The sequence below is a fragment of the Streptomyces sp. SM18 genome, from assembly GCF_002910775.2.
GTDB lineage: Bacteria > Actinomycetota > Actinomycetes > Streptomycetales > Streptomycetaceae > Streptomyces > Streptomyces halstedii.
In genome coordinates, this window is the sequence record NZ_CP029342.1 from 1,149,013 (window position 1) to 1,262,235 (window position 113,223).

101 protein-coding genes, 1 tRNA gene and 1 pseudogene (2 of these 103 cut by a window edge) are annotated in these 113,223 nt (G+C 72.9%); 45 read left to right on the plus strand and 58 right to left on the minus strand.

Translation table 11 applies throughout. The annotated features are described in order from the left end of the window. Nucleotides 1-1,028: the beginning of a methionine synthase gene (metH, locus tag B9S64_RS04985; protein ID WP_103489985.1), read on the minus strand. It extends 2,485 nt beyond the left edge of the window; 1,028 of the gene's 3,513 nt are visible here — the first part of the coding sequence; it begins with the start codon at nt 1,026-1,028; its stop codon lies off the left edge, out of view. Between the two features lie 240 nt (nt 1,029-1,268). Here metH and B9S64_RS04990 point away from each other — a divergent pair, with 240 nt between their 5' ends. The 5 genes from B9S64_RS04990 (at nt 1,269) to B9S64_RS05010 (ending at nt 7,109) form a co-directional block, all read left to right on the plus strand. Then, nucleotides 1,269-2,033 (plus strand): IclR family transcriptional regulator, encoded by a 765-nt coding sequence (locus B9S64_RS04990; RefSeq protein ID WP_176723880.1) that lies wholly within the window; start codon nt 1,269-1,271, stop codon nt 2,031-2,033. Nucleotides 2,034-2,306: 273 nt separating this feature from the next. Then, complete coding sequence (locus tag B9S64_RS04995; RefSeq protein ID WP_103489987.1) at nt 2,307-3,098, plus strand: MIP/aquaporin family protein; 792 nt, start codon at nt 2,307-2,309, stop codon at nt 3,096-3,098. A gap of 41 nt (nt 3,099-3,139) precedes the next feature. Further along, nucleotides 3,140-4,675, plus strand: a complete 1,536-nt coding sequence (gene glpK / locus B9S64_RS05000) for a glycerol kinase GlpK (RefSeq protein WP_103489988.1) — start codon at nt 3,140-3,142, stop codon at nt 4,673-4,675. 5 nt (nt 4,676-4,680) lie between these two features. Further along, nucleotides 4,681-6,291: a glycerol-3-phosphate dehydrogenase/oxidase gene (locus tag B9S64_RS05005; RefSeq protein WP_103489990.1), complete on the plus strand. Its 1,611-nt coding sequence runs from the start codon at nt 4,681-4,683 to the stop codon at nt 6,289-6,291. A 146-nt stretch (nt 6,292-6,437) separates the two neighbouring features. After that, nucleotides 6,438-7,109: a FadR/GntR family transcriptional regulator gene (locus B9S64_RS05010; protein WP_103489992.1), complete on the plus strand. Its 672-nt coding sequence runs from the start codon at nt 6,438-6,440 to the stop codon at nt 7,107-7,109. 97 nt (nt 7,110-7,206) lie between these two features. Here the strand turns inward: B9S64_RS05010 and B9S64_RS05015 are convergent, their stop codons facing one another. Both B9S64_RS05015 and B9S64_RS05020 read right to left on the minus strand, forming a co-directional pair. Further along, nucleotides 7,207-7,980 carry an SDR family NAD(P)-dependent oxidoreductase gene (locus tag B9S64_RS05015; protein ID WP_103489993.1) on the minus strand — a complete coding sequence of 258 codons (774 nt, stop codon included), beginning with the start codon at nt 7,978-7,980 and terminating at the stop codon, nt 7,207-7,209. Beyond that, nucleotides 7,977-9,347, minus strand: a complete 1,371-nt coding sequence (locus tag B9S64_RS05020) for an enolase C-terminal domain-like protein (protein ID WP_103489995.1) — start codon at nt 9,345-9,347, stop codon at nt 7,977-7,979. Before B9S64_RS05020 ends, B9S64_RS05015 begins: the two co-directional genes overlap by 4 nt. Nucleotides 9,348-9,577: 230 nt before the next feature. On the opposite strand from B9S64_RS05020, the gene B9S64_RS05025 reads away from it, so the two are divergent. Next, nucleotides 9,578-10,687 carry a PAC2 family protein gene (locus B9S64_RS05025; RefSeq protein ID WP_103504960.1) on the plus strand — a complete coding sequence of 370 codons (1,110 nt, stop codon included), beginning with the start codon at nt 9,578-9,580 and terminating at the stop codon, nt 10,685-10,687. A gap of 223 nt (nt 10,688-10,910) precedes the next feature. Here the strand turns inward: B9S64_RS05025 and mshC are convergent, their stop codons facing one another. The 4 genes from mshC to B9S64_RS05045 all read right to left on the minus strand — a co-directional run bounded on the left by mshC (nt 10,911) and on the right by B9S64_RS05045 (nt 14,569). Continuing rightward, the gene (gene mshC / locus B9S64_RS05030; protein ID WP_103488526.1) at nt 10,911-12,140 is read right to left on the minus strand and encodes a cysteine--1-D-myo-inosityl 2-amino-2-deoxy-alpha-D-glucopyranoside ligase; all 1,230 of its coding nucleotides are present in this window, start codon (nt 12,138-12,140) and stop codon (nt 10,911-10,913) included. Between the two features lie 165 nt (nt 12,141-12,305). After that, nucleotides 12,306-13,187 (minus strand): SCO1664 family protein, encoded by an 882-nt coding sequence (locus B9S64_RS05035; RefSeq protein WP_103488527.1) that lies wholly within the window; start codon nt 13,185-13,187, stop codon nt 12,306-12,308. Continuing rightward, nucleotides 13,148-13,741, minus strand: a complete 594-nt coding sequence (locus B9S64_RS05040) for a DUF3090 domain-containing protein (RefSeq protein ID WP_014045014.1) — start codon at nt 13,739-13,741, stop codon at nt 13,148-13,150. The genes B9S64_RS05035 and B9S64_RS05040 overlap by 40 nt, the downstream gene beginning before the upstream one ends. 108 nt (nt 13,742-13,849) lie before the next feature. Then, on the minus strand, nt 13,850-14,569 hold the full coding sequence (locus B9S64_RS05045) for a histidine phosphatase family protein (protein WP_103488528.1): 720 nt from the start codon (nt 14,567-14,569) through the stop codon (nt 13,850-13,852). 63 nt (nt 14,570-14,632) lie between these two features. Between B9S64_RS05045 and corA the strand changes: the two genes are divergently transcribed. Then, nucleotides 14,633-15,619 carry a magnesium/cobalt transporter CorA gene (gene corA / locus B9S64_RS05050; RefSeq protein WP_103488529.1) on the plus strand — a complete coding sequence of 329 codons (987 nt, stop codon included), beginning with the start codon at nt 14,633-14,635 and terminating at the stop codon, nt 15,617-15,619. Nucleotides 15,620-15,633: 14 nt separating this feature from the next. Here the strand turns inward: corA and B9S64_RS05055 are convergent, their stop codons facing one another. After that, entirely contained in the window at nt 15,634-16,422 is a 789-nt protein-coding gene (locus B9S64_RS05055) for a hypothetical protein (RefSeq protein ID WP_103488530.1), read from the minus strand. Nucleotides 16,423-16,606: 184 nt separating this feature from the next. Beyond that, on the minus strand, nt 16,607-17,659 hold the full coding sequence (locus B9S64_RS05060) for an LLM class F420-dependent oxidoreductase (protein ID WP_103488531.1): 1,053 nt from the start codon (nt 17,657-17,659) through the stop codon (nt 16,607-16,609). A gap of 146 nt (nt 17,660-17,805) precedes the next feature. Here B9S64_RS05060 and B9S64_RS05065 point away from each other — a divergent pair, with 146 nt between their 5' ends. Together B9S64_RS05065 and B9S64_RS05070 are read left to right on the plus strand one after the other, a co-directional pair. Beyond that, nucleotides 17,806-18,789, plus strand: coding sequence for an aldo/keto reductase (locus B9S64_RS05065; protein WP_103488532.1), 984 nt, complete (start codon nt 17,806-17,808; stop codon nt 18,787-18,789). Next, nucleotides 18,786-21,116, plus strand: a complete 2,331-nt coding sequence (locus B9S64_RS05070) for an ATP-dependent RecD-like DNA helicase (RefSeq protein WP_109491973.1) — start codon at nt 18,786-18,788, stop codon at nt 21,114-21,116. The genes B9S64_RS05065 and B9S64_RS05070 overlap by 4 nt, the downstream gene beginning before the upstream one ends. A 195-nt stretch (nt 21,117-21,311) precedes the next feature. On the opposite strand, the gene B9S64_RS05080 is transcribed toward B9S64_RS05070, so the two are convergent. Further along, complete coding sequence (locus B9S64_RS05080) at nt 21,312-21,971, minus strand: hypothetical protein (RefSeq protein WP_103491009.1); 660 nt, start codon at nt 21,969-21,971, stop codon at nt 21,312-21,314. Between the two features lie 47 nt (nt 21,972-22,018). Between B9S64_RS05080 and B9S64_RS05085 the strand changes: the two genes are divergently transcribed. After that, nucleotides 22,019-22,207, plus strand: coding sequence for a DUF5703 family protein (locus B9S64_RS05085; protein ID WP_014045022.1), 189 nt, complete (start codon nt 22,019-22,021; stop codon nt 22,205-22,207). Between the two features lie 79 nt (nt 22,208-22,286). Here the strand turns inward: B9S64_RS05085 and B9S64_RS35380 are convergent, their stop codons facing one another. The 3 genes from B9S64_RS35380 to B9S64_RS05100 form a co-directional block, all read right to left on the minus strand. After that, complete coding sequence (locus tag B9S64_RS35380; protein ID WP_103491010.1) at nt 22,287-23,084, minus strand: chaplin; 798 nt, start codon at nt 23,082-23,084, stop codon at nt 22,287-22,289. A gap of 137 nt (nt 23,085-23,221) precedes the next feature. After that, on the minus strand, nt 23,222-23,455 hold the full coding sequence (chpH, locus tag B9S64_RS05095) for a chaplin ChpH (RefSeq protein WP_103491011.1): 234 nt from the start codon (nt 23,453-23,455) through the stop codon (nt 23,222-23,224). Between the two features lie 144 nt (nt 23,456-23,599). Further along, nucleotides 23,600-24,934, minus strand: coding sequence for a M20/M25/M40 family metallo-hydrolase (locus B9S64_RS05100; protein ID WP_103491012.1), 1,335 nt, complete (start codon nt 24,932-24,934; stop codon nt 23,600-23,602). A gap of 206 nt (nt 24,935-25,140) precedes the next feature. On the opposite strand from B9S64_RS05100, the gene B9S64_RS05105 reads away from it, so the two are divergent. Beyond that, a tRNA-Leu gene (locus tag B9S64_RS05105) sits at nt 25,141-25,228 on the plus strand. A 110-nt stretch (nt 25,229-25,338) separates the two neighbouring features. After that, nucleotides 25,339-26,283 carry a pseudouridine synthase gene (locus B9S64_RS05110; protein ID WP_103491013.1) on the plus strand — a complete coding sequence of 315 codons (945 nt, stop codon included), beginning with the start codon at nt 25,339-25,341 and terminating at the stop codon, nt 26,281-26,283. A gap of 52 nt (nt 26,284-26,335) precedes the next feature. Here B9S64_RS05110 and B9S64_RS05115 read toward each other — a convergent pair whose 3' ends face one another. From B9S64_RS05115 to B9S64_RS05125, 3 genes are all read right to left on the minus strand, one after another. Further along, nucleotides 26,336-26,965, minus strand: coding sequence for an MBL fold metallo-hydrolase (locus tag B9S64_RS05115; protein WP_103491014.1), 630 nt, complete (start codon nt 26,963-26,965; stop codon nt 26,336-26,338). Then, nucleotides 26,965-28,050, minus strand: coding sequence for an S-(hydroxymethyl)mycothiol dehydrogenase (locus B9S64_RS05120; protein WP_103491023.1), 1,086 nt, complete (start codon nt 28,048-28,050; stop codon nt 26,965-26,967). Before B9S64_RS05120 ends, B9S64_RS05115 begins: the two co-directional genes overlap by 1 nt. A gap of 75 nt (nt 28,051-28,125) precedes the next feature. After that, nucleotides 28,126-28,827, minus strand: coding sequence for a FadR/GntR family transcriptional regulator (locus B9S64_RS05125; protein WP_103491024.1), 702 nt, complete (start codon nt 28,825-28,827; stop codon nt 28,126-28,128). 129 nt (nt 28,828-28,956) lie between these two features. Here B9S64_RS05125 and B9S64_RS05130 point away from each other — a divergent pair, with 129 nt between their 5' ends. Then, entirely contained in the window at nt 28,957-29,466 is a 510-nt protein-coding gene (locus tag B9S64_RS05130) for a gluconokinase (protein WP_103491015.1), read from the plus strand. An 11-nt stretch (nt 29,467-29,477) separates the two neighbouring features. Beyond that, nucleotides 29,478-30,875, plus strand: a complete 1,398-nt coding sequence (locus B9S64_RS05135; RefSeq protein ID WP_028443955.1) for a GntP family permease — start codon at nt 29,478-29,480, stop codon at nt 30,873-30,875. 145 nt (nt 30,876-31,020) lie between these two features. Here B9S64_RS05135 and B9S64_RS05140 read toward each other — a convergent pair whose 3' ends face one another. Continuing rightward, a complete protein-coding gene (locus B9S64_RS05140; RefSeq protein WP_103491016.1) occupies nt 31,021-32,676 on the minus strand; it encodes an FAD-binding dehydrogenase in 1,656 nt (551 codons plus the stop codon). Between the two features lie 217 nt (nt 32,677-32,893). Here B9S64_RS05140 and B9S64_RS05145 point away from each other — a divergent pair, with 217 nt between their 5' ends. The 4 genes from B9S64_RS05145 (at nt 32,894) to B9S64_RS05160 (ending at nt 35,133) form a co-directional block, all read left to right on the plus strand. Then, nucleotides 32,894-33,817 carry a DMT family transporter gene (locus B9S64_RS05145; protein WP_181012268.1) on the plus strand — a complete coding sequence of 308 codons (924 nt, stop codon included), beginning with the start codon at nt 32,894-32,896 and terminating at the stop codon, nt 33,815-33,817. After that, nucleotides 33,804-34,331, plus strand: a complete 528-nt coding sequence (locus B9S64_RS05150; RefSeq protein WP_103491018.1) for an NUDIX hydrolase — start codon at nt 33,804-33,806, stop codon at nt 34,329-34,331. Before B9S64_RS05145 ends, B9S64_RS05150 begins: the two co-directional genes overlap by 14 nt. Nucleotides 34,332-34,450: 119 nt before the next feature. Further along, on the plus strand, nt 34,451-34,825 hold the full coding sequence (locus tag B9S64_RS05155) for a YidH family protein (RefSeq protein WP_028443951.1): 375 nt from the start codon (nt 34,451-34,453) through the stop codon (nt 34,823-34,825). After that, nucleotides 34,822-35,133 (plus strand): DUF202 domain-containing protein, encoded by a 312-nt coding sequence (locus B9S64_RS05160; protein ID WP_103491019.1) that lies wholly within the window; start codon nt 34,822-34,824, stop codon nt 35,131-35,133. Before B9S64_RS05155 ends, B9S64_RS05160 begins: the two co-directional genes overlap by 4 nt. An 81-nt stretch (nt 35,134-35,214) precedes the next feature. Here the strand turns inward: B9S64_RS05160 and B9S64_RS05165 are convergent, their stop codons facing one another. Both B9S64_RS05165 and B9S64_RS05170 read right to left on the minus strand, forming a co-directional pair. Beyond that, the gene (locus tag B9S64_RS05165) at nt 35,215-36,150 is read right to left on the minus strand and encodes an NADP-dependent oxidoreductase (RefSeq protein ID WP_103491020.1); all 936 of its coding nucleotides are present in this window, start codon (nt 36,148-36,150) and stop codon (nt 35,215-35,217) included. 135 nt (nt 36,151-36,285) lie between these two features. Then, nucleotides 36,286-37,575 carry a glucarate dehydratase family protein gene (locus tag B9S64_RS05170; protein ID WP_103491021.1) on the minus strand — a complete coding sequence of 430 codons (1,290 nt, stop codon included), beginning with the start codon at nt 37,573-37,575 and terminating at the stop codon, nt 36,286-36,288. Nucleotides 37,576-37,715: 140 nt separating this feature from the next. On the opposite strand from B9S64_RS05170, the gene B9S64_RS05175 reads away from it, so the two are divergent. Together B9S64_RS05175 and B9S64_RS05180 are read left to right on the plus strand one after the other, a co-directional pair. Continuing rightward, the gene (locus tag B9S64_RS05175) at nt 37,716-38,738 is read left to right on the plus strand and encodes a phosphotransferase family protein (RefSeq protein WP_103491025.1); all 1,023 of its coding nucleotides are present in this window, start codon (nt 37,716-37,718) and stop codon (nt 38,736-38,738) included. A gap of 6 nt (nt 38,739-38,744) precedes the next feature. After that, the gene (locus tag B9S64_RS05180) at nt 38,745-39,959 is read left to right on the plus strand and encodes an acyl-CoA dehydrogenase family protein (protein WP_103491022.1); all 1,215 of its coding nucleotides are present in this window, start codon (nt 38,745-38,747) and stop codon (nt 39,957-39,959) included. 113 nt (nt 39,960-40,072) lie between these two features. On the opposite strand, the gene B9S64_RS05185 is transcribed toward B9S64_RS05180, so the two are convergent. From B9S64_RS05185 to B9S64_RS05200, 4 genes are all read right to left on the minus strand, one after another. Further along, nucleotides 40,073-41,104 (minus strand): N-acetylmuramoyl-L-alanine amidase, encoded by a 1,032-nt coding sequence (locus B9S64_RS05185; protein WP_109491974.1) that lies wholly within the window; start codon nt 41,102-41,104, stop codon nt 40,073-40,075. Nucleotides 41,105-41,257: 153 nt separating this feature from the next. Continuing rightward, the gene (locus tag B9S64_RS05190) at nt 41,258-41,752 is read right to left on the minus strand and encodes a hypothetical protein (RefSeq protein WP_103493285.1); all 495 of its coding nucleotides are present in this window, start codon (nt 41,750-41,752) and stop codon (nt 41,258-41,260) included. Between the two features lie 214 nt (nt 41,753-41,966). Further along, on the minus strand, nt 41,967-42,590 hold the full coding sequence (locus B9S64_RS05195) for a TetR/AcrR family transcriptional regulator (RefSeq protein WP_374936097.1): 624 nt from the start codon (nt 42,588-42,590) through the stop codon (nt 41,967-41,969). Between the two features lie 110 nt (nt 42,591-42,700). Then, nucleotides 42,701-43,465 (minus strand): SDR family oxidoreductase, encoded by a 765-nt coding sequence (locus B9S64_RS05200; protein ID WP_103493283.1) that lies wholly within the window; start codon nt 43,463-43,465, stop codon nt 42,701-42,703. Between the two features lie 170 nt (nt 43,466-43,635). Between B9S64_RS05200 and B9S64_RS05205 the strand changes: the two genes are divergently transcribed. After that, on the plus strand, nt 43,636-44,907 hold the full coding sequence (locus B9S64_RS05205; RefSeq protein ID WP_103493282.1) for an exo-beta-N-acetylmuramidase NamZ domain-containing protein: 1,272 nt from the start codon (nt 43,636-43,638) through the stop codon (nt 44,905-44,907). A 132-nt stretch (nt 44,908-45,039) separates the two neighbouring features. On the opposite strand, the gene B9S64_RS05210 is transcribed toward B9S64_RS05205, so the two are convergent. Beyond that, nucleotides 45,040-47,868 carry a penicillin acylase family protein gene (locus tag B9S64_RS05210; RefSeq protein ID WP_103493281.1) on the minus strand — a complete coding sequence of 943 codons (2,829 nt, stop codon included), beginning with the start codon at nt 47,866-47,868 and terminating at the stop codon, nt 45,040-45,042. A 222-nt stretch (nt 47,869-48,090) separates the two neighbouring features. Between B9S64_RS05210 and B9S64_RS05215 the strand changes: the two genes are divergently transcribed. After that, a complete protein-coding gene (locus tag B9S64_RS05215) occupies nt 48,091-48,702 on the plus strand; it encodes a hypothetical protein (protein WP_103493280.1) in 612 nt (203 codons plus the stop codon). Nucleotides 48,703-48,768: 66 nt separating this feature from the next. Here B9S64_RS05215 and soxR read toward each other — a convergent pair whose 3' ends face one another. Then, a complete protein-coding gene (gene soxR, locus B9S64_RS05220; protein WP_103493279.1) occupies nt 48,769-49,242 on the minus strand; it encodes a redox-sensitive transcriptional activator SoxR in 474 nt (157 codons plus the stop codon). A 181-nt stretch (nt 49,243-49,423) separates the two neighbouring features. On the opposite strand from soxR, the gene B9S64_RS05225 reads away from it, so the two are divergent. Beyond that, nucleotides 49,424-49,885, plus strand: coding sequence for a MaoC family dehydratase (locus tag B9S64_RS05225; RefSeq protein WP_103493278.1), 462 nt, complete (start codon nt 49,424-49,426; stop codon nt 49,883-49,885). A 149-nt stretch (nt 49,886-50,034) separates the two neighbouring features. Here B9S64_RS05225 and B9S64_RS05230 read toward each other — a convergent pair whose 3' ends face one another. From B9S64_RS05230 to B9S64_RS05240, 3 genes are all read right to left on the minus strand, one after another. After that, nucleotides 50,035-50,658, minus strand: a complete 624-nt coding sequence (locus tag B9S64_RS05230; RefSeq protein WP_103493277.1) for a TetR/AcrR family transcriptional regulator — start codon at nt 50,656-50,658, stop codon at nt 50,035-50,037. 85 nt (nt 50,659-50,743) lie between these two features. Continuing rightward, entirely contained in the window at nt 50,744-51,034 is a 291-nt protein-coding gene (locus B9S64_RS05235) for a YiaA/YiaB family inner membrane protein (RefSeq protein WP_103493276.1), read from the minus strand. Nucleotides 51,035-51,145: 111 nt separating this feature from the next. Then, nucleotides 51,146-52,297, minus strand: a complete 1,152-nt coding sequence (locus tag B9S64_RS05240) for an acyl-CoA dehydrogenase family protein (protein ID WP_103493275.1) — start codon at nt 52,295-52,297, stop codon at nt 51,146-51,148. A gap of 65 nt (nt 52,298-52,362) precedes the next feature. Here B9S64_RS05240 and B9S64_RS05245 point away from each other — a divergent pair, with 65 nt between their 5' ends. The 4 genes from B9S64_RS05245 (at nt 52,363) to B9S64_RS05260 (ending at nt 55,994) form a co-directional block, all read left to right on the plus strand. Beyond that, complete coding sequence (locus B9S64_RS05245; RefSeq protein WP_103493274.1) at nt 52,363-53,037, plus strand: TetR/AcrR family transcriptional regulator; 675 nt, start codon at nt 52,363-52,365, stop codon at nt 53,035-53,037. Nucleotides 53,038-53,136: 99 nt separating this feature from the next. Then, a complete protein-coding gene (locus tag B9S64_RS05250) occupies nt 53,137-53,862 on the plus strand; it encodes a helix-turn-helix transcriptional regulator (RefSeq protein ID WP_103493273.1) in 726 nt (241 codons plus the stop codon). A 96-nt stretch (nt 53,863-53,958) separates the two neighbouring features. Continuing rightward, entirely contained in the window at nt 53,959-54,948 is a 990-nt protein-coding gene (locus B9S64_RS05255) for a DMT family transporter (protein WP_103493272.1), read from the plus strand. Nucleotides 54,949-55,010: 62 nt separating this feature from the next. Continuing rightward, complete coding sequence (locus tag B9S64_RS05260) at nt 55,011-55,994, plus strand: Acg family FMN-binding oxidoreductase (protein WP_103493271.1); 984 nt, start codon at nt 55,011-55,013, stop codon at nt 55,992-55,994. A gap of 43 nt (nt 55,995-56,037) precedes the next feature. Here B9S64_RS05260 and B9S64_RS05265 read toward each other — a convergent pair whose 3' ends face one another. From B9S64_RS05265 to B9S64_RS05275, 3 genes are all read right to left on the minus strand, one after another. After that, complete coding sequence (locus B9S64_RS05265; RefSeq protein WP_103493270.1) at nt 56,038-57,117, minus strand: zinc-binding dehydrogenase; 1,080 nt, start codon at nt 57,115-57,117, stop codon at nt 56,038-56,040. Between the two features lie 88 nt (nt 57,118-57,205). Then, nucleotides 57,206-58,600 carry an aldehyde dehydrogenase family protein gene (locus B9S64_RS05270; protein ID WP_103493269.1) on the minus strand — a complete coding sequence of 465 codons (1,395 nt, stop codon included), beginning with the start codon at nt 58,598-58,600 and terminating at the stop codon, nt 57,206-57,208. Between the two features lie 311 nt (nt 58,601-58,911). Then, entirely contained in the window at nt 58,912-59,586 is a 675-nt protein-coding gene (locus B9S64_RS05275) for a TetR/AcrR family transcriptional regulator (RefSeq protein WP_103493268.1), read from the minus strand. A gap of 346 nt (nt 59,587-59,932) precedes the next feature. Between B9S64_RS05275 and hmgA the strand changes: the two genes are divergently transcribed. The 3 genes from hmgA to B9S64_RS05290 all read left to right on the plus strand — a co-directional run bounded on the left by hmgA (nt 59,933) and on the right by B9S64_RS05290 (nt 63,398). Next, entirely contained in the window at nt 59,933-61,252 is a 1,320-nt protein-coding gene (gene hmgA, locus B9S64_RS05280) for a homogentisate 1,2-dioxygenase (RefSeq protein ID WP_103493267.1), read from the plus strand. 43 nt (nt 61,253-61,295) lie between these two features. Continuing rightward, on the plus strand, nt 61,296-62,072 hold the full coding sequence (locus B9S64_RS05285) for a GntR family transcriptional regulator (protein WP_103493266.1): 777 nt from the start codon (nt 61,296-61,298) through the stop codon (nt 62,070-62,072). A 96-nt stretch (nt 62,073-62,168) separates the two neighbouring features. Continuing rightward, entirely contained in the window at nt 62,169-63,398 is a 1,230-nt protein-coding gene (locus tag B9S64_RS05290) for a type ISP restriction/modification enzyme (RefSeq protein WP_103493265.1), read from the plus strand. Between the two features lie 138 nt (nt 63,399-63,536). Here the strand turns inward: B9S64_RS05290 and B9S64_RS05295 are convergent, their stop codons facing one another. Next, entirely contained in the window at nt 63,537-64,247 is a 711-nt protein-coding gene (locus B9S64_RS05295) for a TetR/AcrR family transcriptional regulator (protein ID WP_103493264.1), read from the minus strand. A 63-nt stretch (nt 64,248-64,310) separates the two neighbouring features. On the opposite strand from B9S64_RS05295, the gene B9S64_RS05300 reads away from it, so the two are divergent. Next, nucleotides 64,311-65,279, plus strand: coding sequence for an ATP-binding cassette domain-containing protein (locus B9S64_RS05300; RefSeq protein WP_103493263.1), 969 nt, complete (start codon nt 64,311-64,313; stop codon nt 65,277-65,279). Beyond that, a complete protein-coding gene (locus tag B9S64_RS05305; RefSeq protein WP_103493262.1) occupies nt 65,276-66,109 on the plus strand; it encodes an ABC transporter permease in 834 nt (277 codons plus the stop codon). The genes B9S64_RS05300 and B9S64_RS05305 overlap by 4 nt, the downstream gene beginning before the upstream one ends. Nucleotides 66,110-66,292: 183 nt before the next feature. On the opposite strand, the gene B9S64_RS05310 is transcribed toward B9S64_RS05305, so the two are convergent. Then, on the minus strand, nt 66,293-66,556 hold the full coding sequence (locus tag B9S64_RS05310) for a hypothetical protein (RefSeq protein WP_030629589.1): 264 nt from the start codon (nt 66,554-66,556) through the stop codon (nt 66,293-66,295). A 272-nt stretch (nt 66,557-66,828) separates the two neighbouring features. On the opposite strand from B9S64_RS05310, the gene B9S64_RS05315 reads away from it, so the two are divergent. After that, nucleotides 66,829-67,923 (plus strand): DUF5925 domain-containing protein, encoded by a 1,095-nt coding sequence (locus tag B9S64_RS05315; protein ID WP_037875936.1) that lies wholly within the window; start codon nt 66,829-66,831, stop codon nt 67,921-67,923. A 159-nt stretch (nt 67,924-68,082) separates the two neighbouring features. Here the strand turns inward: B9S64_RS05315 and B9S64_RS05320 are convergent, their stop codons facing one another. Further along, the gene (locus B9S64_RS05320; protein ID WP_103493261.1) at nt 68,083-68,457 is read right to left on the minus strand and encodes a GntR family transcriptional regulator; all 375 of its coding nucleotides are present in this window, start codon (nt 68,455-68,457) and stop codon (nt 68,083-68,085) included. Between the two features lie 69 nt (nt 68,458-68,526). Here B9S64_RS05320 and B9S64_RS05325 point away from each other — a divergent pair, with 69 nt between their 5' ends. From B9S64_RS05325 to B9S64_RS05335, 3 genes are all read left to right on the plus strand, one after another. Then, entirely contained in the window at nt 68,527-69,447 is a 921-nt protein-coding gene (locus B9S64_RS05325) for a GNAT family N-acetyltransferase (protein ID WP_103493260.1), read from the plus strand. After that, the gene (locus tag B9S64_RS05330) at nt 69,428-69,955 is read left to right on the plus strand and encodes a DUF402 domain-containing protein (RefSeq protein ID WP_103493259.1); all 528 of its coding nucleotides are present in this window, start codon (nt 69,428-69,430) and stop codon (nt 69,953-69,955) included. Before B9S64_RS05325 ends, B9S64_RS05330 begins: the two co-directional genes overlap by 20 nt. 116 nt (nt 69,956-70,071) lie before the next feature. Continuing rightward, nucleotides 70,072-70,815 carry an SDR family NAD(P)-dependent oxidoreductase gene (locus tag B9S64_RS05335; RefSeq protein ID WP_028443916.1) on the plus strand — a complete coding sequence of 248 codons (744 nt, stop codon included), beginning with the start codon at nt 70,072-70,074 and terminating at the stop codon, nt 70,813-70,815. 82 nt (nt 70,816-70,897) lie between these two features. On the opposite strand, the pseudogene B9S64_RS05340 reads toward B9S64_RS05335, so the two are convergent. The 5 genes and pseudogenes from B9S64_RS05340 to B9S64_RS05360 form a co-directional block, all read right to left on the minus strand. Next, nucleotides 70,898-72,370, minus strand: a pseudogene (locus tag B9S64_RS05340) (trifunctional class I SAM-dependent methyltransferase/NUDIX hydrolase/VOC family protein); the annotation flags it as partial. Nucleotides 72,371-72,484: 114 nt separating this feature from the next. After that, nucleotides 72,485-73,039, minus strand: a complete 555-nt coding sequence (locus B9S64_RS05345) for a YceI family protein (RefSeq protein WP_103493257.1) — start codon at nt 73,037-73,039, stop codon at nt 72,485-72,487. Nucleotides 73,040-73,181: 142 nt separating this feature from the next. Beyond that, complete coding sequence (locus tag B9S64_RS05350) at nt 73,182-74,105, minus strand: triacylglycerol lipase (RefSeq protein WP_103493256.1); 924 nt, start codon at nt 74,103-74,105, stop codon at nt 73,182-73,184. Nucleotides 74,106-74,276: 171 nt separating this feature from the next. Continuing rightward, nucleotides 74,277-75,275, minus strand: coding sequence for a helix-hairpin-helix domain-containing protein (locus B9S64_RS05355; protein ID WP_103493255.1), 999 nt, complete (start codon nt 75,273-75,275; stop codon nt 74,277-74,279). After that, nucleotides 75,272-78,733 carry a DNA polymerase III subunit alpha gene (locus B9S64_RS05360; protein ID WP_103505240.1) on the minus strand — a complete coding sequence of 1,154 codons (3,462 nt, stop codon included), beginning with the start codon at nt 78,731-78,733 and terminating at the stop codon, nt 75,272-75,274. The genes B9S64_RS05355 and B9S64_RS05360 overlap by 4 nt, the downstream gene beginning before the upstream one ends. Before the next feature lie 181 nt (nt 78,734-78,914). Between B9S64_RS05360 and B9S64_RS05365 the strand changes: the two genes are divergently transcribed. From B9S64_RS05365 to B9S64_RS05375, 3 genes are all read left to right on the plus strand, one after another. Next, nucleotides 78,915-79,961, plus strand: coding sequence for a DUF3533 domain-containing protein (locus B9S64_RS05365; protein WP_103490834.1), 1,047 nt, complete (start codon nt 78,915-78,917; stop codon nt 79,959-79,961). 199 nt (nt 79,962-80,160) lie between these two features. After that, on the plus strand, nt 80,161-81,333 hold the full coding sequence (locus B9S64_RS05370; RefSeq protein WP_103490835.1) for a serine hydrolase: 1,173 nt from the start codon (nt 80,161-80,163) through the stop codon (nt 81,331-81,333). A gap of 406 nt (nt 81,334-81,739) precedes the next feature. Continuing rightward, nucleotides 81,740-82,288 (plus strand): hypothetical protein, encoded by a 549-nt coding sequence (locus B9S64_RS05375; protein ID WP_258037816.1) that lies wholly within the window; start codon nt 81,740-81,742, stop codon nt 82,286-82,288. 353 nt (nt 82,289-82,641) lie between these two features. On the opposite strand, the gene B9S64_RS05385 is transcribed toward B9S64_RS05375, so the two are convergent. Continuing rightward, nucleotides 82,642-83,727, minus strand: a complete 1,086-nt coding sequence (locus B9S64_RS05385; protein WP_103490836.1) for a S1 family peptidase — start codon at nt 83,725-83,727, stop codon at nt 82,642-82,644. A 458-nt stretch (nt 83,728-84,185) separates the two neighbouring features. Between B9S64_RS05385 and B9S64_RS05390 the strand changes: the two genes are divergently transcribed. Continuing rightward, nucleotides 84,186-85,070, plus strand: a complete 885-nt coding sequence (locus B9S64_RS05390; RefSeq protein ID WP_103490837.1) for an alpha/beta fold hydrolase — start codon at nt 84,186-84,188, stop codon at nt 85,068-85,070. A gap of 155 nt (nt 85,071-85,225) precedes the next feature. On the opposite strand, the gene fxsT is transcribed toward B9S64_RS05390, so the two are convergent. The 5 genes from fxsT to B9S64_RS05415 form a co-directional block, all read right to left on the minus strand. Further along, entirely contained in the window at nt 85,226-89,161 is a 3,936-nt protein-coding gene (gene fxsT, locus B9S64_RS05395; protein WP_103490838.1) for an FxSxx-COOH system tetratricopeptide repeat protein, read from the minus strand. Further along, a complete protein-coding gene (gene fsxC, locus B9S64_RS05400; protein ID WP_181012258.1) occupies nt 89,158-90,501 on the minus strand; it encodes an FxsC protein in 1,344 nt (447 codons plus the stop codon). Before fsxC ends, fxsT begins: the two co-directional genes overlap by 4 nt. Before the next feature lie 160 nt (nt 90,502-90,661). Further along, a complete protein-coding gene (gene fxsB, locus B9S64_RS05405; protein WP_181012256.1) occupies nt 90,662-92,908 on the minus strand; it encodes a radical SAM/SPASM protein FxsB, inactivated metallohydrolase extension form in 2,247 nt (748 codons plus the stop codon). A gap of 30 nt (nt 92,909-92,938) precedes the next feature. Beyond that, complete coding sequence (gene fxsA, locus B9S64_RS05410; RefSeq protein ID WP_103490840.1) at nt 92,939-93,106, minus strand: FxSxx-COOH cyclophane-containing RiPP peptide; 168 nt, start codon at nt 93,104-93,106, stop codon at nt 92,939-92,941. A gap of 228 nt (nt 93,107-93,334) precedes the next feature. Continuing rightward, nucleotides 93,335-94,042: a hypothetical protein gene (locus B9S64_RS05415; protein WP_103490841.1), complete on the minus strand. Its 708-nt coding sequence runs from the start codon at nt 94,040-94,042 to the stop codon at nt 93,335-93,337. A gap of 321 nt (nt 94,043-94,363) precedes the next feature. Between B9S64_RS05415 and B9S64_RS05420 the strand changes: the two genes are divergently transcribed. Next, nucleotides 94,364-95,293: a DUF4231 domain-containing protein gene (locus B9S64_RS05420; protein ID WP_103490852.1), complete on the plus strand. Its 930-nt coding sequence runs from the start codon at nt 94,364-94,366 to the stop codon at nt 95,291-95,293. Nucleotides 95,294-95,333: 40 nt separating this feature from the next. Here the strand turns inward: B9S64_RS05420 and B9S64_RS05425 are convergent, their stop codons facing one another. The 5 genes from B9S64_RS05425 to B9S64_RS05445 all read right to left on the minus strand — a co-directional run bounded on the left by B9S64_RS05425 (nt 95,334) and on the right by B9S64_RS05445 (nt 100,891). Beyond that, complete coding sequence (locus B9S64_RS05425; RefSeq protein ID WP_103490842.1) at nt 95,334-95,813, minus strand: hypothetical protein; 480 nt, start codon at nt 95,811-95,813, stop codon at nt 95,334-95,336. 326 nt (nt 95,814-96,139) lie between these two features. Next, nucleotides 96,140-96,946, minus strand: a complete 807-nt coding sequence (locus tag B9S64_RS05430) for a DUF1684 domain-containing protein (protein ID WP_103490843.1) — start codon at nt 96,944-96,946, stop codon at nt 96,140-96,142. A gap of 4 nt (nt 96,947-96,950) precedes the next feature. Beyond that, a complete protein-coding gene (locus B9S64_RS05435) occupies nt 96,951-98,273 on the minus strand; it encodes an NtaA/DmoA family FMN-dependent monooxygenase (RefSeq protein WP_103490844.1) in 1,323 nt (440 codons plus the stop codon). Continuing rightward, nucleotides 98,270-99,244 (minus strand): LLM class flavin-dependent oxidoreductase, encoded by a 975-nt coding sequence (locus B9S64_RS05440; RefSeq protein ID WP_103490845.1) that lies wholly within the window; start codon nt 99,242-99,244, stop codon nt 98,270-98,272. Before B9S64_RS05440 ends, B9S64_RS05435 begins: the two co-directional genes overlap by 4 nt. Before the next feature lie 447 nt (nt 99,245-99,691). Further along, nucleotides 99,692-100,891: a DUF5685 family protein gene (locus B9S64_RS05445; protein WP_181012257.1), complete on the minus strand. Its 1,200-nt coding sequence runs from the start codon at nt 100,889-100,891 to the stop codon at nt 99,692-99,694. 324 nt (nt 100,892-101,215) lie between these two features. On the opposite strand from B9S64_RS05445, the gene B9S64_RS05450 reads away from it, so the two are divergent. Continuing rightward, nucleotides 101,216-101,656 carry a cell division protein SepF gene (locus tag B9S64_RS05450; protein ID WP_103490847.1) on the plus strand — a complete coding sequence of 147 codons (441 nt, stop codon included), beginning with the start codon at nt 101,216-101,218 and terminating at the stop codon, nt 101,654-101,656. A 51-nt stretch (nt 101,657-101,707) separates the two neighbouring features. Here the strand turns inward: B9S64_RS05450 and B9S64_RS05455 are convergent, their stop codons facing one another. Next, nucleotides 101,708-102,916: an acyl-CoA dehydrogenase family protein gene (locus tag B9S64_RS05455; protein WP_103490848.1), complete on the minus strand. Its 1,209-nt coding sequence runs from the start codon at nt 102,914-102,916 to the stop codon at nt 101,708-101,710. Nucleotides 102,917-103,151: 235 nt separating this feature from the next. Further along, nucleotides 103,152-104,891, minus strand: coding sequence for an MFS transporter (locus tag B9S64_RS05460; RefSeq protein WP_103490849.1), 1,740 nt, complete (start codon nt 104,889-104,891; stop codon nt 103,152-103,154). Between the two features lie 511 nt (nt 104,892-105,402). Here B9S64_RS05460 and B9S64_RS05465 point away from each other — a divergent pair. Further along, nucleotides 105,403-106,500: a phosphatase PAP2 family protein gene (locus B9S64_RS05465; protein WP_109491975.1), complete on the plus strand. Its 1,098-nt coding sequence runs from the start codon at nt 105,403-105,405 to the stop codon at nt 106,498-106,500. A 68-nt stretch (nt 106,501-106,568) separates the two neighbouring features. Here B9S64_RS05465 and B9S64_RS05470 read toward each other — a convergent pair whose 3' ends face one another. Continuing rightward, nucleotides 106,569-106,784 carry an I78 family peptidase inhibitor gene (locus B9S64_RS05470; RefSeq protein ID WP_103489151.1) on the minus strand — a complete coding sequence of 72 codons (216 nt, stop codon included), beginning with the start codon at nt 106,782-106,784 and terminating at the stop codon, nt 106,569-106,571. 411 nt (nt 106,785-107,195) lie between these two features. Further along, nucleotides 107,196-108,476: a glycosyltransferase family 4 protein gene (locus B9S64_RS05475; RefSeq protein WP_103489152.1), complete on the minus strand. Its 1,281-nt coding sequence runs from the start codon at nt 108,474-108,476 to the stop codon at nt 107,196-107,198. Between the two features lie 333 nt (nt 108,477-108,809). On the opposite strand from B9S64_RS05475, the gene B9S64_RS05480 reads away from it, so the two are divergent. Beyond that, nucleotides 108,810-109,589, plus strand: a complete 780-nt coding sequence (locus B9S64_RS05480; RefSeq protein ID WP_103489153.1) for a hypothetical protein — start codon at nt 108,810-108,812, stop codon at nt 109,587-109,589. A gap of 182 nt (nt 109,590-109,771) precedes the next feature. Beyond that, on the plus strand, nt 109,772-110,077 hold the full coding sequence (locus B9S64_RS05485; protein WP_103489164.1) for a hypothetical protein: 306 nt from the start codon (nt 109,772-109,774) through the stop codon (nt 110,075-110,077). A 67-nt stretch (nt 110,078-110,144) separates the two neighbouring features. Here the strand turns inward: B9S64_RS05485 and der are convergent, their stop codons facing one another. The 4 genes from der to B9S64_RS05505 all read right to left on the minus strand — a co-directional run. Next, nucleotides 110,145-111,614, minus strand: coding sequence for a ribosome biogenesis GTPase Der (der, locus tag B9S64_RS05490; protein ID WP_103489154.1), 1,470 nt, complete (start codon nt 111,612-111,614; stop codon nt 110,145-110,147). A gap of 67 nt (nt 111,615-111,681) precedes the next feature. Beyond that, a complete protein-coding gene (locus B9S64_RS05495) occupies nt 111,682-112,338 on the minus strand; it encodes a 1-acyl-sn-glycerol-3-phosphate acyltransferase (protein WP_103489155.1) in 657 nt (218 codons plus the stop codon). Beyond that, on the minus strand, nt 112,335-113,051 hold the full coding sequence (cmk, locus tag B9S64_RS05500) for a (d)CMP kinase (protein WP_103489156.1): 717 nt from the start codon (nt 113,049-113,051) through the stop codon (nt 112,335-112,337). Before cmk ends, B9S64_RS05495 begins: the two co-directional genes overlap by 4 nt. 112 nt (nt 113,052-113,163) lie before the next feature. Next, nucleotides 113,164-113,223, minus strand: the 3' portion of a protein-coding gene (locus B9S64_RS05505) for a prephenate dehydrogenase (protein WP_103489157.1). 1,026 nt of this gene lie beyond the right edge of the window; 60 of the gene's 1,086 nt are visible here — the last part of the coding sequence; the start codon falls outside the window, past its right edge; it ends in the stop codon at nt 113,164-113,166.

Consider the following 113,223-nt stretch of genomic DNA (forward strand, 5'->3'; position numbering starts at 1 on the left):
AAGGGGACGCTCTGGTACAGGGAGGCGGCGCCGGGCTCGGGGCGCGGTTCGCGGGCGGAGGGGGCGGTGCCGCGCACCCGCTCCACGACCTGGCGCAGGTGCTCGGGCGTGGTGCCGCAGCAGCCGCCGACCAGGGAGAGGCCGTACTCGGCGACGAACGTCTCCTGGGCGTCCGCGAGCTCCTCGGGCGTCAGCGGGTAGTGGGCGCCGTTCTTGCCGAGGACCGGCAGGCCCGCGTTGGGCATGCAGGACAGCGGGACGCGGGAGTGCCGGGCCAGATAGCGCAGGTGCTCGCTCATCTCGGCGGGGCCGGTGGCGCAGTTCAGGCCGATCATGTCGATGCCGAGGGGTTCCAGGGCGGTGAGCGCGGCGCCGATCTCCGAGCCCAGCAGCATGGTGCCGGTCGTCTCCACGGTGACGGAGCAGATGACGGGCAGGTCCGCGCCGGTCGCCGCCAGGGCGCGCCGGGCGCCGACGACGGACGCCTTGGTCTGCAGCAGGTCCTGGGTGGTCTCCACCAGGAGGGCGTCGGCGCCCCCGGCGATCATGCCTTCGGCGTTCTGCTGGTAGGCGTCGCGAAGCTTGGCGTACGGGGCGTGGCCCAGGGTGGGCAGCTTGGTGCCCGGTCCCATGGAGCCGAGCACCCAGCGCTGCTGCCCGGTGGAGGCGGTGAACTCGTCGGCCACCTCGCGGGCGATCCGGGCACCGGACTCCGACAGCTCGTAGACCCGCTCGGGGATGTCGTACTCGCCCAGGGCGGCGAAGTTGGCGCCGAAGGTGTTCGTCTCGACGCAGTCCACGCCGACCGCGAAGTACTCCTCGTGCACGGACCGGACGATGTCGGGCCGGGTCACGTTGAGGATCTCGTTGCAGCCTTCCAGGTCCTGGAAGTCCTCGAGGGTGGGGTCCTGGGCCTGCAACATGGTGCCCATCGCACCGTCGGCCACCACCACACGGGTGGCGAGTGCCTCACGGAGGGCTGCGGCTCGGTTCCGGCTGTCAGCGGAAGGGGTCGGCGACGAGGCCATGGATGTTCTCCCTGGAATGCGACGGCTGTCGGCTTTGCGCCCTTCAGCGGAAGGGGCACGCGGCCAGGGTAGCCGGGCGCCGCACGGGCCGGTCGTCGCGTCCCAGCGGGCGGACTGCATGCTGTGCGGGTGACACGCGGGGCCGGAGTGATGACGCGAACCGAGCGCCGCACCGGACAAAGTTCGGCATCGACCGATAGTGTTCAGCATTGTCGAACCGAGGTGGAGGAGTACGGCGCGATGGCCAAGAACATCCAGTCGCTGGAGCGGGCCGCGGCGATGCTGCGTCTGCTGGCGGGCGGCGAGCGCCGGCTCGGGCTCTCCGACATCGCCTCCTCGCTGGGCCTGGCCAAAGGCACCGCGCACGGCATCCTGCGCACCCTCCAGCACGAGGGCTTCGTGGAGCAGGAGCCGGCGTCCGGGCGCTACCAGCTCGGCGCGGAGCTGCTGCGGCTGGGCAACAGCTATCTGGACGTGCACGAGCTGCGGGCCCGCGCCCTGGTGTGGACGGACGACCTGGCCCGCTCCAGCGGCGAGAGCGTCCACCTGGGCGTCCTGCACCAGCGGGGCGTACTGATCGTCCACCACGTCTTCCGGCCCGACGACAGCCGCCAGGTCCTGGAGGTCGGCGCCATGCAGCCGCTGCACTCCACGGCCCTGGGCAAGGTGCTCTGCGCCTACGACCCGGTGGCGCACAGCGAGGCCACCGAGGCGGAGCGGCGGCCGTACACCCCCCGCACCGTGACCGCCGAGCCGGAGTTCGAGGCCCTGCTGGACACGGTACGGGCGCGGGGCTGGGCCTCGGACACGGAGGAGACCTGGGAGGGCGTGGCCGCCGTGGCGGCGCCCATCCACGACCGGCGCCGGATGCCGGTCGGCGCGGTGGCCGTGACGGGCTCGGTCGAACGCGTGCGCCCCGGCGGCGAGCTGCGCCCCGAGCTGATCACCGCGGTGCGGGAGTGCGCCCGCGCCGTCTCCCGCGACCTGGGCGCCAACCGCTTCTGAGTCCTCCGCGCCCCGCGTGACCCCTGCCTGACCCAGTGCATTCGGCTGCCCGAAACCCTTGACGCGCCTCTCCCGGAGAGAAACACTGCCGTTCACCGGTCGGCATTGTCGAACACCTAACGGCAATAAGAGTTAGGGTGTGGCAGTGCCGAGGGCCGGTCTAGCCCTCTACAGGTGAGGTACCCGCAAGTGAGGTGTACCCACCTGGGGCGCGGTCCACCGGAGGAAACCCGGCGGACCGCGTTCCCCTGGACGAAGGACAAAGGAGTCGCGGTGTCCAGCTCCGACATCTTCATCGGCGAGACCATCGGTACCGCCATACTGGTTCTGCTCGGCGGCGGTGTCTGTGCCGCCGTCACCCTCAAGCGTTCAAAAGCGCACAACGCCGGCTGGGTGGCCATCACCTTCGGGTGGGGCTTCGCCGTCCTGACCGGCGCCTACATCGCCTCGGGCGTGTCGGGCGCCCACCTCAACCCGGCCGTCACCCTCGGTCTCGCGATCCAGGGCGGCACCGCCTGGGGCGACGTCCCGCTGTACCTGGCCTCGGAGCTGCTCGGCGCCATGATCGGCGCGGTGCTGGTCTGGGCGGTCTACTACGGGCAGTTCCACGCCCATCTGACCGACCCCGAGATCGTCGCGGACCAGCCCGCCGAGGAGGGCATGGTCGACCAGTCGACGGCCCCGAAGGCGGGCCCGGTGCTCGGCGTCTTCTCCACCGGCCCGGAGATCCGCAACGCGGTCCAGAACGTGGTCACGGAGATCATCGCCACCGCGGTGCTGATCCTGGCGATCCTCACCCAGGGCCTCAACGACGACGGCAACGGCCTGGGCCCGCTGGGCGCGCTGATCACCGCGCTGGTCGTCGTCGGCATCGGCCTCTCGCTCGGCGGGCCGACCGGTTACGCCATCAACCCGGTGCGTGACCTCGGTCCGCGCATCGTGCACGCCCTGCTGCCCCTGCCGAACAAAGGCGGCTCCGACTGGGGCTACGCCTGGGTACCGGTGGTGGGACCGCTGATCGGCGGCGCACTGGCCGGCGGGCTCTACAACCTCGCTTTCGCCTGAGACGCGACCACCACCACCCCACAGACCTCCGGGAGCACACCGTGACCGACGCACACACCACCGGCCCGTTCATCGCGGCCATCGACCAGGGCACCACCTCCAGCCGCTGCATCGTCTTCGACAAGGACGGCCGGATCGTCTCCGTCGACCAGAAGGAGCACGAGCAGATCTTCCCGAAGCCCGGCTGGGTGGAGCACGACGCCAAGGAGATCTGGGAGAACGTCCAGGAGGTGGTCGCGGGCGCGGTCGTCAAGGCGGGCATCACCTCCGCCGACGTCAAGGCGATCGGCATCACCAACCAGCGCGAGACCACGCTGCTGTGGGACAAGAACACCGGTGAGCCGGTCCACAACGCCCTCGTCTGGCAGGACACCCGCACGGACGCCCTGTGCAAGGAGCTCGGCCGCAACGTCGGCCAGGACCGCTTCCGCCGCCAGACCGGCCTGCCGCTCGCCTCGTACTTCGCCGGCCCCAAGGTCCGCTGGCTGCTCGACAACGTCGAGGGGCTGCGCGAGCGCGCCGAACGGGGCGACATCCTCTTCGGCACCATGGACTCCTGGGTCATCTGGAACCTGACCGGCGGCACCGAGGGCGGCGTCCACGTCACGGACGTCACCAACGCCTCCCGCACCCTGCTGATGAACCTGCACGACATGGAGTGGGACCGCGGCATCCTCAGCTCGATGGACATCCCGGCGGCCCTGCTGCCCGAGATCCGGTCCTCCGCCGAGGTGTACGGCAAGGCCAAGGGCGGTGTCCTGGACGGCGTCCCGGTGGCCTCCGCGCTGGGCGACCAGCAGGCCGCCCTGTTCGGCCAGACGTGCTTCGCCGAGGGCGAGGCCAAGTCCACGTACGGCACCGGCACCTTCATGCTGATGAACACCGGCCACCGCCCCGTGAACTCGTACAACGGGCTGCTGACGACCGTCGGGTACCGGATCGGCGACAGCGAGCCGGTGTACGCCCTGGAGGGGTCCATCGCGGTCACCGGTTCGCTGGTGCAGTGGATGCGCGACCAGATGGGCCTGATCAACTCCGCCGCCGAGATCGAGACGCTCGCGTCCTCGGTCGAGGACAACGGGGGCGCGTACTTCGTCCCCGCCTTCTCCGGGCTCTTCGCCCCGTACTGGCGTCCCGACGCCCGCGGGGTCATCACCGGCCTCACCCGTTACGTCACCAAGGCGCACATCGCCCGTGCCGTGCTGGAGGCCACCGCCTGGCAGACGCGCGAGATCAGCGACGCCATGACGAAGGACTCCGGCGTCGAGCTGACCGCCCTCAAGGTCGACGGCGGCATGACCTCCAACAACCTGCTGATGCAGACGCTCTCGGACTTCCTGGACGCGCCCGTGGTGCGCCCCATGGTCGCCGAGACCACCTGCCTCGGCGCGGCCTACGCCGCCGGCCTCGCCGTCGGCTTCTGGCCGGACACCGACGCGCTGCGCGCCAACTGGCGCCGGGCCGCCGAGTGGACCCCCCGTATGGACGCGGCCACCCGTGACCGCGAGTACAAGAGCTGGCTCAAGGCCGTCCAGCGGTCGATGGGCTGGCTCGACGACACCACCGCAGAGGAGTAGAGAACATGACCACCCTGCAGAGCGTCCCCACCCTCGGGACGCACCCGGCCTCCGGCTCCCTCCCGAGCCGGGCCGAGACCCGGGAACAGCTCTCCAAGGCGACGTACGACCTCCTGGTGATCGGCGGCGGCATCCTGGGCATCTCCACCGCCTGGCACGCCGCGCAGTCCGGACTGCGGGTGGCCCTGGTGGACGCCGGCGACTTCGCCGGCGCCACCTCCTCCGCCTCGTCCAAGCTGCTCCACGGCGGCCTGCGCTACCTCCAGACCGGCGCGGTGAAGCTGGTGGCCGAGAACCACTTCGAGCGCCGCGCGGTCTCCCGGCAGGTCGCCCCGCACCTGGCCAACCCGCTCACCTTCTACCTGCCCGTCTACAAGGGCGGCCCGCACGGCGCGGCCAAGCTCGGCGCGGGCGTCTTCGCCTACTCGGCGCTGTCCGCCTTCGGCGACGGCGTCGGCCACGTGATCAGCCCGGCACGGGCCCGCCGCGACGTTCCCGAGCTGCGCACGGACAACCTCAAGGCCGTCGCGGTCTACGGCGACGACCAGATGAACGACGCCCGGATGGCGCTGATGACGGTCCGCGCCGCGGCCGACGCGGGCGCCGTCGTCCTCAACCACGCCGCCGTCACCGGGCTGCGCTTCACCCGGGGCCGGGTCACCGGCGCGGACCTGGAGGACCGTCAGGACGGCACGGAGTTCGGGGTGGACGCCCGCCTGGTCCTGAACGCCACCGGACCGTGGGTGGACCACCTGCGCAGGATGGAGGACCCGCAGGCGGCGCCCTCCATACGCCTGTCCAAGGGCGCACACCTGGTGCTGCGGCGCACCCGCCCCTGGAAGGCCGCGCTGGCGACCCCGATCGACAAGTACCGGATCACCTTCGCCCTGCCGTGGGAGGACATGCTGCTGCTCGGTACGACCGACGAGGAGTACGAGGGCGACCCGGCCGATGTCTCGGTCACCGAGAAGGACACGGCCCAGATCCTGGACGAGGCGGCGTTCTCCGTCCGCGACCAGCAGCTCTCGCGCGATCTGATCACCTACTCCTTCGCGGGTCTTCGGGTCCTGCCCGGCGGCCCCGGCGACACCTCGAAGGCGAAGCGGGAGACGGTCGTCACGGAGGGCCGCGGCGGGATGCTGTCGGTGGCCGGCGGCAAGTGGACGACGTTCCGTCACATCGGCCGTACGGTGATGAACAAGCTGGCCGCCCTCCCGGGGCACCCGCTGGCCGAAGACATGGAGCCGATGGCACGGCTGCCGAAGAAGCTGCCGCTGCCGGGCATCGCCAACCCGGACGCGGTGGCCCACCGGCTGCTCGTCGACGGCGGGACGCCGGGACCCCGGATGGCGGCCGACACGGCACGCCACCTCGCCACCCACTACGGCTCGCTCTCCTTCGACATCGCGCGCCTGGCCAACGAGGACCCGGCGCTCGCGGAGCGCGTCCACCCGGACGCCCCGGAGATCTGGGCGCAGGTGGCGTACGCGCGCGACCGCGAGTGGGCCGAGACGGCGGACGACGTGCTGCGCCGCCGGACGACGCTGACGATCCGGGGGCTGGCGACGGACGATCTCGAGGCACGGGTCGAGAAGATGCTGGCTGAGAAGCGCTGACCGCCGCGCACCTCCGGGAGGCGGCCCTTCGGGGCCGCCTTCCGGCGTGCTGGGCGGGGCCGGGAGGGGCGCCGGTGACCGGGGCGGGGACGGGGGCCGCATAATGACCTGATACATCGGATGTCTTGTGCGCGAGGAGGCCCTCCATGGCCGTCACCGACGAAGCGATCGAGAAGATCAAGGGAATGATCGTCTCGGGCGCTCTGGCGCCCGGCGACCGGCTGCCCAAGGAGAGCGAACTCGCCGCGGAGCTGGGGCTCTCCCGCAACTCGCTGCGTGAGGCGGTGCGGGCGCTGTCGCTGATCCGCATCCTCGACGTCCGCCAGGGCGACGGCACGTACGTCACGAGTCTGGATCCGCAACTCCTGCTGGAGGCGCTCAGCTTCGTGGTGGACTTCCACCGTGACGACACGGTGCTGGAGTTCCTCGCCGTACGCCGCATCCTGGAGCCGGCGGCCACCGCGATGGCGGCCACGCGCATCGGTGAGGACCGGCTGGACGCCCTCGGCGCGCAGCTGGACGCCCTGGGGCCCGACCCCTCGGTGGAGGAACTGGTCGCCTCGGACCTGGAGTTCCACCGGGGCATCGTGCGGGCGTCCGGCAACTCGGTCCTGTGCTCCCTGCTCGACGGCCTGTCCGGGCCGACGACCCGGGCCAGGGTGTGGCGCGGGCTCACCCAGGAGGACGCGGTCAGCCGCACCCTGCACGAGCACCGGGCGATCCTCGCCGCGCTCAGGGACCGGGACGCGGAGGCGGCCCGGTCCTGGGCGACGGTGCACGTGGCGAGCGTGGAGCAGTGGCTGCGCTCGACGCTGTGAGCCGGCCGGCCCGCGCGCCCGGCGCACACGCCCCCGGTCCACACGCCCGCACGCGCCCGTCCGCCCACCCCCGGCGGCTCCCTGTCCGCACGCCCGGTCAGGCCGGGCGCAGGCGCAGCCCCTGCATCCCGCCGTCCACGGCGAGCGCGGTACCGGTGACGGAGGCGGCCGCCGGGCTCGCCAGGTAGACGACCGCGGCGGCGACCTCCTCGGCCCGGACCAGCCGCCCCATCGGCTGGCGGGCGTCGAGGGCGGCGCGTTCGGCCACCGGGTCGTCGGCCTGGGCGAGCAGCCGGCCGATCCACGGGGTCTCGGCCGTGCCGGGGTTGACGCAGTTGACCCGGATCCCCTCGCGTACGTGGTCGGCGGCCATGGCGAGGGTGAGCGCGAGCACGGCCCCCTTGCTCGCGCTGTACAGGGCGCGCCGCGGCAGCCCGGCGGTGGCCGCCACCGAGCAGGTGTGGGTGATCGACACGGCGCCGGGCCGGTCGACGGCCGCCCGGCGCAGATGGGGCAGGGCATGGCGGGCGGCGCGGACCATGCCAAGGACGTTGACGTCCATGACCCGGCCCCACTCCTGGTCGTCGTTGTCCTCGACGGTGCCGACCGCGCCGGTCCCGGCGTTGGGGACGAGGGTGTGCAGGCCGCCCAGTTCCGCGGCGGCCCGCTCGACGCCCGCGCGGACGGCCGCGTCGTCGCACACGTCGGCCTCGATCGCCAGCGCCCCGTCCGGGACGCCCGCCGTCTCCCGGTCGAGTACGGCGACGCGCGCGCCCCGGGCCAGCAGGAGGCCCGCCACGGCGGCTCCTATGCCCGAGGCGCCGCCCGTCACGAGGGCGGACAGTCCGTCGAAGTCCTGTGCACCGGTCATCGTCCGGTCTCCTCGGGGGTGCGGCGGGCCTGCCAGACGGGGCCCTGCGGGTAGCGGTGGTCGGCGAGCGAGGCGGGGAGCATCCGTGCGGAGAACCCCGGGGCGCGGGGGGCGGCATAGCGCCCGGACACGATGACGGCCGGGTCGGCGAAGTGCTCGTGGAGGTGGTCGACGTACTCGACGACCCGGTCCTCCCAGGTGCCGGAGACGGCGACGTAGTCGAACATCGCGAGGTGCTGTACCAGTTCGCAGAGTCCGACGCCCCCGGCGTGCGGGCAGACCGGGACGCCGTACTTGGCGGCGAGCAGCAGGACGGCGAGGTTCTCGTTGACCCCGGCGACCCGGGTGGCGTCGATCTGGACGAAGTCGGTCGCACCGGCCTGGAGCAGCTGCTTGAACACGACCCGGTTGGCGACGTGTTCGCCGGTGGCCACCTTGACCGGCTGTCCGGCGCGCACGGCGGCGTGCCCGAGTACGTCGTCGGGGCTGGTCGGTTCCTCGATCCAGTACGGGTCGTAGGGGGCGAGCGCCCTCATCCACTCCACCGCCTCCGCCACGTCCCAGCGCTGGTTGGCGTCGACGGCGACACGGATGTCCGGCCCCACGGCCTCACGGGCCAGGGACAGTCTGCGGACGTCGTCCCGGAGGTCGCCGCCGACCTTCAGCTTGATCTGGGTGAATCCGTCCGCGACGGCCTGCCGGGCGAGCCGCACCAGCGTGTCGTCGTCGTATCCCAGCCAGCCCGGTGAGGTGGTGTACGCGGGGTAGCCCTCGGCCAGCAGCCGCTCGGTGCGCTCGGCGCGGCCCGGTTCGGCGGCGCGGAGAAGGGCCAGCGCCTCGTCGGGGGTGAGGGCGTCGGTGAGGTGACGGAAGTCGACGAGGGAGACCAGCTCCTCGGGCGTCATCCCGGCCAGGAACCGCCATACGGGCTCTCCGGCCAGCTTCGCCGCGAGATCCCAGGCGGCGTTGACGACCGCGCCGGCCGCCATGTGCATCACGCCCTTCTCGGGCCCGAGCCAGCGCAGTTGGGAGTCATGGGTGAGCTCGCGGTACAGGTCGCCGAGCGCGGCGGCGGTACGGGGGACGGGGCGCCCCAGCAGGTAGGGCCGGAGCGTGCTGATGGCGGCGGCCATGACCTCGTTGCCGCGCCCGATGGTGAAGCAGAAGCCGTGGCCCTCGGGGCCCGTCCCCCCGTCCGGCCCGTCCGCGCCGCCCGGCCCGTCCGCCCTCTCGTTGCCGTCCGTCCGCAGCACGACGTAGGCGGCCGAGTAGTCGGGATCGGGGTTCATGGCGTCCGAGCCGTCGAGCTGTTCCGAGGTGGGAAAACGGATGTCGTGGACCTCGAACCGCGTGACGGTCTGACTCATGTGCGCCCCCAGGGGAATAACATCGGACCTCTTCTTGGTCATCCGATGTATATCCCTCCACCTCCTGCCGGGTCCAGAGCCGGAGCGGCGTTTGACCGGTTTCGACGGAAACAGCTCGGATGAATCACGCCCTGGCACGGTTCCCTGATCGACGCAAACACACTGCGGCGGGAGGGCGGGGACGCCGTAAGGTTGGTACGTACACAAGGGAACTTCGGAAGGAGGCCTGGGTGATCGAGCTCGAGGGAGTACCCGAGCTGATCGACCCGGTCATGGTGGCCGCGTTCGAAGGCTGGAACGACGCCGGTGACGCCGCCTCCACAGCGGTCGGACATCTGAACCGGGAATGGAAGGGCGAGGTCTTCGCGGCGCTCGACGCCGAGGACTACTACGACTTCCAGGTCAACCGGCCCACGGTCTGGATGGAGGGCGGGTCCCGCAAGATCACATGGCCGACGACACGCCTGTCCGTGGTCCGGGTGGGCGGGGACGAACCCCGTGACCTGGTCCTGGTGCGGGGCATCGAGCCGTCGATGCGCTGGCGTTCGTTCTGCAACGAGATCCTGGGGTTCGCCCATGAGCTCGGCGTCGAGATGGTCGTCATCCTGGGGGCGCTGCTCGGCGACACCCCGCACACCAGGCCGGTACCGGTCAGCGGGGTCACCTCCGACCCGGATCTGGCCCGGACGATGGACCTGGAGGAGACGCGGTACGAGGGTCCGACCGGCATCGTCGGCATCCTCCAGGAGGCCTGCACCCATGCCGGCGTACCGGCGGTGAGCCTGTGGGCGGCGGTGCCGCACTACGTGTCGCAGCCGCCGAACCCGAAGGCGACGCTGGCCCTGCTGAACCGGCTGGAGGACCTGCTCGGCCTGCGGATCCCGCTGGGCGAACTGCCCGAGGACGCCCGTGCCTGGCAGCTCGGCGTGGACCAGCTGGCCGCGGAGGACAGCGAGGTGGCGGAGTACGTGCAGACCCTTGAGGAGGCGCGGGACACCGCAGAGCTGCCCGAGGCGTCCGGCGAGGCCATCGCCCGGGAGTTCGAGCGGTATCTGCGGCGCCGGGACGTCGGCGGCCCCGGGCAGGGACCCGGCGGCCATGCCACCGAGAGCGGCGACCTGTCCTATCTGCGGGACACCTCCGGCGACCGTACGAGGCCGCCGCGCCCGCAGCGCCCGGAGAAGGGGCGGCCGGGGACCTCGCGCCCGGAGGGCGGCGGGCCCGGGGAGGACGGCGGCGCCGCCGAGGCCGGCGGGGGTTCCGAGGACGACGGCAGGGGCCCCGCGCGCGGCGAGGGCCACGAGGACGGCGGGTCGCCCGACGACCCGTCCACCGGCTGACACGCCGCCAGGATCCGTCCGCGCACCGTCGGTGCCGGGACCGGCCGACGCGCCGCCAGGAAGAGAACGGACAGAAGACCGGCCCCGGACCTCGTGCGAGAGGTCCGGGGCCGGTCGTGTGCGTGGGCCGGTGCGGGCAGGATCCGGACACCCGGCGGAACAGGACCGGCGGGCCGTGGCCGCGCCTCCGCGGTCCCCGCCGGGTGTCTCCGGGAGAGGTCGCCTAGAGAGCGACGCCCAGCAGGGCGTCCACGGTGCGCGAGACCACGCCGGGCGCGCCCTCGTCCGTACCGCCGCCGGAGGTCTGCTGTCCGGCCCAGCGGTCCACGGCGGCCAGGGCTGCCGGGGAGTCCAGGTCGTCGGCCAGGGCGGCGCGTACCTCCTCGACCAGCGCGTCGGCGGACGGCCCGTCCGGCCGGGAGACGGCGGCTCGCCACCGGTCGAGGCGGGCGACGGCGTCGGCGAGCACCTGGTCGGTCCACTCCCAGTCGGAGCGGTAGTGGTGGGCGAGCAGCGAGAGCCGGATCGCGGCGGGGTCCACGCCGTCGCGGCGCAGCGCCGAGACGAAGACCAGGTTGCCCTTGGACTTGGACATCTTCTCGCCGTCCAGGGCGACCATGCCGGCGTGCACGTACGCCTGGGCGAAGGGGTACGCGCCGGTCAGCGCCTGGGCGTGGGAGGCGCCCATCTCATGGTGCGGGAAGGCGAGGTCGGAGCCGCCTCCCTGGACGTCGAAGCCCATGCCGAGGTGTTCCAGGGCGATGGCCACGCACTCGATGTGCCATCCGGGCCGGCCGGGGCCGAGGCGGCCGCCGTCCCAGCTGGGTTCGCCCTCGCGGGCGCCCATCCAGAGCATCGGGTCGAGGGGGTTCTTCTTGCCGGGGCGCTCCGGGTCGCCGCCGCGTTCGGCGGAGAGCAGGCGCATGGCCTCGGCGTCGAGGTGGGAGACCCCGCCGAAGTGCGGGTCGGACTCGACGGAGAAGTACACGTCGCCGTCGAGCTCGTAGGCGGCGCCCGCGTCCAGCAGGCGCTCCACCAGCGGGACGATGCCGGGTATCGCCTCCACGGCCCCGACGTAGTGCTTCGGGGGAAGCATGCGCAGGGCGGTCATGTCCTCGCGGAACAGGGCGGTCTCGCGCTCGGCGAGCTCCGTCCAGTCCTCACCGTCGCGCACGGCCCGCTCCAGCAGCGGGTCGTCCACGTCGGTGACGTTCTGGACGTAGTGGACCTGACGCTTGGTGTCGAGCCACACGCGCTGAACGAGGTCGAACGCGTTGTAGGTCGCCGCATGACCCATGTGGGTCGCGTCGTACGGCGTGATGCCGCAGACGTAGATGCGGGCGACGGGACCGGGGTCAAGGGTGATCCGTCCGCCGGTCGCGGTGTCGTGGATCCGAAGGTCGCGGCCCTTGCCAGGCAGGGCGGGGACCTCAGAAGCGGGCCAGGCATGCATGTCATGAGCGTAACCGGACGATGCTTCCGGATACGAACCGGACCGGTGATCCTGGCCGAAGAGGCGGTCTTGCGCGGTGGACGTTCCCGCTCCGGCCCCCACGCACCGGAGGGGGCGGCGCGGCCCCGGCCAGGGGCCCGGACACGGCCCGTTCGGCGCGGGCGCTCAGACCGGCGGCCAGGGAATGGCCGGCCACTCCCCGCCCGGTCGCGGGTGCCGCCCGGACGCGCGCAGTGCCGCCACCCGCCCGCGCAGCGCGTCCAGCTCCGCCGCGGTGATCAGTTCCGCCAACCGGGTGGCCAGCGCCGTGCCCGGCTCCAGGCCGGCCGCGAGCCGGTCCATCGCCTCGACGGCCTCGGCCGTGAGCGGCTCACCGGCCCACCCCCACAGCAGGGTCCGCAACTTGTCGTCCGCGTGGAAGGTGACTCCGTGGTCGATGGCGTACAGCCGGCCGCCCGGCGCGGGCAGCAGGTGCCCGCCCTTGCGGTCACCGTTGTTGATCACCGCGTCCAGGACCGCGAGCCGGCGCAGCCGGGGGTCGTCCGCGTGCACCAGCAGGGCCGTCCGGCCCTCGCCGACCTCGGCGAAGCCGACGGCCTTCCAGCCGTCCCCCGGCTCCTCGTCCTCCACGAGCGCGAGCAACGGAGGCAGCGCTTCGGCGCCCCCCGCGTCCGTCCGCTCGCCGGTCGCGTCCCCGGCGCCCTCGTCCGCCTCGATCCAGAGCTGGCACATGCCCCGTCCGTAGGGCCCGTCCCGCAGCACCGTGGGCGGTACGAGGCCCCATCCGGTGGCCTCGGAGATCTCATAGGCGGCCACCTCCCGCTGGGCGAGCGTGCCGTCCGGGAAGTCCCACAGGGGCTGCTCCCCGGCGACCGGTTTGTACACGCAGAGGCGTTCCTCGCCCTCGTACGCGACCGTGCAGTGGAGCACCGCGTTGGAGGCGCCGCGCACCTGTCCCAGGACCGTGAGCTCCCCCTCGGTGAGCAGGGTGCGCAGCGCGGCCCCGGTCAGGAGGCTCCGCGCCGGTATCCGTTCTGCCGCGGGCATACGTGTCCTTCCGGGTCGAGGGGCAGGCTGCACAGCGGGCACGGCGGCCGCCCGGCGTTCACGACGTCCAGGGCGCGCTTGGCGAACGCCCGCGCCTGGGCGCCGCTGAGCCGGACGCGCAGCATGGGCGGGCCGTTCTCCTCGTCCTGGAGGAGGCGCTCCTCCGCCTCGGCGAGGTCGTCCTCGGAGTCGGCGTCCAGCTCGACGAGGGCCTGTGCCTCGACGATCATGCGCTGCTCCTCGCCGTCCCAGGCGAGCGCCATCGTGCCGACCCGGAACTCCTCCTCGACGGGGGCGTCCAGGGGCGCGGTGTCGGCCACCTCCATGGGGGCCACGGCCGGTACCGGCGAGTTGCCGCCTGTCCTGCGGACGACCTCGTCGAGGAGTTCGTCGATCCGCTCGGCCAACGCGGCGACCTGGGTCTTCTCCAGGGCCACGCTCGTGACCCGTCCCCTTGAGGATGCCTGGAGGAAAAACGTACGGCGGCCAGGCAGCCCGACCGTGCCGGCCACGAAGCGGTCCGGGGGGTCGTAGAGGAACACCTGACGGGACACGTCCTGTCTCCCTTGAGATCTGGAAGGCGAATGGGGGCGGCCGGGGCCCTGGGGGAAGCCTTCCCCCGTCAGGCCGTCACGGCGCGTCCACCCTACTGCGCGGAGCGATCACGGCGCCCCCGCGCCGCCCCCGACAGCCGCGTCCGATGCCGTGGCGCCCGTGTCCCCGTCCGCGTCGGCCCCCGGGGCGTGCGCGCGCGGCGCGAGGGACGCCAGGTCGCCGGTGTCTCCCAGGCGCAGCAGGAAGGGGCGCAGCCGGGTGTAGCGGATCGCCGTGACCGAACAGGGGTCGACGTGGACGCGCTGGAAGAGGTCGAGGTGCGCGCCCAGGGCGTCGGCGACGAGCGCCTTGATGATGTCGCCGTGCGAGCACATGGCGTAGACGGCGTCCTCCCCGTGCTCCTCCTCGACACGGGCGTTCCACTCCCGTACGGCGTCCACGGCCCGCGCCTGCATGGCCCGCATGGACTCGCCCCCGGGGAACGCCGCCGCCGAGGGGTGCTGCTGCACGACGGCCATCAGCGGGTCGTTGGAGAGTTCGGCCAGTTCGCGTCCCGACCAGTCGCCGTAGTCGCACTCGCTGATCCGGTCCTCGGTGTGCAGCGGCAGACCGGGGCGTGCGTCGAGCAGCGGCCGGAGCGTCTCGTGGCAGCGTTGCAGGGGGCTGCTGACGGCGGCCGCGAGCGGGATCCCGGCCAGCCGGGAGGGCAGGGCGGCGGCCTGGAGCGCGCCGCGCTCGTCGAGCGCGACTCCGGGGGTGCGCCCCGCCAGCACTCCGGCGGTGTTGGCGGTGGAACGTCCGTGGCGGACGAGGATGAGCGTGGGCATACGTGCCAGCGTAGAGGGCACGGGAGGGATGCACGGAAGCCGACGGCAGGGAAGAATGCGCCCGTGATTATGGATTGCGGCATTTATCGGGACGGGCGCCGGACCGAGGGGCCCACCGACTTCTCCGCCGCCCTCGCCGAGGCCCGCGCCTCGAAGGACGGATTCGTCTGGATCGGTCTGCACGAGCCCACGGAGGAGGAGTTCGACCTCGTCAGCAGCGAGTTCGGGCTGCATCCGCTGGCGGTGCAGGACGCCCTGCGCGCCCATCAGCGGCCGAAGCTGGAGATCTACGACGACTCGCTCTTCGTGGTCGTCAAACCGGTGGTCTACGACTCGGCGAGCGACGTGGTCACCACGGACGAGCTGATGCTCTTCGTGGGCGACTCCTTCGTGGTGACGGTCCGGCACGGCGAGGGTTCGCCGCTCACGGCCGTACGGCACCGTCTGGAGGCCGATCCGGCGGTGCTCAAGCACGGCCCGACAGCGGTCCTGTACGCGGTCTGCGACGCGGTGGTGGACCACTACATCGTGGTCGCGGCGGAGCTCCAGGCGGACCTGGAGGAGCTGGAGGCGGACGTCTTCGCCCCGGAGAGCGGCACGGACACCAAGAACACCGCCGCGAGCATCTACACCTTCAAGCGGCAACTGCTGGAGTTCCGCCGGGCCGCCGGGCCGCTGGCGGCGCCGATGGAGCGGCTGACGAGCGCGACGGTGCCGTTCGTCGACGCGCGCTCACGGCCGTTCTTCCGGGACGTGGGCGACCATCTGACCCGTGCCAGCGAGCATGTGGAGGGGCTGGACCGGCTGCTCTCGGACATCCTGTCGGCCCATCTGGCCCAGGTGGGCGTGCGGCAGAACGACGACATGCGGAAGATCTCGGCCTGGGCGGCGATGGCGGCCGTACCGACCATGGTGGCCGGGATCTACGGGATGAACTTCCGGCACATGCCGGAGCTGGGCTGGGTGTGGGCGTACCCGGCGGTCATCGGGCTGATGGTGCTCGTGGTCTTCAGCCTGTACCGCCAGTTCAAGCGCCGCGGCTGGCTGTAGCCGGCACCGCCCGCTCAGGCGTACTCCGCGTCCGGGACCGGCTCGACGCCCAGCGCGTCGCGCCGGACGGGCTGGCGGAGGCTCACCATGCGCCGCCAGCCGCCCGCCCGCTCGTACGCGTACGTGGCGTGGATCCCGGCGGCCGGCAGGGCCGCCTTGGCGCGGGGCCAGCGCAGTACGGCGCCCATGTGGCTCATCACGGCGAGGCCGACGTCCCGGTACACCTTGATCTCTGCGAGGGCGCACTCGCGCAGGACGGTGTGGATCGTACGGCCGTGCCCGGCGGCGGCGAGGCGGAGCAGTTCCTCGTGGCAGTAGGCGAGGTGGTTGTCCTCGTCCCGGGAGATCATCTTCACCGCGCGCCCCAGGGCGGGGTGGTCCCCGAAGAACCGCAGCAGCAGTCTCATCTGCTCGGAGGCCCGCTGTTCGGTGACCCTGCTGTGGGCGAGGTAGACGATGATGTCCCGCTCGGACAGCGGCACGTCGCGGCCGAGCCGTTCGTGGGCGAGGCCGATGCCCCGGCGTTCCAGCAGGAGGGTGTAGTCCGTCTCCAGCGGCACCTCGGCGGGTGTCAGACCGCGCTGCTTGAGCAGGGCGTTGAAGATCCGGCCGTGCTTGTCCTCGTCGGCGCCGTGCCGGGCGATCTTGGGACCGAGGCCGCGCAGGGACGCGGGGACGAGGGAGGCGATCCGTGCGTTCTCCCAGCCGCCCTGGGCCTCGCCTCCGGCCGCGATCGAGCAGAACAGGCGGAACGCGTCGTCGTTGTCGAGGATCTCCTGGAACAGACTCTTCGCCGAGAGCATCACTGCCGCCTTTCGCACCGGTGTCCGCGGAGAGACAGTCAAATCCGGTACCAAGAGGTCGGCAACACGGACGGGTCCGGCGGGGGGACCGGACCGTGCGGCCGGGGGCGCGTCGTCCCGGGTGACGGCCGTGACGACGCGCCCCCGCCACGGCCGTGACGCGTGTCCGGGACGGGCCGCGGCGTCAGGCGGCGAGACCCGAGCGCTCCAGGGCCTCGGTGCCGGCGCGCAGGGCGGCGATCCGTTCGTCCAGGGTGAAGCCCGCCGGGGCGAGGGTCAGCGTGGTGACACCGGCGGCGGCGTAGGCCTGCATCCGCTCGGCGATGCGCTCGACCGGGCCGAGCAGAGTGGTGCGGTCGATGAGGTCGTGCGGGACGGCGGCGGCCGCGCCGCTCTTGTCGCCGGACAGGTACTTGTCCTGGATCTCGGCGGCTTCCTTCTCGTAGCCCATGCGCTGGGCGAGCTTGTTGTAGAAGTTCTGCTTCCGGCTGCCCATGCCGCCGACGTACAGCGCGGTGTAGGGGCGGAACATGTCGGCGAGCCCGCCCACGTCCTCGCCGACCGCGAGCGGCAGGGTCGGGCAGACGTCGAAGCCCTCCATGGTCTTGCCGGCCTTCTCACGTCCGGCCCGCAGGTGCTTGACGGCGGTGTCTTCGAGGTGGTCGGCGGACGGGAAGATGAGCAGGGCGCCGTCGGCGATCTCGCCGGTCTGCTCCAGGTTCTTCGGCCCGATGGCCGCGATGTAGAGCGGGATGTGCTCGCGCTGCGGGTGGACGGTCAGCTTGATGGGCTTGCCGGGGCCGTCCGGCAGCGGCAGCGTCCAGTGCTCGCCCTCGTAGGACAGGCGCTCCCGGGACATCGCCCTGCGCACGATCTCGACGTACTCGCGGGTGCGGGCCAGCGGCTTGTCGAACTTGACGCCGTACCAGCCCTCGGACACCTGCGGGCCCGACACGCCGATGCCGAGACGGAAGCGGCCCCCGGAGAGCGAGTCGAGGGTGGCGGCGGTCATCGCCGTCATGGCGGGCTGGCGGGCCGGGATCTGCATGATGGCCGAGCCGACGTCGATGGAGTCGGTCTGCGCGGCGACCCAGGCCAGCACGGTCGGAACGTCGGAGCCGTAGGCCTCGGCCGCCCAGCAGACGTCGTAACCGAGCCGGTCCGCCTCCTGGGCGACGGCGAGGTTGTCGCCGTCCATACCGGCTCCCCAGTAACCGAGATTGATGCCGAGCCGCATGGGCCACGCTCCCTCTACCGATCAGTAACGTACGTACGTCCGGACTCTAGCGCGGGTGGCCCGGATGCGGCAGGGCCCGGTCGTCCGGCGTGGGGTTGTCCACAGGCCGCGACCCCGCGCGGCCCCGGCCAGTAATCTCAGCGCCCATGGAGCAGAGGCATCTCGGCCGCACCGGCCTTCGCGTGTCACGGATCGGGCTCGGCACCCTCACCTGGGGCCGGGACACCGACGAGCACGACGCCGCCGAACAGCTGAAGACCTTCTGGGACGCGGGCGGCACCCTCGTCGACACCGCCGACGTGTACGGCGGCGGGGAGGCCGAACACCTCCTGGGGCGGCTCGTGGACAGCCTGGTGCCACGGGAGGACCTGGTCATCGCGACGAAGGCGGGCAGTGTGCCCGATCCGTACCGCCGCTTCGACGGGTCGCGCGGTCATCTGCTCGCCGCGCTGGACGCGTCCCTGGAGCGGCTGGGCACGGACTACGTCGACCTGTGGCAGATCCACGCCTTCGACACCGTGACGCCGCTGGAGGAGACCATGCAGGCCATGGACCTGGCCGTGTCGTCCGGGCGCGTCCGGTACGCGGGGGTGTCGAACTTCAGCGGGTGGCAGCTGGCCAAGGCGGCGACCTGGCAGCTCGCCTCGCCCGGGGTGCGCACCCGGCTGGCCAGCACCCAGATGGAGTACTCGCTGTTGCAGCGGGGCGTGGAGCGGGAGGTGCTGCCGGCGGCGCTGGACCTGGGGGTGGGGCTGCTGCCGTCCTCCCCGCTGGGGCGCGGGGTGCTGACGGGCAAGTACCGCACGGGGACGCCGTCCGACTCGCGCGGCGCCTCCGAGGTGCTGGCCCCGTTCGTCGAGCCGTACCTCGACGACGCGGCGAGCAGGATCGTGGACGCGGTGGCGACGGCCGCGGACGGACTGGCGACGACGGCCCTGCACGTGGCGCTCGCGTGGGTGCGGGACCGCCCCGGGGTGGTGGCCCCGGTCGTCGGGGCACGCAACGCGCAGCAGCTGACCGAGGCGTTGTCAGTGGAGACGCTTAGTCTTCCTGACGAGATCTGCCAGGCGCTCGACGACGTGTCGGCGCCCGTGCACCGCTACCCCGACCAGGACTGGAGCACGCTGTGACTGCGCTTGACCGGGGCGCGACCCCGGACCCCGCGGCCGAGGACGACGAGGCCCGCGAGGCCGACGAGGCCCGGGATGAGGCCTCCGCCCCGGCCGGCACGCCTGACGGCGGGGGCGACGCGGAGGGCGGCGGAGACGCCGCGGCCCCGGCGGACGGGGACGCGGACGGGGCCGGGGGTGACGGCCAGGACGGCGAGGCGGGGGCCGAGCGGTCCGCCGAGGCGGACGCGGACGGGGCCGGGGCTCCCGCCGTGTCGGAGGCCGAGGCGGAGCTGGCGGCGCAGCGGGAGCTCCGGGAGCGGATCGAGGAGCGCAAGGCCGCGAAGAACGGCCCCGTGGCCGCCGGAGCGAAGCTGAGCGGCTCCGCCGCCGACCTCCTCGCCGCCGTACGGGCCGTGGAGAGCGGCGAGAAGCCGGGCGCGGCCTTCTTCGACTCCCCCGCGGCGGCCCCGGCCCCCCGGCGCGCGGCACCGGCGGCGACGCCCGCGCCCGTACGGCCGTCCGGGCCCGCCGGGCAGCCGGCCGAGCGATCCGTCTCCCCCGGGACGGCGGCCTCGGTCGAGGCGGTCCTCGCCCAGGGCGGGGCCCCGAAGACGCTGGCGCACCCGGCCGCCGCGACGCTCGGCGAGCAGGCCGCGGGGATCCTGCGGGAGGACCCGTGGCAGCTGCTCTCCGTGCCCGGCGTGCGCCCGGAGCAGGCCGACGGCTTCGCCCGGGCGCTGCTCGGCGCCGACTGCGGTCCGGACGACGAGCGGCGTACGGCCGCCCTCGTGGGCTGGGTGCTGGAGCGGGCCGCGTTGCGGGGTCACACGGCCCTGGACGCCACGGAGGTGCGGGCGGCCCTCGCCGAGCGTGCGGTGAGCGACCCCGAGGCGGCCGTGCGGCACGCCGTCGCGGAAGGGGTCGTCCTGGTCTTCCAGGAAGGCCTGGACCCGGCCTCCGGGGAGGACGGCGGCACGGCCGGGGAGGAGACGCGGGACGCGGAGGACACCGGGGACGGTGCCGGGCGGGAGGGCGGGGCGCCGGACGAGCGGGAGCCGGTGCCGGTCCTGCTGGGACTCGACCGGTACGCCCTGGCCGAGGAGGCGCTCGCGGACGGGCTGGGCCGGATCGTCAACTCCTGCGAGAAGGGCGCCGACTGGTCGGACGCCGCCGCTGCCGCCCCCTCCCCCTCCGCCCGTGAGCTGATCCTCACGGCCGCGACGGCCGGGCTGGTCGCCCACAGCGGCGGCGAGAGCGCGCGGGCCGAGCCCGCCGCCCTGATCGCCGCCGCCCACGGGCTCGGGCTGCGGGCCGTGGGCACCACCCACAGCGTGGACGGGGCGCGCGGGCTGGCCGCCGCCGTCGGCGATCCCCGGTCCGCCGTCGTCCTGTCCGATCTGCTCTCCGGCGCCGCGGGACCCGGGCGGGACGCGGACGGCGCCCTCGCCGTCGACCTGCTGGTGGTGCTGGACGCCCCGCAGCTCGACGTGGAGACGGGCGCGATGCTCGTGGAGGCGCTGGCGGACGGCACCCGACTGGTGCTCAGCGGTGATCCCGGTGTGCTCGGGTCGGCCGGCGCCGGACGGGTCTTCGCGGATGTGCTCGCCGCACGGGCCTGCCCGGTGGTGGTCTCGCGCACGCCCGACCCCGGTCCCCTCGGGGAGCTGGTCTCGGGGATCGGCATCGGCGAGCTCGGCCAGGTCGACGCACCCGGCAAGGAGGTCGTGATCGTGCCCGTCCGGGACGCCGGTGAAGCGGTCCACCGCACGGTGCAGCTGGTCGCGGACTCGGTGCCGCGCGCCATCGGCGTACCGCCGTCGGACACCCAGGTCATCACCGTCGGGCACGGCGGCTCGGCCGGCACCACGGCGCTGAACGCGGCGCTGAAGCAGCGGCTCAACCCGGGGCCCGGCCGGTTCGGCGGCTTCGACCCCGGCGACCGGGTCGTCCACGTACCGGCACCGGGCCGGGTGGTGCCCGGGTCGGTCGTGTCGGCCGACGCGGAGGGCCTGCGTCTGGACTGCTCGGGGACGCCCGTCCTCGTGCGGCCGGAGCGGGTGGAGTCCTCCGTCCGGCACGGCTGGGCGCTCAGTGCCCATCAGGCGGCCGGGATGCGCTGGCCCGCCGTGGTCGTCGTGCTGCCGGGCGACGCGGCCCCCGGGCTGAGCCGCCCCTGGGTCTACACCGCGTTCAGCCGCGGTGAGCGGCATCTGTCCGTGGTGCACGGGGTGGACCAGGCCCTGCCGCGCGCCGTGGCCGAGATCCCGGTCCAGGAGCGGACGACCAGACTCCGTCCGCTGCTGGAGGCGCTGCCGGCCCCTGACGCCGCCGTCTCCCCGGCATGAGGCCCTGAGGGGCCCTGAGCGGCCCGGTGGGACACACGGCCCGACCGGCTCACCGGCCTCACCGGCCCCACCGGCCCCACCGGCCCCTCAGGGCCCTCGTACCCCACCGGACCCGTCAGGCACGAGGGGCACGCGGGTCCCCGGCGCGAGGCGTACCGGAGACCCCGAGCGGGCCCCGGAGCGGGGTGGGCGGAGTCAGACGCGGTGGTACACCGGGCCCTCCGCGTCGGGGTCCGGATCCTCCTCGTCGAAGACCGCGCTCACGTCGAAGCGGCAGACCACCAGCGACGGGTCCGCGTCCTCGAACGGCGCCCCGAGCCACTCCCCGGCCTCGGGAAGCTCCTCCACCGCCGAGACCCAGAGGGTGGAGTCCCCCTCCTCCAGGCCGAACTCCTTGTGCCGGGAGGCGATCTCGTCCGCCTCGTACTCCCCGAAGAGCACCCCGAGCGCGGCGTGCACACTGGCCCCGACCACCGGCACGGCGGTGCTGTCCGGCTGGTCCGGGTCGAGGTCGACGAGCCGTTGCGCCTGGGCGAGCAGCCGCTGGGGCTCCGCCACCGCGTAGTCGCGCCTGATCAGCACGGAGAGGGCGTGCGGGTCCCCGGGCCCCGCGTAGGGCGGCAGGGAGTCGTCCGCACCCGGGATCTCGAAGGGGGTCACCTCGTCGTAGCGGTCGTAGAGGAGTTCGTCGTAGACCTCGGCCGCGGCGGCCAGTTCGTTGAATGCCTCGTAGACGGCGGGGTCGTCGTCCCCGGTACGGCGTTCGACAGCCTGGAGGTGGCGGTCGAGCGCGGTTTTGATTGCATCGGCGGCGGCGCGTACCTCGGCAGCGGTGGGCTGCGCAGCATCAGACATAGTGCAGACGCTATCCGTACCGGGGCTCTGCCCGCACAATAGATGCGATGCCGGAATACGAATTCATCGATGTGTACGTCCCCCGCGGGGTCTCCCGCAAGGACGCGACCCGCCTTCTGACCGACCACGCCGAGTACGGGCACTGGGAGTTGGACCGGCTGACGCTGCGCCTCGACGGCAGCCGCCGGGTGCGGCTGCGGCGCCGGATCATCCGCCAGCTCCGGGCGACCTGGTAGCACGGAGCGGGCCCCGCGACGGCGGGACCCGCTCCCTTTCACGTGCCGTACGGCGAAGCCGCAGGCGCGTCGTACGACGTCACGCGGCGCTGCGCGACCTCCGGTAGAGGACCGCGCCCGCGCCCGCGAGCAGCATTCCGGCGCTCGCCGGGATCAGGAGGTCGAGCCCGCCCGCACCGGTGTGGGCAAGCTCCTCGCCCGCCTGGAACTGGGGCTCGGGGGCCGACGGCTGCGACGGTGTCGTCGGCGGCTCGACGGGCTTCTCCGGGGTGGGCGGTGTCGGCGGGACCTCCGGGACGACCGGCTCGGTCTCGTTCTCGCAGGTGTTGCCGAAGACCGGGTTGAGCAGTCCGACGACGCTGATGCCGTTGCCGCAGACGTTGAGGGGGACGGAGACCGGCACCTGGACCTGGTTGCCGGAGGCGATGCCGGGTGATCCCTTCGCCACGCCCTGGGCCGAGGCGCCACCGGGCGCGCGGTGCCGGCCGGTGCCCTGCCCGCTGTCCTGGGTCTCGTCGTGCCCGGCCGCGTGGCCGGGCGTGTGACCGGCGGTTCCCTGGTCCCCGGAGCTGTGACCGCCCTGACCGGGCCGGGAGCCCTCGTCGGAGGTCTGGACGTGGCCGGCGTCCGCGGACGAGCCGTTCGCGCAGCCGTTTCCGCTCACCGGGTTGAGCACGCCGACGACGTCGACGGAGTTTCCACAGACGTTGACGGGGACGTCGACCGGGACCTGGATCGAATTCCCCGAGAGGACACCCGGTGAATTCGACGCCGCGCTCGCCGCACCCGCGTCCGCGTGTGCGTACCCCCCGCTGAGCGCGAGCACGCCGCCCGCCGCCGCCATGGTGATCAGGCCCTTGCGTGTGACCTGTCGCATGTTGCTTTCCTGCCTTCTGGCTTCCGAAATACCCCCCGGCACAACCGTGCGGGGCCGAATGCCCAGCGGCCCCGGAGTGCATGGCACGCACACCGGGGCCGACCGGACTCACACCCTTACGGGTTGACGTTTCAACGTCAGGCGTTGACGCAGGTGTTGCCGAAGGCGGGGTTCAGCAGACCGATCACGTCGATGGTGTTGCCGCAGAGGTTCACCGGGACGTGCACGGGGACCTGGACGACGTTGCCCGAGAGCACGCCGGGGCTGCCGATGGCGGCACCCTGGGCACCGGCGTCGGCGGAAGCCATGCCCGCACCCGCGAGCACGAGACCACCGGTGGCAGCCGCGATGGCGACGACCTTCTTGATCATGATTCCTCCTGTTTGGTAAGTGCGGTCCCAGCCGCGGACCGCACCACCTGTAACGAGGAGGGAGTGACGGAGCTACGAGCAGTTCAGCCCTTTCACTCTTTCCGGTCACATACGTACACGCTGGCGAATTGCCGTCGGCTTATCTCAGGAATGGTCGATGAACCGGTCGAGCACCCGTACGCCGAAGGTCAGACCGTCCACCGGGACCCGCTCGTCCACCCCGTGGAACATGCCGGCGAAGTCCAGCTCCGGCGGCAGCTTGAGCGGGGCGAAGCCGAAGCAGCGGATGCCGAGGTCGTCGAAGGACTTGGCGTCCGTGCCGCCGGAGAGCATGTAGGGCACGGCGCGGGCGATCGGGTCCTCGGCCTTCAGCGCGAGCTGCATGGCGTCCACGAGGGACCCGTCGAAGTCGGTCTCCAGCGCCTTGTCGCCGTGCACGTCCTCCCGCTTCACCCGGGGCCCGAGGATCCGGTCGAGGTCGGCCAGGAACTCCTCCTCGTAACCGGGCAGGAAGCGCCCGTCCACGTGCGCGGTGGCCTGCCCCGGGATGACGTTGACCTTGTATCCGGCACCGAGCATGGTGGGCGCGGCCGAGTTGCGCAGGGTCGCGCCGACCATCTTGGCGATCCCGCCGAGCTTGGCGAGGGTCGCCTCCATGTCCTCGGGGTCGAGCGGGGTGCCCAGCGCGTCGGACAGCTCGTCCAGGAAGGACCGCACCGTCTTGGTGACCCTGACCGGCCAGGTGTGCCGTCCCAGCCGCCCGACGGCCTCGCAGAGCTCCGTGATGGCGTTGTCGTCGTTGGTCATCGAGCCGTGCCCGGCGGTGCCGTCCACGGTGAGCCGCATCCAGTGCATGCCCTTCTGCGCGGTCTCCACCAGGTAGAGCCGCAGGTTCTCGTTGACGGTGAACGAGAAGCCGCCGACCTCTCCGATCGCCTCGGTGACCCCGTCGAAGAGGTCCCGGTGGTGGTCGACCAGATGGCGCGCCCCGTACGTGCCGCCCGCCTCCTCGTCGGCGAGGAAGGCCAGCACGATGTCGCGCGGGGGCTTGCGGCCGGTGCGCATGCGCTCGCGGACGACGGCGAGCGTCATCGCGTCCATGTCCTTCATGTCCACCGCGCCGCGGCCCCACACGCACCCGTCCGCGATCTCCCCGGAGAACGGGTCGTGCGTCCAGTCGGCCGCGTTGGCCGGCACCACGTCAGTGTGCCCGTGGATCAGCAGGGCGGGCCGGGACGGGTCCTCCCCCTCGATGCGGGCCACGGTGGAGGCCCGGCCCTTGTGGGATTCGATGATCTTCGGCTCCAGCCCCACCTCGGCGAGCTTCTCCGCGACGTACTCGGCCGCGAGCCGCTCACCGGGACCGGAGTGGTCGCCGTAGTTGCTGGTGTCGATCCGGATCAGGTCACGACAGAGGTCCACGACCTCGTTCTCGGCGGACCGGCCGGGGACGGTCCGGGCCGTGCTGCTCTCGCTCACGCTGCTTCCTTCCACTGTCGCGGTGGTGCGTGCCCCCATCCTCGCCCGCCGGCCCCGCGCACCCAAGACCGCCCACCGCCCGTCATCGCCCCTTCACACGCCCTCCGGGAGGCCGGGGCCGGACCGGGGGCGTGATCGAGCACCCCCGAATGTTTGCTATGGTTTTCCACGTCGGAACGGGCCAGGGCCCGCGAGACAGACACCTTGTCCGGGTGGCGGAATGGCAGACGCGCTAGCTTGAGGTGCTAGTGCCCTTTATCGGGCGTGGGGGTTCAAGTCCCCCCTCGGACACCAGCGAAAACCCCAGGTCACCTGGGGTTTTTTGCGTTACCGGGCACCTCGCGGCCGAGAGCCGCCCGACGCGGGAGAAGGACCGGGACGAGACGAGCGGAAGGAACGGGACGATGAGAGGACGGGTCAGGCCCCCCGCCGCCCCGCTGCCGCAGCGGCAGGGGGTCGATCCGGTGCGGGTGCGGTTCCCCGAGGACGCCGCCGGGGCGTGGCCGACCGTCCGTGACCATCTGCTGGACCGGTTCGCGGGGGCGATCGGCGCCTCCCGGGTGGACGCCATGCTGGCCGGAGGACGGTTCGTCGGGGCGGACGGCGGCGCGGTCGGCGGGGACGAGCCGTACACCGCCGGGCGCCACGTCTGGTTCCACCGGGACTTCGCGCCGGAGGTGCCGGTGCCGTTCCCGGTGGAAGTGGTCCACCACGACGCGCACCTCGTGGTCGTGGACAAGCCGCACTTCCTGGCGACCACCCCGCGCGGCCGGCACATCACCGAGACCGCCGTGGCCCGGTTGCGCGCCCGCCTGGGGATCGCCGCCCTCCAGCCCGCGCACCGGCTGGACCGGCTGACCGCGGGCCTGGTGCTCTTCGTCGTACGGCCCGAGGAGCGGGGCGCCTACCAGACGCTGTTCCGGGACCGGCTGGTGCGCAAGGAGTACGAGGCGGTGGCACCGTACGCCCCAGGGGTGGCGCTTCCGCGCACCGTACGGAACCGGATCGTCAAGGAGCGCGGGGTCATCGCAGCCCGGGTGGAGCCGGGTGAGCCGAACAGTGAGACCCGGATCGAGCTGCTGGAGCACCGTGCCGGGCTCGGCCGCTACCGGCTGCGGCCCGCGACCGGGCGTACCCATCAGCTGCGGGTGCACATGAACGCGCTGGGGCTGCCGCTGGTCCACGACCCGGTGTACCCGGTGGTGCGGCCGGAACCGGCGCCCGGCCGGGAGGACTACGGGCGGCCCCTGCAACTGCTGGCCCGGGTGCTGGAGTTCACCGATCCGGTCACGGGTGCCGAGCACCGCTTCGAGAGCGGGCTGCGGCTGTCCGCGTGGCCGGACCGGTGAGGGGCCCCGTCGTCGGTGGCCGTGGCCGGACCGGTGGACGGGGCCCGGTCGGTCAGTGGCCGCGGGTGATCCACTCCTGAAGGTGCGGGGCCTCCGCGCCCACGGTGGTGGAGTCTCCGTGTCCGGTGCGCACGACGGTGTCCGGCGGGAGGCTGAGCAGCCGGTCCCTGATGGAGTCGACGATCGTCGGGAAGTCCGAGAAGGACCGCCCGGTGGCGCCGGGCCCGCCCTGGAAGAGGGTGTCACCGGTGAAGACGGTGTTCAGCCGCGGGGCGTGGAGGCAGACCGCGCCGGGGGCGTGCCCCGGCGTGTGCAGGACGGTCAGGCGTACGCCCGCGACCTCCAGCTCCTGCCCGTCGGCCAGTTCGGCGTCGGGGGTCCGGTCCGGGTGGGTCTGCCGCCACAGCGGCAGGTCGTCCGGGTGCAGCAGGATCGGTGCTCCGGTGGCGTCGGCCAGCGCCGGGGCGGCGTCGATGTGGTCGTTGTGCGCGTGGGTGCAGATGATCGCGCGCAGCGTACGTCCGTCGAGCGCGGCCTCGATGGCGGCGGCGTCGTGGGCGGCGTCGACGACGACGGCCTCGGTGTCGTCGCCGATGATCCAGACGTTGTTGTCGACGTCCCACTCGCCGCCGTCGAGGGCGAAGGTGCCGGAGGTGACCAGGTGGTCGATGCGGGCGGTCATCAGAACACCACCACCGAGCGCAGGACGTCGCCGTCGTGCATCCGGCCGAAGGCCTGCTCGATGTCGCCGATCCCGATGGTCTCGGTGACGAACGCGCCGAGGTCGAGGCGGCCCTGCTGGTGCAGGTCGATCAGCATCGGGAAGTCGCGGGAGGGCAGACAGTCGCCGTACCAGGAGGACTTGAGGGAGCCGCCGCGGCCGAAGACGTCGAGCAGCGGGAGTTCCAGCTTCATCTCGGGGGTGGGCACACCGACGAGGACGACGGTTCCGGCGAGGTCGCGGGCGTAGAAGGCCTGCTGGTACGTCTCGGGGCGGCCGACCGCCTCGATGACCACGTCGGCGCCGTTGCCGTCGGTGAGGGCGCGGATCGCCTCGACGGGGTCGCCGGTGCGGGAGTTGACGGTGTGGGTGGCACCCATCGTCTTCGCCGTCTCCAGCTTGCGGTCGTCGATGTCCACCGCGATGATCTTCGCCGCGCCGGCCAGCCGGGCCCCGGCGATCGCGGCGTCGCCCACGCCGCCGCAGCCGATGACCGCGACGGAGTCGCCGCGGCCGACCTGGCCGGTGTTGATGGCGGCGCCGATGCCCGCCATGACGCCGCAGCCGAGCAGCCCGGCGACGGCCGGGGAGACCTCGGGGTCCACCTTGGTGCACTGGCCGGCGGCGACGAGGGTCTTCTCGGCGAAGGCGCCGATGCCCAGGGCCGGGCTCAGCTCCGTGCCGTCCAGGAGGGTCATCTTCTGCTTCGCGTTGTGGGTGTCGAAGCAGTACCAGGGGCGGCCACGCAGACAGGCGCGGCACTGGCCGCACACCGCACGCCAGTTGAGGACGACGAAGTCTCCGGGGGCGACGTCGGTGACGCCGTCGCCGACGGACTCCACGACACCCGCCGCCTCGTGCCCGAGCAGGAACGGGAAGTCGTCGTTGATGCCGCCCTGCTTGTAGTGGAGGTCGGTGTGGCAGACGCCGCACGCCTGGATCTTGACCACGGCCTCACCGGGACCCGGGTCCGGCACGAGGATCGTCTCCACCCGCACCGGCTCGTTCTTACCCGGCGCGATGACCCCTTGTACCTGCTGCGCCATGACGCGGTCTCCCATCCCGACTGTTCCGGTATCTCCGAAGATCGAACGACCACCGTACCGGGGCGGGCCGGGTGGTCAGGGAGCCAGGACGTCGAGTTCGTGCAGCGCGCCGACCGCGATCTCCTTGGTCAGCCGTTCGGCGGCGGCGGCGGAGCCCTCGCGTACGGCCTCGGCGAGCCGGACGTGCAGGGTGACGGCGGCGGGATCGGGGTCCTCGAACATCACCTGGTGGTGGGTGCGGCCGGCCAGGACCTCGGCGACGACGTCCCCGAGGCGGGCGAACATCTCGTTGCCCGAGGCGTTGAGCACGATCCGGTGGAAGGCGATGTCGTGCCGGAGGTAGTCCTCCAACCGCTGGCCGCGCGAGGTGGCGACCATGCCGAGCGCGCACTCGGTGAGCGCCGCGCACTGCTCGGGGGTGGCGTTGCGGGCGGCGAGGCCCGCCGCCACGGGTTCGACGGCGGAGCGCAGCACGGTCAGGGAGCGCAGTTGCCGGGGCCGGTCGGCGCCGGCCAGCCGCCAGCGGATGACCTGGGGGTCGTAGACGTTCCACTCCTCGGTGGGCAGCACGGTCACCCCCACCCGGCGGCGGGACTCGACGAGGTGCATCGACTCCAGGACGCGGACCACTTCGCGGACGACCGTACGGGAGACCTCGAAGCGCTGGGCGAGCTCGTCGGTGCGTAGGACGGACCCCGGGGGGAATCCGCCGGAGGAGATCTCCAGACCCAGGGTGTCCAGCACATGTGTATGCAGCCCCTGGCTCTGTGCGGTCATGCCCACAGCGTACGGTGCCACCCCGGGAGGCAAAAGGTAAGACGTTTACGTCACAACCTCTTGAATACGTCATACATATAGGTTTCAGTAGCGCGACGGACCGATGTCGAAGAAGACAGCGAGGCACCAATGAGCACCCCCCACGTCGTCGTGGTGATGGGCGTGGCAGGGACCGGCAAGACCACGATCGGGCCCCTGCTCGCCGCCGAACTCGGCGTTCCCTACGCCGAGGGCGACGACTTCCATCCGCCGGCCAACATCGCCAAGATGTCGGCGGGTACCCCGCTGGAGGACGCCGACCGCCGGCCCTGGCTGGACGCCATCGGGCGGTGGGCGCACGGCCGGGCGGGGCTCGGCGGGGTCGTCAGCAGCTCCGCGCTCAAGCGGGCCTACCGCGACCGGCTGCGGGCCGAGGCCCCCGGTGTCGTCTTCCTGCATCTGACCGGCGACCGCGCCCTCATCGAACACCGCATGGCGGACCGCAAGGGCCACTTCATGCCGACCGCCCTGCTCGACTCCCAGTTCGCCACCCTGCAGCCGTTGCGGGAGGACGAGGCGGGCGTCGCCGTGGACGTGTCCGGCACCCCTGAGGAAATAACCGACCGGGCCGTCGCCGCGCTGCGCCGGCTCGCGAACTAAGGATCACCACCGTGACCGGTCTCAGCGTCGAGATCCTGGCAGCGGATGCCGTCGAACCCATCACTTCGGCGGGCAACGCACAGCTGGGCATCGCCGTACTGGCGGGCATCGCCGTCATCGTCCTGCTCATCACGAAGCTCAAGGTGCACGCGTTCCTCGCGTTGACCATCGGCTCGCTGGCGCTCGGCTCCTTCGCCGGCGCCGCTCCCGCCGAGACGATAGCCAGCTTCACCGCGGGCCTCGGCTCCACCGTGGCGGGCGTCGGCGTGCTGATCGCGCTCGGCGCGATCCTGGGCAAACTGCTCGCCGACTCCGGCGGCGCCGACCAGATCGTCGACACGATCCTCGCCAGGGCGAGCGGGCGGGCGATGCCCTGGGCGATGGTGCTGATCGCCTCGATCATCGGGCTCCCGCTGTTCTTCGAGGTCGGGATCGTGCTGCTGATCCCGGTGGTCCTGCTGGTCGCCAAGCGCGGCAACTACTCCCTGATGCGGATCGGCATCCCGGCGCTCGCCGGCCTGTCCGTGATGCACGGCCTGATCCCCCCGCACCCCGGTCCGCTCGTCGCGATCGACGCGCTGGACGCCAACCTCGGCGTCACCCTGGCCCTCGGTGTCCTGGTGGCCGTACCGACCGTGATCATCGCGGGTCCGGTCTTCTCCCGTTACGCCGCCCGCTGGGTGGACATCGAGGCGCCGGAGAAGATGATCCCGCAGCGCCCGTCCGAGGACCTGGACCGGCGTCCGAGCTTCGGCGCGACCCTGGCGACGATCCTGCTGCCGGTCGTGCTGATGCTGGTCAAGGCACTGGTCGACATCGTGGTGGACGACCCCGCGAACGGCGTCCAGAAGGTCACCGACGTGATCGGCTCGCCGCTGATCGCGCTTCTGGCGGCCGTCCTGGTCGGCATGTTCACGCTGGGCCGTGCGGCCGGGTTCACCCGGGGCCGGCTCGCGGGCACCGTCGAGAAGTCCCTCGCCCCGATCGCGGGCGTGCTGCTGATCGTGGGTGCGGGCGGCGGCTTCAAGCAGACCCTCATCGACGCCGGTGTGGGTCAGATGATCCTGGACTTCTCCGAGAACTGGTCGATCCCCGCCCTGCTGCTGGGCTGGCTGATCGCGGTCGCGATCCGGCTGGCGACGGGCTCGGCGACGGTGGCGACCATCTCCGCCGCCGGTCTGGTCGCCCCGCTGGCCGCGGACATGTCCACGCCGGAAGCGGCTCTGCTGGTGCTCGCCGTCGGCGCGGGTTCTCTCTTCTTCAGCCATGTCAACGACGCCGGGTTCTGGCTGGTGAAGGAGTACTTCGGCATGGACGTCGGCCAGACCGTCAAGACCTGGTCGGTGATGGAGACCATCATCTCGGTCGTCTCGCTGGCCTTCATCCTGCTGCTGTCGCTGGTGTTGTAGCCGGGCGGCCGGGCGCGTAGGACATGGATCACCCGTGGTCCCCCGGGCGGGGCCACGGGTGACGTGTGTACGGGGCCCGTCGGCCCGCGGCGGCCCCGCCTCGGAAGCCTTCGCGGCCGGAGGCCGCGCGGACCGGTCGCGCCCCCTACGCCGTGGCCTCGGCCGCCGCGCGGCCCGCGGTCCGGCCCGAGAAGATGCAGCCGCCCAGGAACGTCCCCTCCAGGGAGCGGTAGCCGTGGACCCCGCCGCCGCCGAAGCCCGAGGCCTCGCCCGCCGCGTAGACGCCGGGCAGCGGGGTGCCGTCCGGGGTCAGGACGCGGGAGGACAGGTCCGTCTCCAGGCCGCCCAGTGACTTACGGGTCAGGATGTTGAGCCGGACCGCGATCAGGGGTCCGGCGGCCGGGTCGAGGATGCGGTGGGGGCGCGCCGTGCGGATCAGCTTGTCGCCCAGATAGGTACGGGCCCCTCGGATCGCCGTGATCTGGAGGTCCTTGGTGAACGGGTTGGCGATCTCCCGGTCGCGGGCGGTGATCTCGCGGCGCAGCTCGTCCTCGTCGATCAGCGAGGTGCCGGTGAGCGCGTTCATGCCCCGGACCAGTGCGCCGAGGTCCTTCTCCACCACGAAGTCCACGCCCCGGTCCATGAACGCCCGCACCGGCGCGGGGACGTCGGCGCGCGCCCTGCCGATCACACCCCGGACCGACTTGCCGGTCAGGTCCGGGTTCTGCTCGGAGCCGGAGAGGGCGAACTCCTTGCCGATGATCTTTTGGTCCAGGACGAACCAGGTGTAGTCGTACCCCGACCGCGTGATGTGTTCGAGGGTGCCCAGCGTGTCGAAGCCCGGGAAGAGCGGGACGGGGAGCCGCTTGCCACGGGCGTCCAGCCAGAGGGAGGACGGGCCGGGCAGGATGCGGATGGCGTGCCGGTCCCAGACCGGGTTCCAGTTCTCGATGCCCTCGGTGTAGTGCCACATCCGGTCACGGTTGATGTGGTGGGCACCGGCCTCCTCGGCGACGCCCAGCATCAGGCCGTCCACATGGGCCGGGACACCGGAGAGCATCGTGGCCGGCGGGGTGCCCAGCCGCTCGGGCCACTGGGCCCGTACGAGGTCGTGGTTGCCGCCGATGCCCCCGGAGGTGACGATCACGGCCTGTGCCCTGAGCTCGAAGGCGCCCACGGCCTCGCGGCCGCTGGCGGTGCCCCGCTCGGCGTCGCTGGGTTCGAGGATCTCGCCGGTGACCGTGTCGACCGCACCGGCCGTCCGGCCCAGACCGGTCACCCGGTGGCGGAACCTCAGCTGGACGAGGCCCTTGGCCACCCCCTCGCGCACCCGGCGCTCGAAGGGGGCCACGACGGCGGGGCCGGTGCCCCAGGTGATGTGGAAGCGCGGCACGGAGTTGCCGTGGCCGCCCGCGTCGTAGCCGCCGCGCTCCGCCCAGCCGACGACCGGGAAGATCCGCAGCCCTCGCTCGTGCAGCCAGGAACGCTTCTCCCCGGCCGCGAAGTCGACGTACGCCTCGGCCCACTTCCGTGGCCAGTGGTCCTCCGCGCGGTCGAAGCCCGCGGTGCCGTACCAGTCCTGGAGGGCCAGCTCGTGGCTGTCCTTGATCCGCATCCGCCGCTGTTCGGGCGAGTCGACGAGGAAGAGCCCGCCGAAGGACCAGTGCGCCTGGCCGCCGATGGACTGCTCCGGCTCCTGGTCGAGCAGGATCACCGTGCGGCCCGCGTCGACCAGCTCGGCGGTGGCGACCAGCCCCGCGAGGCCCGCCCCGATCACGATCACGTCAGCGTCGTACGCCATGGGTTTCGTCCTCCGGGGCGATGCGGGAGCGGTACGGGTGGGGCGGGGGCGGTACGGGTACGGACGTGGCGCGGGCAGGCGTACGGGACGGACGGCGCGCCGGGAGCCCCCGAAGTTACTCGTGCGTCAGATCTTCGGTACCCGCCGCCGCCACGTCAACCGTGCCGCCTGGAGCGGCTTCACCGATCTCGTGCGTCCCCGGGTTTATCGTCGGAACGTGTCCGTGCTGGTCGTCCTGCTCTCCGTCGGTGCCGCGTGCTGCCTGGGCCTCGGTTTCGTCCTCCAACAGGCCGCGGCCCGTACCGCGCCGTCCGCCGACTTCCTCTCGCCCCGGCTGCTGCTCGACCTCATGCGGGTACCGAGCTGGCTGGCCGGTATCGGTCTGATGATCTGCGGCATGGTCCTCGGCGCCCTCGCGCTGGGCCAGGGCGAGGTGTCGGTCGTCGAACCGCTGATGGCCACCAATCTGCTGTTCGCCATGGGCCTGTCACGCTGGCTGACCGGGCAGCGGCTCGGCCGTCAGGGCTGGGGCGGTCTCTGGCTGCTGGCCTGCGGGGTCGCCGTGTTCCTGCTGGCCGGGCAGCCGAAGGGCGGGGAGGCGGTGACGGAACCCCTGCGACGGTGGCTGGTGATCGGCGTGGTGGCGGGGCTGTCGCTCACGCTCACCGCGTTCGCCCGGCACCGGCGGGCACCCTGGACCCCGGCGTTGCTGGGGCTGGCGGGCGGTCTGCTGTACGGGTTGCAGGACGCCCTGACCCGGGTCTGCGGGATGCGGCTGACCGGGGAGGGCTGGGCCTCGCTGTTCATGAGCTGGGAGCCGTACGCGCTCGTCGTCATGGGGGTGACCAGCCTGATCATGGTGCAGAGCGCCTTCGAGGCGGGTCCGCTGCGGGTGTCGCTGCCCCCGCTCACCGCCGCGCAGCCACTCGCCGGCATCGTCTGCGGCATCGGGTTCCTGGGCGATCACGTGCGGACCGACGCGGCGGCCCTGGCCTGGCAGGCGGCGGGGCTGGTGGCGATCGTGACGGGGATCGTGATGCTCGGCAGGCACCCCGCGATGCCGCCCGGGAAGAACGGGGCCGGACACGGGTCCACCGCTGTCAGTGGGGTGGGGTTGGATGAGGAGCATGAATCCGGCTGACGAGATCCTGGACATCGTCGACGAGCACGACGAGGTCGTCGGGCAGGCGCCACGCGGCGAGGCGACCGCGCGCGGCCTGCGCCACCGCTGTGTCTTCATCGAGGCGCGCGACCCGGCGGGCCGGATCTTCGTGCACCGCAGAACGCCCACGAAGATGCTCTTCCCCTCGTACTACGACATGTTCGTCGGCGGGGTGGTGGGCGCGGGCGAGTCGTACGACGACGCGGCGTTGCGTGAGGCGGAGGAGGAGCTGGGCGTGTCCGGGCTCCCCCGCCCCGAGCCGCTGTTCACCTTCCTGTACGAGAGCGCCGAGCACAGCTGGTGGTCGTCGGTGTACCAGGTGCGGTGCGCGTCGCCGGTGCGGCCGCAGGCCGAGGAGGTGGCCTGGCACACCTTCCTGACCGACGCGGAGCTGGAGCGCCGGCTGCCGGACTGGACCTGGGTGCCGGACGGGCGGGAGGCCTACGACCGGCTGCGGGAGTTCCGCGCCCGGGAGGCGGGATCCACACGGTGAGCGGGCCGGGCGGTACGGGTGCGGGCGCGGGTGGCGCGGACGGTCAGGCCGGGTCCGGTCCCGGCGGGTCCGGTCCCGGCGGGTCCAGCCCGGCCGGCGACAGCGGCTTCGCGCGCGGGGTGCGGCTCTGGTTCGCGCCGGAGCGGGTCCGCGCGGAGGGCGTCACGCCCGACTACCGCTTCTCGCTCGCCAACGAGCGCACCTTCCTCGCCTGGCTCCGGACGGCCCTGGCGCTGATCGGCGGGGGGTTCGCCGTCGATCAGTTCCTGCCGCACCTGGCGTGGGGCGTGCGGGCCGGTCTCGCGCTCGCCCTGCTGGTGGCCGGTGTCCTGTGCGCGCTGCGGGCGGTCAACCACTGGGTGCGCTGCGAGCGGGCGATGCGGCGCGGCGAGGATCTTCCGGTGTCCCGCTTCCCCGTCCTGCTGAGCCTGGCGGTCGCCGTGGTCGCCGTCATGATGGTGGTGGTGGTCCTGTTCGGCTGGGAGGGCTCGTGACGGGCCCCCAGCGCGATCCGGGTCTCCAGCCGGAGCGGACCCGGCTGGCCTGGCGGCGGACGACGCTGTCCTGCACGGTGGTGGCGCTGCTCGCGGTCCGGCAGGTGGTGCGCGGCGGGGCGGACGCCGCCGCGCTGACCGGCCTCGCGACGGGCCTGCTGGCGTGGCTGGGGTTCCTGCGGGTGGCGCACCGGCGGGTGGGCCGCATGGGCGCGGCCGAGCCGGCGCCGCTGGTGCCGCGCCACGCGCTGGCGGCCGTGGTGTGCACGGTGGTGCTGGCGGTGTGCGCGGCGGTGATGCTCTTCTGACCCGGCCGCCGCGCGGGCCCTTCCGGAGCGGGGTGCCGTCCCGGGGCGGGGACGCCGTCCGGCGCTGCCGTGCCGTCCCCGTCAGGTGTCCCAGTCCACGGTGACGACGACCTTCCCCCGCGTACGGCCCTGTTCGTTGAGGCGGTAGGCGTCCGCGGCCTGTTCCAGCGGGAAGGTCCGGTCCACATGGACGGAGACGATGCCCTGCTCGGCCAGTCCGGCGAGGTGCGCGAGGTCGGTGGCGTCGGGGCGTACGAAGGCGTAGCGCCCGCCGTAGGAGAAGACCTCGGCGTCCGCGATGGAGGCGAGGCGCCCGCCGGGGGCCAGCGTCGCGGCGGAGACCCGCAGCGCCTCGCCGCCCACCGTGTCGAACGCGGCGTCGAAGCCGTCCGGGGCCAGGGCGCGCAGCCGTTCGGCGAGCCCCTTGCCGTACTCCACGGGTTCGCCGCCGAGGCCGCGCACGTACGCGTGGTTGTGGGGGCCGGCGGTGCCGATGACCCGGCAGCCCGCGTGCCGGGCGAGCTGCACGGCGAGCGAACCGACGCCGCCCGCGGCCGCGTGCACGAGGACCGTCTCGCCCTCGCGGACCTTCAGGACCTTGTGGAGCACCTGGTGGGCGGTCAGTCCGCACAGCGGCAGTCCGGCGGCCTCCTCGAAGCCGACGCTCAGCGGTTTGCGGGCCAGGGTGCGCACCGGGGCGGCGACGTACTCGGCGAACGTCCCGCGGGAGAGGAAGTCCTCGCGCACGTAGCCGATGACCTCGTCACCGACCTCGAACTCGTCCACGGCGGCGCCCGGCTGCACGACGACCCCGGAGACGTCCCAGCCGGGGATCACGGGGAAGACCGCTTCCAGGCTCGCCTGGAGGTATCCCTCGCGCGCCTTCCAGTCCACCGGGTTCACGGCGGCGGCCCGCACCTTCACCAGGACCGAGTCGGGGCCGACCCTCGGGTCGGGCCGCTCGCCGTACTCCAGGACGTCGGCCGAGCCGTACCTGCTGTAGCTGATCGCCTTCATGCTCCGACGATCGGCGCGGCCGGGCGGCCCCGCAACTCAGGCCGCCGTGACCAGCCGTCCTGACCAGCGGGCCCCCAGGAGGCCCTCCCGGCCGGCCATGTCGGCGGTCCTCACCAGCGGTCGTGACCGGCGGTCTCACCAGCGGGGCACGGCCGGGGCCACCCACCCCGGATCGGCCTGACGCATGGCGGCCGCGTCGTCGCGGGAGCGCAGCATGCCGTCGTCGTCCAGCCAGCGCCGGTGGAGCGCGGCGAGCCGGTCGCGGTCCAGCTCGACACCGAGTCCCGGTGCGTCGGAGACCGTCAGGTGCCCGTCCTCGAAGGTGTGGCGGGTGGTCAGGATGTCCTCGGTCTGCCAGGGGTAGTGGCTGTCGCAGGCGTGGCCGAGGCCGGGCACGGTGGCGGCGACATGGGTCATCGCGGCCAGGCTGACACCGAGGTGGGTGTTGGAGTGCATGGAGAGGCCGACGCCGAAGGCGCCGCATATCGCGGCCAGTTCGCGGGTGCGGTGCAGTCCGCCCCAGTAGTGGTGGTCGGAGAGGACGATCTGGACCGCGTCACGGGCGAAGGCCTCGGGCAGTTCGGCGAGGGTGGTGACGCACATGTTGGTGGCGAGCGGCAGATCCGTGCCCGCGGAGACCCGCGCCATCGCCTCCGTACCGCTCGCCGGGTCCTCCAGGTATTCCAGGACGCCCTTCAGCTCCTCGGCGACGCGCAGGGAGGTCTCCACGGACCAGGCGCCGTTGGGATCCAGGCGGAGCGGCTGTCCGGGGAACGCCTCGGCCAGGGCGCGTACCGCGGCGATCTCCTGGTCGGGCGGGAAGACACCGCCCTTGAGCTTGAAGGAGGTGAAGCCGTGGTCGCGGGCGAAGCGGCGCGCCTGGGCGACGACCCCGGCCGGGTCGAGGGCGGCGCCCCAGTCGTCCAGTTCACCGGCGGCCGGGTGGGAGGCCCAGCGGTAGAAGAGGTACGCGCTGTACTCGACGCGGTCGCGGACCTTGCCGCCGAGCAGGGCGTGCACCGGAAGCCCCAGGGTCTTGCCGAGCGCGTCCAGGCAGGCGACCTCGAACCCGGATATGACGGAGAGCCGGAGCTTGTCGGCGTTCTGGACGCCACGCAGTCCGCCCGCGTCCACCCGCTCGTCGGCGGTACGCGCCGCACCGCACACCTCCTCGGCCAGCGCGAAGAGGCCGTTCACGTCGCTGACCGGGCGGCCGGGCAGGGCACGGGCGAGCGGCTCGGCCAGTTCCAGGTAGGTGCCGTCGCCGTAGGTCTCCCCGACCCCCGTCACACCGCCCCGGGTGACGACCTCCACCACGAGCCTCGGGGTGTACGGCTGGTGGACGCCCTGGGTGTTCAGCAGCGGCGGATCGGCGATGAGGATCGGGGTGAGCCGGACGTCGTCGATCAACAAGGCGGTATCCATACGTGAACTCTATTCAGGGACGCGACCGGCCACCAGGGTCCGGCGGAGATCACACCTGGATTCCGGGCGGACACTGGACGGCATACCGACTGGTCGGCATGATGGTGCCGACCCGTACGGCCGCCTCGGAGGTGCGCACCATGAGCCCAGTCCACCCGCCAGGTCTCGACCTCGACCGGTTGCGCGGTCATCTCGACCGCGAGCGGCCGGGACTGGTGAACGGACCGCTGGAGGCCCGGCTGATCGAGGGCGGACGCTCGAACCTGACGTACCTGGTGACGGACGGTACCGGGCGCTGGGTCGTCCGCCGGCCGCCACTGGGCCATGTGCTGGCCACCGCACACGACATGAGGCGCGAGCACCGGGTGATCAACGCCCTGCACCCGACGGCCGTCCCGGTGCCCGAGCCGCTGCTGCTCTGCGAGGACGACTCGGTCCTCGGTTCCCCCTTCTACGTCATGGAGCACGTCGAGGGCACGCCGTACCGGACCGCCGAGCAGCTCGCCCCGCTCGGCGCCGCGCGCACCCGGGCCGCGGTGCTGGGGCTCGTGGACACCCTGGTGGATCTGCACGCCGTGGACCCCGAGGCGGTCGGCCTGGGGGACTTCGGGCGGCCCGACGGCTTTCTGGAGCGGCAACTACGCCGCTGGGGCGCGCAGTTGGACGCCTCCCGCAACCGAGAGCTGCCGGGCATCGACGAGTTGCACACCGCGCTCGGCCGGGACCTCCCCGACTCCCCCGCGTCCACCGTCGTCCACGGCGACTACCGCCTGGACAACGTGCTGATCGGGCCGGACGACCGGATCAAGGCCGTGCTGGACTGGGAGATGTCCACGCTCGGCGACCCCCTCACCGACCTGGGTCTGCTGGTGATGTACAGCTCGGACCTGGAGCTGCCCGAGTCGCCGGTCTCCACCACCAGCGGCGCGGCCGGCCATCCCCGTCCCGCCGAGCTGATCGAGCGCTACGCCGCCCGCTCCGGCCGGGACACCTCGGCGGTCTCCTGGTACACGGCCTTCGCGTGGTTCAAGCTCGCCGTGATCCTGGAGGGCATCCACTACCGCTACACCCTCGGCCAGACCGTCGGCGCCGGATTCGACCGCATCGGCGATCTGGTGCCGGTCTTCATCGCGCACGGCCTCACCACCCTCCAGGAAGGCTGACCACCCATGGACTTCGCGTTCGACGCCCGTACCGAAGAGCTACGCACCCGGCTGCTCGCCTTCATGGACGAGCACGTCCACCCGGCCGAGGAGGTCGCGGAGGAGCAGCGCGCCCGGCTCGCCTCCCCGTGGGACACCCCGCAGGTGGTGGAGGACCTCAAGGCGGAGGCCCGGCGGCTGGGGCTGTGGAACCTCTTCCTGCCGGACGCGGAGTACGGCGCCGGGCTGACGAACCTCCAGTACGCGCCGCTCGCGGAGATCACCGGCCGCAGCCCCCACCTGGCGCCGACCGCGCTGAACTGCGCGGCCCCGGACACGGGGAACATGGAGGTGCTGCACCAGTTCGGCACCGAAGCGCAGCGGAAGCGGTGGCTGGAACCACTGCTGGCCGGGGAGATCCGCTCGGCGTTCGCGATGACGGAGCCCGAGGTGGCCTCCTCCGACGCGACGAACATCGAGACCCGGATCACCCGGGAGGGCGAGGACTACGTCGTCAACGGGCGCAAGTGGTACATCTCCGGGGCGATGAACCCGGACTGCGCGATCTTCATCGTGATGGGCAAGACGGACCCGGACGGCGCGGACATCCGCCGCCAGCAGTCGATGATCCTGGTCCCGCGCGACACACCGGGCGTCGAAGTCCGGCGCGCCATGCGGGTGTACGGCTACGAGGACCATTCGCACGGCGGCCACGCCGAGGTCGTCTTCACCGATGTGCGGGTGCCCGCCGCGAACCTGATCGGTGAGGAGGGCGGCGGCTTCGCCATCGCCCAGGCACGGTTGGGTCCGGGCCGGATCCACCACTGCATGCGGCTGATCGGGATGGCCGAGCGCGCGATCGAGCTGATGTGCCGGCGCGCGGTGTCCCGCACGGCCTTCGGCAAGCCGCTCGCCCAGCAGGGCGTGGTGCAGAACTGGATCGCTGACGCCCGGGTGACGGTGGAGCAGCTGCGGCTGCTGGTGCTGAAGACGGCCTGGCTGATGGACACGGTGGGCAACCGGGGCGCGCACACCGAGATCCAGGCGATCAAGATCGCGACGCCGCGCGCGGTGGTGGACATCCTCGACCAGGCGGTCCAGCTGTACGGCGCGGGTGGCGTGAGCCAGGATTCTCCGCTGGCCGAACTGTGGGCGGCGGCCCGGACGTTGCGACTGGCGGACGGTCCGGACGAGGTGCACCAGCGGTCGCTGGCGCGACGGGAGATCAAGAAGTACCTGTGACGGCGGGACCGGGGGCTGTGGGGCCGGGGGGCGCGCGGTCCGGCGCGGGACATGGCCCCTGCCACCGAGCCGACACCGCGCACCCCGGCGGCCGGAGGAAGAGGGGGCGATCCCTACTTCCAGTAGAGGAGTTGGGCCTGTCCGGAGACCAGGTCGTGGGTGCCGCCGCCGTCGTCGAACACGACGTACTCGACGGCCAGGGCCGCTCCGGAGTCGCAGTGGCCGCCCGCGTTGGTGACCGCGATGAAGGTGTCACCGCCGCTCCCCAGGTGCTCGGTGATCTGCCCGCTCTTCGACTTCTTGCCGCCCTTCGTCTCGTAGAAGCGGGACTGGATCGTCGCCCCGTCGGGGACGCCGGAGAGCCGGAGGTAGACGGTGCCCGAGTAGTCGGCGGGTCCGGTGACCAGGGCGCCGGACAGCGGGACGGACAGCCATTCGCCCTGCGGGCGGTTCTTCGTCTGCTTGACCTTCGGGTTGACGCGCGTCGGCATGTCGTCCTCCTTGCTCGGGTCGGTACCGGGGTTCCAGCCGGCGGGGTGCTTCAGCCGTTCGGCGACGTCGGTGCGCAGGGCCGGCATGCCGAAACCTCGGGGGTCGATCTTGTCGTTGGACCACTCCAGATGGCCGATCACGCTCTTCGCGCTCCAGCCGTGCGCCCGGCACACGGCGGCCTGGACGCGTTCGATCGCGTTGTACTGGGCGGCGGGCCAGGGGTCCTTGCCGTCACCGAGGTTCTCGCACTCCCACCCGTAGAACCGCGCGTTGCCGTCGACGCCGTTGCTGTTGCCCTTGGTGGGGGGCGAGGGCCGGGTGCCGTACGACTCGGCGATCACCTGGTCCAGCACCCGGGGGTCACCGCCACCGGCATGGTTGGCACGACCCCAACCCACGAGGTGCACCCGGCCGTTCTTCGCGATCATGCCGTGACACAGAGGGCCGGGCAGATCGGCGTACCCGTCACGGCAGAGGGCCACGGTGGCGGCGGTGCCACTGGTGACCGTGTGGTGCACCATGCTGCCGTTCACGGGGCCCCAGGCACCCACTTTGTTCCGATTATGTGTTCGCCAATTGCCGACTTCGGTAACGGCGACGCCTTCGGCGCGCAGCGCTTTGAGAAGCTTCGCGGCAGACAGGGGGGTGGCCATGAGTACCTCCTTGCGGGGATACCTGGAGCCTTCCCATCCGAAATGGATTTCATCTTTGAAATAGTTTTTCGATCTTCGAACACACCTGCGCACAGGAGGTCGGGCGTTGTGCGGGTCCACCCGCCTGGGCCTTCGTGAGCCGGCTGCGGTGCTTCAGCCAGTCAGGGCCCCCGCCACCAAACCGACTGTCGTGACCAGAAAAGCGAGGAGGAGTGAGAGATCGGGCCACCGACAGCGGGTCCATCTCTTCTCGTACGTCACGCTCACACTTTTTGCCGGTACTGCCGCATTCACCCATACGGCGATCTCTCTCTCCACTTCCGCCACGGTGCCCACAAATTTGTCGATTATCGAGCCGCCGAAGGCAAACGCGTCAATCGTACCGCTCTCCTGGGAAGTGACTTGCAAGGATCCGCTGTCGTCTTTGAGAGCGCGAAGCGGCGAGGAACGCGGAAGCGTATATGTGCGCAAGGGATTCACCACTGTGAGTGAGTCATGCGACAAGCTCACCTCGGAGGAAATTATCCTGCCTGTGAACCCGTAGAACACGAGGAGGACAGGTATGCCCTTCCACCCCTCACCGAACCCTTGGTTCGAGCTCACAGCGATAACGGCCAGCACCATCCCTGCCCCCAGGGACGGAAACATGACCCAGGAAGCATATCTCCAGGATTTCCTGCGCAGTCGGATGACCGACTTCGCCGACTCCGTCATTCGGACCTTCACTCTCTTCTCTGTGAGCAGCCTCTGCCGGCCAGAAAGCCGGCCCCACCAGCACCGCGGAAGCCCGGTGAGCCCCTCGCATCCTGTGCCGGCAGGTGCAAAGGGCTGATCAGAGCGCGTGTGCGGGGAGGCGCCTCCGTCAGGGCCGCAACGCCCGGAGCAGCAGGTCCGCCAGGTGGTCGGCGACCTCCTGGCGGCTGAGGGGGCCGCCCGGCCGGTACCACGTGGACAGGTGGTGGACCGAGCCGAAGTGGTAGTCGACAACCAGGTCAGCGGGGGTCGCGGTGGAGAAGACGCCGGTCCGCTGGCCCTCCTCGATCAGGGCGCGGAAGCGCTCGTGGTAGCGGCGGCGTTCCAGGCGGACCTGTTTGTTCTTCTCCGGGCTCAGGTGGTGCATCGAGCGGAAGAAGATGGCGGCGTCGTCGAGGTTGTCGATGGTGGTGACCACCACGTCCGCGGCCGCGTCGCGCAGCCGCTGTTCGATCGGCGTGTCGGCGTTCGCGTAGGCGTCGAGGCGTTCCTGCTGGAGGCGCAGCACCCGGGCGTAGACCTCCTGGAGGAGGTCTTCCTTGGAGCCGAAGTAGTGGTAGAGCGCCCCTTTGGTGACGCCCGCCGCCTCCACGATCTCCTGGACCGAGGTGCGGTCGTACCCCTGCTCCGCGAAGAGCCGGGTGGCGGCGGCCAGCAGCCTCTGGGGGACCGGTGCCCCGTCCCCTTCCATCGCCTTGGCCACTGTCGCCACCCGCTCTCTCGTGCTGTCCATGAACCCTCTCGCGTACACCGCCTACCGGAGGGAACGCGGTCTCCGCCCGAGGATCTTCCCACTCGCCGCCCTGGGCGGGTCCGCCAGGATCTCCACCGGGACCGGCCCGGTCACGCGCCGTTCGCCTCCCAGGTGCGCTGGATGTGGTTCATGCCGCCGATCCACCGGTCGGGGTCCTTGGCCCGTGCCTGGTAGTAGCCGGCGACCTCGGGGTGGGGCAGGACCAGGAAGCGGTCCCGCTCCATGGCGTCGAACAGCGCGTCGGCGACGGCCTCGGGTTCGATCGCGGTGGGGGCGAGGACCAGGTCCCCGGCGGTCCCGGCCGCCGTGAGCATGTCCGTGCGCACGCCCTGCGGGCAGATCGCGTGGACCTTGATCCCCCGGTGCCGGTAGGTGAGGGAGAGCCATTCGGCGAAGGCGACCGCGCCGTGCTTGGTCACGCTGTACGGGGCGGCCCCGATCATCGTCAGCAGTCCGGCCGCGGAGGCCGTGGAGACGAAGCGGCCGCTGCCGCGCTCCAGCCAGTCGGGCAGCAGCGCCCTGGCGGCGCGGACGTGCGCCATGACGTTGACGTCCCAGGCCGCGGCCCACACGTCCTCGTCCGCGAACGCGTCACCGCCCGCGGCGAGGCCCGCGTTGGCGCAGTAGACATCCACCGTGCCGCCGAGCGCGTCGCGGGCCGCGTCCACCACGCCGGAGGCGTCACCGGCCACGACCGTGCCGCCGATCTCGTCGGCGAGCCCCTTGACCCGGTCGGCGTCGAGGTCGTTGACGACGACCCGGGCGCCCTCCGCGGCGAATCTGCGGGCCAGTGCGGCGCCGATGCCGCCGCCGGCCCCGGTCACCACGACACCCGTGCCTCGCACCGTACTCATCCCCTGCCGCCTCTCTCCGCCGTCCCCGGCAGACTAACCAGTCGGTATGTGGTCGCGGAAGAGGCCGGCGACAGGAGGGGGAATCCGCCCCGGCCGGTGCGTTCCCTGGAGCGCACGACCGCGCTAGCGTGCATGACCATGACACTCAGCGCGATCATGGAGGTAGCGGAATGACCCTGTCCAGGCGTGGTTTGCTGGCCGCCGGCGGTGCGGTGGGGGCGCTCGCGGCCACGGCGGCCGGGTCCGGGACGGCCGCCGCCGCCCCGGACCGGGGGCACGGTTCCGGGCGCGGTGGCGTCCGTACCGGCTTCGCCCGGCTGGCCGCCGACGGCTACCGGCTTCTGGCGGGGCAGAAGGTCGGCGTGGTCACCAACCCGACCGGGGTCACCACCGACGTACGGCACATCGTGGACGTGATGCACCCCGACCGCCGGGTGAACCTCACCGCGGTCTTCGGGCCCGAGCACGGCTTCCGGGGCACCGCGCAGGCGGGCGGCTCGGAAGGCAGGTACGACGACCCGGCGACCGGACTCCCGGTCTACGACACGTATCTGAAGAGCGGTCAGGAACTGGCGGACGTCTTCACCGCGTCCGGCGTGGACACGGTGGTCTTCGACATCCAGGACGCCGGGGCCCGCTTCTACACGTACATCTGGACGCTGTACGACTGCATGGAGGCGGCGGCGCTCGCGGGCAAGCGGTTCGTCGTCCTGGACCGGCCGAACCCGGTGACCGGACGGGCCGCGCTGGGGCCGGTGCTCGATCCGGCGTTCGGTACGTTCGTGGGGCGCCGGGAGATCGCCCAGGCGCACGGGATGACCGTCGCCGAACTGGCGCTGCTCTTCAACAAGGAGTTCCTGGCGGCGCGGCCGGTGGAGCTGGACGTCGTGACGATGTCCGGGTGGCGGCGCTCCGACTTCTTCGACACCACGGGGCTGCCGTGGGTGCCGCCGAGCCCGAACATGCCGACCCCGGAGACGGCGCTGGTCTACCCGGGCACCTGCCTGTTCGAGGGCACGAACCTCTCCGAGGGGCGGGGCACCACCCGGCCCTTCGAACTGCTGGGCGCGGAGGGGATCGACCACCGGTGGGCGGCGGCCGCGAACGCGCAGCGGCTGCCCGGGGTGGCGTTCCGCGAGGCGTACTTCGCGCCGGTGTTCTCCAAGTTCGAGGGGAAGACGGTCGGCGGGGTGCAGTTGCACGTCCACGACCGCGAGGCCTTCGACCCGGTCCGCACCGGGATCGCGCTGCTGGTGACGGCGAAGCGGACATGGAGCGGATTCGCGTGGCGCCCGGACAACTGGATCGACAAGCTCACGGGCAACACCCGGGTCCGCACGATGATCGACGCGGGCGCGGACACCGACGAGGTGGTGGGGGCGTGGGCCGCCGACCTGGCCGCGTTCCGCAGGGTGCGCCGGGAGTACCTGCTGTACCGGTGACGGGTACGGGGCGGCGGTGAGCGCCTCCAGGCGCGCCGTCGCGGTCATGGCCGGACCCCGTCCGCGGCCTGACGGCCCGGCCACCGGACATCCCCTGCTCAGCGGGGGCGCCGGTGGCCGGGCCGCCGGTGGTCACCGGTGGGAGGGGAACTCCACGACCTGCTGGTAGGTCGGGCGGTTCTGCCAGTGGATCGTCTTGTGCGCGATCCCGCCCAGCGGACGGTGGACGATGGCGTCACCGCACCACTGCTCACCGGCCTTGCAGCTGTCGTCGCCCGGGTAGACCGTCGTCGCCGGGGTGGCGGCCGCCTTCTTCAGGGTGGTCAGCAGCGCGTCGCGGCAGGCGCTCAGGTCGCCGTTGCCGCAGTACGTCTTCGCCAGCGGCCCCTTGACGTTCTGGCCGAGCACCTGGCGCAGGTCCTTGTCGGCGAAGCCCCACCAGCCGTACTGGAAGGCGGAGCCGCTGTGCGCACCGCTCGGCCCGTGGCTGGCGGCCGGGGACTCGTCGGTGGCCAGGCTCGCGGTGAACGCCGTGTAGAGGTCGTCCCCGAGTCCGGGCCGGAACTCCGCCTCGATCAGCGCGGGCCACCAGGCGTCCATGATCCGGACCGCGTCCGCGTGGGTGTACGTGTGCGAGCCCTCGGACGTCTCCTTGCGCTGGGAGCCGGCCGCCCGCCACGAGTCCAGCTGCTGGACCACGGTGTTGAGGGCCGGATCGGTGACCGGCTGGGAGCGGATCACCTTGAGGAGTTCCGGCAGCAGCTGCTCGCCCCGCAGATCGGTGACGGCCGCCTCGGCCATGGCGCGGGTGAGGGAGGCGCGGGTCACGCCGCCGGCCTCGACCAGTGCGGACACCCGCTGGTCGAGCAGGTCCCCCCGGTGGACGGCGCCGAAGCCGAACACGGCGCCGGCGTACTCCTTGGCCTGCCGGTTGTTCCAGGAGATGTAGTAGTCCTGGCCGATGGACCGCGGGTGCTCGGCGAACGGGGTGTAGTCGGTGGTGTTGGCCGCCGGGTCGAAGCCCCGCCACTCGTACGCCCTCTCGGCCTTGACCGGCAGGGCCGGGTCCACGCCGGGTGCCCGTACCGGGTTCATCCCGCTGTTGTAGTAGGCCGCGGTGCGCGAGTCCGCGTAGAACCAGTTGAAGGCGTAGTCGATGTGGCTCGCCGCCTGCTGGAAGGAGGCCGCGTCCGTGACGTACGCCGGGTCGTTGAGCAGTTGGAAGCCGATGATCGAGTCGGCCTCGTGCCGGTAGGTGGAGCGCAGCGAGGTGTACGCGACGGGCTTGCCGTCCACCGTGGCGCGGTGGGTGACGACGCCGTAGTCGGTCCGCCACACGCGCATCCGGTACGAGCCCTTGGCGGTGGAGTCGGCGACCGTGGGCTTCCAGGAGTTGGTGCGTTCCATCTTCTCCATCGCGGTGCAGGTGTCGCGGGAGAGGTAGTGGGTGGAGTCCTTGGTGGGCGCGGAGCCGTCCGGTTCGCACAGCTCGATCGCGTAGGTGTCGGTGATGTCCTGGGCGGCGGAGGTGGCGCTCCAGGCGTAGTCCTGGCCACGGCCCATCTGGATGTACATGCCGACGCCCGCGAAGGAGACGCCCCGGGCGCTGATGCCCGGCCCCTGGATCTCCTGGAGCATCATCAGCTGGGGGGCGAAGTAGCCGGTCTGCGGGCCGAACACGGCGATGGGGTTCCCGCTCGCGGTGTGCTCGCCGGACACCACGAGGGCGTTGGACATGCCGCGCTTGCCGGCGCCGTCGCCCGTACCGGGCAGCGAGCCCTCCGGGACCACCCCGTCGTCGTAGATTCCCTGGGCCGGTGCGAGGCGGGCCGGGGCGTCGACCGGCGCCTTCTTGTTCGTGCCCGCCGCCCCGGTGCGGTCGTAGATCAGCGGTTCGGGGGTGACGGAGCCCGGGTCCGGGAGGGCGGTGCCGCGCGCCTGGTCGGGCTTGCCCGCGTACGGGAACGAGGTGCCGTCGTGGATGGTGAGGACGGCCTCGGGGTCGTCGCGCTGGCGGAAGGACTCCCAGACCCGGGTGCCCTCCTGGACGCCGTACTTCTCCTGGGCGGCCAGCAGGGAGAGCGCCGCCTGCACCTCCCCGCCGCCTCCCCCGCCGAACTGCCCGCCGACGACCGTGGCGATGGCGATCAGGTCGGTCAGCTCGAACGGCTGGATCTCGCCCACGTTGGTGATGGAGTCGATCTTGCCGGTGAGGACGTACTCGCCCGGGAAGTAGCGGCCCTTCTTGGACTTCTCCCGGTAGGAGTTGATGCCGTCCACATAGGCCTGCGCGTCGGCCATGGCCTGTTCGCCGCGGGCGCCCTCGCTGCTGCGGATGAACTCGACCTGGGCCTTCAGATCCGCCTCGGTGTACGGGGCCTGCGGCCAGAACTGCTGCTCCAGGCCCTGGTTGGCGAGCGCTCCGCCGGCGAACGAGGTGAGCTGGCCGCGTCCGATGTGCCGGAAGAGGTCCATCAGCCACAGCCGGTCCTGGCCGGCCGCGAACCCGGCGCCGAACTCGGTGCCGTACCGGGTGGTGCCCTTGATGTGGGGGACGCCGGTCTTCTTGTCCCGGGTGATCGTGACGTCCTCGCGGGGCGAGGTGACGGACTCGACCTGGTTCGTGGGGACCCCGAACGAGGCGTCGTTGAAGAAGTCGGTGAGCTTCTGGTCGGTGAGGCCCGTATGCCCCGCGACCAGGCCGTTGTACCGGTCGAGCTGGTCGTCGCTGTGGGCGGGGTGGGTGCCGAACGCCTTGTTGCCGAGGATCTCGACGAGGGTGGCGTTGCCGTTCTCGCCGGGCGGCAGGATGTCGGCGCACTGCCCCTGGCAGTGGTCGGTGAGGGCGGCGGTCACGGGCTGCGCCGCGCCGGCCTGCGGGACCGAGGCGAGCAGGGACGTACCGAGGGCGAGGACGGCCGCGACTGTGGCGGCTCTGAGCGTGCGGGTGCGTGGGGGCATGCGTGCTCCTCCGGATGGCCGATGCGCACGGAGGTTACCGGCGGTAGGCCCCCTCGGGAAGGTGAACATCAGTCACTTCTCCCGAACCGGCACACCCGATCGCACGGCCCTTCCCGGAACGTCTCAGGAACCGGACACGTTTCACCTTTCGATGGAGCCGAACGGGGCACTCGTACGTCCATCCCTTGACGCCGAAGTACGAGCGACGGAGGTGGCAGTGCCATGGCCGGTTTCCGGAGTCTTGCGAGACAGGTCCGCGATCCACGGGGCGATCTGGCTTTGCGGCGGTATTCGCTGCGCAAATGCCTGGAGCGGTTCGCCCCCTACGGTCACCGCGCGACCTGGGATCATCTGTGTGCGCGGCACGGCATCGGGCCGGAGGACCGGGCACCCGATCCGGAGCGCCTGATCGGGGCGCTGGAGGAGCTGGAGGAGGCGCGGGCCGTCTGGCTCGCGTACGAGGAGGGGTTCGCCGCGCGGCGGCGGCGGGAGAAGCACGACGGGCTGCGCCGGCCGGGCACGTTCGACGACTGGCACCGGCGGACCTGGGGCGGCCGGGACATCGCGCCCTGCGACGACCCCGGGGTCCATCCGAGCGCACCGCTGGCCGAGGTGCTGGACCGGCTGATCGCGGCCCTCGGCGGCGAGCCGGGGGCGGCCTGCCCGGTCTGCGCGGAGACGGACATCGTCTGGCGGCGGGACCTGGCACGGGAACCGTGGTTCGGCCCGGTCTGCACGGGGTGCGGCATCGTGGTCCCCCGGCCGGTGCTCACCGCGGGTGCGCTGGCACGGGCCAGGAGCACCCCGGCCGGCGGTCTGGCGTCGGCGGCGTGAGCCGTCCCGCGCGGGTGGGACGGACCACGGCACGGCGGGCGGCGCGCCCGCGTGAGCCGCTGCGCGCTACGTGCACTCCCGAGCGGGACGCTCGGGCATCAGGCGCGAGCCCGCCATCGACTCGCCCGAGATGTCGTCGGGGTTGGACAGCACGCAGTTCTCCAGGGACAGGCAGCCGCAGCCGATGCACTCCGTGAGGTGGTCCCGCAGCCGCCCGAGCTGCCTGATCCGGTCGTCCAGCTCGGAGCGCCACGCCCGGGAGAGCCGCGCCCAGTCGTCCCGGTTCGGGGTGCGCTCCTCGGGCAGTTCGGCAAGCGCCTCCCGGATGGTGGCCAGCGGTATGCCGACCCGTTGCGCCGCGCGGACGAACGCGACCCGGCGCAGCGCGTCCCTGGTGTAACGGCGCTGGTTGCCGCTGGTGCGGCGGCTGGTGATCAGGCCCTTGGACTCGTAGAAGTGCAGGGCCGAGACGGCGGCCCCGCTGCGCGCGGAGAGCTGGCCGACCGTGAGTTCATGGAGCGTCTGAGGGATCTGAGGCACCCCACCGAGCCTACTGCTCCCCGTTCCGTCGCCGCCCGCGCTTTTCGTCTCCTCCCGCCGGTCCGTCGTTGACAGGGCCGCGCCGCCCCCGCATGCTGAGCAAGCGCTTAGACAGCTCCGGGGAGAAGCGCCCGGACGGAGCGCCCGCCGACGCGGGCACGGGAAGGCAGGGAGCGGGACCATGGCAGAGCCGAGGATCTTCACGTCCGCGCAGGAGCTGCGGGACGCGGTGGGCCAGGAGTTGGGGCACAGCGACTGGCTGGAGATCGACCAGCGGCGGATCGACCGGTTCGCGGAGGCCACCGGCGACCACCAGTGGATCCATGTGGATCCCGAACGCGCCGCCGCCGGTCCCTTCGGTACGACGATCGCGCACGGCTACCTCACGCTCTCACTGCTGCCCGTGCTGGTCCCGCAGGTCCTCCAGGTCGAGGGCGCGAAGATGGGCATCAACTACGGGACCAACAAGGTGCGTTTCCCCTCGACGGTGCCGGTCGGCTCGCGGCTGCGCGCCACGGCGGTGCTCAAGGGCGTCGAGGAGGCGGACGGCGGGGTGCAGGTGACCGCCCTCGTCACGGTCGAGCGCGAGGGCGGCGACAAGCCGGCCTGCGTGGCCGAGTCGGTCTCGCGCTACTACTTCTGAGCCGCTCAGGGGCGCTGGTGGTCCGATTCCCGAGCCGCTTACGGGCGCTCGTGGTCCGCTTCCGGGCCGCTCACGGGCGCTCGCGGTCCGCTTCCCGAGCCGCTTCCCGGCCGCGAACGTGTCGGCGCGCACGCGCGGGGCAGTGCCCGCTACCTCCGCGCGCCGACCATGCGCAGGACCAGGCCGGCGTAGAGCGCGCCGACCTCGTCGGGCGTCCGGCTGCCCTGGGCGTTGAACCAGCGCGCCACGTCGATGCAGAGCGACAGCACCGCCAGCGTGGTGCCCGGCACGTCGGGGACCTCGAACTCCCCCGCCCGTACGCCCTCGCTGATGATCCCCCGCACCACCGCGTCGGTCTTCCGGCGCAGGCCGACGATCTCGGCGCGGTGCTCGTCGCCGAGGGCCTCCAGCTCGTACTGCACGACCCGTGCCGTGGTGTGGCGCTCGGCGTGCCAGCGGACGAAGGAGCGTACGGCGTCGGCGAGCCGGTCGGCCGCCGTGCCGTCCCCGCTCGCCGCCGCCTCCAGCAGGCGCAGGGCCCGCTCGTGGCCGATCCTGCTGATCCGGTGGAGCAGCTCTTCCTTCGTCTTGTAGTGGATGTACAGCGCGGCGGGGCTCATCCCGGCCCGGCCGGCGATGTCACGGGTGGTGGTCGCGTGGTAGCCGCGCTCGGCGAAGGCCTCGACGGCGGCCACGAGCAGCCGCCGGGCCGCCTCCGGTGTGACCTCGCTCCACGGCGTGTCCTCGCCGCCGGTCTCCTCCGCCGCGCTCATCGCCACAGATCCCTTTCCCCTCGCAGGACGAACACCATACCGCGAACCTGAGCAAGCGCTTAGAGGTGTCCGGGGTACGTGGCCGTCAGATCTTCTGGAAGGGGTCGTGCTCGGCGAGGATCTTCTCCAGCCGGGCCTGGTCGACCCGGCTGACGATCCTGCCCTCCTCCTGCCGGTCCCTGACGATCTTGGCCAGGGTGAAGCAGGAGGTGACGAGGTAGAGGACGCCGACGGCGAGGAAGGCCCGCACCCAGGCGTCGGCGTCGAGGAAGAAGATACCGAGGGCCACCGCGCCGAGGGCCACCCCGAAGGAGAGGACGGCCTGCCCGTAGAAGGCCGCGGTGCTCTGCTGCTTGACGTGCGTGGTCTCGCTCATGCCGCACAGCATCCGGCGCGGTGGCGTGCGGCACATCCGCCGGAGTACTCAGCCCGTACTCAGAAGGCGGGGCACCCGGCCCGCCCGGAAGGCGGGGCACTCCGCCCGTACTCAGAAGGCGGAGACGCCCGTCAGCGCGCGGCCGATGATCAGCTTCTGGATCTGGCTGGTGCCCTCGTAGAGGGTCATCACACGGGCGTCCCTGACGAGCTTGCCCACCGGGTACTCGTCGATGTAGCCGTACCCGCCGAACACCTGGAGGGCGTTGTTGGCGGCGCGGACCGCGGCTTCGGAGGCGAAGAGCTTCGCGGTGGAGGCGGCGGTCGCGAAGTCCCGGCCCCGGTCGACGAGATCGGCCACGCGCCAGGTCAGCATGCGCGCCGCGTCCACGTCCACGGAGATGTCGCTGATGAGTTCCTGGACGAGCTGGTAGCCCGCGATCGGCCGCCCGAACTGCTCGCGTTCGCCCGCGTACCGCACGGCGGCGTCCAGGGCCGCCTGGGCGATGCCGACACAGCCGGCCGCAACCGACATGCGCCCCTTGGCCAGGGCCGACATGGCGAGGGAGAAGCCCTTGCCCTCGGGCCCCAGGAGCGTGGCGGCCGGGACGCGGACGTCCTCCAGCACCAGTTCCGCCGTGGCCTGGCCGCGCAGTCCGAGCTTGCCGTGCACGGTGCGCCGGGTCAGGCCGGGGGTGTCGGCCGGCACCAGGAAGGCGGAGACGCCCCGGTGGCCGGGGACGTCCCCGGTGCGGGCGAAGAGCAGGACGACATCGGCCCAGGTGCCGTTGGTGATGAACATCTTGGAGCCGTTGATCACGTAGTCGTCGCCGTCGCGCACCGCCCTCGTGCTCAGGTTCCCCGCGTCGGAGCCGGTGCCGGGCTCGGTCAGCGCGAAGCAGCCGACGGCCTCGCCCGCGGTGAGCCGGGGCAGCCACCGCCGCTTCTGCTCCTCGTCCCCCCAGGACGCGATGGTCTTCGCGACCAGGCCGAGCGAGACGGAGACGATGCCGCGCACCGAGGAGTCACCGCGCCCCAGCTCCTCGGTCACCAGGCAGTACGCCAGGTGGTCGCCGCCGGAGCCGCCGTACTCCTCCGGGATCGTGAGCCCGAGGAAGCCCAGCGCGCCCAGTTTCTTCACGATCGACCTGTCGACACTCTCGGCACGGTCCCAGGCGACGACGTGCGGGGTGATCTCCCGTGCGACGAAGTCCTCGGCGAGCTCGCGCACCGCTTCCTGTTCCTCGCTCAGCTCCAGGTTCATCCTGCGACACCCCACTTTAAATTAGCACTGCTAGTTTTCTCTGCGCAGGCCCTACTATGTGCCGCATGGCCCGACCGCGCAAGCCCCTCCTCAGCAGAGACCGCATCGTCGAGGCGGCGGGCGCGCTCGTGGACGCCGAGGGGCTGGACGCCGTCTCCACCCGGCGGCTGGCCGCCGAGCTGGGGGTCAGCGGGCCCTCGCTGTACAACCACTTCCGCAACAAGGAAGAGCTCCTGGACGCGGTGGCCAACGCCGTCTCGGCCCAGGTGGATCTGTCGATGTTCCAGGAGGGGGACGCCCGCGACTGGCCCGCCGCACTGCGCGACTGGGCCCTCTCCTACCGGGCCGCGCTCGCCGCGCACCCCCACATCGTCCCGGTGCTCGCCCAGGGTCCCGGCCGCCGCCCGGCCGGCCTGCGGGTCGCCGACGCGGTGTTCGGCGCGATGGTCCGGGCCGGCTGGCCGCCCGCCCAGGCCACGTACATCGGGGCGCTGATGCGCTACTTCGTCACCGGCTCGGCGCTCGGTTCCTTCGCCCGTGGGTTCGTGGACGACGAGACGGCGTACGACCCGGCCGACTACCCGCACCTGGGGCAGGCCCATCTGCTGGCCGAGCGGCGCCAGCAGGTGGACGAGGGCGCCTTCGAGACCGGACTGCGGGCCCTGCTGGACGGGCTGGCGCTCCAGTACGAGCAGACGGTCACCGGCCGGAAGGTCCCGCGCGCGCCGTCCGGGGCGTGACCGGCCCTCCACCCGGGCCGAAGGACGCCCGCCCGTGCCGCGGCGGCCGTCCGACACCGTTCGGCCCGTACCGAAGAGTGCCTGACGCATCCTGGACGCATGGCCCGTACGACACCGAGTGAACCTGCGGCGGCCCGGCTGGCGGCCCTGGCCGCCCTGCTGGCCGACGAGACCCGCGCCGTCTTCTGCCTCGCCCTGCTGGACGGCCGCGCCTGGACCGCGGGCGAGCTGGCCCGTGGCGCGGGGGTGGCTCCCTCCACCGCCAGCGAACACCTGGGGAAGCTGGTGGCGGGCGGGCTGCTGGCCGAGGAACGCCAGGGCCGGCACCGCTATGTGCGGCTCGTCGGACGGCAGGCCGCCCAGTTGGTCGAGGAGCTGGCCGCGTACGCCGCTCCCGGCGGGGAGCCGCCCGCCCGCTCGCTGCGCGCGGCGAGCACGGCCCACGCGCTGGCCCGGGGGCGTACCTGCTACGACCACCTCGCGGGCCGGCTCGGCATCCGGATCACCGAGGCGATGACGACGCGCGGACTCCTGCGCCAGGACACCGGGTTCGCGCTCACCGAGGACGGGCTGGCGTGGTTCGGCGCGCTCGGTGTCCCGCTGGACACGGCGTCCCGGCGGCCCCTGGCACGGGGCTGTCTGGACTGGACCGAGCGGCGGCCGCATCTGGCGGGTGCCGCGGGCGCCGCCCTGTGCCGGCACGCGATGGAGGCCGGATGGTGCGAGCGGGTCGGTACGGGGCGGGCGGTGCGGGCGACCCCGGAGGGGCTGCGGGCCCTGACCGCGCGTCTGGGCATCGACCCCGCGTCGATCGACGGGCGCTGACGGTGCAGTCGATCGACGGGCGGTGACGGTGCCGTCGATGGACGGACGCCGACAATTCGGTAGGGGCCGAAGCCTCGCGGCCGTAGCGTCGGCGCCATGACGACGACACCGACCGCGGCCCCCTCGCCGGGCCGCGACTGGCGCGCCCCCGCCGCCGCCTGCACCACGGTGGTCCTGTGGGCCTCCGCCTTCGTATCCATCCGCAGCGCGGGCGAGGCCTACTCGCCGGGGGCGCTGGCCCTGGGGCGACTGCTCGCGGGCACGCTGACGCTCGGGACGATCCTGCTGGTACGCCGCGAAGGGCTGCCGCCGAGGGCCGCGTGGCCCGGCATCGTGCGCTCGGGGCTGCTCTGGTTCGGGCTGTACATGGTGGTCCTCAACTGGGGTGAGCGGGAGGTGGACGCGGGCACCGCCGCGATGGTTGTGAACATCGGCCCCCTCCTGATCGCCCTGCTGGGGGCCGGACTGCTGGGCGAGGGGCTGCCGCGCCGGCTGCTCGCGGGGATGGCGGTGTCGTTCGCGGGCGCGGCCGTGGTCGGGCTGTCCATGGCCGGTGACGGCGGCTCGTCGGTCCTCGGGGTGCTGCTCTGCCTGCTGGCGGCGGTGGCGTACGCGGGCGGAGTGGTGAGCCAGAAGCCGGCGCTGCGGCACGGTTCGGCGCTCCAGGTCACCACGTTCGGCTGCCTGACCGGTACGGTCGCCTGCCTGCCGTTCTCCGGGGTACTGGTGTCGCAGGCGGCGCACGCCCCGCTGTCCGCCACGCTGAACATGCTCTACCTGGGCGTGTTCCCCACCGCGCTGGCGTTCACCACCTGGGCCTATGCCCTGGCCCGCACCACCGCGGGCCGGATGGGCGCGACCACGTACGCGGTTCCGGCGCTGGTGGTGCTCATGTCGTGGCTGCTGCTGGACGAGGTGCCCGCGCCGCTCACGGTCGGCGGCGGGCTGATCTGCCTCGCGGGGGTGGCGCTCTCGCGGACCCGGCCGCGGCGACGGCCGCCGGGGCCCGAGGGGGCCGATCGGCCCTCCGGAGGGGGCCGCAGGGCCCTTATGCCCCTCGCGCCGAAGCCGAAGGCTGGGGGCTGAGCCGTATTCGGCGCGGGCGGCAGGGCCCCGTCGCCGGACCAGCCGCAGGAGGCCAGCGAGTCATGCCGCACCCCGCCCACGCCCTCGACGCGCAGGAACAGAGCACTCTGGTGACCGCCGCGGCCGCGGCGCCCTCGGTGCTGAACACCCAGCCCTGGTCGTTCACCGCCGGGCCGCGCGGGATCGACGTGCACGCCGATCCGGGCCGTGCCCCGGCGGCGACGGCCTCCGCCGCCCGTGACGTCCATCTCTCGTGCGGGGCCGCCGTGTTCAACGCCCGGGTGGCCCTGGCACGGCTGGGCCGGGGGGCGCGGACCGAGGTGCTGCCCGAGGCCGGTGACCCGCTGCTGGTCGCACGGGTCACCGTGGCCGACGAGCCACCGGATCCGGAGCTGGAGGCGCTCTACCACTGTGTGGGCCGGCGCCGCACGAACCGCTATCCCTTCCGGCCCCAGGCCGTCCCCGCGGGCCTGATGCTCCTGTTGTACGACGCGGCGGCGTGGGAGGGGGCGACCCTGCGCGCGCTGGATGAGGAGCCGGAGTACCAGCGGGTGCTGACGCTGATCCGGAAGGCGACCTGGACCGAGGACGAGCGCGCCCGGGAGGACCGCGCCGCCCTGCTGGGCGGGAGGTCCGGGCCGCCGGTCCTCCCGGTCGAGAACCTGGGGCCGGTGCCGCGCGGCCTGTCCGACGGCCCGGCGGTACGGGACCTGGCGGACGGGCTCGACCTGCCCGGACGCGGTACGGCCGCCTTCGAGCAGCACCCGACGCTCGCGGTCCTGGAGACCGCGGACGACAACCCCGTCTCCTGGGTCGCGGGGGGCCAGGCGCTGGAGCGGGTGCTGCTGGAGGCCACCGGGCGCGGTGTCGCGGCCTCGTTCGCCAACCAGCCGCTGGAGGACGCGGAGTTGCGCGAGGACGTCTCCAGCAGCGCCGCGCACTTCGGACATCCGCAGATGGTGCTGCGCCTCGGGTACCCGCTGACCGTGCCGCCCGCCGCCCCGCGCCGGCCGGAGGCGGAGGTCCTGCGCGGGGTGAAGCCCTGACGGAGGTCTCCGCGCACCGCCCCGGCGCCATCCGGGGCGGCCCTCAGAAGACGACCAGGGCGCGTCCGCCCCTGCCCGCCACCATGTTCTCGAACGCGCCGGGAATGCCGTCCAGGCCGATGCGCTCGGTGACCATCATGGAGAGGTCGAACCGTCCGGCCCTGATGTGCTCGGCGAGCACGGGCAGGTCGCGGGCGGGGTCGCTGTTACCGTACACACAGCCGGTGAGCGAGCGGCCCCAGTGGAAGATCTCCAGCGCGTTGAAGCCCACCGTCTGGTCCTTGCCGCCGATCCCGACGACCGTGGTGCGTCCGCCCCGGCGGGTGGAGTCCCAGGCCCCGCGGATCGTGGCGGGGCGTCCCACGCATTCCACGGCGACGTCAGCGCCCTGACCGGCCGTCAGCTTGCGGACGGCGCGGGGGGTGGTGTCGGAGGCGACGAGGTAGTCGGTGGCCCCGGCCCGGCGGGCCAGTTCCTCCTTCTCCGGTGACACGTCCACGGCGACGATCGGGGACGCCCCCGCGAGGCGCGCGGCCTGGAGCACGGCGAGGCCGACCCCGCCGACGCCGAACACGACGACGCTCTCGCCCTCGCGGACGCGCGCCGAGTGGTGGACCGCCCCGTATCCGGTCAGCACCGCACAGCCGAGCAGCGCGGCGTCCGTGAGCGGGACGCCGGCCGGGGCGGGCAGCACGCAGTTGGCGGCGACGACGGTCTCCTGGGCGAACGCGGCGACGTTCAGCCCGGGGTGGAGCTCGGTGCCGTCCGCCGTACGGGCGTGGATGTTCGCCGCGCCCTTGAGCGCGTCGGCGCAGAGCCAGACCTCGCCGATCCGGCAGTGGAAGCACGCGCCGCACGAGGGCGCCCAGTTGAGGACCACGGCGTCGCCGGGACCGACGTGGGTGACGCCCTCCCCGACGGCCAGCACCGTCCCGGCGCCCTCGTGGCCGAGGACGGCGGGGACGGGCAGCCGCATGGTGCCGTCGGACAGGGACAGGTCGGAGTGGCAGACCCCGGCGGCGGCGAGGGAGACGCGCACCTGGCCGGGTCCTGGCTCGGGAAGTTCGATGTCGGTGATCTCCAACGGAGCTCCGACGGCGGGCAGTACGGCGGCGCGGACCACGAACAGACTCCTCGGTGGACGGGATCGGTGGATCGGCGGGGCGGAACAGGTCCGAGCCGCCCGGACGGGCCGGCGGCTCCGGAACCGCTCAGAGCTGGAGGGACTTGGTCTGGAGGTACTCGGCGAGGCCGTGCGGCCCGAGTTCGCGCCCCACCCCCGACCGCTTGTACCCGCCGAACGGGGCGAGCGGGTTGAAGCGGCCGCCGTTGATGTCCACTTGGCCGGTGTCCATGCGGCGGGCGAAGGCCACGGCCTCGGCGTCGTCGGCGGCCCAGACCGCGCCCGCCAGTCCGTACACGGTGCCGTTGGCGATCCGGAGGGCGTCCTCGACGTCCTCGTACCGCAGCACGCACAGCACCGGGCCGAAGATCTCCTCCTGGGCGATGGTCATGTCGGGTGTGACGTCCGCGAAGAGGGTGGGGCTGACGTAGTACCCCCGCTCCATGGGCGCCTCGGGGCCTCCGACGACGAGGCGGGCGCCCTCCTCGACGCCCTTCTCGATGTAACCGCGCACCCGTGCCCGCTGTTTGGCGCTGACGACCGGTCCGATGCGCTCGCCCGGCACATACTTGGCGAGGGCCGCGGCTGCCAGGGCGACCGCCTCCTCGTACCGTTCGGCGTCGACCAGCATGCGGGTCCACGCGCTGCACGTCTGGCCGGAGTTGGCCATCACGTTGGCGACGCCGACGTGGACGGCCCTGGCGAGGTCGGCGCCGGGCAGGATGACGTTGGCGGACTTGCCGCCGAGTTCCAGGGCGACGCGCTTGACCGCCGCCGACGCGACGGCGCCGATCCGTGCGCCGACGGCCGTGGAGCCGGTGAAGGAGACCAGATCGACTCCCTCGTGCTCGGCGAGGGCCTGCCCGGCGACCGGGCCGAGGCCGGTGACCAGGTTGAACACCCCGGCCGGCAGCCCCGCCTCATGGACGGCCTCGGCGAAGAGCTGGGCGGTGAGCGGGGTGTCCTCGGCGGGCTTGAGGACCACGGCGCAGCCCGCGGCCAGCGCGGGGGCCACCTTGGCGACGATCTGGTGGAGCGGGTAGTTCCAGGGGGTGATCGCGCCGACGACGCCGACGGGCTCGTGCAGGACGGTGGAGTTGCCCAGCGTCTCCTCGAAGGTGTGGGAGGCGGCCAGTTCGGCGTACGAGCCCGCCACCGCCACGGGCAGAGCGGCGTGCACCGACCGGGAGAAGGGCAGCGGGGAGCCCAGCTCGGCGGTGACCGTCTCGGCGATCTCGTCCTGGCGGGCCGCCAGCACGTCGCGCAGGGCGGCGATCCGCGCGGCGCGCTCGGCGGGCGGGGTGGCCGCCCAGCCCGGCAGCGCGGCCCGTGCGGCGCGTACGGCGTCGTCCACGTCCCCGGCACCACCGGCCGGGACCTGTCCGACGACCCGCTCGTCCGCCGGGTTCACCACCGTGATCGTGTCCCGGCCGTGTGCGGGCCGCCACTCCCCGCCGATGTACATCCCGTCGTGTGCCTTCATGGCCGTTCCTCCCGGGTCTCGCCGTGCCCGCCGCCGCGGTCGTGCGCCGTACGGGCGGTTCCGGCCCGCCGCCCCAAACTAGCGCCGTTAGTTTTTCGGCGCCAGGAAACGGCCGGAGACGCGGGTCACGCCTGCCCCGGGAGCGGAGCGGTCATCCGTCGAGTCCGGGAACGTCCTCGGCGGCGGGCAGATACGGCGCCCGGAGGGGGCGAAGACGTACAGGTGCGCGAGGTCCACGAGGAGCGGCACCTGCCCTCCGGTCCGGACGCGCGGGTCGGGAGCGGTCCGGACGGGCCCCAGGGGGCGGGGCGTCAGTCGAAGGTCTGGGCGAGGTAGGCCTGGAGCAGGGTCCGTGTCTCGGCGATCAGCGCGGCGTCGCCCGAGGGGTCGGTGCGGAAGGCGAGTTGGAGCAGGGCGTCGGCGGCCTCCACACAGACGAGGAGGATGCGTGGGAGCCGGGGGTCGAGCTCGTCTCCCGTGTCACGGCCCTCTCCCCGGTCGCCGGCCCCTTCCTTCAGGGCGGGGCCGAGGTGTCCGGCCAGCAGGGCCGCGAGCCGGCCGGCGACCCGCAGATTGGCGTCGTCGGGGGCGCCTTCGGCCGGCACGGGCGGGCCGAAGTCGACCAGGGTGAAGCCCGGGACGGTCCGCTTCATGGCCAGGTACTCGTCCAGGACGGCGTCGATCGCCGCCCGCCACTCCCGTTCCGGGACGGCACCGAGGCGGCCCACGATCCGCTCGGCGTAGAGGTCCAGGTTGCGCTCGGCCAAGGCGTCCACCAGGGCCCGCTTGTTGGGGAAGAACCGGTAGACCGAGCCGATCGGCACCCCGGCGCGGTCGGCCACCGCGCGGGTGGAGAGCTGCTCGTAGCCGGTCTCGTCGAGCAGTCCGGCGCCGGCGTCGAGGATCCGGGCCAGCCGCTCGGCGCTGCGCTGCTGGACGGGGACCCGCCGGAGGTTCGCATGGGGATGAGGAGGCACGCACACCATGATGCCGTGGCCTCGCCGGCCGGTTCCGCACGGGCCGGTCGGCCACCATGGCCGGTTCGTTCCGTGTGGCCCGGCCGGCCCAGATGGCCGGATCCGAAGGGCTTCAAAGAGCTTCAGAGGGCCTCAACGGGCCTCAACGGGCTTCAGAGGGCACGGTCTCGGCCCCGGTGGCCGGACATGGACGGCCCCGTGGCCGGTTCCTCGTCCCGCTCCCCCGCCCGGCGCACCCGGCCGCCCCGGCGTGTGCCGTTGACGGGCCGCCCCCCGATTCCTACGGTTGTCCATAGGATTCCTCGTCGGGGGGTCCGGCCCAGCCACGGGATTCCTTATCCACCGGGAGCGCAAGATGAGCGGCATCGAGCAGGCGAGGAAAGCGGCCGAAAACCTCGCGTACAGCGCCGGATTCGGCAACGAGCACAGCTCCGAGGCGGTCCGGGGCGCCCTGCCGCACGGCCGCAACTCCCCGCAGCGCGCCCCGCTCGGGCTGTACGCGGAGCAGCTGAGCGGTTCGGCGTTCACCGAGCCCCGCGCCCGCAACCGCCGCTCCTGGCTCTACCGGATCCGCCCGTCCGCCGCGCATCCGGCGTTCACCCGCGTCGGCAACGGCACGCTGCGCACCGCCCCGTTCACCGAGTCGGTCACCGACCCCAACCGGCTGCGCTGGGACCCGCTGCCCGATCCGGCGCCGGGCACGGACTTCCTGTCCGGGCTGTGGACGCTCGGCGGCAACGGCGACGCCGCGCAGCGCACCGGCATGGCCGTCCACCTGTACAGCGCCGACTCCTCCATGACCGACCGGGTGTTCAGCGACTCCGACGGCGAGCTGCTGATCGTCCCCGAGCGGGGCGGGCTGCTGCTCCGCACCGAGCTGGGCCCGCTGCGCGCCGAGCCCGGCCATGTGGCGCTGATCCCGCGCGGTGTCCGCTTCCGGGTCGAGCTCCTGGACGCCACCGCCCGGGGGTACGTCTGCGAGAACTACGGGCAGCCCTTCGTCCTCCCCGACCTCGGTCCGATCGGCGCCAACGGCCTGGCCAACGCACGGGACTTCCTGGCGCCGGTGGCCGCGTACGAGGACCGCGAGGGCCCCGTCGAGGTGGTCAACAAGTTCTGCGGGAACCTCTGGTCGGCGACGTACGACCACTCGCCGCTGGACGTCGTCGCCTGGCACGGCAACCACACCCCGTACGTCTACGACCTGCGCCGCTTCAACGTGATCGGCACCATCAGCTACGACCACCCGGACCCGTCGATCTTCACCGTGCTGACCTCGCCGTCCGACACCCCGGGGCTGGCCGGTGTGGACTTCGTCGTCTTCGCGCCCCGCTGGCTGGTCGGCGAGGACACCTTCCGCCCTCCGTACTTCCACCGCAACGTGATGAGCGAGTACATGGGCCTGATCGAGGGCGCGTACGACGCGAAGGCCGGCGGGTTCGTACCCGGCGGCGGATCGCTGCACAACATGATGTCGGCCCACGGCCCGGACCGTGAGACCTTCGAGCGGGCCAGCGCCGCCGAGCTGAAGCCGCAGAAGATCGACGACGGGCTGGCCTTCATGTTCGAGACCCGCTGGCCGGTCACGGCGACCGCGCAGGCCGCCGGCGCCGGCCATCTCCAGCGGGGGTACGACGACGTGTGGCAGGGTCTCAGCCGCGACTTCCGGCCGTGAGACCCCCTCGGCCGGCCATCGATCGGAGAGGCCCGGTGACCGGATGGACCAGGTGAACGAGGGACGCCCCACCCCCGCCTTCGCCCCTGACTCCCTGGTGCTCAACCGGAAACTGCCGCTGTGGTACCAGGTCTCGCAGTCCCTGCGGGCCTCCGTGCTCGGCCGTCCCCGGGACGCCTCCTCGCGGCTGCCGACCGAGGAGAAGCTCGCCGTGCACTACGGCGTCAGCGTGCTGACCATGCGGCAGGCCCTCAAGGAGCTGGAGTCGGAGGGCCTGATCAGCAGGCACCGCAGACGCGGGACGTTCATCGAGCCGCGCGCCCGGCGGGTCTCACCGGTCCGGCTGCTGGGTTCGATCGACGCGATCGTCGCCCAGCAGTCGGGCGAGCGGACCACCGTGCTCGACCACGGCCCGACGCCGGTGCCGGGAGAGCTGGCCGAGTTCTTCCCCGACTGCGCCGAGGTGATGAGCTACCGGCGGCTGCGCTGCGACGAGGCGACCGGTGAACCCACCAACTGGGCGGAGAACGCGGTGCGTCGCGAGCTCGCGGACCGTATCGACGTGACCGACCTGGTGCGGTGGCCGATGACGAAGGTGCTGCGTGACGGCGTCGGCGTACGGATCTCCCGGATCACGGACACCGTGGAGGCCCGGCTCGCCGACCCGGCCACGGCCGAGCTGCTCCAGGTGCCGCTGCTCAGCCCGATCCTGCACTACACGGGGGTGACGTACGACGACGACGGCCGGGTGGTGGACGTGGCGCGCATCCGCTACCGGGGCGACCGCTTCTCGTTCTCCGTGACGGTGGACGCGCACTGACCGGTGCGCGTACCGGCCGTCTCCCGCCGTTCCGGGCGCCCTCGTTACGATGCCGGAGGGCCGGCAAGGGGGCGACGCGACGGGGAGGACCGCACGGTGGCAGCACGGGAGGCGACCGGAGCCGGCGGGGGCGCGGGGCCTCTGCCGCTGGACGACCTGATGCCCTGGTCCGTACGTCCGCTGCGAACCGGACGCCCCTGGGTGACGGCGCCCGACACGGCGTCCCTGCGGGCCCGTTGGGACCGGCTGGTCCGGGCCGAGGGCGCCGAGCGGGAACGGCTGTTCCGGCCCGGCCGTGCGCGTACGCCGTGGACGGGGGCCGCCGCGCTGCCGGGCCGGTCCACCGGGACGGGCGCGTTCGCCCGGGACCCCGGCCCGTATCCCGAACCGGTGCGCATCCTGCACGGCCCGTTCGACGAGCAGTGGCTGATCCCCGACCACCGGCTGCTCGACGAGGCCCGGCCCGAGCTGTGGCGGGTCGCCGACGCCCACCAGGTCTTCGCCGTGGAACACGGGTACGTGCCCGGCGCGGCCGAACCCGCCCTGTCGGCGACGGCGCTGCTGCCCGACGGCCACTCCCCGGGAGGCCGTCCGGGCCGCGTCCGGCCGCTCTACCGGCGGCCGGGCGGCCGGGAGCCCAATCTCGCGCCCGGCCTGCCGGAGCTGCTGGGTGCCCGGTACGGCACGCCCGTCACCGCCGAAGCGGTCCTGGCCTGGGTCCTGGCCGCCGCCCGCCCCTCCCCGGCCGGCCCGTTCGTACCGCTCCCCGCCGACCGCGCGCTGTGGGAGGAGGGGGTGGAGCTGGGCGGGGAGATGCTGCGGACGCACCTGCGCGGGGCGCGCGGCGGGGAGCGGCCGAGGCTCCCGGGCGGCAGGCGGCCCTATGTGCGGGCCACGATCCCGCCCCGGCCGGCCGAGCTGGGCTACGACCCGGCCACCGGGACGCTCACGCTGGACGAGGGCCGCATCTCGCCCGTGCCCGCCGGGGCGTGGGAGTTCCGGGTGGGCGGGGTGCGGATGCTGGAGCTCTGGTTCGGGCGCCGCGCGGTGAGGGACGGGGTGGAGGGACTGGCGGCGCTGCGCCCGGACGCCTGGCCTCAGGAGTGGACCTCGGACCTGCTGGAGCTGATCACCGTCCTCGCCCTGCTCGACGAGCTGACGCCCCGTCAACAAGCCTTGTGGGAGCGGCTCGACGGGTCGGCCGTGCTGGACGGGGAGGAGCTGCGGATGGCCGGGGTCCTTCCGGTCCCCGCCTCCGCGCGACGGCCCGCCTCGGTGCTGGACCACCGGGAGGAAGGCCCCGAGGGGCAGTTCGCACTGCTGTGAGCGGGGCGGCGCGGCCCGGCACGGATCGCGGCGGCCGGCGGCCCCGGAAGCAGCAGCGGTGACCACCGGTCCCGGGAGACGCGGCAAGCCCTGCCCGAGAGCCGCAAGCGGCCACCACCGGCCCGGGAACGGCGGTGCCTACCGTTCGAAGGAGTCCAGCACCCGGCCCAGCGCGCGGTCGAAGACGCCTTCGAGGTCGATCGGGCCGGAGTCCTCGGCGAACCCGGCCGCCATGCGCGGGTACCGTCCGGTCGAGATCTGGCCGGCCAGGTACCGGGTACGCGCCTCGTGTTCCTGCTGCTCGGACCACGGAAGCGAACGGCCGCGCTCCGCCGTGGCGATCTCGTTGGCCACATAGGTGGTGATCACACCGTTGATCATGGCGATGAGTTCCATCTTCTCGCCGAACTGGGCGTCGAAGGAGTCCAGACAGCTCAGCGTGTATTCGAGGTACGCCAGCGCGTGGGGGCTGAATCCGTAGACCGGCGACATCAGCGCGGGCATCCAGGTGTGCCGGTGCATCATCGCGCGCCCCTGATGGGCGAGTGCCAGGAGGTCGGCGCGCCAGTCACCGGAGGGCTCGGCGGACAGGTCGTACTCACCGCTGACCAGGTCGAACATCAGCTCGTACAGATCCTCCTTGCGGGGGACGTAGTTGTACAGCGACATCGTGCCGCAGCCCAGTTCGGCCGCCACCTTCCGCATCGAGACCCCGTCGAGACCCTCGGCGTCGGCGATACGGACCGCGGCCGCCGCGATGTCGGCCCGGCCGAAGGCCGGCTTCGGCCCGCGACCCGCGCGCTCGGGACGCGCCCAGATGACTTCGGCTGCAGGGGACCGCCCCACCATGGATCACCACCTCGCCCCCCATCCTAGTTACGTACACCGTACGTAGTGCGGTACGGTGCACCCATGACAACTACGTACGCTGTACTTAGTGAAGGCCTGGAGAAGCGTTACGGAGACGTCCACGCGCTGCGCGGACTCGATCTGGCCGTCGCCGAAGGCACCGTCTGCGGGGTGCTCGGGCCCAACGGCGCGGGCAAGAGCACCGCGGTCCGGGTGCTCACCACGCTGACCGGCCCGGACGGCGGCAGCGCGCGGGTCGCCGGGCACGATGTGGTCCGTGAGGCGGCCGCCGTACGCGCGGCCGTCGCGGTCACCGGACAGAGCACCTCGGTCGACGGGGAGCTGTCCGGCCGGCAGAACCTCCGGCTCTTCGCCCGGCTGCTCCGCCTCCGGGGCGCGGCGGGACGCTCACGCGCCGACGAACTCCTCGACCGCTTCGGCCTGACCGAGGCCGCCGACCGCCCCGCCCACACCTACTCGGGCGGCATGCGGCGCCGTCTGGACCTGGCCGCGGGCCTGCTCACCCGTCCTCAGGTGCTCTTCCTCGACGAGCCGACCACCGGCCTCGACCCGCACAGCCGCAACCAGATCTGGGCCGCGGTGCGCGAACTCGCGGGCCGGGGCACCACGGTGCTGCTCACCACCCAGTACCTGGAGGAGGCCGACCAACTGGCCGACTCCGTCGTGCTGATCGACCGGGGCCGGGCCGCCCACCGGGGCACTCCGGCCGAACTCAAGGCGCTCATCGGCGGGTACGCGGAGGTCGTCGTCGCGCACGAGTCGGCGCTCGGGGCGGCGGCGGCCGTCCTCGACCGTCTGACCGGCGCCGAACCGGTGCTGGACCCCGAGCACCGCACGGTCGGCGTCACCGCCCCGGACCCCACCCTGACCCTGCCCCGCCTCGTACGGGAACTCGACGCGGCGGACGTCCCGCTGATCGACGCGAGCCTGCGCCCGCCCACCCTGGACGAGGCCTTCCTCTGCCTCACCGACCGGGGCGCGTCCCCCACCACGAAGGAGCCGGCCGCATGAGCGCCACCACCCTGGTCCACGAGCGGAACCCGGCACCCGCCGGGGGCGGCACCCTGATCGCGGACGGTCTGGCGATGACCGGCCGCCATCTGCACAAGCTCAGGGCCGCGCCGGGGGTCCTGATCCTCACCCAGACCATGCCGATCACCATGCTGCTGTTCTTCGGCTACGTCTTCGGCAGCGCGCTGGCCGTCCCCGGCGAGGAGTACCGCGCCTTCCTGGTGCCCGGACTCCTCGCGGCCACCGCCGCGAACGGCCTCATGACGGGGATGTTCCAGGCCGCCCAGGACTGCCACCGGGGGGTGATGGACCGCTTCCGTACGCTGCCCATGAGCCGGGCCGCCGTGCCGCTCGGCGCCACCGCAGCCGAGGTGCTGACGACGGCCGTGGGCCTGGTCCCGCTGATGCTCGTCGGATACGCCGCGGGCTGGCGGATCGAGGACGGCGCCGCCGGAGCCCTGGGCGCGTTCGGGCTGCTGCTGCTCTTCCGGTTCGCCACCTCCTGGGTGGGCTACTGGCTCGGTCTGCTGATCCGTGACGAGGAGGCCGCGGGCCAGCTCGGCAGCGCGACGTTCGTCCTGCCGCTGCTCTCCAGCGCGTACATCCCCACGGGGGGCATGCCGGGCTGGGTGCGGACGGTGGCCGAGTGGAACCCGATCAGCGCCCTCGCCGCGGCCACCCGCGAGCTGTTCGGCAACACGGTCCCGGCCGCCGACGCCGCGTGGCCGTCCGCGCATCCGGTGGCCGGCACACTGGCCTGGGCGGCGGTCCTGCTCGCGGTGTTCGTCCCGCTGACGGTCCGGCGGTACGCGCGCGACGGCAGGGGGTGACGGAGGGGCCGTGCGACCGGGGCGAGGACGCCGAGGGGTGCCGTACCGGCGCCGGGTGAGCACACCGACGCGATACCGCGGGCCCTGGGGATGGCGGGCGAACGGACAGCGGCACTGCGCCGGGGCGGGATGATCTCGGGTACGGCCCTGAGCGGTGGGCCGGACCTGCCTGAACGCCGTCGGTCAGCGGCGGCTGCCGAACAGCGAGCGCCGCAGCCGACGCAGCGGGGCGAAGAGCGAGACGCGCCCGCTCCTGCTCCTGCGGCTGTGCGCGGCGTCGCGCGAGGTCAGCTCCAGCATCAGCAGCGTCGCCTCCGCGGACTCGCGCCGCGGCACGGCGGGGCCGCCCAGCACCGCGAGATGGCGGTCGAGCCGCGAACTGGTCGCACTGCTCCCACAGGTGATGGCAGGCACACGCGGCCTGCTGCGCACCGTTATCTGTTCCATGTCACTCCCCACCCGTACGAGGGCACCCGGCCCCGGGCAGGACAACCCTATCGTCCCGGGCTGACACTCGTGTATCCCGGCCGTCCGATTGCACACGGGTATACGGAGGTTGACGTCGCGTTACCGCTTCCGACCGGTTCCGGACCGTCCCGGTCCGCCCGGTGCCGGCCGGGCGTCCCCGGGCGCGCGGAACCCGCACGGCGGAGCCTTCGCCGGGGCGGCTTCGTGAAACCTGGGTGCGCCGCGTGCCACCGTGCCGGATCATGGGCGCCATGCCAGCCTCTCCCGAGTCAGCTCTGCCGATCCGGCTCAATGTCGACGACAGCGACGCGCCGTCCGACGTCGTGGACGCGCTGTTCCTCGGCCGTTTCGCGACGGGCGAGCAGCCGTACTCGCACAGTTCCTCCCTCGACCGGGTGAAGTCGGGGGCCAGCCTGCTGCCCGCGGAGGCCACGGTGTTGCGGGCCGCCCGCGACGACGACCGCAGCGCGACCCTGGCCGAGGGCGAGGGGTGGACCCTGCTGGTCTCGCGGTGGAACCGGGGCGCGGACGTGACCGTCACCGCCACCACGCCCGAACTGGCCGAAAAGGTGCTGTCCGAGGCGACCGCCGGAGCCCAGGACGAACCGGAACCACAGCCCGAGAACGTCACGATGGGCTTCTGGTACGTCTCCCCCCGCCGCGGCCCGCACCGGACCACCCGGCAGATCGCCGCGGGCACCTGGGACGAGGTCCGGACCAACTACACGGCGCCGGTGGCCGACGCCATGGACCGGCTGATGAAGGTCACCCCGGACGACATCGCCGGCCGGCTGCTCCTGCTGCACGGCCCTCCGGGCACCGGCAAGACCTCCGCGCTGCGCACGCTGGCCCGGTCCTGGCGGGACTGGTGCCAGGTGGACTGCGTGCTGGACCCGGAGCGCCTCTTCAACGACGTCGGCTATCTGATGGACATCGCCATCGGGGAGGACGAGGGCTCGGCGAAGGGCCGCTGGCGGCTGCTCCTCCTGGAGGACTGCGACGAGCTGATCCGCGGCGAGGCCAAGCACACCGCCGGCCAGGCGCTGTCCCGGCTGCTGAACCTGACGGACGGTCTGCTGGGCCAGGGCCGCAACGTGCTGGTGGGGGTGACGACCAACGAGGACCTGGAGCGGCTGCACCCCGCGGTCGTCAGGCCGGGCCGCTGCCTGGCCCGGATCGAGGTCGGCCCGCTGACCCGCGCCGAATCGGTGTCCTGGCTGGGTGCGGAGGAGGGGCTCGGCCGCGAGGGCGCGACCCTGGCCGAGCTGTTCGCGCTGCGCCGTGGCAGCGGTCCCGCGTCCGTGCCGAAGCAGGACGCGGGGGCGGACGCCGGCCTCTATCTCTGACCCGGCCGCTCCCTCCGACCCCGGCCGCACCCCACTCCGGCCGGACCGGCACCCCACTCCGGCCAGGTTCCGCACGCCGGCCAGGCCGTTCCGCACTCCGGCCAGGCCGTCCCCCTCTCCGGTCCGGGCTTTCCCTTCTCCGGCCCGGCCCCCGGGGCGTCACCCCCCGTAGGCCGCCCGGACCGCGTCCTCGGCCCGTGACAGCGCCTCGGCCCGCGACAGGCCGAGGCGTCTGGCCTGCTCGGCGTAGTCCCGGGCGGCGGTGGCCGCCTTGCGCTCCGCCGCGCCGCCCGCCGCGGCGACGAACGTCCCGTTGCGCCCCCGGGTCTCGATCACCCCGTCGGCCTCCAGCGCGCGGTAGGCCTTGGCCACCGTGTTGGCGGCGAGGCCCAGTTCCTCGGCGAAGCCGCGTACCGTCGGCAGCCGGAAGCCGACGGGCAGGGCGCCGGAGCGGGCCTGTTCGGAGAGCTGGGCGCGCAGTTGCTCGTAGGGCGCGGTGGTGGATTCCGGGTCAAGGGCGATCGTCAGGGTCACGGCCCGATTCTCCCCCACCACCGGAAATTCGGAGGCGCCCGCCCCGGCCGTCCGCGTAGCGTCCGCCCCATGACGGTGACGGTACGAGACTTCCGGCCCGCTGACGCCGAGGCCTGGGTACGGGTGCGGCGCGCCGCCCTCCCGTACATGGTGACGACCCCCGGCCAGGTCCTGTACGACCTGGCCCGCGCGCACCCCGGGCGGCGGTACCGGCCGCTGGTCGCGGAGGAGGACGGCGAGGTGACGGGGACCGCGCAGGTGGGCCTCTCCCACGACAGCCCGGTGCCAGGCCAGGGGTTCTGCAACGTGTACACCGACCCGGAGCGGCTGGGCCGGGGAGCGGGCTCGCTGCTGGTGGCGACGGCCGAGGAGTATCTGGCCGAGGCCGGTGCGAGGAGCGTCTACACCTGGGTGCCGGACGAGCCGGCCGACCGCGCGTTCGCCGGGAAGCGCGGCTACGAGCCGCGCCGCCCGGCGCACTTCCTCCACCTCGACCTGGCCGGCGGCACGCTGCCGCCCCTCCGGGACGCTCCGCCCGGGGTGGAGCTGCGCAGCGCGGCGGACTTCGCGGACGATCCCCGTCCTCTGTTCGAGGCGGACGCGGAGACCACCGCCGACGAGCCGAGCGACACCCCGGCCGAGCTCGCGGACTACGACGACTGGCTGGCCACCACCTGGCACCGGCCCGGCTTCGACCGCGCGCTCACCTCGGTCGTGCTGGTGGACGGGGAGGTCGCCGCGTTCAGCGCGGCCACGACGGACGGCCTGACCCGCTACGGGACGGCGATGACCGGCACCCGCCGGGCCTTCCGTGGCCGGGGCCTGGCCAAGCTGGCGAAGAACGACTCGCTCCACCGGGCGCGGGCGGCCGGATACACGGACGCGTACACCGGGAACGACGCCGGGAACGGCCCGATGCTGGCGGTCAACACCTGGTTCGGTTACACCGTCTGCGCCACGGAGGTACGTCATGTCCGCGCCCTCGTCTGACCCCGGGAGCCTCCTGCCCGCGGCCCCGGCCGGAAGGACCCTGACCGTGGCCCTGGTCAAGGCCGGCCGCACCAAGATCCGGTATCCGGCCGAGACGGTACGGGACGACGGGTCCCGCATCACCGTCCGGGCGCCGTGGGCGGCCCCCGGGGTCCGGGACTTCGGCTTCGTGCGGTTCGAGCCGGGTGACGTGTTCACCGAGCACTACTGGCGCGACCGGTGGTTCGCCGTGAAGGAGGTCCGCACCGGCGGGGGCGCGCTGAAGGGCTGGTACTGCGACATCACCCGGCCCGCCGTCCTGGAGGGCTCCGAGCTGCTGGTCGAGGATCTGGACCTCGACCTGTGGGTGTCGGCGGACGGCTCGTCGGTCCTGCGCCTGGACGAGGACGAGTTCGCGGAGAGCGGCCTCGCCGACCGGGACCCCGAGGCCGCCGGGGCCGCGGTGCGGGCGCTGGACGAGCTGGAGCGGCTGGCCCGGACCGAGGGCCTGGCGGGGCTGCTCGGCTGAGACGCGCACCCCTTCCTTACATGTGCATTATGCACATCGTGGGTATGATGCACATGCATGGCGTCGTACGGGGGAACGGAGCGCCACCACGTACGAAACGAAGGAACTGCGCTGACATGACTCTGGAAAACAAGGTAGCGGTCGTCACCGGCGGTGCGTCCGGCATCGGGGAGGCCGTCACCCGGCTCTTCGTCGAACGCGGCGCCCGGGTCGTCGTCGTCGACCTCCAGCAGGAGGCCGGAGACGCGGTCGTGGCCGGTCTCGGGGACGCCGTGGCGTTCATCCGGGGCGACGTCTCCGACCGCGCGGTCGCCGACCGGGCGGTCGCCACGGCCGTGGAGCGCTTCGGGGCCCTCGACGTCCTGGTGAACAACGCAAGCGCCTCCCGGGTGCGGCCCTTCGTGGAGCAGACCGAGGACGACTGGAGCCTCGCCCTGGACACCGGCCTCTTCGCCACCCGCAACTTCATGCTCGCCGCCTACCCGGAGCTGCGGAAGGCGCGGGGCGCGGTCGTCAACTTCGCCTCGGGCGCGGGCATCGACGGCCAGCCCAACCAGGCCTCGTACGCGGCGGCCAAGGAGGCCATCCGTGGCCTCAGCCGGGTCGTCGCCAACGAGTGGGCGGCGGACCAGATCCGGGTCAACGTCGTCTCGCCGATGGCGAAGACGGCGGGTGTCGCGCAGTGGGCCGAGGCCAACCCCGAGCAGTACGCGCTCTCCGCCGCCAAGGTCCCGCTGGGCCGCTTCGGGGACCCGTTGAAGGACGTCGCTCCGGTCATCGCCTTCCTGGCGAGCGACGACGCCCGCTACATCACGGGCCAGACCCTGATGGCCGACGGCGGGGCGATCAAGCTCCGCTGAACCGCCGGCCCGGACCGTGTCGCGGGCCGGGGCCGTGTCCGCCCGCAGGTCGCCGGGCGGGTCCGACGGACGCGGCCTAGAGGGCCACCAGCTCCACCTCGTACCCGGCGGCGTTCGCCAGGTACGCCGCGTAGTGGCCGTCGCCTCCGGCGTACGGGTGGCGGTCGGGGAAGAGGAGGCGCCAGCCGTGGTCGGGGGCGCGGGCCACCAGGGCGTCGAGCGCGGCCCGGTCGCCCGCGTGGAACGCCAGGTGGTTGACTCCGGGGCGCAGCCGGTCGTGCGTGCCGCCGGACCCGTCCGGTGAGCAGACGACGGCCACATAGCCGTCGCCCCGCCGCCAGCTGCGGCCGTGCGCCCAGCGCTGGTACGGGACATGGCCCAGTTCGCCGAGCAGCCAGCCCCACTCCGCCTCCGCCTCCGCCAGGTCGGGCACCCACAGCTCGATGTGGTGCACCCGGCCCGTGGGGACGGCGGACTGCGGCAGCGGTACCGCGCGCCGGGGGCCGTCCGGGGTGTGGGCGACGGTGTCGCCGTCCTCGTGCCAGTGGAGGACGAAGCGCTCCTCGGCGCGGTACGCCTCCAGTCCGGCGCGGCAGTAGGCGATCATGTCGTCCGGAAGGGCGTCCAGCCGGTACCAGCCGATCTCCGAGCACTTCTCCGGCTCGGCGTTGCGGGGCGGGCGCTCCGGGTCGTACTCCGCCTCGAAGAACCAGCCCGTCCGGGGGCTGCCCCCGGGGCCCCGGTGCTGCATGACCAAGGCCACCCGGAGCTCCTCGGGGCGGAGTGCGACCCCGGTCTCCTCGGCCGCCTCCCGGATCATGGCCTCCCGGACGTCCTCGCCGTCCTCCGCGTGGCCGGAGGGCGCGTGGAGCAGCCCGTCCGCGTATCCGGTGCCCGCCCGGCGGGCGAGCAGCACCTCGGGGCCGCGCCGCAGGAGGAGGTGGACGTCCACCACCTCGGTGTGCCGGTGCGGCGGTTCGGCGCGGGCCACCAGGGCGTACCGCTCGTCGTCCACCTCCCTGCCCCAGAGGCGGGCGTCCCCGGAGAGCGGCTCGTGGTGGACGCGCTCGGTGAACGGGGCGAGCAGGGCGGTGAGCCGGGCCGCCGACAGGCCCTCGCCGCCCCACACCCCCTCGATCAGCACCAGCCGGCCGCCGGGCCTCAGCAGGGAGAACCAGTGCCGCAGGGCGGCCTCGGGGTCGGGCAGCAGCCACACCACATGCCGGGCCAGGACCACGTCGAACCGCCGGGGCCCGACCGGGGGGTGTCCGGCGTCCCCCACGAGCACCTCGGCGCCGGTCCCGGCGAGCTTGGTCCTCGCCCGCCCGGCCATGCGCGGCGACCGGTCGACGGCGGTGACCCGGTGCCCCTGGCCGGCGACGAGGAGGGCGAGGCTGCCGGTGCCGCATCCCAGGTCGAGCACCTCGGAGCGCGCGGCGGGCAGCCAGCTCTCCATCCGCCGTGCCCAGGCGGCGCGGACGGCGGGGTCGAGAAGCCCGTGGTCGGGCTCGTCGTCGAAGGAGTCGGCGGCGGCGTCCCAGTCGGTCGTGGTCATACCGCCGATCTTCTCAGCCGCCACCGACAGCGCCGCCGCGCCCGTCACACGGGAACGCCCGCCCGCGCGCGACGGGCGGGCGCGCGTGGCGCCGGACCGGGGGTGCCCGGACGGTCAGGACTGCTTGATCGCGGAGACGTCGAACTCCAGCACGATCTTGTCGCCGACGAGGACGCCGCCGCCCTCCAGCGGGGCGTTCCAGGTGACGCCGTAGTCCTTGCGGCTGATCTCCACGGATCCCTCGAAGCCCGCCCGGGTGTTGCCCATCGGGTCGGTGGCGCTGCCCTGGAAGGAGAACGGGATGGTCACGGAACGGGTGGTTCCCTTGATGGTCAGGTCGCCGGCGACCTCGACCTTGTCGTCCTCCAGCACCCGCACCCCGGTGGAGGTGAAGGTGATGTCGGGGTGGGCGGGCGCGTCCAGGAAGTCGTTGGTGCGCAGGTGCTCGTCGCGCTGCTGGTTGCCGGTGTCGATGCTGGCCGCCTTGATGGTGACGGTCACCGAGGACCGTTCGGGCTCGGCGCCGTCGATCTGCGCGGTGCCTTCGAACTCCCGGAACGAGCCGCGCACCTTGGTGACCATCGCGTGGCGGGCCACGAAGCCGATCTGGGTGTGGGCCGGGTCCAGCGCGTAGGTCCCGGTCAGTTCGGCGCGGGGAACGGTCGTCATCACTACCTCCGCTAGGAACGGTCGGCGGCTGAGGCCTCCGCCTCGTCACCCGCCCACGGTAGGCGCCCGCGCCGCCCGCCGCCTCCCGGGCCCGTGACCGCCGGGGCCCCGCGCTCCTGACAGCGCGGGGCCCGGTCCTTCCTCAGCCGATCACCGAGAGGCAGGTGGTCGGGGTGGCGTGCGCCGGGTCGAGGGCGTTGGCGACCTCGTGGAAGGCCACCCGGTCGATCGTGCCGATCGCGACGTGCTCGGACAGGGAGAGCGGGCACAGGTCCTGGAGCAGGACGTTGCGTACGTCCGGCCCGTCCAGGTACTGCGTGCGGTACGGGGTGACGACCTCGTCGTACCGGGTGGCGATCACCGTGTAGCGGACGCCGGGCACGGTGTCCCCGCCGGCCGTGAGCTCGGTGATGAACCGCGACCCGGCGACCTGGTCGGCGAGGCCCGGGGTCTTCTCGGTGATGAGGTGTCCGAGCCCCGGGAAGTACGGCAGCAGCCCGGTGAGGCCGAGCAAGGTGGTGCCGTGGTTGTCGGGGGCGATCCCGACGAGGGCGTTCACCTTGGCGGCGCCGCCGAGGAACTTCAGGTAGTAGTGCGGCATCATCCCGCCCTGCGAGTGGCCCACGAGGTCGGCCTCGGGGGCTCCGGTGGCGGCGAGCACCCGGTCGACGTAGGTGGCGAGCTGCCCGGCCGACGCGTCGATGGGGCCGAGGCCGCCGATGTGCGGGAGGCCTGGGAGCTGCCCGTAGTCGAGCGAGAAGACGCAGTAGCCCCGGTTGACGAGGTAGGGGGCGAGGACCAGCCAGTTGTCGACGGAGTTGGCGAAGGTCCCGTGGACCAGGACGACGGGGCGGGGGTGGGCCGTGGAGGGCTTGCAGGAGAAGTCGTTCCAGCCACGGGAGATGGCGGCCCGCACGGAGGTGGACGCCTCTGCGGAGGTGGGGGCGGGGACGGTGGGGGCGGCCGTCGCGGTCGCCGCCGTGGGGACGACGAGCGCGAGGGCCGCGAGCAGCAGTGCGGCGAAGGGGGTTCGGCGTGCGCGCGGGGCACGGGTCCAGGGCAGCATCGGGTGGTCTCCTTGCGGCTCAAGGGGGTGCGATGTCGGTGCGCCCTGCGGTCCGGACCACAAGTGGGGATTCTCTACGTGCTCAGGATTTCCTACGTGCTCATGTCAAGTTACGCACGGGTAGCGCGGCACGGGAAGTTACGCGTCGGTAAAGAAACGGGGCGCGCGTGCTCAGGCCGCCAGCCGCCCCGGTTTCACGGCCTGCGGACCGAACTTCGCCCGTACCTGGTCGGACACCGCCTCGATCCGCCGGGCCCGCTCGTCCACCGGGTCGAAGGAGAGCTGGTGGGCGGCCCGTTCCGCGTCGTGCAGCCCCTCCGCCCGCAGCGCGAACCCCCGCACCCGCGCCCGTTGCAGCGCGAACGAGTCCTGGACCCGGTACACGAGCGCGGTGAGCGCCGCCGAGTGGGCGGTGGGTTCGGGGAGCGTACGGCTGCGGGTCAGCGTCGTGCAGCCGCTCCGGCCGGCGTACCGCACGGTGACCGTGAGCGAGCGGCAGACCTGTCCGTCGGCGCGCAGCCTGGCCCCCAGCTCCTCGGTGAGCGAGAGGAGCGCGCGGCGGTGCCGCTCGGGGTCCAGTTCGTCGCGGGGGAAGGAGCGTTCGGCGCCGATGGACCGGGCGGCGGCGTTCGGGACGACCCGGGTGCGGTCGATGCCGTTGGCCCGTTCCCACAGGTCGCGGCCGGTCCGTACCCCGGTGATCCGCTGGAGGGTGGCGAGCGGCGCGGCGGCAATCCGGCCGACGGAGTCGAGCCCGTAACCGCACAGGGTGCGCGCGGTCGCCGGGCCGACGCCGTCCAGCGCCGCGGCGGGCTTGGCCGCGAGGAAGCCGGCCGTCTCGTCCTCGGGCACCGTGAAGGTGGTCCCGGGTGCCGCCTGGCGTGCCGCCATCCGGGCCAGCATGGGGTTGGCGGCCGCCCCGATCGCGCAGTCCACGCCGTGCAGGGCGAGCGCGCGGACCCGGATCACCGAGGCGAGTCCCGCCACGTCCTGCCCGAAGTAGCGCAGTGCCCCGCCGACGTCGGCGAGCGCTCCGTCGGGCGGCGCTGCCTCGACGACCGGGGTGAACGCGCCGAGGAGCGCGAGCAGGCCCTCGTAGGCCGCGCTGTCCGGCGGGCCGCCGCCGATCCGCCGGAACCGCAGGCACAGGACGGCCGGCCGCCCGCTCATCCCGCGCTCCCCGGGCTCTGGTGCCACAACTTCCGCCCGGTGGGCGCCCCTTCACCGGCGGGCTGGAGGTCGGACCAGGGGTTCATCTCGTAACCGGTCGGCAGCTGGATCCGCCGGCCGCCGTCGGCCGGCGCCGCCTCCTCCTCGGTCCCGGGCACCTCCGCCAGCCGTGCCGCGACCGCGTCGAGCCCGCCCTCGCGCCGCAGTTCGGCCAGCTCCGCCAGGTTCCAGGCCGCGGCCCCCACCACGCTCATGCTGCGCGGGCCGCGCCGCTGGACCACCCCGCGCACCAGCAGCAGCCAGGAGTGGAAGACGGTGTGGGCGCAGGCGGCGTGGCTGTCGTCGAAGAAGGCCAGGTCCACCAGGCCCGTCCCGTCGTCCAGGGTGGTGAAGATGACCCGGCGCCCGGAGCGGACGGGCGGGGTCTGGGTGGCCGCCTTGGCACCCGCGACCAGCACGGTCTCGCCGTGCGCGGCCTCCCGCAGCCGTTGGGCCGAGACCGCGCCCAGCTCCTCCAGGAAGGCGTGGTGATCGCCCATCAGATGGCGGGAGACGTCCATGCTGAGGACGCCGAGTTCGGCGCTGAGGCGTTCGGCGTCGTTGAGGTCGGGCAGTCCGACGGTGCCCGTCCGGTGCCCGTCGCCGAGCGGGAGCTGGGCGCCGTCGCCCCGGGCCCCTGCGCCGCGCTGGGCGCGGTGCAGTTCGGACAGGTGCAGCAGCAGGTCCCGGCGGTTGGCGCCGAAGGCGTCCAACGCGCCGACCTGGGCCAGGCGTTCGGCGGCCGGTTTGCCGGGCCGGGCCCGCTGCCAGAAGTCGAGCAGCGAGGAGTAGGGCTGCCCGGCCTCGATCCGGGCGACCTCGGCCTCGCTGATGCCGTGGACGTCCGCGAGGGCCAGCCTCAGCCCCCACACCCCACGTTCAGACACCAGTTCGATTCGATGGGTGGCCGCCGACCGGTTGACGTCCAGCGGCAGCACCGGCACCCCGCGCCGCCGCGCGTCCGCGAGCAGCAGCCGCTTGGGGTACATCCCCGGGTCGTGGGTGAGCAGCCCGGCGTAGAAGGCCGCCGGATGGTGCGCCTTGAGCCAGGCCGACTGGTACGTCGGTACGGCGAAGGCGACCGCGTGCGCCTTGCAGAAGCCGTAGCTGCCGAACGCCTCGACGATCTCCCAGGCCCGGTCGGTCACCTCGGGCGCATACCCCCGCTCCGCCGCCCGGAGCGCGAACCAGACCTTGATCCGGCCCTGCGACTCGGGGTCGGACAGCCCGCGCCGCACCCGGTCGGCCTCGCCCCGGCCGCAGCCGGTCATGATGTCGACCATCTCGATGATCTGCTCGTGGAAGACGACCACGCCGTAGGTGTCGCGCAGCGGCCCCTCCAGGTCGGGGTGCGGGTAGCGGACGGGCGCGCGGCCGTGCCGGGCCTCGATGAACGGCCGCACCATGTCGGCGGCGACGGGGCCGGGGCGGAACAGCGAGATGTCGACCACCAGGTCGTGGAAGGTGGCGGGCTGGAGCCTGCCGACCAGGTCGCGCTGGCCCGGCGACTCGATCTGGAAGCAGCCCAGCGTCTCGGCGCTCCTGATCAGCCGGTACGTCTCCGGGTCGTCCGGCGGCACGGCGTCCAGGTCGAGCTCCTGCCCCGAGGCCCGTTTCAGCTCGGTGACCGCGTGCGCCATCGCCGACTGCATCCGTACGCCGAGCACGTCGAGCTTGAGCAGCCCGAGGTGTTCCACGTCGTCCTTGTCGAACTGCGCCATCGGGAAGCTCTCGCCGCTGGTGGGCACGACGGGCGTACGCCGCAGCAGCGAGGCGTCCGAGAGGAGCACCCCGCACGGGTGCATGGCCATGCCGCGCGGCAGCGCGTCCAGCGCCTCCACCAGCTCCCAGAGCCGGCCGTACCGCTCCTTCCGCCCGGCCACCTCGCGCAGTTCGGGCAGCTCCTCCATCGCGGCGCGGGCGTCCCTGGCCCGGATGTGCGGGAAGGCCTTGGCGAGCCGGTCGGTCTCGGCGGGGTCCATGGAGAGCGCGGCGCCGACGTCCCGGATGGCGTGGCGCACCCGGTAGGTCTCGGGCATGGAGACGGCCGCGACCCGCTCGGCGCCGAAGCGCCCGATGATCGCGCGGTAGACGTCGAGGCGGCGGGCCGACTCCACGTCGATGTCGATGTCGGGCAGCACGAAGCGCCGTGTGGACAGGAACCGCTCCATGAGCAGCCCGTGTTCGACGGGGTCGGCGTGCGCGATGCCCAGCAGGTGGTTGACCAGGGACCCGGCGCCGGAACCGCGCGCGGCGACCCGGACGCCCATCCCCTTCACGTCGTCCACCACCTGAGCGACCGTCAGGAAGTAGGAGGCGAAGCCGTGGTGGGCGATGATGTCCAGCTCGTGGTGCATCCGCTCCCAGTAGTCGCGCCTGCCGTCCAGGCCGCGCAGCACCATGCCGGCGGCGGCGCGGGAGGCCAGCACCCGCTGCGCGGTACGGTGCCCGGCGCCGACGAGGCGCGGTTCGGGGAAGTGGACGCTGCCCAGCCCCAGGTCGTCCGCGGGATCGACCCGGCAGGCGTCGGCGGTGTGCCGGGTCTCGGCCAGCAGCCGCTCCCCCGCGCCCGGACCGAGGCCCGCGGCCGAGGTGATCCGCTCGGCGGTCTCCCGCATCGCGTGGGCGTCCTTGAGCCAGCGCTCCCCGCTGTCGAGGGGGGAGCGGCGCGGATCGACGGGGACGAGCCTGCGGGCGGAGTCGAGTACGTCGGCGACCGGGCCCTGTCCCGGGTCGGCGTACCGGACGGCGTTGGTCAGCACGGCCCGCACCCCCTGGTCGGCGGCGAGGCCGACGGTACGGGCGGCGAGCCGCAGTGATCCGGGGCCGGTGCCCGCGCGGCCGTGGTGGACCGCTTCGAGGCGCAGGGCGTCACCGTAGAGCTCCCGCCAGGGGGCGAGCAGCGCGGCGGCCCGGTCGGGGCGTCCGGCGGCGAGGGCCGCGCCGACGTCGGAGGCGGGGCCGAGCAGCACGGTGAGCCCTTCGGCGGGCAGCGCGGCCCGGCCGACCAGGAGCTGTCCGGTGCCGGTGCCGCCCGTGTCCGGGGCGTGCGCCGCGGTGACCAGCCGGCACAGCTCGGCCCAGGCGGGCGCGCCGTCCCGGGCGAGGAAGGTGACCCGGGGCGCGGACTCGTCGACGAAGGCACCGCCGCGGACCGGGGCCCGCAGCCGGTGCGTCCGCCCGGCCCCGCCCTCTCCCGTACGCGGCGCCACCGCGAGTTCCGCCCCGAAGAGCGGCCGGATCCCGGCGCTCTCGCAGGCCCGTGCGAAGCGGACCGCGCCCGTGAGGCCGTCGCGGTCGGTCAGCGCGAGGGCGTCCATCCCCCGCTCGGCGGCGCGCTCGGCCAGCCGCTCCGGGTGGGAGGCGCCGTACCGCAGGGAGAACCCGGAGGCGGTATGCAGATGCGTGAAGCCTGACACCCGCACCTCCTGGACCGTTCCGTATAGCGCCACCCCCCTCGCTCTCCACCCTAAACCAAGTTTCGAACATTCGTACGATAGCCGAAGCGGGGCTCACCCCGTCCTCCCTCCGGCCGCCACCCCTCCGCCATTCGGCTCTGCCCCGACTGCACGGACCGTGGGGCGCCCGGACCGTAGGGGCATGACTTTCGCCGGGGAAGTGAAGAACGCCGTCACCGTACGGGCCGCCCTGCTCGTCGTCGGGGTCCTGGCGCTCCAGCTGCTGTTCATCGCGTCGTACGTCGGGGCGTTGCACCGTCCCGACGCGACGGACGTCCCCTTCGGCGTCGTCGCCCCGCGGCAGATGTCCCAGCAGCTCGTCACCCGGCTGGACGGCCTCCCGGGCGGCCCGCTGGACCCCCGCGCGGTCTCCGACGCGGCCGAGGCGCAGAAGAAGGTCATGAACCGTGACCTGGACGGCGCCCTGATCGTCGATCCCCAGGGCACGACGGACACCCTGCTCGTCGCCTCGGGCGGCGGTACCGTCCTGGCGAACACCCTGGGCAAGATCATCGAACGGGCGGAGGCACCGCAGCACCGCACGGTACGGACCGTGGACGTGGCCCCGGCCTCCCCGGACGACTTCAACGGGCTCTCGTCGTTCTACCTGGTGGTGGGCTGGTGCGTCGGCGGCTACCTCTGTGCCTCGATCCTGGCCATCAGCGCCGGGGCCAAGCCCGCCAACCGGCAGCGCGCGCTGATCCGCACCGGGGTCATGGCGCTGTACTCGATCGCGGGCGGGATCGGCGGCGCGATCGTCATCGGACCGATCCTCGGCGCGCTCCCGGGCAGCCTGTGGGGGCTGGCGGGACTGGGCGCCCTGATCGTCTTCGCGGTCGGCATGATCACGCTCGCCCTGGAGGCGCTCACCGGCATCGTCGGCATCGGGCTGGCCGTCCTGATCATCGTGGTCGCGGGCAACCCGAGCGCGGGCGGCGCCTTCCCCCTGCCGATGCTGCCCGAGTTCTGGCGGGCGATCGGCCCCGCCCTGCCACCGGGCGCGGGCACCTGGACGGCCCGTTCGATCGCCTACTTCCGGGGCAACGCGGTCACCGGCCCGCTCCTGGTGCTCTCCGCCTGGGCGGTCGTCGGCACCGCCCTCACCCTGCTGCTGTCGCTGCGGCGCAAGCCTGACGGGGAGGGCCCCTGGGCGGCCACGGCCGTCAGCACGCCCGAGCCACTGCGCTGAGCCCTCCCGGCCGGACCCGCCCGGCGCCGTCCCCCGGCCGGTGAACGGGGAGGACGCGGGCGGGATCCCGGACCGGGGGCGCGGGCGGGAACCCGGACCGAGAGGACGCGGACGGGGCGCCGGGCGGGGGAAAACCCGACGCCCCGGCCTGGGGCCTGCCGGATGGCCCACGCGGTACGCCCGTCCCTACGGTCGGCCCATGCCACTCATCCGTCGCGCCCCCGCCCGTCTGGCGGCGACCGCCTGCGCCGCCGCCCTGCTCGCGGCACTCGTCCCCGCCACGGCGGCCACCGCCCGCCCCACCCCGCTGCAACGCGACGCCGACGCGTTACGCGACGCCGGGGTCACCGGGGTGTCGGCCCGGCTGGACACGTCCCGCGCGGTCCGCACCGTACGCAGCGGGGTCGGCGACCTGCGCACCGGGCGGCCCGTGCCCCGGGACGGGTACGTGCGGATCGGCAGCACCACCAAGACGTTCGTCGCGACCGTGCTGCTCCAGCTCACCGGCGAGAAACGGCTGTCGCTCGACGACACGGTGGAGCGGTGGCTGCCCGGGGTGGTGCGCGGCCAAGGCAACGACGGACGCCGCGTCACCCTGCGCCAGCTCCTCCAGCACACCAGCGGGATACCCGACTACACCGGCGACACCGTCCCCGACCCCACCGCCGCCGGCTACCGCGAGCACCGGCTGACCACCAACTCCGCCCGGCAGCGCGTCGCGCTGGCCATGCGGCACCGGCCCGACTTCGAGGCCGGGACCGGCTGGCGGTACTCCAACACCAACTACGTGCTCGCGGGCCTGGTGATCGAGGCGGTCACCGGCCGCACCTGGGAGCAGGAGGTCCACTCCAGGATCCTGCGGCCCCTCCGCCTCAGCCGCACCCTCGCCCCCGGCGACGATCCGCTGCTGCCGCGCCCCCACGCCCGCGACTACCAGCAGTTCGGGCCGGGGGAACCGCTGACGGACACCACCCTCGCCTACCTCCCCTTCGACGGGGACGCCGACGGGGCGATGATCAGTACGGCTGCGGACACCAACCGGTTCTTCTCCGCTCTCCTGACGGGAGAGCTGCTCTCCCCGGCCCTGCTCGCCGAGATGCGTCAGGGCGTCCCGGTGCCCGAGGAACACGGCGCGCCGCCGGGCACCCGCTACGGCCTCGGCCTCGAATGGTCACCGCTGTCCTGCGGAGGCGGCTACTGGGGCCACAGCGGAAGCGGCTTCGGATACGTGGTGGCGCCCGCCGTCACCGTGGGCGGACGGACCGCCGCCGTCACCGTCACCGCCCACAGCCGACCCGCGGACCAGGCCACCGCCGAACGCCAGCTCCGGGGCGTCAACGCCCTGATCGACCACGCGCTGTGCGGCATCTGACACCGATGCCCGTCCAGCACCGGCACCGGTGCGGAGGCGGCCGAGCGTTTCCGCAGCCAGTCGCAGGAGCACCGGCCACAGGCAGCGGCCGCTTCGCCGGACAGAGCGAGGCAAGCTGTGAGGCCCTGCACCGGTTCGTCCACACGGCGGCCCTGGACCCGGCCCGAAGGATGTGAGGCGTGCGGTCCGTGTACGTCGGGGCGCCGCCCTGTCGTACACGGACCGTCTCCTCATGACCGGGGCGGTCCTTCAGCGTGTCTTGACTGCTCGTCCTGGGCGTTTAAGTGTGTTTCCCCGAGCGAAAGGCCGATGCGCCGAGTTACGGGTCGCGTGGCACCGCGTCCTGAGGCAGGAGCCGGCGGCGCGCTGCGGCCGGCCGTGGGCCACCCGTTGTCAGGGGGAGAAGATGAGCACCGAAGTCATAGCTTTACTGGTCGCCGTTGTGGGGGTGGCCGGTACTCTGCTGGCCCCGATCACCACCGCGTGGGTCAGCTCACGCTCGCGCCGCCAGGAGTTCGAGCTCCAGCAGCGCTCCGAGCAGACCAGGCGGCGCATCGACGACGCCCAGGCCAACCTGGAACGCCGACGCGACATGTACGTCGCACTGAACTCCGGCGCCCGACGGTATCGGTTCCGGATGATGGAGGACCTCTACGCGATACGTTCCGGGGCAGACCCGGACCCCGCGACAGAGGTGATCCGAGTCGAGTTCCAGGACACCTACGCCCAGGCGCAGATGCTCGTCCCCGACCATGTCCTGCGGCCCTGCCAAGCGGTTCGTGTGGCGCTCGCGGAGGCCAGGAAACTCATGGATGCGCTGGTCGAGGACAGTGCGCACGACCAGCGGAAGTGGCAGGAATCCCATACCTTCCTGATCCAGATGTGGGACACGATCATGGCGATGCAAGTCGCCATGCGCCAAGATCTCGGCATCTCGGCACCGCCCCGGCCATGAAATCCCGCGCTGGAGCCCCAGCGCGCCGAGCCGGGGACAAGGAGCTGTACGGCGAAGCGGCGGATGGCGGGGAAGCCGCTCGGCGCGGCGGAGCCGCGGGAGATGAAGACGACGGTCCCCGCCTGCGGGCCGGCTCCCGGAGACAGGATGTGGCGATGCGGTACGGCCTCGGCCTGTACACGCTCAAGATGCCCGGCGGCGACTGGCACCAGGGCCACGACGGCGGCGTGTTCGGGGCCGGGACCCGGGCGCTGTCCACAAAGGACGGGCGCCGCGCCTGCACCGCCGATGAGCCGCTCCCTCACGAGGGAGCGGCTCACAGACCTGCCCGGAACCGAGGGTGACCTCGGAGGTCAGCCGATCTCGGCCCCGTACGCCGCGAGCGCCTCCGGCACCGGCTGGAAGAAGGTCGTGCCTCCCGCCGAGCAGTCACCGCTGCCGCCCGAGGTCAGGCCGATGGCCGTGTCGCCCGAGAAGAGCGAGCCGCCGCTGTCGCCGGGCTCGGCGCAGACCGTCGTCTGGATGAGCCCGTTGACGATGTCGCCGTTGCCGTAGTTGACCGTGGCGTTCAGAGCGGTGACCTGGCCGTCGTGGACCTGGGTGGTCGAGCCGCTGCGGGTCACCGTCATGCCGACCGTGGCCTCGCCCGCCTTGGTGATGGTCTGGCTGGAGCCGTTGTAGAGGTCCACCGCGCTGGGGTGCGCCACGCTCGCGGTGTACTTGACCAGGCCGTAGTCGTTGCCCGGGAAGCTGGAGCCCGCGTTGCTGCCGATCTCCGAACCGGTCTGCGTGTCGGACCAGCTGGTGATGGCGTCGGTGCAGTGGCCGGCCGTCAGGAAGTACGGCTCGCCGCCCTTGACCACGTTGAAGCCCAGCGAGCAGCGTCCGCCGTTGCCCCAAATGGCGTCGCCGCCCGCGATGAGCGGCGTGAACTCCCCTGCGGTGCGTACGAGTTCGGCCTTCGAGCCGAGCCCGTCGACAACCTTGCCGAGCTTGCCCAGGGCCTTGCCGTCCACCGTGCTGTCCGCGGTGACGACGACCTTGTTGCTGACCGGGTCGACCGCCCAGGAGGTGCCGGGGAGGGAGGCGCGCTCGGTCAGGGTCTGCCGGGCGGCCGTCAGGTCGGCGGTCGAGTTCTGTACGACCCTGGCCGTGCCGCCCGCCTGGCGCACCTGCTCGGCGGCGGCCTGGTCGAGGACGTTCACGACGAGGTGCTTCGCGTCGGCGTCGTAGTACGCGCCCGCCGCGTCGGCGCCGAGGCTCTTGTCGAGGGTGGTGGCGAGATTTCCGGCCGCCTGCGCCGTCAGCGTACGGGCGGTGAACTGCGGTACGTCATCGCTGGCGTTCGCAGTCTGGAAGGTGGCTCCCGCGGCGACCAGGGCGACGACCGCCGAACCCGCGAGGGCCGCACGCTTCCCGGATATGCGTCGCTGCTTCAACTTCTACCTCCTGTGGGGGGCCGCGTACGGGCAAGTGGGGTGCTCGTACACGGAGGATGTGACGCCCACTATTCCGATGCGGCGCAGCGCACACAAGGTCGCCTTCTGGACGCACACATGACAACAACACCGCGCACTCACCCTGTTCACACGGCGAGGTCGGAGGGTGCCGATTCCACATCGCGAACGCCGCGGACGGGACCGAACCGGTGGTACGCGGGCATTCGGCCTGTCCTGAACTCGCCCTTCGCAGTCCGGATGCTGGGGTCGCGCATCCGGATACGGGGCGCGCGCGGTGCGGTCGGGGGCGCCAAAGGCCACGGGCCGCACACCGGTTCCTTCCGTCCGGGGAGTCCCGGTGACGCCCTCGATGGTTCATCATCGGACAGACGGAACAGGCAGCAGGAACCGGGCAGTTGGGCCCGGACCAGACGGGGTGGCCGAGCGGAGGAGGCGGAGTGCGCAGTCGTGTGCGCGTGGCGGACGGGCGGCATCTGATGGTGGAGCGTCAGGGGGATCCGCACGGCAGACCCGTCTTCCTCCTGCACGGGACGCCGGGCAGCCGGCTCGGCCCCGCCCCGCGCGGCATGGTGCTCTACCAGCGCAAGACCCAGCTCATCGCCTACGACCGCCCCGGCTACGGCGGTTCCGACCGGCTGGCCGGCCGGCGGGTGGTGGACGTCGTCGAGGACATCCGGGCGATAGCCGACTCGCTCGGGCTCGACCGGTTCGCCGTGGTGGGCCGCTCGGGCGGTGCTCCGCACGCGCTGGCCTGCGCCGCGATGATGCCGGACCGGGTCACCCGTACGGCCGCGCTGGTGGGCCTGGCCCCCTGGGACGCGGTGGGTCTGGACTGGTTCGAGGGCATGGCCGCGTCCAACGTGCTCGCGTACTCCACCGCCGCCGCCGATCCGGACGGGCTCGCGGAGTCCTTCATCAGCCGTTCGGCGGAGATCCGGCAGGACCCGGTCCGGCTCCTGGACGACCTGCGCCGGGAACTGACCGACTCCGACCGGGTGGTGGTCAACGACGCGGGCATCCGCACGCTGCTGCTGGCCAACTACCGTGAGGGGCTGCGCACGTCGGCGTACGGCTGGATCGACGACGCGATCGCGTTCTCCCGGCCGTGGGGGTTCGACCCGGCGGACATCACCGGGCCGGTGATGCTGTGGCACGGCGAGAAGGACGTGTTCACGCCGGTCGGCCACTCGCGCTGGCTGGCCGGACAGATTCCGGGCGCCACGGCCGTACTGGAGCCGGCGGCCGCGCACTTCGACGCGCTCTCGGTACTGCCCGAGGTGCTCAACTGGCTGCTGGACGAACGCCCGGCCCCGGTGGGCTGACCACGACGGGGGCCACCGGACCGAACGGCCACCACGGGGGTCCACCCGCCCGGCCGGCCACGACGGGCCCACCGGTCCGGCCGGCCACGACGGGCCCACCGGTCCGGCCGGCCACGGCGGGGCCCCCTTCCCGGGCCCCCGCCGTAGTCACGGCGTCACACCGACATCGGTTCCAGCTCCCGCCGGAACCGCCGCTCCGTCCGCGCTATCCGGGTCAGCGGGTGCTCGTCCCCCAGTTGCCGGGCCAGCTCGTCACCCGTCTCCGCCCGCAGCCGCCGCGCCTCGTCCGGCCGGCCCAGCGCGTCCAGCGTCACGGCGAGGTTGGACGTCATGGCCAGGGTCTCCGGGTGGTGTGCCCCCAGTACCTCCCGGAGCTGCCCGGCCACCGTGCGCTCCGTCTCCAGCACGATCTCCAGCCGCCCGGTGTCGGCCGTCGCGTTCGCCAGGTTCATCACGCAGAACAGGGTGTTGGGGTGCTCCCTGCCGAACGTCTCCCGCATCAGGGCGACCACCCGCTTCAGCAGCCGCTCCGCCTCCTCGGGCGCGTCGGACCCCGAGAGGTAGACACCGAGGTTGTTCTGCGCCGCCAGGGTGTACGGGTGCCTCTCCCCCGGCACCTTCATGTACTGGTCGACGACCTCCTGCGCGGTGGTCCTGGCCTCGGCCGCCTCACCCGCCGCAAACAGGTCGGCCGCCATGTTGAGGTCGCAGGCCAGGGACTCCGGGTTGGCCGCGGTGTACTTGGCCCGGTACCTGGCCCGGGTCGCCACCGTCAGCCTGCGGGCGTCCTCCAGCTGCCCGGCCCGCCGCAACGACACCGCGAGGCTCTTGGCGGCGCTCAGGGTGGTGGGATAGGTCCGTCCGAGGGTCGCCTTGAGGCTCTCGTACGTACGGCTGAGCAGACCGACCGAGTCCTCGTACCGTCCGACCTCCCGCAGGTCGCGGGCGAGGTTCAGGGCGGAGGACAGGCTGTGCGGATGCTCCTGGCCCAGCACCTCCGACCTCAGGTCGTAGCAGTCCTGGTCGATCTCGCGGGCCCGCGCGTACTGCCCGACGCTCCGCAGGTTCAGCGCCAGGTTGTTGGCCGCCGCCAGGGTACGGGCGTGCCGCTCGTGGAAGATCTGGTTGAAGCCGTCGTGCGCCTCGGTGGCCAGCTCGATCGCCCGCCCGTAGTCCCCGAGCAGGCCCAGGTCGATGGCCAGACTGCTGGTGGTCATGTAGGTGTGCGGGTGCTCCGGCCCCAGCACCTCCCGCTGGGTCCGCAGCGTGATCTCGTCCAGCTCCTTGGCCTCCACGTACCGCCCGCGGGTGCGGAGGATGTTGGAGAGGTGGAAGCAGAGGTACAGGTACTGGATGTCCCGCTCCCCCAGCATCTCCAGCCAGGCCTGGCGCAGTTCGTCGCCCAGCGTGGCCGCGGTCCTGATGTCACCCCGCTTCCAGAGGTAGCGCACCCGGTCGATCAGCAGTCTGCGGGTCTCGTGGTCCCTGCAGTTGCGGGCGTCGGACGGCCCGAGGTGCGGCCAGATGGCCGCGAAGCGCGGCCAGGTGTCCGGGTTGTCGATCGGTTCGGTGTCGTCCGGCCGGGCGCCCGCCAGGATGCGGTGGACGACGTGCCGGGCCTCGGCCTGCTCCTCCTCGCTGAGCTGGGCCCTGATCACCGCCTGCACCAGGCGGTGCACCTGGATGGAGTTGGACACCTGGTCGACCTTGGCGAGGGCGAAGCGGCCGATCTCCCGGATGACCCGGCCCAGCACCAGCTTCTCCTGGAGGGAGGCGTCGTACGGCTTGAGCGCCTCGATCATCTCCTTGCTGTAGAGGAGGTTCGCGGAGATCGGCTCGGGGGCGAAGAACGCGCAGAGCTGGAGCAGCCGCACGGCCGCGGGCGAGCGTTCCTCAAGGCGTTCGATCGAGATGTTCCAGGTGGCCGCGACCGGCTGCGGGTAGCCCGCCGGCTGGTTGAGGGCGAGCACCTCGGGTGCCTGCCGGGCCAGTTGCTCCAGATAGGTGTCGATGGGGGTGGCGGTCTCCGCGATCCAGGCCGCCGCCTGCTCGACGGCCAGCGGCAGGTCACCGACGGCCGTGGCCACCTGGGCCGCGTCCCGTTCGCTGAGCCCCGGGGCCCGGCGCTGGAGGTGCTCGACGGACTCCTCCCGGAGGAAGACGTCCACCGGCAGCGCGTCGCCGTGCTGGGACCAGGCCTGGTTCCTGGACGTGACCAGGATGTGTCCGGAGCCGCCCTGCGGGAAGTAGCGGCGGAGCCGTTCCGGGTCGTCCGCGTTGTCGAAGACCAGCAGCCAGCGGTCCGACGGCACACCGCGGCGCAGCAGGTCCACGGCCTCCTTGGAGGCGGCGGCCATGTCGTCGCCGCCCTGGGCCCCGAGCCGTACGGCGAGTTCGGCGAGCCCCGCGATCACGTCGTCGGTCTGCTCGGACGAGATCCACCACACCAGGTCGTAGTCGGCCATGAAGCGGTGGACGTACTCCAGGGCCACCTGGGTCTTGCCGACGCCGCCGAGTCCGTAGAGGGTCTGCGGCTGCGGCAGCACGACGGCCATCCCGCCCCCGAGCTGGTCGCGCATCCGCTCCAGGACGAGGGAGCGGCCGGTGAATCCGGGGTTGCGGGGCGGTGCGTTCCAGATCCTCGGTACGGTGCCGGGGAAGCGCGGGCCGGGCGCCACCCCGTCGCCGAGCTGGACCGGCCGGTCCACGGCACGCATCAGGGCGGTGGTGGCGTGGACCTCGTCCAGCCGGAACAGGTCCACCGGGTTGCGGTCGATGTACGGGGCCGAGAGGCGCACATCGCTGATCCTGAGCGGCAGCAGCCGGCGCCGCCCGCCGCCGGGGTCCTCGGCCACCGCCCTGTCCCACAGGCCCACGGCACGCTGGGACTTGAGGTAGGCGCTGGACAGCAGGACGACCGTACGGGCCGCGGTCTCCGGGGTGGTGCGCGCGGGGGCCTCGGGTCCGGGGTCGGCGGAGGCGTCCCGGGGGACGACCCGGAATCCGGCCCGGGTGAGGACCGACTCGATCCAGTCCGCCCACATGCGGTTCTCCGCCACGTAGCTGAGGAAGAGGTCGGCGGGCAGCGCCGGCCTGCGCCGGGTGAAGGCGTCGCGGACGCGCAGCCGTACCTCCTCGCTCATCTGCGCCATCGCCGTGACCTCCTGGTCGGTGATCACGGCGGTGAGGCGTTCGAAGGCGGAGAGCAGCGAGTTGCTGAGCCCGGCCTCGTCGCCGAAGGTGGCGAGGGTCTCCTCGTACGCGTAGTAGGGGCGGTAGGGGATCTCCACCGCGCCCCAGTAGGCGGTGAGTTCGTCGCCGGAGAGGTCGCGGGGCAGCCGGTCGAACTTCAGCCGGGCCAGGGCGCGGCCGGCGTCCGCCTTCTCCTTCTCGCCCTCGTCGATGCGCATCGGGACGGGGTAGATGGAGATGGGCCTGCCCGTGTAGCGCTCGGCGATCTGCCGGGCGACGGAGGCCGCGCCGTCGATGGACTGGTCGCTCAGGGTGAAGCAGTCCACCAGTACGTCGGGGAGGTGGACGGTGCAGATGTCGGCGATGTCGCTGAGACCGGTGCGGCTGTCGATGAGGACGTAGTCGTAGTGGGTCTTCATGTCGTCGCGCAGGGCGTCGAAGAAGTGGCCGCCGCCGAGCCGGTCGTAGAAGTTGTCCCAGTCGAAGGTGGAGACGGTCGCGGAGTACTCGCGGTTCTGCCGTCCGGCGGAGACGAAGTCGAGGGTGCCGCCGCGCGGGAACTCCCAGCCGAGCGCCTCGGGGTCGAGCGAGACCGCGTGCGGCTGGATGCGCGCGTAGTCGCGGTGCCAGTCGCCGGCACGCTGGGCGGGGTTGGTCGCGGCCCAGGCGTACTCGGTGATCAGGTCGATGACACCGGTGGTGGCGCCGAGCGTCGAGGGGTCGAGGAAGGGGTGGAAGAACCGGTGGAGCCCGGGGGCTTCCAGGTCCCAGTCGACGGCCAGCACCCGTTTGCCGTTGGCGGCCAGGATCCAGGCGGTGTTGGCGAGGGCCATGGTGCGCCCCGTGCCGCCCTTGTACGAGTAGAAGGTGACGATGCGCCCGTCACGCCCGGCTGTCATACGTCCTCCGCATCCGTCGCAGGGTCGTGCCTGTCGGATATGAACGGTGTGGGGCCCGTCGGTCCCGTCGGGCCCGTCAGTCGTGTCCGTTCGCCGTGCCGTCCGCCCGTCGAGGGGGGATAGGCCGTCGCGTGCCGCAGATACTGCTGGGCGGCCGCCTCGACCACCCGCGGGAGGACTTGGCCGAAGGCCTCCATGGTGGGTACCCCCTTGGCGGCGGCGCGGCAGAAGGCCCGGCCCTGCCGCATCTTGACCGGCATCGTCCGTTCGAGCATCTCGGTCAGTTCGGTCTCGGCCGCCCGGCTCTGGTGGTCGTCGCGGCACCACGGCACGACCATGGTCACCCAGGGCCGGTTCTCCTGGTCGAAGGCGGCGAGCCTGCGCCTCAGTTCCTCGTCCCGCAGGGCCCAGCGGTCCACCAGGAGTATCTCCGGTGTGCTGGGCGCCTGTTTGCCCTCCCGCTGCCCGGTGTCCTCGTCGAACGAGGTGATGACCGCCTGGTAGTTGAGTGAGCGGACCAGGTCCCCGGTGACGTAGGCCAGTGGTCTGGCGGCGACCGGGTGGTAGGGGTTCCAGTCCTGCGGATGGTCGCCGTAGTAGTCGGTGGCGCGCCCTTCGGGCAGGTCGTGGCGGGTGGGTGCGGCGACGGTGATCCGCATCCGGCGGGCGGCGCCCGGCCCGCTGCCCGGTGCCCCGAAGGCGCTGGGGGCGAGCCGGTAGTCCACCGGCCTCCCGGTGTCGATCTGGACGGTGTCCGCGACGCTGACGATGCGTTTGGCCAGTTCGTAGACCGCCTGCTCGTATTCCTGGGCGAAGAGCCTGAGTTTGATCAGGCCGTAGAGTCCGTCGCTGACGTACCGTTTCCCGAAGTCGCGGTGATTGAATTGCAGCCGCTCGGCCGGTCCCGGCAGTTGGCGGGGCGGGACCGGGACCCAGAGGGCCGGGACGATGGCCTCGGCGGGCTGATTCGAACGGGCTCGGTGGTGGATGGCCCTCTGCTCGAACGCGTACCATTCCTTTCCGCACATCTCACTGGCGAAATAGCGCGGCGAGAACAGGGGTACGAACACCCGGCAGGTGGCGAGAACTCCGCCCAGCCGTTCGGACCATCCCTCGCCCGAGCGAATCTCCCTGTCCATGAATCCCGCGGAGGCGCTCGCGGGCAGATCGGTCATCGCCATCACATGACCGCAAAGATCTTGGAAAAGCCGCTCGACCCACATATCGGGGTCCGTTCCACCGCCGTACCCCGGTGTGTGCGCGTAACTCAGAAAGAAGTACGGCCGATGGTCCCGCTGCTGCGTTGACGCGTGCACACGACCCCCGTCCTGTGTGAGCACTCGCACCACGGAGTGAAAAGAACGATGCGAGCGAATTCATCATCACGGAGCAGACTGCGCTCCACCCCCCTGCCGTTCGGTCATTCACCGTTGCTTTTCGGTCATCCATTCCCGGATCCGGCCCGCGGTGCCGCCGGCCGGTCCCCGTTTCGGTGTCGCGCTACCCGGACGCCCCCCGCGCACCGCCGGCGATCTCCTTCCGGAGCCGCGCCAGCACGCGCGCCCCGTCGACGGTCAGTTCGGCCGCCGACTCGATCGAGGCGAGCGCCCGGGGGACGCCGTCCAGGAACCTCGGCTCCAGGAGCCCCGTACCCACCCGCTCGAACGTCTCCGCGAACAGGCGGGAGAACGGAACAGCCTCCGGCCCGCCCCAGGGCAGGCGATGCTCCCACGCCCCGTCCGACGCGTACAGGTCCGTGACACCGGTCAGTGCGTGGAAGGTGGACCGTCTGTGTCCGCGCAGCAGCGCGAGCGCCAGCTCCCCCGCCCCGCCCTCGTCGCCGAGGCCCAGCGCCCCGTGGCCGTGCCGTCCGGCCCGGGTCGGGCCCGAGGCGAGCGGGGTGACGGTGGTCAGGGCCCTGGCCGCCTCGGCCGCCTGCCCGGGAACGGCCGTGCGCAGCAGCGCCCACGCGGCGGACAACCGCGTGTCCCAGGCCCTGACCCCGGCCGGGCTCAGGCGCGCCGCCACGGGCACCTCGAAGCAGTCACGCCGGGGATCCAGGTCGTCGAGTACGAGGACGGGCGCGCCGTCGCCGCCCACCCGGCGCAGCGGAAGCCAGTCGGGGCGGTCCGCCGGGCCGGTCGCGATCAGCCGCTCCGCACCGGCGCCCCGGCCCTCCGCCCGGACCAGGAGGCCCCCGTCTGTGTCCCGGACCAGGACAGGGCCCCGCCACCCGGTCCGGACCTCGCCGAGCGTGGGGAGGAAGAACCCGCCGCCGTCCTCGGTGGGCACCGGGACCGTCAGCCCGAGACGGCCGCGCACCGTGGCCGCGGCCACCGAGGCGGCCAGGTGGCGGGCGGCCCGGTCCGTCACACCGCGGTCGCCCGAGCCGGCCGCCCGCGAGGCGTCCAGGAGCCAGGTGCGGGCGTAGGGGCCGGCCAGGACCTCGTCCAGGGCCTCCGCCCCCCGCTCGGTCCGCTCGGCCTCGGTCGCCAGTTCCCAGGCCGCGTCCCATCCCGTGTGGCCGTGCCCGCCGAACTCGTCCTGGAGCAGGGCGAGCAGATGCCGGTTCAGCTCCAGCTCGGCGGCGGCGAGCGCGTCGGGACCGGTGACCGCCGGTGACCCGAGGGAGGCCGCCGCACGCTCCTCGACGCCGCGTACCAGTGCCTCCAGGTCGGCGCAGTAGACGGACGGGTTGTCGAAGCCGTCGCCCGTGCGGTAGCGGTGTGTGTAGAGTCCGCCCCCGCACGAGCGCACGACGGGGCAGGTACGGCAGGTCTCGCTGACACCGGCGAGGCCGAGCTGCCGGGCTCGGACGCCGGGGTGGGCGGCCACCTCGTCGAAGGTGTTGCGGAAGACGTCGAAGCCGGTGGCCGCGGCGCCGTCGTAGGCGCTCTTGAGCGAGTCCACCTGTTCGAGCTGTCCGTCGGTCTCGATGACGACCAGGTCCGTGGGGGCCAGTCCGAGGGACTCGGTGAGCGAGGGCCCGCCGCTCAGGGTGGAGAGGACCGAGGAGAAGAGCCGCACGGGCACCGGCCGCCCCCGCTCCGTCCAGCGGTCGAAGACCGCGAGGAGCCAGTCGGCGTAGGCGGTGGCCGAGCCGTCGGGCCGCGGGGGCGGTTCGTCCCAGGTGGCGTGCGGCAGGAGGAAGTCCACCGCGGGCGGGTCGAGTGCGACGAGGGCGTCGAAGACGGCGGCGGGGTCGTTGCGGACGTCGATGGTGCACAGCAGCCCGAGGTTCAGGTGCCGGTAGCGGTCCTGGCGCAGCAGGTCGACGGCCCTGAGGACAAGGGGATGGCTGGTGCGCCCGTCGGCGAAGAGGCGGTGCCGGTCGTTGGCCGCGCGGTCGCCGTCGAGGGAGATGCCGACCTTGACGCCGAACTCGTCGAAGAGGTCGAGGTAGCGGGGGCTGAGCTGGACGCCGTTGGTGTGGATCCTGAGGTCCAGCTCAGCGATACCGTTCAGTGCCGACGAGAGTTCCTCGCAGACACGGCGCAGGCGGGCGGGGCCGGCCAGGAGCGGCTCGCCTCCGTGCAGGATCACCGACACCGATGCGAGCGTGTGCTCCGAGGCGTGTTCGGCCAGTCGCCGAGCCGCCCATGAAATCGCTTCGTCAGAGATGGACTTGGGTCGGGTGCGCCAGCTCTGGTCCGCGTGTTCATAGATGTAGCAGTGGTCGCACGCGAGATCACACCTGCTGTGCACTTTCAGCACAATCTCGCGAAAGGGGACCAGGGGTCCTGTCATTCCCCCAGTCTAGCCATCTCGGCGCCGAACTCAGAGTGCCGAACTGAAGGTCGAACTCTGGACAGTCCGACGCGTGGAGGTACCGATGACCCGACCGGTCTTCCTGGTGGTGTCGGCACCATGGGTGTCGATCTTGGCGAGTGGCACGCGGCTCTTCTTCGCGACGGCGAAGGAGGGGGAGGTTTCGTAGGTCTTCACGGCCGTCCTTGAGGGTTTGTTTCCGGACACTGGGTTCACCACCGGAATCTGCGTATTCACAGGATCCGGCGGCCTGACTTTACTCCCCCGGCAACCCCTCGCACATGCCACGGTGGTATGAATTCACGGGTTCGAGCCGCATTGCGGGGAAAGGAATCCGCACGTGGTTGACCCGGCCGGGTGACGGTCGAATACGCGGGCCGGGCCGGGCCGCGGCCGGTTCCCCCCTCACCCGACCGGGCCGTGTGCGGTGCCTTTCGCCCCCTTCAGCAAGTCGCCCGTCCGCTCGTGACTGTCACCGGCGATGTCCGTCACCCGCACCCGCAGGTAGAACGCCTCCACGCGGTCCACGAACCTCTGGGAGAACGCCCCCACCAGCACCGTCTCGTAGCTTCCGGTGGCGACCAGCGGGAAACCCGGGCCGAGTTCGGGCATCTGGAAGTCCTCGGCGACCACCAGGCCCACACCGGTCAGTTCGCGCACGGCGGCCGGGACGTCGATCCAGCCGGAATCGGCGGGGCCGGCTCCGGCGAGGACCAGCCGGCAGTCGCAGGACTCGACGGCCGCGATGTGCTGACCGCCGTTCAGTATGCCCACCCGCCAGGCCGTTACGCCCCCTCTGAGGTGGCCCTTGTCCCATGCCGCCCGCCAGCCCAGGTGGGGCCGCACGGTGCGGGCGTACTGCGCGCGGGCCAGGACCGCCCCGACCGCGACGGCCAGCAGGCTGCCCAGCGCCTCCGGGTCGAGCACCTGGAGCCGCCACGGCCACTGCGCCCGGGTGTCCGGGGCGATGTTGGCACGGACGGCTTCCCAGAGCAGGACGAGGACCAGCAGTCCGAGCATCACCAGGGGCACGGTGAACAGCAGCGGGCTCCTGCGGATCCTGCGCTGGGCGAACGTCAACGGCTCCGCACCGCCCGGACCGGCGTCGACCACGCGTCCTCCCCCGCGTCGTGAGGGTGCGCCGCCTCATCGGTCTCCGGCACAACTTGCCCTCGCCATCACACAGTTGTGCGACTCTGCCACAACGGGCGGCGTCGCGCGAGTGGGTCCGGGGCCGGATCCGCGGAGGCGGGCCCCGAGGCGCCATTGCCGCCGCCGGGACGGCCCCCCTACGCTCGTGGGTCCGGCAGGCCTCTCCCGCGCCCCTTCCGGTCCCGGGCGCCGTGCGCCCGGGGGACGGGCAGCGCGGGGGCCATGGCCGACCGCGCGGAGGGCCGGTGAGGCGCGCCCGCCACAACTTCAAACGGGGTGAACATGACGGCGATTCCCGGGCCGCTGCGGTCCATGGTGTTCCGGAACGACGACCTGCCCGCACTCTTCCACCACACCGACGCCGTGGCCGTCGCCAGGCAGCGGGAGGCGGTCAACACCACCCGCTGCCAGTTGGCCCTGCTCGTCCTCGGCACCGTGCCCGCCGCCCTGCCCTGGCACGTCCGGGTCGGCGAGTCGGTGCGGCTCCTGGACTGCGTGGCGGTGGCGGCGTATCTGGGTGTCCTGATCACGACGTACGCCGCGGCCCGCCGCAAGGCGAAGTCGCATTGGCAACTCAACCGCTCCGCAGCCGAGTTCATCAAGTCCAACTGCTGGCGGTACGCGGTGCACGGCTCCCCCTTCGACACCGGCACCCTCCATCCGGAGGCGGTGTTCGCCAACCGTCTCGAAGAGGGGTTGCAGGAGTTGCGGAAGGTGGGGTGGCGCGACCCCCGGGAGGAGATGGACGACGAGGGCGGCGGTCTCATCACGGCGTCCATGCGGGAGTTACGGGACAAGGCGTTCACCGTACGCAAGGAGACGTACATCCGGGACCGGCTCATCGAGCAGAGGCGCTGGTACCGCAGGCGGCAGCAGGTCTCACGGAAGGGTGCGCAGGTCTGGTCGGGCACCGTCGCCGCGCTGACCCTGCCGGCGCTGGTGCTCGCCGTGCTCCAGACCCTCGGCACGGCCGGTTCCTTCGCGCTGACCGGGTCGCTGTCCGCCGCCGCCGCGGCCTGCCTCGCCTGGAACGAGACCCGCCGCCACCACCCGCTGGTGTCGGCGCACTCGCTGGTGGAGGAGGACCTGGAGAACATGCAGGCCGCGATGGAGACCACGCTGACCGAGCGGCAGTGGGCCGCCGCGGTCTTCGAGACCGAGCGCATCGTCAGCCCCGAGCACACGGACTGGCTGGCCCGGCACCGGATATGACGGCCCAACAGCCCTGCTACCACGTAGATATGACAGGCAGTCAGTTCCGGATCACGCCGTCACGCCAGATGACCGTGACCGGGCGCCCCAGCGTCCTGGCGTACGTCACGATGTCCCCGGTGCCGCCCAGGCCCCGGGCGGGCAGGCCGTCCCAGACCGCCAGGAGCCGGTCGCAGTGGTCGGCGATGTACGTGCCGGCGGCGTAGTAGGCCTCGTCGGTGGAGTGCGGGAAGTCCAGGCGGACCTCACGGACCGCGCGGGCCTTCAGCTTCCGGTAGCGGGCGAGGTCCGCCTCGTCGTCGAAGCCGTCCTCGTAGTCACCGCTGGGGATCACCGCGGTCAGCTCCGCCCCGTGGGCCAGGGCGAGGTCGGCGAAGAGCTGGTCCGCGCCGACGGCCAGGCTGGAGAGCGCCTCCAGGGAGCCTTCGAGCCCGCACAGCGCGCTCCGTATCCCCTCCAGCACATGGGCGTGCGCCTCCTCGGGGATGGAACGGTGACCGGTCACTCCGATGCGTTTCACGGATCTGGAACCCCCTGGGTGTCTGCGGGGGCCCGGGTGAACTCCCCCGGACAGGCGCGGTGTCCGCCCCCGGCCTACCTCTGCGACCGACCGTCCCCACATCCTCTCAAAAGCCGCGGGCCGAGCGGGAGCCCCCGCCGGGGACCGGCAGGGGCTCGTGGGAGTGCGGTGGTGCGCGACGGGTCGGTACGGGGTGACGCCGTACGCGCTCAGCGCCTCCGTGACGGTGCCGCCGAGGATGCCGGTGGTGGGCCCCGGCGGGTGACGGACATGCCGCTCGCCGCCGGGGCCGGACGCCCGGGGCGGGGCGCCCGCGTCCGGCCGGATCAGGCGTCGACGCGGTTGCGCTCCCCCGCCGGGACCGCGACCGGCAGGGTGTTGCCCGGCGGCGGGAAGGGGCAGATGAAGTGGTCGGCGAAGGCGCAGGGCGGCAGCAGCGCCCGGTTGAAGTCGACCACCACCCGGCCGTCGGCGTCCGGGGCGGCCGGGCGCAGGAAGCGGAAGCGGTAGCTGCTCCCGCCGCTGGTGGCGTCCGCGAAGACCGCCCAGAGGGAGCCGTCGGGCTCCACCGCCACCTGGAGCGTGTGCTCGGTGCCGTCCAGGGTGAAGGCGATCTCGCCGCCGAGTCCGAGCCCCCGTTCGCGCCCGTCGGCGTTCTCGACGCGGACGCTCCGGTCGCCGTCGTACGGGCGGAAGACGCCGTCCAGGGACCAGCGCGGGTCGTACGGGGTGGCGTCGATGGTCCGGAAGGCATGCCGGGCGGGTGAGGCCGGGTCGAAGTCCCGTACCGCCCAGAGGCCTTCGCGGCGCAGGACGACCAGCCGGCGGTCGCCCCGCGCCGCCCGCGAGGCGTCGATCGGCCCCCGGTCGGGGCCCAGCCGCGCCTCACCGGAGAACGGCTCGCCGTCGAGGGTCAGTCCGTCCTCGGGGGCGGCGGTGAGCACCACCGCGTCGCCGTCCTCCCGCCACCGTCCGGGGACGTCCGGGACCCGGCCGTCCGGGTGGTCGAGGAGCCAGTGGGTGCCGGTGAGGGAGAGGGGTCCGTGCGGTGCCGCCACCGCGACGACGCGTGCCTCGTGCCAGCGCCTCCATGCGGCGGGGCCCCGGCCGTCGTGTCCTGCGTCCATGCTCATGCGGTCAACCCTTCCACACCGGCTCGGCGTGGCCGAGGTGCGACCTCAGGGTGGTCCCGGTGTACGCGGAGCGGAAGGACCCGCGTTCCTGGAGGAGGGGGACGACCCGGTCGACGAAGTCGTCGAGGCCGCCCGGGGCGAGGTGGGGTACGAGGACGAAGCCGTCGGCCGCTTCGGCGGTGACGAAGGCCTCCAGCGCGGTGGCGACCGTCTCCGGGGAGCCGACGAAGGACGGGGAGCCGACGAAGGACGGCCGGGTGGTGGCCTCGACGGCCGTCCGGCGGACGGAGAGCCCCTTGGCCCCGGACAGCGCCCGCCGGGTGGCCGCCGCCCCCGGCCGGTCGGCGTTCCTGGCCCCGCCCCGCACCAGGTCCGGTTCCGGGCTGGGGTCGATGCCGGGGTCGATGCCGGGCGGGGGCCCGTCCGGACCGTACGGGGAGAGCTCGCGGCCCCGGACCTGTTCCGGGGCCGGCAGGGCGTTTCGCGCGGAGACCTGGAGACGGCGGATCGCGGCGGCGCTCTCCTGGGCCTCCGCGTCCGTGTCACCGAGGACGACGGTGACCCCGGCCATGACCGTCAGGTCGTCGGGCCGCCTGCCGTAGGCGGCCAGCCGCGCCTTGACGTCGGCGTAGAAGGCCTGACCGTCCTCCAGGGTGCGGTGCCGGGTGAGGACGACGTCGGCGGCCGAGGCGGCGAACTCCCGGCCCTCGTCGAAGTCACCGGAGTGGAGGACGACCGGGTGCCCCTGCGGGGAGCGCGGAACGGTGAACTCCCCGGAGATGGCGAAGTGCCGCCCGGTGTGCGCGAAGGGGCGCGGGGTGCCCTCGGGTGTCCAGGAGTCCCACAGTTCCCGGGCGGTGGTGACGAACTCGGCGGCCCGCGCGTACCGTTCGGCGCGGTCCGGGTGGCCGCCGCGACGGAGGTCCTCCCGCGTGGGGGCGTCGGGGCAGGTCAGCACCTGCCAGGCGGCGCGCCCGCCGCTGAGGTGGTCGAGCGTGGCGAGGCGCCGGGCGAGTGCGTAGGGCTCGTTGTACGTGGCGTCGACCGTCGCGGCGAGGCCCAGCCGGTCGGTGACGGCGGCCAGGGCGCCCAGCAGGGTGAGGGCTTCGGGGCGGCCGGCCACGTCCGGGTGGTGGGCCCGCCCGTGGTGTTCGCGCGGGCGCGGCCCTTCCCCCGCCAGGAAGAAGAAGTCGAACTTCCCGCGTTCGGCGGTGCGGGCGAGGTGCACCAGGGAGGAGAAGTCGGTCTCGCTGCCGGAGCGGGAGCCGTCCCGCACGGTGGTGCTGTCGGCGCCCGGGAAGCGGACGGCCAGCCGCATCTGCTTCATGAGGCGGCCCCCGCCCCGCGTGGCGCGTACCGGTTGGCCCGGCGGGCCAGCCCGAGGTGCTCGCGGAGTGTGCCGCCGGGATAGAAGGTGCGGAAGAGGCCGCGGTGCTGGAGGAGTGCCACGGTGCCGTTGACGATCCTTTCGAGGTCGCGTCCGGGGGTGAGGGGGGTGAGGTGGAAGCCGTCGACCGCCCCGGCCCGGTACCAGTGGGTGACGAGTTCGGCGAGGTCGACGGGACCGCCGCGGAAGTAGGTGCCGTGCCCGGCGAGTGGTGGGCCGCTCTCCGGCCCCGGTCCGGGTGCGGTCTCGGCGTCCCCGAGGTCGACGGTGAGCGCGACCAGGACCCGCAGTCCGTCGGGGTCCCGTCCGTGGGCGGCGGCCGCGCGGCGCAGCTCGTCGCGGAGGGCCGCCGCCCGCTCGGGCGAGGAGGCGCGTACGTACACGACGTCGGCGTGCCGGGCGGCGGCCCGTGCGGCCGGACCGGTGGTGGCGTCGAAGACGGTGACGGGTCCGGCCCGCGGAGGCCGGGGCACGCGGGCGGGTCCCCAGCTGTCCCAGAGCCAGGCGGACGCGTCCGCGGTCTCGCCCGCCTCCTGCCAGAGCGCGGGGGCGGGGGCGGCCGGCCGCCGGCCGAACAGCCGGGCCTCCGCCTCGGTGGTGGACACGTCGGCGTGCCAGCCGGCCCGGCCCTGGCTCACCCAGTCGAGGGTGGCGACGGCGGACGAGACGTGGAACGGCTCGGTGTGCGTGGTGGTGACGGTCGGTACGAGGCCGACGCGGGTGGTCTCGGGGGCGACCCGGGCGAGCACGGCCATGGCATCGGGGCCGGGCCGGGCGAAGGAGTCCCTGAAGGTGACGAAGTCCAGCGTGCCCCGCTCGGCGAGCCGGGCGAGCGCGATGTGGGAGGCGGCGTCGTAGCGGGGCGGGCCGCCGATCTCGGCGGCCAGATGGAGGGACCTGGTCGTGGGCATGCGAGGGCTCCGTGGATGCAGAGATCGGACACGGGACGCGCCTGCGCGTGGAACACGACGTGGACCGGGCCCCTCAGCGCCGGTCCGCTCCTGAGAAAACCGCCCAACGGCTCGCGCTGTCAAGCGTGTCCATACTGTGAGCGGGTCGTCCCGGCGTGGTTGACGCGCCGTCCGCCGCCTGTTCCACTGAGGCCATGTACGCGCAGCAGTGGCTGGTCACCCGATCGCACATCGACTTCGGTCGCGTGTGGTCCTGTTCCTGTTGACCTGGCCCCCGCGTCTTCCTGAGCCCGTCCCGCTCGCGCCGCCGTCGGCGCCGGAGCGGCTCTTCCCCCGTGCCTTCGCGTCCACGACCTCTCCGCGCACCGCCCCCCTCACGCTCCTCCCCTCGTAGGACCGCCGTTCCTGCCCGCGGCTCCGTGCGCCCACCCGCCGGAGCGCGCGGGTTCAGCAGTCGCACCCGCAGTCGCAGCCCCCGTCACCGCAGCAGCCACAGCAGTTGCCGCAGCAGTCGCACCCTTCGCAGCAGCCCTCGCAGCAGTCGCCCTTGTGGCAGAGCCCTTCGCGCGGCTGCCCGCTCCAGGGGTCGTGGAAGGTGCCGGCGCAGCACAACTGGCAGGTGCAGGCCAGCCCGGCCCAGACCAGGCAGCCGGCGATCAGACCGCGGCGGTTGCGGGGCGGCTCGGGCGGGGGCGGGGGTCCGGGTGGGCCCCCGGGCCCCGGCGCGTACGGGTTGCCGGGTGCCGGGCCGAAGCTGCCGGCCGGCTGCCCGTCGGTGCCGTGCGCGCACCCGGTGGAGCCGAACGCCCGGTCCACCGACCGCCGCAGTTCGTGCACCAGCAGCACGTGGGCCAGCGTGCCGTCGGTGAACTCGGCGTCCGCCAGTGCGAGGCGCACCCCGTGCAGCGCGTCGTCGCAGAGCCGGCGGGCCTCGGTGAGCGGGGTGCCGGTGGCGGTGAGCGGGTTCCAGGCACCCGACGCGGCGTCAGTTTCCTGGTCCTCGACGGCGTCCAGCAGATGCGCGAGGCGTCCGAAGAGCCGTCCGGCCTCGGCGAGCGGCGCGGCGTTGCCCGGTCTGCCCGCGAGAACGGCGGTGTGCGCGAAGGCCGCCGCGGTCGCCGTCTCGGTGGGCTCGGTGACGGTCAGCAGGCTGCTGCCGGGTCCGGCCAGTGACTCGATGCCGGTCTGCCGGTCGACGGCGTCCACGAGGACCGCGGTGTCGAAGCCCAGCTCGGCGCCCGTACGCGCTCCGGCCCTGTCCCAGCCGGCGGCGACCCGGCGGGCGGCGGCGGCCACCGGGCGGCGCTTCAACAGCCCGTCCCGGTCCGCCACGTGGTCGCGCACCTTCGCCGAGGCCAGCACCAGCGAGACGGCGGCCGCGAGCCGGGCCCCCTCGCCCCGGGCGACCGGGGCCGTACGCATCGAGCGCAGCGGGCAGGGTCCCGCGGTGCGTCTGCGGTCGGCCGTGCGCTCGACCTGAGCCTCCGTCAGGACCGAGACGATGAGGCCGTCGTAGTTCGTGACGACCCGGGCGAACTGCCCGTGATCGGCGCGGAGCGCGAGGCAGAGCCCGCAGAGGTGGGCCATCCACTCCGTCCTGAGCCCCTCGGACAGCCGGTGGGCGCAGGGCCTCACTATTCCGAACACGACAGTCCCCCGTCAGCCGTTCCCCCGTGACCCGCGTGCTCGTACGGGCGCGCGGCGTGCATCGTGCGGCGTGCATCGTATCGAGTGACCCGTTCACCCGTACGTCCCCCATGTCACCCGTACGGACTGGAGCATCATATTTTCTTTCCGCAAGCCCCCTTATACGGGTAGAAACCTGACGAACCGCCACATGATCTGCACCAGTAGCGTCACGAATCCCCTGCGCGCCGACTATCCCCTTGGCGCACGATCCGCATCATGGACGACCATAGGGATAGGAAAGAGATGCGGAACACCACAGAACCGCGGTGAGAGGAGGCGTCCATGGGATCGGTGCGCAAGGCGAGTGCCTGGCTGGGCCTCGTGGAGGACAACGACGAGCGGTACTACGACGACGAGTACTCCGAGGATGCCGATACCGGTACGAACCAGGCGTGGGCGACCGACCCGCGCGTACAGGTCGCCTCCGGGAAGGCGGAGGACACGGGCCGGCGGATCGCCACCGTCACCCCGGACAGCTTCCGGGACGCGCGCGCCCTCGGCGAGCTGTTCCGGGACGGCGTCCCGGTGATCGTCAACCTCACGGCCATGGACCCCACCGACGCCAAGCGCGTCGTGGACTTCGCCGCCGGGCTGACCTTCGGGCTGCGCGGTTCGATCGAGCGGGTGGCGACCCGGGTCTTCCTGCTGACCCCCGCCCACACGCAGGTGGTGAACGGCGAAGCCGCCGGCCGGCCCGCCGACGGCTTCTTCAACCAGAGCTGAGCAGGGCGCTCGCCTCGGGCCTCACGCGCGCTTCCCGGATCCGGCGGGGATCTAACGGAAGGCGTCGAGGCCGGTGAGCGCCTTGCCCAGCACCAGCTGGTGCATCTCCACGGTGCCCTCGTAGGTGAGCACCGACTCCAGGTTCGTCGCGTGCCGCATCACCGGGTACTCCAGCGAGATGCCGTTGGCGCCGAGGATCGTGCGCGAGGTACGGCAGATCTCGATCGCCTCCCGCACGTTGTTGAGCTTGCCGAGACTGACCTGCTCCGGCCGGAGCCGGCCCGCGTCCATCCGCCGCCCCAGGTGGTGGGCGAGCAGAAGGCCCTTGTGCAGTTCCACCGCCATGTCCGCGAGCTTGGCCTGGGTGAGCTGGAAGCCCCCGATCGGCCTGCCGAACTGCTCCCGCGTACGCGCGTAGTCCAGCGCCGACTCGAAGCTCGCGCGCGCCGCGCCCATGGCGCCCCAGACGATTCCGTACCGGGCGTGGCTGAGGCAGCTGAGCGGGCCGCGCAGCCCGGTGGCGTCCGGCAGTACGGCGTCGGCGGGCAGCCGCACACCGTCCAGGACCAGTTCGCTGGTGACCGAGGCGCGCAGCGACCACTTGTGCCTGATCTCCGGCGCGGAGAAGCCGGGGGTGTCCGTCGGTACGACGAAGCCCCTGATGCCCGCTCCCCCGGCCGTCTCGTCGGTCCGCGCCCAGACGACGGCGACCCCGGCGACGGAGCCGTTGGTGATCCACGCCTTGCGGCCGGTGAGGATCCAGTCCGTGCCGTCCCGTTCGGCGCGGGTGCGCATCCCGGCCGGGTCCGAGCCGTGGTCCGGTTCGGTGAGGCCGAAGCAGCCGATGATCTCACCGGCCGCCATGCCGGGCAGCCACCGCTGCCGCTGCTCCTCGGAGCCGAAGCGGTGGATGGCGTACATGGCGAGAGAACCCTGTACGGAGACGAGGGAGCGGATCCCGGAGTCGGCGGCCTCCAGCTCCAGGCAGGCCAGCCCGTACTGGACGGCGGTCGCCCCGGCGCAGCCGTAGCCCTGGAGCGGCATGCCGAGTGCGCCGAGCGCGCCGAGTTCGCGGGCCAGCTCGCGGATGCCGGGCAGCTCTCCCTTCTCGTACCACTCGGCGATGTGCGGCAGGACCCGGTCGGTGGCCCAGGTGCGCACGGTGTCGCGGATCGCGAGGTCCTCGGGGTCGAGGAGGTCGTCGATCCCGAGGGGGTCGGCCGGGTCGAACGGGGGGAGTTTCGACGGCTTCACGGACAAGGGGGCCTCCGGCGGCTCGCACGGTCCAGAAACTAAGGGCTGTCCCGTCGTCCCTGGTGGATCGGCGCGCGGCGTCAGGTGCGGTGGATCGCACAGCGGAGGGACGTCCGCGTACGGGATGTATGCGGGCGTCCCGACAACGCGGCGAGGTGCCGTAGCTGTCGTCGTACGCCCGCCAGGGACGACGGGACAGCACTTAGCAGTGGTAGTTATCGCGTCGTGCTGACGTTACGGCTCAGTGTCCCGCCCGTCCAGAGCCGGTGGCCTCGGCCACCTCGCGCCGCCCGGCGGCCGGACGGCGGCGTCCCGGTGTGCCCTGCGCGGGGAGCACGGGGGCGTCGGAGCGGGTCCGGACCGCGCCGGTCCCCTGGGCGGGGGCCGTCTCCGGTCCGGCCGGCGCCGAGGCCGCCTCCAGGTGCTCCTCCGGCTCCCGGCCGCACTCCATGGCGCGCGGCAGCCTGAGCGCGGCCAGCGCGCCGAGCAGCAGGAGCCCCGCGCTGACCAGCAGGGTCACATGCAGCCCACCGACGAAGGCGTGCCGGGCCGTGGTGCGCAGCGCGTTGCCCGCGGGGCCTCCGAGCTGCCCGGCCACCTGGTAGGCCTCGCCGAGCGAGCGGGAGGCGGCGGAACCCGCCGCGGCCGGCACGCCCTCCTTGTGGAGGCCGGCCAGACCGGGCGCGTAGGCCGCGTTCATGACGCTGCCGAGCAGCGCGATCCCCATGCCCGCGCCCAGTTGGTAGGAGGTCTCGCCGATGGCGGCCGCCCCGCCGGCCCGTTCGGCGGGGGCCTCGCTCAGCATCGACTCGTAGGCCCCGAAGAGGGTGGACTGGAGCCCGAAGCCCAGCAGGACGAACCCGGCGGTGAGCAGGACGGGCCGGTCGTGCTGGCCCATCAGGGTCAGCAGGAGCACCGAGGCGGCCGTGAGCACGAAGCCCCAGCCCACCATGCGGCGCGGACCGACACGGCGCAGCGTGTACGAGCCGGTGGCACCGGCCGCCATCGCGGCGAAGGTCAGCGGCAGCAGCCGCAGGCCGGTCTCCAGCGGGCTGAGGTCCAGGACCAGTTGCAGGTACTGCACCGCGATCAGTTCCAGGCCGACGAGGGCCAGCATGGCCAGCACGATGCAGCCGACGGCGGTGGTGAAGGCGGGCCGGGAGAACATCGCGATGTCGATCAGCGGATGGACGCGGCGCCGCTGTCTGCGGACGAAGAGGACGAGCAGCGCGGCGCCCGCCAGCAGCGGGACCAGCGAGGCGGGGTCGGGCACCGCTCCCCCCGCGCCCAGGCGCTTTATCCCGAGCACGACACCGAGCACGCCGGCCGCGGCCGTCAGCGCGCCGACCAGGTCCCAGGGCCCGTCGTCGCCGCCCCGGGACTCGGGCAGCAGCCAGCGGCCGACCGGCAGGACCACGGCCATCAGCGGGACGTTGACGAGGAAGACCGAGCCCCACCAGAAGTGCTCGACGAGGAAGCCGCCGACGACCGGCCCGGTCGCGGCGCCCACGGCGGCGACCGCGGTCCACACCCCGATGGCCAGGGCGCGTTCACGGCGGTCGGGGAAGACCTGGCGGAGTATCGAGAGCGTCGCGGGCATGATCATCGCGCCGCCGACGCCGAGCAGCGCCCGTGCCGCGATCAGGACCCCGGGGCTGCCGGCCGTCGCGGCGAGCGCGGAGGCGATCCCGAAGAGCGCGTAGCCGCACAGCAGGACGCGCCGCCGCCCGATCCGGTCACCGAGGGTGCCGAAGAGGATGAGCAGGGAGGCGCAGACCAGGGGGTAGGCGTCCACGATCCACAGCAGGCCCACGGCGCTCGGCCGCAGGTCCGCGGTGACGGCCGGTACGGCGACGTGCAGCACGGTCGCGTCGAGGGCGACCAGCAGCAGGCTGAGGCAGAGGACGACCAGGACGACCCATCGGTCGGCACCGCCGGCCGTCGGGCGCGGCCGCGTCACGGCCGTGGACGTCCCTGTCATGTACGCACCTCCCACGCATGTGTCCCTCGCGCTCGGCGGACCCCCGGGGCCGGACCTGCGGCACCCCGGGCCCGGCATCGACGGGCGAGTGAGCCGTCAGCGTACGCGAGTCCCCACTGGTCACACGTGTCCCATCTCATACCGCCGTCCGCCCCGGAGTGTGGTGTACGCCACGCCCGCCGCCCGCGGCGGGGCCCTTCCGGAACCGTCGCGGTCCGTGTACGAGCCGCGCCTCCGGTGTGCTCCGCGCGCGTCCGGCGCCCTGTCCGGACGGGCCCGCCGAGGGGCGCGCCGTCGAATCGCGGAGCCGCGCCCACCCCCTCGGGGCCATTCGACGAAGATCAAACACCTCTGCGAATTCAGGGCCGTGAGGAATAGCCCGTACACGGGGAGAGGATTCTCCGGAGCGCGCGGAATGGATACCGGTCCGAGACAAAGTCCACATCACATCGTCATCACAAAGAGGCGGGATGGACCGGATCACACACTCACTCGCTGTAACGTCCATTGCGTGCGTACCGACATCTTTGCCCGTCTGGACCGGGAGCCGGAACCGCCGAAGATAGAGATCCCGCGGATGAGCCGTCACCGCATCGCTCTCTTCGGCGGGACTTTGGTGTTCTATCTCGCCATCGTCGTCGCCGTGCTGGTCTCGTCCTGGCTGGTGGCTCTCGACTGGAAGGTCATGCTCTTCCGGCCGTACCAGCAGTGGCCCGAGCTCCACGCCTTCCTCGACTACTACGTCGTGCTCGGCCAGCGCGGCCCCACGGCCGTGATGGTCGCCGCCTGGCTCGGCTGGCGCTCCTGGCGGCAGCACACCCTGCGCCCCCTGCTCACCCTGGGCACGGCGCTGCTGCTGCTCAACGTGTCGGTGGGCGCGGTCAAGCTGGGCCTCGGACGGCTCGGACCGCACTACGCCACACAGATCGGCTCCGCCGAGCTGTTCGCCGGCGGCGATATATTCCCCTCGGGTCACACCGCCAACGCCGTGGTGACCTGGGGAATCCTCGCCTATCTGGCGACCACGCCGCGCGCCCGGCGGTATCTCTCGGCGCTCTCCGCCTTCGTCTCGCTGGGCGTGGGCCTCACGACCGTCTACATCGGCACCCACTGGCTCAGCGACGTCCTGCTGGGCTGGGCCGCGGGGCTGCTGATCATGCTGGCGCTGCCCTGGTTCGAGCCGCTCATCACCCGGGCCGAGGTCTGGATCCTCTCGGTACGGGAGTCGTGGCGCGCCCGCCGCAGGCTGCGCGGGCCCGCAGAGGGCGTTGCCGGACCGCCCGTACCGGCCCTGGCGCCGCGGACCACGGACGGCGTCCCGGAGACGGGCGCCGGGCACGTCGAAGAGACCGGCGCCCCGGCGGCCCCGCAGGTCGTCGACGGTCCGGGAGACGCGGGGCCGACGCCCGGTGGCCCCGCCACCGATCCCCCGGCGGGCGGTCCCCCCGGGGCGGCGGGCCGCTCACGGGCCCACTCGGCGCATCCCGTGCGCTCGGAGCGGACACCGCTCGGCCCGGCGGTCTCCCGCCGCCCCCCGCACGCGGACCGCGCGCCCCGCAGCAGCCCGGCCCCGGCCCGCCCGGTGGCCGGAGGACCCGTCGCCCCCTGACACCCGCGTCTCGTGTACGCCTGCGGGCCCCGGCATGTGCCGGGGCCCGCAGGCGTACACGGGGCGGTTCAGCCGACCCAGCAGCGGGTCACCGTCGCGTCGGCCACCTCGAAGTTGATCCGGCCACCCCGGAACTCCATGGTGATGACCGTGCCGGGGGCGAGGGCCCGGACGGTGGTCCAGCCCCGCGCTCTGGCGCGCTGTTCGGCCGTCCCGGCGTCGAGGCCGACGTAGGACGCGGGGGTGTCGTCCGGCTGGGCGGGAGGAGTCGGTACGGATGCCATACCCCTCACCGTAGGGGCCGGGGCGGCGGGACGGAAGCGGGACCGCCCGGCCGCCGCCGCATACCCAGGTACCCGGGCGGTCACGCTTGTGTCACAGGATCCCCACACCTGTTCCCGTGGTTCCACTTCACCCGAACGGGCAGTTCCGCCGCCGGGAAAATGAATTGCCCGGCTGCTCACGAAAGGGACCGCGGCACCCGCCGGGGATAAATACCGGCGGGCGGGTGCGGCCGATTTCCTCTCCGCGCGGTGGGAAATGTGAAGATGTGCGCCACCTGGAATTCACGCCCTCTTATGCGGCCTTATATTCCCGTGGACCGCGCACCGGACCGCACGTGGACCGCGCTCCGGACCGGGTCCCGTGCTCCGTGGACCGCGCTCCGGACCGCCCGGCACCCGCCCTCCGCCGCGTCAGCGCCCGCCGCCCCGGAGCACCCCGGCCGCCTTGTAGCGCAGCGCGTACGCCCCGTCCAGCACGGTCCCCCTGGAGCGGTGCAGCACGGTCCGCACGGCACTCCGCGACCGGCGCGAGGAGCCCTCGGCCCTCAGCTCCGTGAAGAGCCTCTCGTGCCGCTCCGCGATCGGGGCCGGGTCGAACCGGGCCGAGGAGTCCAGTGCCGCCCGCCCCATCCGGTGCCGCAGGGCGTCGTCGTCGACCAGGGAGAGCAGGGCGGCCGCGAAGGCGGGCGTGTCCCCCAGCGGCACCAGCCGTCCGTCCGAGCCGTCCCGGATGATCTCGGCCGGGCCGTGCGGACAGTCGGTGGCCACGACCGGCAGGCCGCCGCGCATCGCCTCCACGATGGTCATGCCGAACGACTCCCGCTCGGAGGTGACGGCGGCGATCGAGGCCTTCGGCCACTCCGCCTCCATGGGGTCGACCGACCCCATCAGCCGCACCCGCTCCCGCAGCCCGAGCTCGTCGACGAGCCCGCGCAGCGCCTTCTGCTCGTTGCCGGTGGCGTCTCCGGCGCCGTAGATCCGCAGTCCCCACTCCGGGCGGACGGCCGCCACCTCGGCGAACGCCCGCACCAGGACGTCGTACCGCTTCACCCGGTGCAGCCGGCCCGCGGCCACGATCCACTTGGCCTCACCCGTGGCCGGGGGGTGCGCGGGTGCCGGGACGCCGTTCGGGATGGCCTCGATCCGCACGCCCGGCAGCCGCAGCCCCTCGCGGTAGTCCCGGGCGTCGGCCTCGGTCACCGTGGTCACGGCGTCCAGCAGCGCGTACCGGTGCCGTATCTCCCTGCGGAGCCGGTAGCCGTGGCTCTCCAGGGTCAGGTGCTCCTGGCCGACGCGCACCGGGCCGCGCCGCGCCTGCCTGCTGATGTGGACGTTGAGGCCCGGACGCGTACCGACGACGACGTCCGCCTCCAGAGCGCCCAGATGCGCGGCGATCCGGGCGTCGGTGAGCCCGCTGTACTGCTGGTGCCTCGTGTCGCCGCGCGGAAAGACGGTGGCGGGCCGGGCGTGCCCGGCGTCCGCGCCGTCGTACCCCGGGCTCTTCTTCCGCAGGTCCACGAGATGGCTCATCCGCACACCGTCGGGCGCGCCCAGCTTGGGGCTGTCCCGGTGCCGGAAGACGGAGACGATCTCCACGTCGTGGTGCTCCGCCAAGGTGCGCGCGAGCGTGAAGGTGGTACGGATCGTTCCCCCGATGCCGTACGCGTTGTGGAGCAGAAAAGAAATGTGCATTACGCGGTCGTTTCCCCTGGTCGACTGGTCTGTGACGGACCTTACGCGGCGTCAGGAAGGGCCACAGCCCGGCCACAGGAGTCGTACAGAGTCGTGACAATTCGAACTGAGGGCCGTACGAGCCGCAGGACCGCCGCGTACACGCCTCCCCACGCCGCCCCGCGTCACTCCCCACGGCGCCGCCGAATCGCTTTCGCGATCTGTCGACCTGTCGCCCTGCCGACACCCGGGCCGCCCGGTCCCGATTCGCGCGTGACCCCCGCACCGGATCGAACGTTGTCTTCATGAGCCGGGAACCGCCCGGCCCACGCCCCGAGTTCGAGGAGCCACCCCGTGCCGCGCATGCTCGACGTCAGCGAGGACGTACGTGCCGAGATCGGCGACGCCGAAGCCGACCGGCTGCTCGTCGGCGACAGCGCCCCAGGCAGTTACGACTGCACCTCCTGCCGTACCCCCGGCGACTCCGACCAGGAACGCACCAGCACCGTGCTCTTCGTGGGCGACGAGACCGCCGTACTCGCCTTCGCCCACGCCACCTGCATCCCCTCACAGGTCGTCAACGTCGCGGAGGACCAGCTCAAGGGCGCCATGCGGTCCATCACCGGAGACGAGTCGCAGACCCCGGAGGGGCTCATGCCCGAACAGGCCGTCCTCGGCATCACGAGCGGTCTCGTCCTGATCGAGGACGACCTGCGCCCCGCCCTGGTCGTCGAACCGACCGGCCCGATCGCCAGGCCCGGCACGGACGGCCGCGGCGGCGACCAGTTCCTCCAACTGCTGCTGGAGCAGGGCTTCCAGCCCACCCAGGACATGAACCGGCTGCCGGGGGTGCTTCCCGGCTGGTCGGTGCTGCTCGCCGCGGGCCGGCTGCACGCGGTGCTCCAGCCGGGTCCCGGCGGCGGCCAGGTCGCCTGGTGGCAGGCCCATCAGCCGCTCCAGGTGACTGAGGGCTGGCGTACGGCGGCGAACAAGTCGCAGTCGGTCCTGGTCTTCGCCGCCCCGGTCGGTTCGATCGGCCAGCAGCCGCGCGAGGACCTGCTGCGTGACGCGCTGGACAAGGCGGCGGCCAACGCGGTGCTGGTCGCGGCGATGATGCCGCTCGCCGGGACCTGACGGGTCCGCTCCCGCCCGCGCCGGGCCCCACACCGGCCGGGTACCCGGCACGCCCGGAGCACGCGGCTGCCCGCCCCGCGGCGTTTTCTCCGTCCGGCCCGCATCCGACGGGCGGTGGAGTCGTTGGCACCTATGTGCACTCATACGACCCCTCCCGCCAGCGGCAGAGCCCGATCCCGGCCATGCGTCCCGCATGGGACCCCTCGGCCGGCCGGTCCCCCACCCCGATCTACGACGCGCTGTACGCCGAGTTCCGCCGGTCGTTCAGGGCGCTTCCCGGGGACCGGACCGGGGAGGAGAACCTCGGCTTCAGAGGGTTCGGCATCGGGATGTTCCCCGGCCGCGCCCCGCTGACCGGCCGGGCGGCGGCCACCGGCCCGGGCAGCCAGAGCACACACGCCCCGCACGCCGGTTCCTGGCAGCGGGTCGGACGGCACGCCGGGAACGCCCGCCCCGCGGCGCTGCCTCCGGGGTCCACGGACGCCTGAGGGCACGGCGAAGCCCCGGACCCCCCGGCTCGCGCGCGGGGGGTGCGGGGCTTCGCCATGGGCGCTCCTACTTCGCGCGGCCGCGCTTCTCGCGCACCCGCACGGAGATGTGCAGCGGCGTGCCCTCGAAGCCGAACTCCTCACGCAGCCGGCGCTCGACGAAGCGGCGGTAGCCGTGCTCCAGGAAGCCGGAGGCGAAGAGCACGAACCGCGGCGGCTTGGTGCCGGGCTGGGTGCCGAAGAGGATCCGGGGCTGCTTGCCGCCGCGCACCGGGTGCGGGTGGGAGGCGACGATCTCCCCCAGGAAGGCGTTCAGCCGGCCGGTGGGAACGCGGGTCTCCCAGCCGTCGAGCGCGGTCTCGATCGCCGGGACCAGCTTCTCCATGTGCCGGCCGGTGACGGCCGAGACGTTGACGCGCGGGGCCCACGCGATCTGGGCGAGCTCGGTCTCGATCTCGCGCTCCAGGTAGTAGCGGCGCTCCTCGTCGAGGGTGTCCCACTTGTTGAACGCGACGACGACGGCACGGCCCGCGTCCACCGCCATGGTGATGATCCGCTGGTCCTGGACGCTGATGGACTCGCTGGCGTCGATCAGGATGACGGCGACCTCGGCCTTCTCGACGGCCGCCGCCGTCCGCAGCGAGGCGTAGTAGTCGGCGCCCTCCTGGAGGTGCACCCGGCGGCGGATACCGGCGGTGTCGATGAACTTCCAGGTGGTCCCGCCGAGCTGGATCAGCTCGTCGACCGGGTCACGGGTGGTGCCCGCGAGGGCGTTGACGACGACGCGGTCCTCACCGGCCACCTTGTTCAGCAGGGAGGACTTGCCGACGTTGGGGCGGCCGATGAGCGCGATGCGGCGCGGGCCGCCGAGCGCGGTGCCGAACGTCTGGGCGGGGGCCTCGGGCAGCGCCTCCAGCACGGCGTCGAGCAGGTCACCGGTGCCGCGGCCGTGCAGCGAGGAGACCGGGTGCGGTTCGCCGAGGCCCAGCGACCACAGCGTGGTGGCGTCGGCCTCGCCGCTCTGCCCGTCCACCTTGTTGGCGCACAGCACCACGGGCTTCCCGGCCCGGCGCAGCAGCTTGACGACCGCCTCGTCGGTGTCGGTGGCGCCGACGGTCGCGTCGACCACGAAGACGACCGCGTCGGCCGTCTCGATGGCGTACTCGGCCTGGGCGGCGACGGAGGCGTCGAGGCCCAGCACGTCCTGCTCCCAGCCGCCGGTGTCCACGACCTTGAAGCGGCGGCCGGCCCACTCCGCCTCGTAGCTGACGCGGTCGCGGGTGACGCCGGGCTTGTCCTGCACGACCGCCTCGCGGCGGCCGATGATCCGGTTCACCAGGGTCGACTTGCCGACGTTGGGGCGGCCGACGACGGCGAGTACGGGAAGCGGTCCGTGACCGGCCTCACCGAGGGCGCCCTCGACGTCCTCGGGGTCGAACCCCTCCTGCGCGGCGAGCTCCATGAACTCCGCGTACTCGGCATCGCCAAGTGCTCCGTGCTCGTGGTCCGAGCCCTCGGAGTGAATCTGGTCGTTCATGAAGTCCGTTCCTCTTTGCGTCATCATCGATGGGCCACGATCGCGCGGCCCACTACTCATGTCTCGCTCAGCGCCCGGTGAGGCGTCTGGCCTTTTCCAGGTGGGCGGTCAGCCTGCCCTGGATCCGCAGCGTCGCCTCGTCCAGCGCCTTCCTGGTCCGCCGGCCGCTGCCGTCACCGGCGTCGAAGGCGTCACCGAAGACGACGTCCACCCGGCTGCGCAGCGCGGGCAGGGCGGGTATCAGCCGTCCGGCGCGCTCGGTGCTCCCCAGCACCGCCACGGGGACGACCGGCGCCCGGCCGCGTACCGCGAAGTACGCGAGGCCCGCCCGCAGGGAGGCGAAGTCGCCCTCGCCCCGGGTGCCCTCGGGGAAGATCCCGAGGGCGCCGCCGTTCTCCAGGACACCGAGGGCCTGGGTGACGGCGGTGCGGTCGACGGTCGTACGGTCCACCTTCAGCTGCCCGATTCCCCGCAGGAACGGGTCGAGCGGACCGACGAACGCCTCCTTCTTGATCAGGAAGTGGACGGGCCGGGGCGCGGTGCCCATCAGCATCGGCCCGTCGATGTTGTGCGCGTGGTTCACCGCGAGTATGACGGGTCCGGCGGTGGGCACGCGCCACGCTCCGAGCACCCGGGGCCTGAACAGCCCGTACATGAGCCCGATGCCGATGCGGCGTCCGACGGCCGCTCCGCGCGGGCCGGGCGCGGTGGTGGCTCCGGTCATGTGGCGACCCGCTTCTCCCCGACCAGGGTGACGACGCACTCGATGACCTGGGAGAGGGTCAGCTCGGTGGTGTCCACCTCGACCGCGTCGGCGGCCTTGGCCAGCGGCGAGGTCGTACGGCCGGAGTCGGCGGCGTCCCGCCTGATCAGCGCTTCGCGGGTCGCGGTGAGGTCGGATCCCTTGACCTCGCCGCTGCGGCGGGCGGCGCGGGCCTCCGGGGACGCCGTCAGGAAGATCTTGATGTCGGCGTCGGGCAGCACGGTGGTGCCGATGTCGCGGCCCTCGACGACGATGCCCCCGCCGGCCGCGGCGGCGATGGAGCGCTGGAGCGCGGTGATCCGGGTGCGCACCTCGGGGACGGCGCTGACGGCGCTGACCTTGGAGGTGACCTCCTGGGTGCGGATCGGGCCGGAGGCGTCCTCGCCGTCCACGGTGATCGTGGGGCCGGCCGGGTCGGTGCCGGAGACGATGACGGGCTTGGCCGCGGCGGTGGCGATCTCGGACGGGTCGCTCACGTCGACGCCGTTGTTCAGCATCCACCAGGTGATCGCACGGTACTGGGCGCCGGTGTCCAGGTAGCTCAGGCCGAGCTGGGCGGCGACGGCCTTGGAGGTGCTCGACTTGCCGGTGCCGGAGGGGCCGTCGATGGCGACGATCACTGCGGCCGGGGCGGTCCGGGCGGCGGCGCTTACGGTTTCCACGGTGGTGGACACCTTCCTGGTACACGGGGTGGGCGGAGCGGGGCCACGGGACGGCCTCCTCCAAGGTTACCGAGTGCCCGCCGCGCCCTTGTACCCCTGTCCCGGACCGGGCCCGGGGCCGGTCCTACGGGCGGATGGGCCAGCCGCGCTCGCCGAGCGCGGCGCTCAGCGCGGGGGCCGCGCT

Coding starts and splice junctions, on each gene's coding strand:
- B9S64_RS05120 (WP_103491023.1), bottom strand. CDS start 28,050: ATGGCGCAGCAGGTACAAGGGGTCATCGCGCCGGGTAAGAACGAGCCG.
- B9S64_RS05205 (WP_103493282.1), top strand. CDS start 43,636: ATGACCCTGTCCAGGCGTGGTTTGCTGGCCGCCGGCGGTGCGGTGGGG.
- B9S64_RS05460 (WP_103490849.1), bottom strand. CDS start 104,891: ATGACAGGGACGTCCACGGCCGTGACGCGGCCGCGCCCGACGGCCGGC.
- B9S64_RS05330 (WP_103493259.1), top strand. CDS start 69,428: ATGTCCGCGCCCTCGTCTGACCCCGGGAGCCTCCTGCCCGCGGCCCCG.
- B9S64_RS05250 (WP_103493273.1), top strand. CDS start 53,137: ATGGCCCGTACGACACCGAGTGAACCTGCGGCGGCCCGGCTGGCGGCC.
- B9S64_RS05130 (WP_103491015.1), top strand. CDS start 28,957: ATGAGCACCCCCCACGTCGTCGTGGTGATGGGCGTGGCAGGGACCGGC.
- B9S64_RS05110 (WP_103491013.1), top strand. CDS start 25,339: ATGAGAGGACGGGTCAGGCCCCCCGCCGCCCCGCTGCCGCAGCGGCAG.
- B9S64_RS05495 (WP_103489155.1), bottom strand. CDS start 112,338: ATGACCGGAGCCACCACCGCGCCCGGCCCGCGCGGAGCGGCCGTCGGA.
- B9S64_RS05060 (WP_103488531.1), bottom strand. CDS start 17,659: ATGCGGCTCGGCATCAATCTCGGTTACTGGGGAGCCGGTATGGACGGC.
- B9S64_RS05475 (WP_103489152.1), bottom strand. CDS start 108,476: ATGCACATTTCTTTTCTGCTCCACAACGCGTACGGCATCGGGGGAACG.
- B9S64_RS04990 (WP_176723880.1), top strand. CDS start 1,269: ATGGCCAAGAACATCCAGTCGCTGGAGCGGGCCGCGGCGATGCTGCGT.
- B9S64_RS05235 (WP_103493276.1), bottom strand. CDS start 51,034: ATGAGCGAGACCACGCACGTCAAGCAGCAGAGCACCGCGGCCTTCTAC.
- B9S64_RS05365 (WP_103490834.1), top strand. CDS start 78,915: ATGACTTTCGCCGGGGAAGTGAAGAACGCCGTCACCGTACGGGCCGCC.
- B9S64_RS05215 (WP_103493280.1), top strand. CDS start 48,091: ATGGCCGGTTTCCGGAGTCTTGCGAGACAGGTCCGCGATCCACGGGGC.
- mshC (WP_103488526.1), bottom strand. CDS start 12,140: ATGCATGCCTGGCCCGCTTCTGAGGTCCCCGCCCTGCCTGGCAAGGGC.
- B9S64_RS35380 (WP_103491010.1), bottom strand. CDS start 23,084: ATGCGACAGGTCACACGCAAGGGCCTGATCACCATGGCGGCGGCGGGC.
- B9S64_RS05310 (WP_030629589.1), bottom strand. CDS start 66,556: ATGGAACAGATAACGGTGCGCAGCAGGCCGCGTGTGCCTGCCATCACC.
- B9S64_RS05440 (WP_103490845.1), bottom strand. CDS start 99,244: ATGCCCACGACCAGGTCCCTCCATCTGGCCGCCGAGATCGGCGGCCCG.
- B9S64_RS05080 (WP_103491009.1), bottom strand. CDS start 21,971: ATGTCTGATGCTGCGCAGCCCACCGCTGCCGAGGTACGCGCCGCCGCC.
- B9S64_RS05255 (WP_103493272.1), top strand. CDS start 53,959: ATGACGACGACACCGACCGCGGCCCCCTCGCCGGGCCGCGACTGGCGC.
- B9S64_RS05200 (WP_103493283.1), bottom strand. CDS start 43,465: ATGAGTACGGTGCGAGGCACGGGTGTCGTGGTGACCGGGGCCGGCGGC.
- B9S64_RS05245 (WP_103493274.1), top strand. CDS start 52,363: ATGGCCCGACCGCGCAAGCCCCTCCTCAGCAGAGACCGCATCGTCGAG.
- B9S64_RS05270 (WP_103493269.1), bottom strand. CDS start 58,600: ATGAAGGCACACGACGGGATGTACATCGGCGGGGAGTGGCGGCCCGCA.
- B9S64_RS05375 (WP_258037816.1), top strand. CDS start 81,740: ATGAGCACCGAAGTCATAGCTTTACTGGTCGCCGTTGTGGGGGTGGCC.
- fxsB (WP_181012256.1), bottom strand. CDS start 92,908: ATGACAGGACCCCTGGTCCCCTTTCGCGAGATTGTGCTGAAAGTGCAC.
- B9S64_RS05300 (WP_103493263.1), top strand. CDS start 64,311: ATGACAACTACGTACGCTGTACTTAGTGAAGGCCTGGAGAAGCGTTAC.
- B9S64_RS05355 (WP_103493255.1), bottom strand. CDS start 75,275: ATGAGCGGGCGGCCGGCCGTCCTGTGCCTGCGGTTCCGGCGGATCGGC.
- B9S64_RS05210 (WP_103493281.1), bottom strand. CDS start 47,868: ATGCCCCCACGCACCCGCACGCTCAGAGCCGCCACAGTCGCGGCCGTC.
- B9S64_RS05015 (WP_103489993.1), bottom strand. CDS start 7,980: ATGACCGGTGCACAGGACTTCGACGGACTGTCCGCCCTCGTGACGGGC.
- B9S64_RS05345 (WP_103493257.1), bottom strand. CDS start 73,039: ATGACGACCGTTCCCCGCGCCGAACTGACCGGGACCTACGCGCTGGAC.
- B9S64_RS05225 (WP_103493278.1), top strand. CDS start 49,424: ATGGCAGAGCCGAGGATCTTCACGTCCGCGCAGGAGCTGCGGGACGCG.
- B9S64_RS05065 (WP_103488532.1), top strand. CDS start 17,806: ATGGAGCAGAGGCATCTCGGCCGCACCGGCCTTCGCGTGTCACGGATC.
- B9S64_RS05430 (WP_103490843.1), bottom strand. CDS start 96,946: ATGAGCATGGACGCAGGACACGACGGCCGGGGCCCCGCCGCATGGAGG.
- hmgA (WP_103493267.1), top strand. CDS start 59,933: ATGAGCGGCATCGAGCAGGCGAGGAAAGCGGCCGAAAACCTCGCGTAC.
- der (WP_103489154.1), bottom strand. CDS start 111,614: ATGAACGACCAGATTCACTCCGAGGGCTCGGACCACGAGCACGGAGCA.
- B9S64_RS05260 (WP_103493271.1), top strand. CDS start 55,011: ATGCCGCACCCCGCCCACGCCCTCGACGCGCAGGAACAGAGCACTCTG.
- B9S64_RS05305 (WP_103493262.1), top strand. CDS start 65,276: ATGAGCGCCACCACCCTGGTCCACGAGCGGAACCCGGCACCCGCCGGG.
- B9S64_RS05470 (WP_103489151.1), bottom strand. CDS start 106,784: ATGGCATCCGTACCGACTCCTCCCGCCCAGCCGGACGACACCCCCGCG.
- B9S64_RS05370 (WP_103490835.1), top strand. CDS start 80,161: ATGCCACTCATCCGTCGCGCCCCCGCCCGTCTGGCGGCGACCGCCTGC.
- B9S64_RS05285 (WP_103493266.1), top strand. CDS start 61,296: ATGGACCAGGTGAACGAGGGACGCCCCACCCCCGCCTTCGCCCCTGAC.
- B9S64_RS05020 (WP_103489995.1), bottom strand. CDS start 9,347: ATGAGTCAGACCGTCACGCGGTTCGAGGTCCACGACATCCGTTTTCCC.
- B9S64_RS05165 (WP_103491020.1), bottom strand. CDS start 36,150: ATGAAGGCGATCAGCTACAGCAGGTACGGCTCGGCCGACGTCCTGGAG.
- B9S64_RS05010 (WP_103489992.1), top strand. CDS start 6,438: ATGGCCGTCACCGACGAAGCGATCGAGAAGATCAAGGGAATGATCGTC.
- B9S64_RS05055 (WP_103488530.1), bottom strand. CDS start 16,422: ATGCTCTCGGCGAAGAGTCTGTTCCAGGAGATCCTCGACAACGACGAC.
- B9S64_RS05085 (WP_014045022.1), top strand. CDS start 22,019: ATGCCGGAATACGAATTCATCGATGTGTACGTCCCCCGCGGGGTCTCC.
- B9S64_RS05195 (WP_374936097.1), bottom strand. CDS start 42,590: ATGGACAGCACGAGAGAGCGGGTGGCGACAGTGGCCAAGGCGATGGAA.
- B9S64_RS05125 (WP_103491024.1), bottom strand. CDS start 28,827: ATGACCGCACAGAGCCAGGGGCTGCATACACATGTGCTGGACACCCTG.
- B9S64_RS05115 (WP_103491014.1), bottom strand. CDS start 26,965: ATGACCGCCCGCATCGACCACCTGGTCACCTCCGGCACCTTCGCCCTC.
- B9S64_RS05170 (WP_103491021.1), bottom strand. CDS start 37,575: ATGGATACCGCCTTGTTGATCGACGACGTCCGGCTCACCCCGATCCTC.
- B9S64_RS05140 (WP_103491016.1), bottom strand. CDS start 32,676: ATGGCGTACGACGCTGACGTGATCGTGATCGGGGCGGGCCTCGCGGGG.
- B9S64_RS05335 (WP_028443916.1), top strand. CDS start 70,072: ATGACTCTGGAAAACAAGGTAGCGGTCGTCACCGGCGGTGCGTCCGGC.
- B9S64_RS05240 (WP_103493275.1), bottom strand. CDS start 52,297: ATGAACCTGGAGCTGAGCGAGGAACAGGAAGCGGTGCGCGAGCTCGCC.
- B9S64_RS05185 (WP_109491974.1), bottom strand. CDS start 41,104: ATGGCCACCCCCCTGTCTGCCGCGAAGCTTCTCAAAGCGCTGCGCGCC.
- B9S64_RS05485 (WP_103489164.1), top strand. CDS start 109,772: ATGCGTCCCGCATGGGACCCCTCGGCCGGCCGGTCCCCCACCCCGATC.
- B9S64_RS05230 (WP_103493277.1), bottom strand. CDS start 50,658: ATGAGCGCGGCGGAGGAGACCGGCGGCGAGGACACGCCGTGGAGCGAG.
- B9S64_RS05275 (WP_103493268.1), bottom strand. CDS start 59,586: ATGGTGTGCGTGCCTCCTCATCCCCATGCGAACCTCCGGCGGGTCCCC.
- B9S64_RS05325 (WP_103493260.1), top strand. CDS start 68,527: ATGACGGTGACGGTACGAGACTTCCGGCCCGCTGACGCCGAGGCCTGG.
- fxsT (WP_103490838.1), bottom strand. CDS start 89,161: ATGACAGCCGGGCGTGACGGGCGCATCGTCACCTTCTACTCGTACAAG.
- B9S64_RS05350 (WP_103493256.1), bottom strand. CDS start 74,105: ATGCTGCCCTGGACCCGTGCCCCGCGCGCACGCCGAACCCCCTTCGCC.
- B9S64_RS05315 (WP_037875936.1), top strand. CDS start 66,829: ATGCCAGCCTCTCCCGAGTCAGCTCTGCCGATCCGGCTCAATGTCGAC.
- B9S64_RS05175 (WP_103491025.1), top strand. CDS start 37,716: ATGAGCCCAGTCCACCCGCCAGGTCTCGACCTCGACCGGTTGCGCGGT.
- B9S64_RS05420 (WP_103490852.1), top strand. CDS start 94,364: ATGACGGCGATTCCCGGGCCGCTGCGGTCCATGGTGTTCCGGAACGAC.
- B9S64_RS05150 (WP_103491018.1), top strand. CDS start 33,804: ATGAATCCGGCTGACGAGATCCTGGACATCGTCGACGAGCACGACGAG.
- chpH (WP_103491011.1), bottom strand. CDS start 23,455: ATGATCAAGAAGGTCGTCGCCATCGCGGCTGCCACCGGTGGTCTCGTG.
- B9S64_RS05180 (WP_103491022.1), top strand. CDS start 38,745: ATGGACTTCGCGTTCGACGCCCGTACCGAAGAGCTACGCACCCGGCTG.
- B9S64_RS05045 (WP_103488528.1), bottom strand. CDS start 14,569: ATGCCCACGCTCATCCTCGTCCGCCACGGACGTTCCACCGCCAACACC.
- B9S64_RS05295 (WP_103493264.1), bottom strand. CDS start 64,247: ATGGTGGGGCGGTCCCCTGCAGCCGAAGTCATCTGGGCGCGTCCCGAG.
- B9S64_RS05190 (WP_103493285.1), bottom strand. CDS start 41,752: ATGTTTCCGTCCCTGGGGGCAGGGATGGTGCTGGCCGTTATCGCTGTG.
- B9S64_RS05005 (WP_103489990.1), top strand. CDS start 4,681: ATGACCACCCTGCAGAGCGTCCCCACCCTCGGGACGCACCCGGCCTCC.
- B9S64_RS05435 (WP_103490844.1), bottom strand. CDS start 98,273: ATGAAGCAGATGCGGCTGGCCGTCCGCTTCCCGGGCGCCGACAGCACC.
- B9S64_RS05450 (WP_103490847.1), top strand. CDS start 101,216: ATGGGATCGGTGCGCAAGGCGAGTGCCTGGCTGGGCCTCGTGGAGGAC.
- B9S64_RS05035 (WP_103488527.1), bottom strand. CDS start 13,187: ATGCCCGCGGCAGAACGGATACCGGCGCGGAGCCTCCTGACCGGGGCC.